This is a genomic window from Kitasatospora sp. NPDC056184 (genome assembly GCF_042268405.1).
GTDB lineage: Bacteria > Actinomycetota > Actinomycetes > Streptomycetales > Streptomycetaceae > Kitasatospora.
Genome location: NZ_JBHJUI010000014.1, coordinates 1 through 113,130 on the forward strand (window position 1 = coordinate 1; position 113,130 = coordinate 113,130).

The 113,130-nt window shown below is 74.6% G+C and carries 94 protein-coding genes, 1 rRNA gene, 1 pseudogene and 2 riboswitches; of the genes and pseudogenes, 54 read left to right on the plus strand and 42 right to left on the minus strand.

The annotated features are described in order from the left end of the window. Positions 1-6 precede the first annotated feature (6 nt). From rrf to ACFC0B_RS26010, 12 genes and pseudogenes are all read left to right on the plus strand, one after another. Positions 7-123: ribosomal RNA gene (rrf, locus tag ACFC0B_RS25955) — 5S ribosomal RNA — on the plus strand. A 97-nt stretch (positions 124-220) separates the two neighbouring features. After that, a complete protein-coding gene (locus ACFC0B_RS25960; RefSeq protein ID WP_376090353.1) occupies positions 221-841 on the plus strand; it encodes a CDP-alcohol phosphatidyltransferase family protein in 621 nt (206 codons plus the stop codon). A 124-nt stretch (positions 842-965) separates the two neighbouring features. Further along, positions 966-3,461 (plus strand): sugar phosphate nucleotidyltransferase, encoded by a 2,496-nt coding sequence (locus ACFC0B_RS25965; RefSeq protein ID WP_376090356.1) that lies wholly within the window; start codon positions 966-968, stop codon positions 3,459-3,461. Between the two features lie 143 nt (positions 3,462-3,604). Further along, positions 3,605-4,549, plus strand: a pseudogene (locus tag ACFC0B_RS25970) (DUF881 domain-containing protein); the annotation flags it as partial. Between the two features lie 191 nt (positions 4,550-4,740). Beyond that, on the plus strand, positions 4,741-5,073 hold the full coding sequence (locus ACFC0B_RS25975; protein WP_344340336.1) for a small basic family protein: 333 nt from the start codon (positions 4,741-4,743) through the stop codon (positions 5,071-5,073). Positions 5,074-5,341: 268 nt separating this feature from the next. Beyond that, positions 5,342-6,289: a DUF881 domain-containing protein gene (locus tag ACFC0B_RS25980; protein ID WP_376090800.1), complete on the plus strand. Its 948-nt coding sequence runs from the start codon at positions 5,342-5,344 to the stop codon at positions 6,287-6,289. Between the two features lie 448 nt (positions 6,290-6,737). Beyond that, the gene (locus ACFC0B_RS25985) at positions 6,738-7,280 is read left to right on the plus strand and encodes an FHA domain-containing protein (RefSeq protein ID WP_376090360.1); all 543 of its coding nucleotides are present in this window, start codon (positions 6,738-6,740) and stop codon (positions 7,278-7,280) included. A 179-nt stretch (positions 7,281-7,459) separates the two neighbouring features. After that, positions 7,460-8,155, plus strand: coding sequence for a MerR family transcriptional regulator (locus tag ACFC0B_RS25990; protein WP_376090803.1), 696 nt, complete (start codon positions 7,460-7,462; stop codon positions 8,153-8,155). A gap of 86 nt (positions 8,156-8,241) precedes the next feature. Continuing rightward, entirely contained in the window at positions 8,242-8,718 is a 477-nt protein-coding gene (locus ACFC0B_RS25995; RefSeq protein ID WP_030062493.1) for a bifunctional nuclease family protein, read from the plus strand. 261 nt (positions 8,719-8,979) lie between these two features. Continuing rightward, the gene (locus ACFC0B_RS26000) at positions 8,980-9,642 is read left to right on the plus strand and encodes a MerR family transcriptional regulator (protein ID WP_376090364.1); all 663 of its coding nucleotides are present in this window, start codon (positions 8,980-8,982) and stop codon (positions 9,640-9,642) included. A 122-nt stretch (positions 9,643-9,764) separates the two neighbouring features. Then, on the plus strand, positions 9,765-10,469 hold the full coding sequence (locus tag ACFC0B_RS26005; protein WP_376090806.1) for a vancomycin high temperature exclusion protein: 705 nt from the start codon (positions 9,765-9,767) through the stop codon (positions 10,467-10,469). Positions 10,470-10,521: 52 nt separating this feature from the next. Next, positions 10,522-11,928, plus strand: a complete 1,407-nt coding sequence (locus ACFC0B_RS26010) for a DNA polymerase IV (RefSeq protein ID WP_376090367.1) — start codon at positions 10,522-10,524, stop codon at positions 11,926-11,928. A 149-nt stretch (positions 11,929-12,077) separates the two neighbouring features. Here ACFC0B_RS26010 and ACFC0B_RS26015 read toward each other — a convergent pair whose 3' ends face one another. Next, positions 12,078-13,568 carry an MFS transporter gene (locus tag ACFC0B_RS26015; RefSeq protein ID WP_376090370.1) on the minus strand — a complete coding sequence of 497 codons (1,491 nt, stop codon included), beginning with the start codon at positions 13,566-13,568 and terminating at the stop codon, positions 12,078-12,080. Positions 13,569-13,716: 148 nt separating this feature from the next. Further along, positions 13,717-14,922, minus strand: coding sequence for a PRC and DUF2382 domain-containing protein (locus ACFC0B_RS26020; RefSeq protein WP_376090373.1), 1,206 nt, complete (start codon positions 14,920-14,922; stop codon positions 13,717-13,719). 215 nt (positions 14,923-15,137) lie between these two features. After that, positions 15,138-15,241: riboswitch (glycine riboswitch) on the plus strand. Positions 15,242-15,481: 240 nt separating this feature from the next. On the opposite strand from ACFC0B_RS26020, the gene gcvP reads away from it, so the two are divergent. Beyond that, positions 15,482-18,382, plus strand: coding sequence for an aminomethyl-transferring glycine dehydrogenase (gcvP, locus tag ACFC0B_RS26025; protein ID WP_376090376.1), 2,901 nt, complete (start codon positions 15,482-15,484; stop codon positions 18,380-18,382). Between the two features lie 88 nt (positions 18,383-18,470). Here gcvP and ACFC0B_RS26030 read toward each other — a convergent pair whose 3' ends face one another. After that, complete coding sequence (locus tag ACFC0B_RS26030; RefSeq protein ID WP_266273201.1) at positions 18,471-18,662, minus strand: DUF5999 family protein; 192 nt, start codon at positions 18,660-18,662, stop codon at positions 18,471-18,473. Between the two features lie 337 nt (positions 18,663-18,999). Then, positions 19,000-19,620 carry a hypothetical protein gene (locus ACFC0B_RS26035; protein WP_376090379.1) on the minus strand — a complete coding sequence of 207 codons (621 nt, stop codon included), beginning with the start codon at positions 19,618-19,620 and terminating at the stop codon, positions 19,000-19,002. 368 nt (positions 19,621-19,988) lie between these two features. Here ACFC0B_RS26035 and ACFC0B_RS26040 point away from each other — a divergent pair, with 368 nt between their 5' ends. Both ACFC0B_RS26040 and ACFC0B_RS26045 read left to right on the plus strand, forming a co-directional pair. Next, on the plus strand, positions 19,989-21,494 hold the full coding sequence (locus tag ACFC0B_RS26040) for a glutamate--cysteine ligase (protein WP_376090382.1): 1,506 nt from the start codon (positions 19,989-19,991) through the stop codon (positions 21,492-21,494). A 113-nt stretch (positions 21,495-21,607) separates the two neighbouring features. Further along, a complete protein-coding gene (locus ACFC0B_RS26045) occupies positions 21,608-22,402 on the plus strand; it encodes a CPBP family intramembrane glutamic endopeptidase (RefSeq protein ID WP_376090809.1) in 795 nt (264 codons plus the stop codon). Here ACFC0B_RS26045 and ACFC0B_RS26050 read toward each other — a convergent pair. The 6 genes from ACFC0B_RS26050 to ACFC0B_RS26075 form a co-directional block, all read right to left on the minus strand. Next, positions 22,380-22,910: an HAD domain-containing protein gene (locus ACFC0B_RS26050; RefSeq protein WP_376090385.1), complete on the minus strand. Its 531-nt coding sequence runs from the start codon at positions 22,908-22,910 to the stop codon at positions 22,380-22,382. The genes ACFC0B_RS26045 and ACFC0B_RS26050 overlap by 23 nt on opposite strands. A gap of 110 nt (positions 22,911-23,020) precedes the next feature. Beyond that, positions 23,021-24,310, minus strand: a complete 1,290-nt coding sequence (locus ACFC0B_RS26055) for an MFS transporter (protein WP_376090388.1) — start codon at positions 24,308-24,310, stop codon at positions 23,021-23,023. 83 nt (positions 24,311-24,393) lie between these two features. Continuing rightward, positions 24,394-25,095: a dienelactone hydrolase family protein gene (locus ACFC0B_RS26060; RefSeq protein ID WP_376090391.1), complete on the minus strand. Its 702-nt coding sequence runs from the start codon at positions 25,093-25,095 to the stop codon at positions 24,394-24,396. Between the two features lie 113 nt (positions 25,096-25,208). Further along, positions 25,209-26,621 (minus strand): sugar porter family MFS transporter, encoded by a 1,413-nt coding sequence (locus ACFC0B_RS26065; protein WP_376090394.1) that lies wholly within the window; start codon positions 26,619-26,621, stop codon positions 25,209-25,211. 119 nt (positions 26,622-26,740) lie between these two features. Continuing rightward, the gene (locus tag ACFC0B_RS26070) at positions 26,741-27,403 is read right to left on the minus strand and encodes an FMN-binding negative transcriptional regulator (protein ID WP_376090397.1); all 663 of its coding nucleotides are present in this window, start codon (positions 27,401-27,403) and stop codon (positions 26,741-26,743) included. A gap of 12 nt (positions 27,404-27,415) precedes the next feature. Continuing rightward, positions 27,416-28,099, minus strand: a complete 684-nt coding sequence (locus ACFC0B_RS26075; RefSeq protein WP_376090400.1) for a pyridoxamine 5'-phosphate oxidase family protein — start codon at positions 28,097-28,099, stop codon at positions 27,416-27,418. 34 nt (positions 28,100-28,133) lie between these two features. Here ACFC0B_RS26075 and ACFC0B_RS26080 point away from each other — a divergent pair, with 34 nt between their 5' ends. Continuing rightward, positions 28,134-29,498: an aminotransferase class I/II-fold pyridoxal phosphate-dependent enzyme gene (locus ACFC0B_RS26080; RefSeq protein WP_376090403.1), complete on the plus strand. Its 1,365-nt coding sequence runs from the start codon at positions 28,134-28,136 to the stop codon at positions 29,496-29,498. A gap of 98 nt (positions 29,499-29,596) precedes the next feature. On the opposite strand, the gene ACFC0B_RS26085 is transcribed toward ACFC0B_RS26080, so the two are convergent. Next, positions 29,597-30,955 carry an NAD(P)/FAD-dependent oxidoreductase gene (locus ACFC0B_RS26085; protein WP_376090406.1) on the minus strand — a complete coding sequence of 453 codons (1,359 nt, stop codon included), beginning with the start codon at positions 30,953-30,955 and terminating at the stop codon, positions 29,597-29,599. A 191-nt stretch (positions 30,956-31,146) separates the two neighbouring features. On the opposite strand from ACFC0B_RS26085, the gene ACFC0B_RS26090 reads away from it, so the two are divergent. From ACFC0B_RS26090 to ACFC0B_RS26100, 3 genes are all read left to right on the plus strand, one after another. Then, positions 31,147-31,902, plus strand: a complete 756-nt coding sequence (locus ACFC0B_RS26090; protein WP_376090409.1) for a HipA family kinase — start codon at positions 31,147-31,149, stop codon at positions 31,900-31,902. 179 nt (positions 31,903-32,081) lie between these two features. Further along, positions 32,082-32,474 carry a DUF3037 domain-containing protein gene (locus tag ACFC0B_RS26095; protein WP_376090812.1) on the plus strand — a complete coding sequence of 131 codons (393 nt, stop codon included), beginning with the start codon at positions 32,082-32,084 and terminating at the stop codon, positions 32,472-32,474. A 92-nt stretch (positions 32,475-32,566) separates the two neighbouring features. Continuing rightward, entirely contained in the window at positions 32,567-33,013 is a 447-nt protein-coding gene (locus tag ACFC0B_RS26100; RefSeq protein ID WP_376090412.1) for a MarR family winged helix-turn-helix transcriptional regulator, read from the plus strand. Here the strand turns inward: ACFC0B_RS26100 and ACFC0B_RS26105 are convergent. Further along, complete coding sequence (locus ACFC0B_RS26105) at positions 33,010-35,229, minus strand: HelD family protein (protein ID WP_376090415.1); 2,220 nt, start codon at positions 35,227-35,229, stop codon at positions 33,010-33,012. The genes ACFC0B_RS26100 and ACFC0B_RS26105 overlap by 4 nt on opposite strands. Before the next feature lie 109 nt (positions 35,230-35,338). On the opposite strand from ACFC0B_RS26105, the gene purB reads away from it, so the two are divergent. Beyond that, on the plus strand, positions 35,339-36,778 hold the full coding sequence (purB, locus tag ACFC0B_RS26110; protein ID WP_376090418.1) for an adenylosuccinate lyase: 1,440 nt from the start codon (positions 35,339-35,341) through the stop codon (positions 36,776-36,778). Positions 36,779-36,794: 16 nt separating this feature from the next. On the opposite strand, the gene ACFC0B_RS26115 is transcribed toward purB, so the two are convergent. Beyond that, positions 36,795-38,441 (minus strand): MFS transporter, encoded by a 1,647-nt coding sequence (locus tag ACFC0B_RS26115; RefSeq protein ID WP_376090421.1) that lies wholly within the window; start codon positions 38,439-38,441, stop codon positions 36,795-36,797. Positions 38,442-38,651: 210 nt separating this feature from the next. Further along, a riboswitch (cyclic di-AMP (ydaO/yuaA leader) is annotated at positions 38,652-38,819 on the plus strand. Between the two features lie 2 nt (positions 38,820-38,821). Here ACFC0B_RS26115 and ACFC0B_RS26120 point away from each other — a divergent pair. Together ACFC0B_RS26120 and ACFC0B_RS26125 are read left to right on the plus strand one after the other, a co-directional pair. Further along, a complete protein-coding gene (locus tag ACFC0B_RS26120) occupies positions 38,822-39,844 on the plus strand; it encodes a peptidoglycan DD-metalloendopeptidase family protein (RefSeq protein WP_376090424.1) in 1,023 nt (340 codons plus the stop codon). A 378-nt stretch (positions 39,845-40,222) separates the two neighbouring features. Next, positions 40,223-41,797 (plus strand): APC family permease, encoded by a 1,575-nt coding sequence (locus tag ACFC0B_RS26125; RefSeq protein WP_376090427.1) that lies wholly within the window; start codon positions 40,223-40,225, stop codon positions 41,795-41,797. A 22-nt stretch (positions 41,798-41,819) separates the two neighbouring features. Here the strand turns inward: ACFC0B_RS26125 and ACFC0B_RS26130 are convergent, their stop codons facing one another. From ACFC0B_RS26130 to ACFC0B_RS26145, 4 genes are all read right to left on the minus strand, one after another. Further along, on the minus strand, positions 41,820-42,566 hold the full coding sequence (locus ACFC0B_RS26130; protein WP_376090430.1) for a DUF2470 domain-containing protein: 747 nt from the start codon (positions 42,564-42,566) through the stop codon (positions 41,820-41,822). A gap of 147 nt (positions 42,567-42,713) precedes the next feature. Beyond that, complete coding sequence (locus tag ACFC0B_RS26135; RefSeq protein WP_376090433.1) at positions 42,714-43,121, minus strand: RidA family protein; 408 nt, start codon at positions 43,119-43,121, stop codon at positions 42,714-42,716. A 74-nt stretch (positions 43,122-43,195) separates the two neighbouring features. Then, positions 43,196-43,948: an IclR family transcriptional regulator gene (locus ACFC0B_RS26140; RefSeq protein WP_376090436.1), complete on the minus strand. Its 753-nt coding sequence runs from the start codon at positions 43,946-43,948 to the stop codon at positions 43,196-43,198. Further along, a complete protein-coding gene (locus tag ACFC0B_RS26145; RefSeq protein WP_376090439.1) occupies positions 43,945-45,189 on the minus strand; it encodes a sugar kinase in 1,245 nt (414 codons plus the stop codon). Before ACFC0B_RS26145 ends, ACFC0B_RS26140 begins: the two co-directional genes overlap by 4 nt. A gap of 179 nt (positions 45,190-45,368) precedes the next feature. On the opposite strand from ACFC0B_RS26145, the gene ACFC0B_RS26150 reads away from it, so the two are divergent. From ACFC0B_RS26150 to ACFC0B_RS26175, 6 genes are all read left to right on the plus strand, one after another. Continuing rightward, positions 45,369-46,676, plus strand: coding sequence for an amino acid deaminase (locus ACFC0B_RS26150; RefSeq protein ID WP_376090442.1), 1,308 nt, complete (start codon positions 45,369-45,371; stop codon positions 46,674-46,676). After that, on the plus strand, positions 46,676-48,367 hold the full coding sequence (locus tag ACFC0B_RS26155) for an amidohydrolase family protein (protein ID WP_376090445.1): 1,692 nt from the start codon (positions 46,676-46,678) through the stop codon (positions 48,365-48,367). Before ACFC0B_RS26150 ends, ACFC0B_RS26155 begins: the two co-directional genes overlap by 1 nt. Before the next feature lie 154 nt (positions 48,368-48,521). Continuing rightward, positions 48,522-49,175: a bifunctional 4-hydroxy-2-oxoglutarate aldolase/2-dehydro-3-deoxy-phosphogluconate aldolase gene (locus tag ACFC0B_RS26160; RefSeq protein ID WP_376090448.1), complete on the plus strand. Its 654-nt coding sequence runs from the start codon at positions 48,522-48,524 to the stop codon at positions 49,173-49,175. Positions 49,176-49,487: 312 nt separating this feature from the next. Beyond that, on the plus strand, positions 49,488-51,086 hold the full coding sequence (locus ACFC0B_RS26165; RefSeq protein ID WP_376090450.1) for an alpha-amylase family glycosyl hydrolase: 1,599 nt from the start codon (positions 49,488-49,490) through the stop codon (positions 51,084-51,086). Positions 51,087-51,237: 151 nt separating this feature from the next. After that, the gene (locus ACFC0B_RS26170) at positions 51,238-52,332 is read left to right on the plus strand and encodes a hypothetical protein (RefSeq protein WP_376090453.1); all 1,095 of its coding nucleotides are present in this window, start codon (positions 51,238-51,240) and stop codon (positions 52,330-52,332) included. 237 nt (positions 52,333-52,569) lie between these two features. Next, positions 52,570-53,550, plus strand: coding sequence for an SMP-30/gluconolactonase/LRE family protein (locus ACFC0B_RS26175; RefSeq protein ID WP_376090456.1), 981 nt, complete (start codon positions 52,570-52,572; stop codon positions 53,548-53,550). 83 nt (positions 53,551-53,633) lie between these two features. Here the strand turns inward: ACFC0B_RS26175 and ACFC0B_RS26180 are convergent, their stop codons facing one another. Next, complete coding sequence (locus tag ACFC0B_RS26180) at positions 53,634-54,377, minus strand: (2Fe-2S)-binding protein (protein WP_376090459.1); 744 nt, start codon at positions 54,375-54,377, stop codon at positions 53,634-53,636. 212 nt (positions 54,378-54,589) lie between these two features. On the opposite strand from ACFC0B_RS26180, the gene ACFC0B_RS26185 reads away from it, so the two are divergent. The 3 genes from ACFC0B_RS26185 (at position 54,590) to ACFC0B_RS26195 (ending at position 57,167) form a co-directional block, all read left to right on the plus strand. After that, entirely contained in the window at positions 54,590-55,864 is a 1,275-nt protein-coding gene (locus ACFC0B_RS26185; RefSeq protein ID WP_376090462.1) for a sensor histidine kinase, read from the plus strand. 92 nt (positions 55,865-55,956) lie between these two features. After that, complete coding sequence (locus ACFC0B_RS26190) at positions 55,957-56,445, plus strand: hypothetical protein (RefSeq protein WP_376090465.1); 489 nt, start codon at positions 55,957-55,959, stop codon at positions 56,443-56,445. A 38-nt stretch (positions 56,446-56,483) separates the two neighbouring features. Further along, positions 56,484-57,167, plus strand: a complete 684-nt coding sequence (locus tag ACFC0B_RS26195; RefSeq protein WP_376090468.1) for a response regulator — start codon at positions 56,484-56,486, stop codon at positions 57,165-57,167. A 279-nt stretch (positions 57,168-57,446) separates the two neighbouring features. Here the strand turns inward: ACFC0B_RS26195 and polX are convergent, their stop codons facing one another. After that, positions 57,447-59,177 carry a DNA polymerase/3'-5' exonuclease PolX gene (gene polX / locus ACFC0B_RS26200; protein ID WP_376090471.1) on the minus strand — a complete coding sequence of 577 codons (1,731 nt, stop codon included), beginning with the start codon at positions 59,175-59,177 and terminating at the stop codon, positions 57,447-57,449. A 381-nt stretch (positions 59,178-59,558) separates the two neighbouring features. Between polX and ACFC0B_RS26205 the strand changes: the two genes are divergently transcribed. The 4 genes from ACFC0B_RS26205 to ACFC0B_RS26220 all read left to right on the plus strand — a co-directional run bounded on the left by ACFC0B_RS26205 (position 59,559) and on the right by ACFC0B_RS26220 (position 63,184). After that, positions 59,559-60,431, plus strand: coding sequence for a hypothetical protein (locus ACFC0B_RS26205; RefSeq protein ID WP_376090474.1), 873 nt, complete (start codon positions 59,559-59,561; stop codon positions 60,429-60,431). 137 nt (positions 60,432-60,568) lie between these two features. Further along, positions 60,569-61,201: an ArsR/SmtB family transcription factor gene (locus ACFC0B_RS26210; RefSeq protein ID WP_376090477.1), complete on the plus strand. Its 633-nt coding sequence runs from the start codon at positions 60,569-60,571 to the stop codon at positions 61,199-61,201. Then, entirely contained in the window at positions 61,198-62,580 is a 1,383-nt protein-coding gene (locus tag ACFC0B_RS26215) for an MFS transporter (protein WP_376090480.1), read from the plus strand. The genes ACFC0B_RS26210 and ACFC0B_RS26215 overlap by 4 nt, the downstream gene beginning before the upstream one ends. A gap of 109 nt (positions 62,581-62,689) precedes the next feature. Next, positions 62,690-63,184, plus strand: coding sequence for a DUF6882 domain-containing protein (locus ACFC0B_RS26220; protein ID WP_376090483.1), 495 nt, complete (start codon positions 62,690-62,692; stop codon positions 63,182-63,184). Here ACFC0B_RS26220 and ACFC0B_RS26225 read toward each other — a convergent pair. Together ACFC0B_RS26225 and ACFC0B_RS26230 are read right to left on the minus strand one after the other, a co-directional pair. Continuing rightward, positions 63,181-63,885 (minus strand): DUF6629 family protein, encoded by a 705-nt coding sequence (locus ACFC0B_RS26225; protein ID WP_376090486.1) that lies wholly within the window; start codon positions 63,883-63,885, stop codon positions 63,181-63,183. The genes ACFC0B_RS26220 and ACFC0B_RS26225 overlap by 4 nt on opposite strands. An 18-nt stretch (positions 63,886-63,903) precedes the next feature. Next, complete coding sequence (locus ACFC0B_RS26230) at positions 63,904-64,911, minus strand: DMT family transporter (protein WP_376090489.1); 1,008 nt, start codon at positions 64,909-64,911, stop codon at positions 63,904-63,906. Positions 64,912-65,270: 359 nt separating this feature from the next. Here ACFC0B_RS26230 and ACFC0B_RS26235 point away from each other — a divergent pair, with 359 nt between their 5' ends. Then, the gene (locus tag ACFC0B_RS26235) at positions 65,271-65,534 is read left to right on the plus strand and encodes a dsRBD fold-containing protein (protein WP_376090492.1); all 264 of its coding nucleotides are present in this window, start codon (positions 65,271-65,273) and stop codon (positions 65,532-65,534) included. Here the strand turns inward: ACFC0B_RS26235 and ACFC0B_RS26240 are convergent. Continuing rightward, positions 65,528-67,081, minus strand: a complete 1,554-nt coding sequence (locus ACFC0B_RS26240; RefSeq protein WP_376090495.1) for an MFS transporter — start codon at positions 67,079-67,081, stop codon at positions 65,528-65,530. The two genes, ACFC0B_RS26235 and ACFC0B_RS26240, sit on opposite strands and share 7 nt — an antisense overlap. Positions 67,082-67,188: 107 nt before the next feature. On the opposite strand from ACFC0B_RS26240, the gene ACFC0B_RS26245 reads away from it, so the two are divergent. Then, the gene (locus ACFC0B_RS26245; protein WP_376090498.1) at positions 67,189-67,947 is read left to right on the plus strand and encodes a TetR/AcrR family transcriptional regulator; all 759 of its coding nucleotides are present in this window, start codon (positions 67,189-67,191) and stop codon (positions 67,945-67,947) included. Between the two features lie 309 nt (positions 67,948-68,256). Here ACFC0B_RS26245 and ACFC0B_RS26250 read toward each other — a convergent pair whose 3' ends face one another. Then, positions 68,257-69,168, minus strand: coding sequence for an alpha/beta fold hydrolase (locus ACFC0B_RS26250; RefSeq protein ID WP_376090501.1), 912 nt, complete (start codon positions 69,166-69,168; stop codon positions 68,257-68,259). A 116-nt stretch (positions 69,169-69,284) separates the two neighbouring features. Here ACFC0B_RS26250 and ACFC0B_RS26255 point away from each other — a divergent pair, with 116 nt between their 5' ends. Next, a complete protein-coding gene (locus tag ACFC0B_RS26255; protein WP_376090815.1) occupies positions 69,285-69,719 on the plus strand; it encodes a MarR family winged helix-turn-helix transcriptional regulator in 435 nt (144 codons plus the stop codon). 112 nt (positions 69,720-69,831) lie between these two features. Here ACFC0B_RS26255 and ACFC0B_RS26260 read toward each other — a convergent pair whose 3' ends face one another. Beyond that, positions 69,832-70,827, minus strand: a complete 996-nt coding sequence (locus ACFC0B_RS26260; RefSeq protein ID WP_376090504.1) for a hypothetical protein — start codon at positions 70,825-70,827, stop codon at positions 69,832-69,834. 264 nt (positions 70,828-71,091) lie between these two features. On the opposite strand from ACFC0B_RS26260, the gene ACFC0B_RS26265 reads away from it, so the two are divergent. The 9 genes from ACFC0B_RS26265 to ACFC0B_RS26305 all read left to right on the plus strand — a co-directional run bounded on the left by ACFC0B_RS26265 (position 71,092) and on the right by ACFC0B_RS26305 (position 81,886). Then, positions 71,092-72,672: a DUF3604 domain-containing protein gene (locus ACFC0B_RS26265; protein WP_376090507.1), complete on the plus strand. Its 1,581-nt coding sequence runs from the start codon at positions 71,092-71,094 to the stop codon at positions 72,670-72,672. A 79-nt stretch (positions 72,673-72,751) separates the two neighbouring features. Further along, entirely contained in the window at positions 72,752-73,573 is an 822-nt protein-coding gene (locus ACFC0B_RS26270; RefSeq protein WP_376090510.1) for a polysaccharide lyase, read from the plus strand. A gap of 54 nt (positions 73,574-73,627) precedes the next feature. Continuing rightward, positions 73,628-75,193 carry an ABC transporter substrate-binding protein gene (locus ACFC0B_RS26275; RefSeq protein WP_376090513.1) on the plus strand — a complete coding sequence of 522 codons (1,566 nt, stop codon included), beginning with the start codon at positions 73,628-73,630 and terminating at the stop codon, positions 75,191-75,193. Between the two features lie 118 nt (positions 75,194-75,311). Then, positions 75,312-76,271 (plus strand): ABC transporter permease, encoded by a 960-nt coding sequence (locus tag ACFC0B_RS26280; RefSeq protein WP_376090517.1) that lies wholly within the window; start codon positions 75,312-75,314, stop codon positions 76,269-76,271. Then, positions 76,268-77,119 carry an ABC transporter permease gene (locus ACFC0B_RS26285; protein WP_376090520.1) on the plus strand — a complete coding sequence of 284 codons (852 nt, stop codon included), beginning with the start codon at positions 76,268-76,270 and terminating at the stop codon, positions 77,117-77,119. Before ACFC0B_RS26280 ends, ACFC0B_RS26285 begins: the two co-directional genes overlap by 4 nt. Further along, on the plus strand, positions 77,116-78,924 hold the full coding sequence (locus tag ACFC0B_RS26290) for a dipeptide ABC transporter ATP-binding protein (RefSeq protein ID WP_376090523.1): 1,809 nt from the start codon (positions 77,116-77,118) through the stop codon (positions 78,922-78,924). The genes ACFC0B_RS26285 and ACFC0B_RS26290 overlap by 4 nt, the downstream gene beginning before the upstream one ends. Positions 78,925-78,955: 31 nt before the next feature. Continuing rightward, positions 78,956-80,980, plus strand: coding sequence for a PQQ-binding-like beta-propeller repeat protein (locus ACFC0B_RS26295; RefSeq protein WP_376090526.1), 2,025 nt, complete (start codon positions 78,956-78,958; stop codon positions 80,978-80,980). 104 nt (positions 80,981-81,084) lie between these two features. Further along, complete coding sequence (locus ACFC0B_RS26300; protein WP_376090529.1) at positions 81,085-81,432, plus strand: hypothetical protein; 348 nt, start codon at positions 81,085-81,087, stop codon at positions 81,430-81,432. A 52-nt stretch (positions 81,433-81,484) separates the two neighbouring features. Then, positions 81,485-81,886, plus strand: coding sequence for a hypothetical protein (locus tag ACFC0B_RS26305; protein ID WP_376090532.1), 402 nt, complete (start codon positions 81,485-81,487; stop codon positions 81,884-81,886). Positions 81,887-81,931: 45 nt separating this feature from the next. Here the strand turns inward: ACFC0B_RS26305 and ACFC0B_RS26310 are convergent, their stop codons facing one another. Continuing rightward, a complete protein-coding gene (locus ACFC0B_RS26310) occupies positions 81,932-82,585 on the minus strand; it encodes a TetR/AcrR family transcriptional regulator (RefSeq protein ID WP_376090535.1) in 654 nt (217 codons plus the stop codon). A 97-nt stretch (positions 82,586-82,682) separates the two neighbouring features. Here ACFC0B_RS26310 and ACFC0B_RS26315 point away from each other — a divergent pair, with 97 nt between their 5' ends. Continuing rightward, complete coding sequence (locus ACFC0B_RS26315) at positions 82,683-83,972, plus strand: MFS transporter (RefSeq protein ID WP_376090537.1); 1,290 nt, start codon at positions 82,683-82,685, stop codon at positions 83,970-83,972. A 56-nt stretch (positions 83,973-84,028) separates the two neighbouring features. Next, a complete protein-coding gene (locus ACFC0B_RS26320) occupies positions 84,029-85,768 on the plus strand; it encodes a glycoside hydrolase family 3 protein (protein ID WP_376090540.1) in 1,740 nt (579 codons plus the stop codon). 43 nt (positions 85,769-85,811) lie between these two features. Here ACFC0B_RS26320 and ACFC0B_RS26325 read toward each other — a convergent pair whose 3' ends face one another. Further along, positions 85,812-86,738, minus strand: coding sequence for an AEC family transporter (locus ACFC0B_RS26325; RefSeq protein ID WP_376090543.1), 927 nt, complete (start codon positions 86,736-86,738; stop codon positions 85,812-85,814). A 147-nt stretch (positions 86,739-86,885) separates the two neighbouring features. Here ACFC0B_RS26325 and ACFC0B_RS26330 point away from each other — a divergent pair, with 147 nt between their 5' ends. Beyond that, complete coding sequence (locus ACFC0B_RS26330; RefSeq protein WP_376090546.1) at positions 86,886-87,341, plus strand: HD domain-containing protein; 456 nt, start codon at positions 86,886-86,888, stop codon at positions 87,339-87,341. Positions 87,342-87,348: 7 nt separating this feature from the next. Here the strand turns inward: ACFC0B_RS26330 and ACFC0B_RS26335 are convergent, their stop codons facing one another. The 14 genes from ACFC0B_RS26335 to ACFC0B_RS26400 form a co-directional block, all read right to left on the minus strand. Then, positions 87,349-88,641, minus strand: a complete 1,293-nt coding sequence (locus tag ACFC0B_RS26335; RefSeq protein ID WP_376090549.1) for a sulfatase — start codon at positions 88,639-88,641, stop codon at positions 87,349-87,351. A gap of 2 nt (positions 88,642-88,643) precedes the next feature. Then, positions 88,644-89,669, minus strand: a complete 1,026-nt coding sequence (locus tag ACFC0B_RS26340; RefSeq protein WP_376090552.1) for a hydroxyacid dehydrogenase — start codon at positions 89,667-89,669, stop codon at positions 88,644-88,646. A 70-nt stretch (positions 89,670-89,739) separates the two neighbouring features. Beyond that, complete coding sequence (locus tag ACFC0B_RS26345; RefSeq protein ID WP_376090555.1) at positions 89,740-90,960, minus strand: ROK family transcriptional regulator; 1,221 nt, start codon at positions 90,958-90,960, stop codon at positions 89,740-89,742. 227 nt (positions 90,961-91,187) lie between these two features. Next, positions 91,188-91,577, minus strand: coding sequence for a transglycosylase SLT domain-containing protein (locus ACFC0B_RS26350; RefSeq protein WP_376090558.1), 390 nt, complete (start codon positions 91,575-91,577; stop codon positions 91,188-91,190). Between the two features lie 763 nt (positions 91,578-92,340). After that, positions 92,341-96,483: a trypsin-like peptidase domain-containing protein gene (locus tag ACFC0B_RS26355; protein WP_376090560.1), complete on the minus strand. Its 4,143-nt coding sequence runs from the start codon at positions 96,481-96,483 to the stop codon at positions 92,341-92,343. After that, complete coding sequence (locus ACFC0B_RS26360) at positions 96,476-96,832, minus strand: CU044_2847 family protein (protein ID WP_376090563.1); 357 nt, start codon at positions 96,830-96,832, stop codon at positions 96,476-96,478. Before ACFC0B_RS26360 ends, ACFC0B_RS26355 begins: the two co-directional genes overlap by 8 nt. Before the next feature lie 139 nt (positions 96,833-96,971). Then, positions 96,972-98,483: a carboxyl transferase domain-containing protein gene (locus ACFC0B_RS26365; protein ID WP_376090565.1), complete on the minus strand. Its 1,512-nt coding sequence runs from the start codon at positions 98,481-98,483 to the stop codon at positions 96,972-96,974. 183 nt (positions 98,484-98,666) lie between these two features. Continuing rightward, a complete protein-coding gene (locus ACFC0B_RS26370) occupies positions 98,667-99,722 on the minus strand; it encodes a substrate-binding domain-containing protein (RefSeq protein ID WP_376090568.1) in 1,056 nt (351 codons plus the stop codon). Positions 99,723-99,759: 37 nt separating this feature from the next. Beyond that, positions 99,760-100,809 (minus strand): substrate-binding domain-containing protein, encoded by a 1,050-nt coding sequence (locus ACFC0B_RS26375; RefSeq protein ID WP_376090571.1) that lies wholly within the window; start codon positions 100,807-100,809, stop codon positions 99,760-99,762. A 39-nt stretch (positions 100,810-100,848) separates the two neighbouring features. Continuing rightward, positions 100,849-101,898 carry a substrate-binding domain-containing protein gene (locus tag ACFC0B_RS26380; protein WP_376090574.1) on the minus strand — a complete coding sequence of 350 codons (1,050 nt, stop codon included), beginning with the start codon at positions 101,896-101,898 and terminating at the stop codon, positions 100,849-100,851. 180 nt (positions 101,899-102,078) lie between these two features. Beyond that, on the minus strand, positions 102,079-103,131 hold the full coding sequence (locus tag ACFC0B_RS26385; RefSeq protein WP_376090577.1) for a substrate-binding domain-containing protein: 1,053 nt from the start codon (positions 103,129-103,131) through the stop codon (positions 102,079-102,081). An 85-nt stretch (positions 103,132-103,216) separates the two neighbouring features. Continuing rightward, positions 103,217-104,296, minus strand: a complete 1,080-nt coding sequence (locus ACFC0B_RS26390; RefSeq protein WP_376090580.1) for a hypothetical protein — start codon at positions 104,294-104,296, stop codon at positions 103,217-103,219. Between the two features lie 41 nt (positions 104,297-104,337). Then, positions 104,338-105,432 carry a hypothetical protein gene (locus ACFC0B_RS26395; protein ID WP_376090583.1) on the minus strand — a complete coding sequence of 365 codons (1,095 nt, stop codon included), beginning with the start codon at positions 105,430-105,432 and terminating at the stop codon, positions 104,338-104,340. A gap of 192 nt (positions 105,433-105,624) precedes the next feature. Then, the gene (locus ACFC0B_RS26400; protein ID WP_376090586.1) at positions 105,625-106,251 is read right to left on the minus strand and encodes a DJ-1/PfpI family protein; all 627 of its coding nucleotides are present in this window, start codon (positions 106,249-106,251) and stop codon (positions 105,625-105,627) included. 70 nt (positions 106,252-106,321) lie between these two features. Between ACFC0B_RS26400 and ACFC0B_RS26405 the strand changes: the two genes are divergently transcribed. The 3 genes from ACFC0B_RS26405 to ACFC0B_RS26415 all read left to right on the plus strand — a co-directional run bounded on the left by ACFC0B_RS26405 (position 106,322) and on the right by ACFC0B_RS26415 (position 108,092). Continuing rightward, a complete protein-coding gene (locus ACFC0B_RS26405; protein WP_376090589.1) occupies positions 106,322-107,008 on the plus strand; it encodes a TetR/AcrR family transcriptional regulator in 687 nt (228 codons plus the stop codon). A 158-nt stretch (positions 107,009-107,166) separates the two neighbouring features. After that, positions 107,167-107,727, plus strand: a complete 561-nt coding sequence (locus tag ACFC0B_RS26410; RefSeq protein ID WP_376090592.1) for a universal stress protein — start codon at positions 107,167-107,169, stop codon at positions 107,725-107,727. Further along, positions 107,724-108,092 (plus strand): hypothetical protein, encoded by a 369-nt coding sequence (locus tag ACFC0B_RS26415; RefSeq protein ID WP_376090595.1) that lies wholly within the window; start codon positions 107,724-107,726, stop codon positions 108,090-108,092. The genes ACFC0B_RS26410 and ACFC0B_RS26415 overlap by 4 nt, the downstream gene beginning before the upstream one ends. A 268-nt stretch (positions 108,093-108,360) precedes the next feature. On the opposite strand, the gene ACFC0B_RS26420 is transcribed toward ACFC0B_RS26415, so the two are convergent. Together ACFC0B_RS26420 and ACFC0B_RS26425 are read right to left on the minus strand one after the other, a co-directional pair. Further along, entirely contained in the window at positions 108,361-110,010 is a 1,650-nt protein-coding gene (locus ACFC0B_RS26420) for an alpha/beta hydrolase (protein ID WP_376090598.1), read from the minus strand. A 289-nt stretch (positions 110,011-110,299) separates the two neighbouring features. Beyond that, positions 110,300-111,136, minus strand: coding sequence for an IclR family transcriptional regulator (locus ACFC0B_RS26425; protein WP_376090601.1), 837 nt, complete (start codon positions 111,134-111,136; stop codon positions 110,300-110,302). A 342-nt stretch (positions 111,137-111,478) separates the two neighbouring features. On the opposite strand from ACFC0B_RS26425, the gene ACFC0B_RS26430 reads away from it, so the two are divergent. Beyond that, a complete protein-coding gene (locus ACFC0B_RS26430; RefSeq protein WP_376090604.1) occupies positions 111,479-112,789 on the plus strand; it encodes an extracellular solute-binding protein in 1,311 nt (436 codons plus the stop codon). Positions 112,790-113,130 lie beyond the last annotated feature (341 nt).

Sequence of the window (113,130 nt, forward strand, 5' to 3'; positions counted from 1 at the left end):
TAGTGTTTCGGTGGTCATAGCGTGAGGGAAACGCCCGGTTACATTCCGAACCCGGAAGCTAAGCCTCACAGCGCCGATGGTACTGCAGGGGGGACTCTGTGGGAGAGTAGGACGCCGCCGAACAATCATTCTGGAGAAGCCCCCGCCGGTCATCGGTCGGGGGCTTCTCTGTTGTAAGGTCGACATGCAGTAGTTGCCAGACGTGACAGGAGGCCCCCGGGTGGAGGTCCAGGAGACGCGGGTCCAGACCGATCGCGTCCTCACCATCCCCAACCTGCTGAGCATGGGCCGGCTGGTCGGTGTTCCGCTCTTCCTCTGGCTCATTCTCTGGCCGGTGTTCGACGGACCGAACAACGACGGTTGGGCCTTGCTGATTCTGATGCTCAGTGGCATCAGTGATTACCTGGACGGGAAACTCGCCCGGAGGTGGGGTCAGATCAGCCGGGTGGGGCAGCTGCTCGACCCGCTGGCGGACCGCCTCTATGTGTTCTCCACCCTGGTCGGCCTGACCTGGCGTGAGATCCTGCCGTGGTGGCTGACGGGGATCCTGTTGGCCCGTGAGGTGTTTATCGCGGCGCTCCTGCCGATTCTCAACCGGCACGGCTACGGGCCGTTGCAGGTCAGTTTCCTGGGGAAGGCGGCGACATTCAATCTGATGTACGCCTTTCCGCTTCTGCTGCTCGGCTCCGGCGACAGTTGGATTGCCCAGCCGGCCGAGATCGTGAGCTGGGCGTTCATCTGGTGGGGCACCGTTCTGTACTGGTGGGCCGCGATTCTCTACGCGGTCCAGGTGCGACAGATCATCCGCGGCGGCGCGGGCTCCTCGGTGTCCACGGTCTGAGACGTGATCTGAGAGAATTCCCACGGCGCCACGGTGCGTCGGACGATACCTTCCGGGTAGACCACCTCTGGAACGGTTTGATGGACCCGCAGGGCCCACCACCGCGAAGGAGGACGCACCCGTAATGAAAGCCGTTGTTATGGCAGGGGGCGAAGGCACTCGGCTTCGCCCGATGACCTCCAGCATGCCGAAGCCGCTGCTTCCGGTCGCCAATAGGCCGATCATGGAGCACGTGCTTCGGCTGCTGAAGCGGCACGGTCTCTCCGACACAGTCGTGACCGTCCAGTTCCTGGCCTCACTGGTGAAGAACTACTTCGGTGACGGTGAAGAGCTGGGCATGCATCTCACCTATGCGAACGAGGAGACGCCACTCGGCACTGCGGGGAGTGTCAAGAACGCCGAGGACGCTCTTAGGGACGACTCCTTTCTGGTGATCTCCGGCGACGCGTTGACGGACTTCGACCTCTCGGAATTGATCGAGTTTCACCGCAGTAAGAACGCACTGGTCACCGTCTGTCTCACCAGGGTGCCGAATCCCCTGGAGTTCGGGATCACGATCACCGACGACGAGGGCCGGGTCGAGCGCTTCCTGGAGAAGCCGACCTGGGGCCAGGTCTTCTCGGACACCGTGAACACCGGCATCTACGTGATGGAGCCCGAGGTCTTCGACTACGTCGCGGCCGGCGAGTCCGTGGACTGGTCGAGTGACGTGTTCCCGCAGTTGCTCAAGGAGGGCAAGCGGGTCTACGGGTACGTGGCCGAGGGCTACTGGGAGGACGTGGGCACCCACGAGAGCTACGGCAAGGCCCAGGCGGATGTCCTGGAGGGCAAGGTCGACGTCGAGCTCGACGGGTTCGAGATCTCCCCGGGCGTCTGGGTGGCCGAGGGCGCCGAGGTGGACCCGGAGGCCGTGCTCCGCGGCCCGCTGTACATCGGCGACTACGCCAAGGTCGAGGCCGGCGTGGAGATCCGCGAGCACACCGTGCTCGGCAGCAACGTGGTGGTGAAGCGGGGCGCCTTCCTGCACAAGGCGGTCGTCCACGACAACGTGTACGTCGGGCCGCAGAGCAATCTGCGCGGCTGCGTCGTCGGCAAGAACACCGATGTGATGCGGGCCGCGCGGATCGAGGACGGCGCGGTGATCGGGGACGAGTGCCTGGTCGGCGAGGAGTCGATCATCGCGGCCAACGTCCGGGTCTACCCGTTCAAGACCATCGAGGCCGGCGCGGTCGTCAACACCTCGGTGATCTGGGAGTCCCGGGGGCAGGAGCACCTGTTCGGGGTGCGCGGAGTCTCCGGCATCCTCAACGTCGAGATCACCCCGGAGCTGGCCGTCCGGCTGGCCGGGGCGCACGCGACGACCCTGAAGAAGGGGGCGACCGTCACCATCGCGCGTGACCACTCGCGTGGTGCGAGAGCGCTCAAGCGGGCGATGATCTCCGCCCTGCAGACCAGCGCGATCGACGTCCGCGACCTGGAGAACGTGCCGATGCCGGTGGCCCGGCAGCACACGGCGCGGGGCAGCGCGGGCGGGATCTTCCTGCGGACCACCCCCGGGGTGCCGGACTCGCTGGACATCCTGTTCTTCGACGAGCGCGGGGCCGACCTCTCCCAGGCCGGCCAGCGCAAGCTCGACCGCGTCTACGCGCGCCAGGAGTACCGGCGGGCCTTCCCCGGCGAGATCGGCGACCTGACCTTCCCGTCCAGCGTCTTCGACTCCTACGCGGGCAACCTGCTGCGGGCCGTGGACACCACGGGCGTGCGGGAGGCCGGGCTGAAGGTGGTCGTGGACACCGCGCACGGCAGCGCGGGGCTCGTCCTGCCCAGCATCCTCGGCCGGCTCGGGGTGGAGGCGCTGACCGTCTCCAGCGGGCTGGACGAGGCGCGGCCGACCGAGGACGCCGAGGAGCGGCGGGCCGGGCTGGCGCGGCTCGGCGAGCTGGTCGCCTCCTCGCGCGCCGCCTTCGGCGTGCGCTTCGACCCGGTGGGCGAGCGGGTGGCCTTCGTGGACGAGCTGGGCCGAGTGATCGACGACGACCGGGCGCTGCTGGTCCTGCTGGACCTGGTCGCGGCCGAGCGGCGGAGCGGTCAGGTGGCGCTGCCGGTGACGACGACCCGGATCGCCGAGCAGGTCGCGGCGTACCACGGCACGCAGGTCATCTGGACCACCACGACGCCGGACGACCTGGCCAAGGCGGCCTCCACCGAGGGCACGGTGTTCGGCGGCGACGGGCGCGGCGGTTTCGTGGTGCCCGAGTTCAGCGGGGTGCTCGACGGGGCGGCGGCGTTCGTCCGGCTGGTCGGCCTGGTGGCCCGCACCCAGCTCACGCTGAGCCAGATCGACGCGCGGATCCCGCAGGCGCACATCCGGCGGCGGGACATCGCGACGCCGTGGGCGGCGAAGGGCATGGTGATGCGCTCGGTGGTCGAGGCGGCCGGCAGCCGGCGGCTGGACACCACGGACGGCGTCCGGGTGGTCGAGGCGGACGGGCGCTGGACGCTGGTCCTGCCGGACCCGGCCGAGGCGGTCACCCACCTGTGGGCCGAGGGCCCGGACGACGCGGCGAGCGAGGCCCTGCTCGACGAGTGGGCGGCGGTGGTGGACGGCGCCGGGCGGTGAGCCCGGGGTGAGCCCGCGGCGGGGCGGGGCGGCCGGTGCCGCCCTGCCCCGCTGTCCGTTTCGGGTGGTTGGTCGCGGTCCGCCCGGTTTGGCATGTCCGCTGGTCAGGGGGCGTGCGCGGGTGCCTCGTGCGACATGGGACGATGGTCCGCATGTCAGCGACGCCGGGGCAGGGTGCCAGCAGTGGACGGTACAACCGTCCGGACGCCTCGATGTCGCTGCTGACCAATGTCATGGACCACAGCCTGGACGAGGGGTACGCCGAGGCGGCGGCCGCGCGGGGCGGGGACGGGCCGTACCGGATACCGGGGACGGCGCGTGGCCTGCTGACGCTGGGGGCCGGGCTGGCGCTCGTCGGCGCGGTCGTCACGGTCGGGGCGGTGAACGCGCACAAGGCGGAGCCGACGCTCGCCAGGGAGCGCGACGCCCTGATCCACCGGATCAACGACGCCAACGGCGCGGCCGACCACCTCCAGCAGCAGGTCCAGGACCTGCGCCGGAAGGTCGAGAACACCCAGCAGCAGGCGCTCGCCTCGGGCGACGCCGACTCGGCGGCGGTGGCCGGCGCGGTCGGCCTCGGCGAGGTGACCGGACCCGGTGTGAAGCTGGTGGTGGAGGACGCGCCCGGCACCGGTGCCGGCGGGAACGTCGACCCGCGCGCCGGGCAGGGCTTCTCCAACAGCGGACGGCTGCGCGACCGGGACCTCCAGCTGGTGGTGAACGGACTCTGGGCCTCGGGCGCGGAGGCCGTCTCGATCAACGGGCAGCGACTCACCGCGCTCTCGGCGATCCGCGCGGCCGGTGAGGCCGTGCTGGTGGACAACCGGCCGCTGGTGCCGCCGTACACCGTGCAGGCGCTCGGGGACGGGCCCAAGCTGGTGGGCGCCTTCGAGAGCGCCATGGCGGGCCAGTACCTGCGGCTGCTGCAGGAGAGGCACGGCATCAAGTCGACCATCTCGGCGCAGAAGAGCCTCACCCTGCCCGCCGCCGTCGGCGTCACGCTGCGGACCGCCCAGCCCGCCACCCCCGAGGCCTCGCCGACCGCGGGTGCGACCGGGAGTCCGTCGGCGAGCCCGACCGGGACCTCGACCGGCGGCCCCGGCGCGAGCCCGGCTGCGACGGGAAGCGCGTCCGCGAGCCCGTCCGCCGAGGCGTCGCCGTCGGCGAAGGCGAGCGGGAAGCGCTCGCCGAGTGCCCCGGCCAGCAGAAGCACGACCTCCCGCCCGACCACCGCGACCACCAGCGGGTCGTCCTCCGCAGCGACAGGAGCAGCTACACCGTGATTGCCGTACTGGGTCTCGTGATCGGGGTCGTCGTCGGACTCTTCGTCCAGCCCGAGGTGCCCGACGCCGTGGTGCCCTACCTGCCGATCGCGGTGGTGGCGGCGCTGGACGCGGTGTTCGGCGGCGTTCGCGCGATGCTGGACGGGATCTTCGACGACAAGGTGTTCTTCGTCTCGTTCCTGTCCAACGTCGTGGTCGCGGCGCTGATCGTCTTCCTCGGCGACCAGCTCGGCGTCGGCTCGCAGCTGTCCACGGGCGTGGTCGTCGTCCTCGGCATCCGCATCTTCTCCAACGCCGCGGCCATCCGGCGCCATGTCTTCCGTGCCTGAGCCGGACCGCGGGCGCGCGGCGGAGGAGAAAGTGGACGGATCGGCGGGAGAAGTTGTGCAGGACGCGAAGCGCGGGGAAGGACCCGGGAGCGAGGCGGTGACCGCCGCGCCGGTCGAGGAGGCCGTGGTGCGCAAGGCCCTCCCGGCGGCCCCCGCGGCAGTGCCCGAGGCGGTGCCCGACCGGCCCGCGGACGCTCCGCGCACCGGGTCCGACACCGAGCCTGAGGTCGAGACCGCCCCGCGCGCTCCCGAGCGCGCCCCCGCGGTGATGCCAGCGCCCGCGCGTGCGCCGGAAGTGGCGGCGGAGGCGCCCGGTGCGGACTCCGCCGCACCGGAGCCGGAGAAGGCACCGGAGTTCGCGAAGGCGCCGGAACCCGGCAGGGCGCCGGAACCCGAACGGGAGCCGGAGCCGGAAGAGGAGCAGGAGGCCGAGGACGACCAGGAGGAGCCCGAGCACGCGCCGATGTCGGTGTCGGCCCAGACGGTCGACCGGCACGCCGGACGGCGGCGGCTGATGGCCGCGCTGTGGCCGCCGCGGGTGTCGCGCGGTCAGCTGGTGGTGGCCCTGCTGCTGTTCTCGCTCGGCCTGGGGCTGGCGATCCAGGTCCGCTCGACCAACGACCACCACAGCCAGCTGCGCGGCGCGCGGCAGGAGGACCTGGTCCGGATCCTCGACGAACTGGACAGCCGGCAGCAGCGTCTCCAGCAGGAGAAGGCGGAGCTGGAGCAGTCCCTGGCCAAGTTGGAGAACAGCTCCAACCAGGCCAAGGAGGCCCAGGAGCAGACCAGGAAGAAGGCGACGGAACTCGGCGTCCTCGCCGGGACCGTCCGGGCCACAGGTCCGGGCATCGTACTGACGGTCGATGATCCCCAAGGGCAGGTGAAGGCAGATATGCTGCTGGACACCCTGCAGGAACTCCGAGCGGCGGGGGCGGAGGCGATTCAGATCAACGATGTGCGCGTGGTGGTCAACACCTACTTCACGGACGTGTCCGGCGGTGTGCAGATCGACGGCAAGAAGGTCTCGGCGCCCTACCGCTTCACCGTCGTGGGGAATCCGCAGGACCTCACGCCCGCGTTGAACATTCCGGGAGGTGTGGTCCGTACCCTGGAGAGCCACCAGGCGCGCGCGACGATCTCCCAGCAGCAGAAGGTGGTCGTCGACGCCCTCGTCGATCCGAAGACGCCGCAGTACGCCAAGCCGGCTCCGAAGTGACCGTCACGTTCGGAGTGCCATTCCAGCCGGCCCGATCCACGACCGGGCCCGCACCCTGTCCGAGGTTCCCACCCTGCCCCACGGGCGGGTCTGTCACACGCAAGGGGATTCGCCCGTGAGTTTCTTCTCGAAGTTGTTCGGTCGTAACAAGGGCCGCGACGCGGCCGCGGCGGAGGCGCCCACCGCGCTGCACCGCCGGGACGACGAGCCCGCCGTGCCGGGCATGCGCTCCGCCCCCGAGGGCGGCGAGTACGCCGAGCGTCCCCTCTACCGGGACGGGGGAGCCCAGTACGCGGGGAATCAGGCGGGCTACGGCGCGTCGGTTGACCCCTCCGGCGCCCCGCGCATAGGTTTCCCGACAGGACCCTCAACCTCTGGTGGAGGGTTTGCTCCGGACCCGTACGCCGGGCACAACCCGTCGGGTGTGCCGCGCCAGGAGGCTGTGAACATGGCTGGCCCCACTCCGTGCCCCAGGTGCGGCAACCCGAACCCGGCCTCGGCGCGGTTCTGCTCCAACTGCGGTACGGCGCTGCGGGGCGGGCTGCTGCCCGAGGGGTCGGCCGAGACCACCTCGACCATCTCGATCTCCGGCCTGGAGTCCTACGACCCCAACACCACGACCGGGACCGGCACGCCGGCGCTCTCGGCCGAGGTGCTGGCCGCGATCGACGCGCTGCCCCCGGGCTCGGCGCTGCTGATCGTCCAGCGCGGCCCGAACTCCGGCAGCCGGTTCCTGCTGGACTCGGACAAGACCACGGCGGGTCGCCACCCGCAGGGCGACATCTTCCTGGACGACGTCACGGTCTCCCGCAAGCACGTGGAGTTCCGCCGGACGCCGGGCGGCGGCTTCACCGTCGCCGACGTCGGCAGCCTGAACGGCACCTACGTCAACCGGGAGCGGATCGACGAGGTCGCCCTGAACAACGGCGACGAGGTGCAGATCGGGAAGTACCGGCTGGTCTTCTTCGCCAGCCACAACCGGGGGTACTGAAACCAACGTCGGCAGGAGCCCGAGTGAGTACGAACACCCCTTCCTCTCCTCTCGGGGCGGCCACCCCCGCGCTGTCCGGTCCCCGGCCGGACCAGGGCGCGCGGGGGGTGGTCGCGGCCCCCAGGCAGCCGGTCCGGCCGGACCGGCCCGCCGGGCGGCGGCGCGGTGCTGACGAGCTGTTGAGCATCGGCGCCGTGCTGGCCTTCCTGCGCGACGACTTCCCCGAGGTCACCATCTCCAAGATCCGCTTCCTGGAGGCGGAGGGGCTGGTCGAGCCGCAGCGCACGCCCTCGGGGTACCGCAAGTTCAGCCCGGCCGACGTCGAGCGGCTGGCCTACGTGCTGCGGATGCAGCGCGACCACTACCTCCCGCTGCGGGTGATCCGCGAGCACCTCGACGCGATCGAGCGCGGCGAGAGCCCGCCCGCGCTGCCCGCGGCCGCGGACACCCGGCCCGGGCCGGTGGAGGAGGCGGACCGCGAGCTGACCGCCTCGGCCGAGGCCTCCGCCGGGGTCCGGCTGGGCCGGGCCGAGCTGCTGGCGGCCGCCGAGTCCGGCGAGGCCGAACTGGCCGAGTGGGAGTCCTACGGGCTGGTCGCGCCCGGGCCGGACGGCGGCTACGACGGCGAGGCGCTGCAGGTCGCCCGGCTGGTCGCCGAGCTCGGCCGGTACGGGCTGGAGCCGCGCCACCTGCGGGCCATGAAGGCCGCGGCGGACCGGGAGATCGCGCTGGTCGAGCAGGTCGTGGCGCCGCTGCGGCGGCACCGCAACCCGCAGACCAGGGCGCACGCCGAGGCCACCGCCCGGGAACTCGCGACGCTGTCCGTCCGGCTGCACGCGGCGATGGTCCAGGCCGGTCTGCGGATCCGTTCATAACCCCCGCCCCTCCGCGGCCACCGCCCTGACCAGCGGCGTCGGCGCTGCGCTTTCATATCCGGGTCGGGAGCCATAGGGTTGCCTGTGTGAATGAGCTCGACGTCGTGGGTGTCCGGGTGGAGATGCCTTCCAACCAGCCGATCGTGCTGCTGCGGGAGGTCGGTGGCGATCGGTACCTGCCGATCTGGATCGGCCCCGGCGAGGCGACCGCGATCGCCTTCGCCCAGCAGGGCATGACGCCGGTGCGCCCGCTGACGCACGACCTGTTCAAGGACGTCCTGGAGGCGCTCGGCCAGCAGCTCACCGAGGTCCGGATCACCGATCTGCGCGAGGGCGTCTTCTACGCCGAGCTGGTCTTCGCCGGCGGGGTGGAGGTGAGCGCCCGGCCGTCCGACGCGATAGCGCTGGCGCTGCGCACCGGTACGCCGATCTACGGGAGCGAGGAGGTGCTCGCCGAGGCGGGCATCGCGATCCCGGACGAGCAGGAGGACGAGGTCGAGAAGTTCCGCGAGTTCCTCGACCAGGTGTCGCCGGAGGACTTCGGCGGGGGCGGCCCGCAGTAGCGGCGCGGTGCGGCCCCGGGTCGCTGCGGGACCGGCCGGAGGGCCGCTGTCCCGCAGCCGTTGCGTTTGTTTTGCCAAAACGCTCCCACCTACCCACACTAGGGGCACGAAAAACCACCCTCCTGAGTGACGCGGTCTGTTCGGCTCGGCGTGGCGATCGTTGACGGGCCATAGGGGACTGCCTACCGTCAGGAGGGGCTGCCCGGGTGTCCGATCGCCCGCGGCCCGGGTTGCCCGCAGCACGAGTGGACGGAGGTAGGCATGACCGGCACTGGCGATGAAGTGGCCGCGGGAGGCCTGTGCGCCGTACACCTGCCGCGCACCGCCCGCACGGTGACCGAACTGCCCCGGACGGCGGAGCTGCCGAGGGTGGGCCGGTTCCCGGCGGTACAGCCCGGCCAGCCGGCCCTGGAGCGGCTCTCGCCGACGTCCGAGCTGATCGGCTACCGGGGACCGACCGCCTGCGCGGCGGCCGGGATCACCTACCGCCAGCTGGACTACTGGGCCCGCACCGGCCTGCTGGAGCCCAGCGTGCGCTCGGTGTACCCGGCGAGCAGCCAGCGGCTCTACAGCTTCCGCGACATCCTGTTGCTGAAGATCGTCAAGCGGCTGCTGGACGCCGGCGTCTCGCTGCAGAACATCCGGGTGGCGGTCACCCATCTGCAGGCCGCCGAGATCGCCGATCTGGCCGGACTGACGCTGATGTGCGACGGCGCGACGGTGTACGAGTGCACGACGCCCCAGCAGGTGGTCGACCTGATGAAGGGCGGCCAGGGGGTCTTCGGGATCGCGGTCGGCGCGGTCTGCCGGGAGCTGGAGCTGACCCTGGTGCGGCTGCACGCGGAGCGCACCGACACCGGCGAGACGGTGGTCGGCCAGGACCCTGCGGACGAGCTCGCGCAGCGGCGCAACCGGGCGGTCTGAAGGGGTCACCGAGTGACGCCGTGGGCCCGGACGGGGAACCGTCCGGGCCCACGGCGTCGTCGTGCCCGGTGACATCCGACGAGGGAGGGCACGTGCGGTTCGGATCCGGGATCCCCGGCCTGCTGGCGCGCCGGGCGGTGCGGCTCGGCCTGCGGCTGCGCCGGCGGCCGGCGCAGCGGCGGCTGTTCCAGCTGGTGACGGTCGGCTGCGCGGCGGCGCTGGCGCCCAGTGCGTGGCTCTGGCTGGCGGCGGGGGACCGAGTGGGCACGGTGGCGAGCGCGCCCCCGGCCCCGGTGGCGGTGGTGTTCGGCGCCGGGCTGTTCGACGGCAAGCCCTCGCCGTACCTGGCGCACCGCCTGGACGCGGCGGTGGAGCTGTACGGGGCGGGGAAGGTGCAGGCGATCCTGGTGACCGGTGACAACGGCCGGGTGAGCTACGACGAGACCGACGCGATGCGCGGCTACCTGATCGAGCACGGGGTCCCGGAGGCGCGGGTGGTCGGCGACTACGCGGGCTTCGACACCTGGGACTCCTGCACCCGGGCGCACCGGATCTTCGGGGTGGACCGGGCGGTGCTGGTGAGCCAGGACTTCCACGTCCGCCGGGCGCTGGCGCTCTGCGAGGCGGCGGGCATCGAGTCGTACGCGGTGGGGGTGCCGGAGGTGCGGGACGCCACCTGGCTGTACGGCGGGCTGCGGGAGATCCCGGGGGCCGGGAAGGCGGCGCTGAACGCCTGGCTGCGGCCGGACCCGCTGTTCCTCGGCCCGAGCGAGTCGGGCATACCGCGGGCGCTGGCGGAGGCGGGCCGGGAGCAGGCGGCGCGCTGAGGCCGGCGCCGGGTTCGGCGGTGTTGTCGGACCCGTGCGGCATGATCGGCAGGTGCGGTCACTGCCGAGCATCATCCACCTCGACATGGACGCCTTCTTCGCGTCGGTGGAGCAGGCGGCCAAGCCGAGCCTGCGCGGCAAGCCGGTGATCGTCGGCGGGCTGGGCGGGCGCGGGGTGGTCGCGACCGCCTCCTACGAGGCGCGGCGGTTCGGGGTGCACTCGGCGATGCCGATGGCCCAGGCACGCCGGCTCTGCCCGAACGCGGCCTTCCTGGCCGGCCGCTTCGAGGCGTACCGGCAGGTGAGCGAGCTGGTGATGGCGCTGCTGCGGGAGCTGTCGCCGCTCATGCAGCCGCTGAGCCTGGACGAGGCGTTCGTGGACCTGGAGGCCGGTCCGTACGGCCCGGCGCTGGCCGAGGCGGAGCACGGCACGGGGGAGCGGCTGGTGCTGGCCCTGGCGGAGGACCTGCGGGCGGACATCGAGCGGCGCACCGGGCTGACCGCCTCGGTCGGCGCGGCCGGGTCCAAGCTGATGGCCAAGATCGCCTCGGAGCGGGCCAAGCCGGACGGGCTGGTGCTGATCGAGCCGGGCGAGGAGCGGGCGGTGCTCGGGCCGATGCCGGTACGGGCGCTGCCGGGGATCGGTCCGGCCACCGAGCAGGTGCTGCGCCGGGCGGGGCTGAACACGGTGGCCGAGCTCGCCGAGGCGGGTGAGACGGAGCTGGTGCAGCTGCTGGGCAAGGCGCACGGGGCCGGCGTGTACCAGATGTCGATAGGCCTGGACGACCGGCCGGTGGTGGCCGACCAAGACGCCAAGTCGGTCTCGGTGGAGGACACCTTCGAGGTGGACCTGGCGGACCGGGACCGGGTGCTGCGCGAGGTGGAGGCGCTGGCGCTGCGCTGCGTGCGGCGGCTGCGCGGGGCCGGACGCTCGGGGCGGACGGTGGTGCTGAAGGTCCGGCGCTTCGACTTCTCGACGCTGACCCGCTCGGAGACGCTGCGCGGCCCGACGGACGACGGGACGGTGATCGTGGAGACGGCCCGGCGGCTGGTCTCGCAGGTGGACATCACGGGCGGGGTGCGGCTGCTGGGCGTCGGTGTGGCGCAGCTGGCCGACTACACCCAGGAGGACCTGTTCGCGCAGGCCGTCCGGGAGGAGGCGGAGGCCGCGGCGGCGGCCGGGGCCGGCCCGGAGGAGGAGCCGGAGGAGGCCGAGGAGGAGGCCGCGGTGGTGCGGCGCTGGCTGCCCGGGCAGGACGTGCACCACGCGGAGCTCGGGCCGGGGTGGGTGCAGGGGAGCGGGGTGGGGCGGGTGACGGTGCGTTTCGAGACGCCGTGGAGCGGGCCGGGGCGGGTGCGCACCTTCGCGATCGAGGACCCGGCGCTGGAGCCGGCCGGACCGCTGCCGCTGCGCGAGGGGTGGCCGGTCGCGCCGGAGGAGGCCGAGGACGAGGAGTAGGGCGGGGCGGGACGCGAAGCGGCCCCACCCGGCAGGGGGGCCGGGTGGGGCCGCGTTCGGTTCCGGGCCTCGGACGGTCGCGATGCCCTCGGCGACCGTCCGGGTCCGGTCCCCGCGCCCTGTCCCTGGGCGCGGGGGCGGACGCCTCGTCAGGCGTCGGTCTTCACCGGCTCCCGGCCGGAGGTCAGGTCCGCCGTCCGGTTGCCCTCGGTCACGATGACCGCCGGCTTGACGGTGCGGATGAGGAAGGGGACGGCGCCGGCGACGGCGCAGACCACCGCGGCGGTCCAGAAGGCGTGCCGGTAGGCGTCCAGGGTGGGCAGCGAGACCGGGATCGGGAGCTTCATGGTGTCGCCGGTGAGGACGGCGGCCATGACGGCGGTGCCGATCGCGCCGCCGACGGTGCGCAGCACGGCGTTCATGCCGTTGGCGATGCCGCTCTGCTCGACCGGGACGGCGCCGTTGATGTAGGCGGGCATCGCCGAGAAGGCGAGGCCGATGCCGAGGCCGAAGATCGCCGAGGAGAGGTAGATGTCGCCCTCGTGGCTGTGCCGCAGGGCCAGGTAGGCCATCGAGACCGCGCCGAGGGCGCCGCCGAGGACCAGCGGCAGGCGCGGGCCGCGGCGGGCGATCAGCAGGGCGCCGAGCGGGGCGGCGACCATCGAGCCGAGGGCGGAGGGCAGCAGCATCACACCGGCGTGCAGCACGGTGGCGGTGAAGCCGTAGTGGGCGAGCTTCTCCGGGGTCTGCGCGAAGTTGCTGATGACCATGAACGAGCCGTACATGCCGAAGCCGATCAGCAGGCCGGCGAGGTTGGTGAAGGCGACGGCCGGACGGGACATCATCGTCATGTCGACCAGCGGGTGGGCGACCTTGACCTCGATGACGCCCCAGATCAGGGCGACCACGGCGGCGACGGCGAACAGGCCGAGGGTCCTGGTGGAGGTCCAGCCCCAGTGGTTGCCCTGGCTGACCGCGACCAGCAGGGCGGAGAGCCAGCCGGCCAGGGTGAGCGCGCCGAGCGGGTCGGCGCCGCCGTCCTTGTCGGTGACCGGGTCGGTGGGGACCCGCAGGGCGACCAGGGCGACCGCGATCAGGCCGAAGACCAGGCCCATCCAGAAGATCGACTTGTAGCTCCAGTGCTCCAGCAGCAGGCCGGTGGCGACCAGGCCGAGGCCGCTGCCGACGCCCATCGAGGCGCTGATGGCGGCGACGCCGCCGGTCACCTTCTGCTTGGGCAGCTCGTCGCGGACGATGCTGATGGCCAGCGGCAGCACGCCGCCGCCGGCGCCCTGCAGCACGCGGGCGACGACCAGCCAGGTGAAGGAGTGGGTGGAGACCGCGAGGGCGGAGCCCGCGACCAGGCCGGCCAGCGAGATCAGCAGCATCGGCTTGCGGCCGCGCAGGTCGCCGAAGCGGCCCAGGAGGGGGGTCAGCACGGCGGCGGACAGCAGGTTGGCCGTCATCAGCCAGGTGATGCTGGAGCCGGAGACGCTCAGTTCCTTGGCGAGCGAGGGCAGGATCGGGACGACCGCGGTCTGCACCACGCTGAACGACAGCATCGCCAGGATGAGGGCCGGCAGGACCCGGGCGCTGCTCTGCTTCTCGGCCGCGGTGGTGGGCTGTGGTGCCTCACTCACGGTTGCTTCCTCCCGTACATAGTGAATGAACTGAAGTAACCATGCAGGGAGATACTTCAGTGTGTCAAATATTCATTGGTTAAGCCTTGGTAAAAAGGAAGGACCCCGGCTGCGGCGGCCGGGGTCCTGCGGTAAGGGGGGAGCGGGGTCAGGCGAGCGGGCGGGCCGGCACCGGGCGGGCGGGCGGCGGCGAGGTCGGGGCGGCCGGGGAGTCGTCGTGGACCTCGACCTGCTCGCGCCGCAGCTCCTCGCGGACCACCTCCTCGGTGGTGTACCGCTCGACCACCAGGCGGACCCGTTCGAGCGGCGCCAGGTACTTGCGGACCACCGGGCGCTCCTCGCGCAGGGCGACCTCCTCCACGGCGTCGGCGATCTCCTTCTCGTCCAGCGCGGCGCGCTCGGCCTCGCCGACCGGGACCCGTTCGACCCGGACCCGCTCGTGGACCACCGGGATCCGGCGCTCCACCTGTTCGGTGGTCACGTACTTGCGGAGTCTGGCGGTGCCGATCACCTGCCACTCGGTGGTGATGTCCAGGCGCTCCTCGCGGCAGGTGATCTCCACCGGGCGGGTGGGGGAGGAGTCGGCGGGGCCGCCCTCCGTCCGGGCCGTCCGCGGCTGAAGCTGCGGCTCGACGGTCGGCTGCGGTGGGGCGGGCGCCGCGGCGGGGGCCGCGGCTGCGGTGGGAGCGGGGGTGGCGGGAGCGGGAGTGGCGGGAGCGGGGGCGGTGGGAGCGGGAGTGGTGGGCGCCGGGGGGGTGACGGGGGCGGGGTTGGTGAGGTGCCGCACGGGGGCCTCCGGGGTGGGGTCGGCCGGCTTGCCGAGATCGGCTGCCCGGTGGAAGGTGAGTTGCTTGGCCGGGCGGGCCGCGCCGGTACCGGGGGCGGCGCCCGTCCCGTTGGTCGGGCCCGTCCCGTTCGCGGCGGGCCGGTGCACCGCCGCGGTGCCGGCGACGGCCGCGGTGCCCGTGCCCGCGGTGGTGCCGAAGTCGAGGTCGTCCGGCTCCGCCCCCGGGTCCTCGCCCGGCGACGGCCGCCCGCCCGCCGGGGCGTCCAGGCCGTAGTAGCGGTAGAGCTGGAGTTCCTGGGCGGGCGACAGGTGCTGGCCCACGCCGAAGTCCGGTGACTCCTTCACCAGGGACTTGTCGTAGGGCACCCGGAGCTCCTCGCCGGAGAACTCACTCGTGGTCAGGGGGACGAAGGCGTCCCGGCCGAAGATGCCGGTCCGGACGGCGGCCCATTCGGGCCGGCCGCTGGCGTCGTCCAGGTACACCTCGTCGATGGTGCCGATCTTGTCCCCGTTGCGGTCGACCGCCTTGTGGCCGATGAGGTCCCGGGGGTCGATGTCGGTCTGCACTCTTTCTCCTCCAGTGCGGTGAGTTCGCGGAACGCCCGCGGGACAGTGCCACTTCACACCAAAAGCCATGAAACGGACGCGCGCGAGCGGGGTGCGGCCGGACGGGCCGGGCGCTGCGCCGGCCGGGTCACCGCAGCCGTCAGCCGCGAAGTCGCCGAAGGGCCTGACGCACCCGTGATCGAGGTGCCTCCCGCTGGTACCCTGGGCGCGACCGCCGAGCCCGCTCGGGAGAGTCCCCGACAGTGGAAGCCGCTGGTCGGGGCGCCGAAGGAGCAACTCCTCCCCGGAATCTCTCAGGCATCCGTACCGTGCGGGATAGGTCACTCTGGAAAGCAGGGCAGGATCGCGGGCGAGGGAGCCGGCGGACCCCACCCTCACCGACGGTGCAAGCCGACGGGGCGTCCCACGGCGCTCCGCGCGGGCGAAGCTCTCAGGTCCCGATGACAGAGGGGGAGGCCTGTCGGGTTCGTCCGACCGGTCCGCTCCGCTGTTGTCCGCAACGGCGGGGCGACCGGCGTGCGCACCCCCGCCGGTCCGTGACCAGGAGGCCTCGACCACCATGAACGCCCAGCCGAACTCGGGACGCCCCACCACCCCCGCGACCCTCACCGAGCTCGAACAGGCCAGCCCCTTCGAGACCCGCCACATCGGCCCCGACGCCGCCGCGCAGGAGAAGATGCTGGCCCAGGTCGGCTACGGCTCGCTGGACGAGCTGGCGACCGCCGCCGTCCCCGAGGCGATCCGCTCGATCACCGCGCTCGACCTGCCCGCCGGCCGCAGCGAGGCGCAGGTCCTCGCCGAACTGCGCGAGCTGGCCGGCCGCAACACCGTGCTCACGTCGATGATCGGCCTGGGCTACTACGGCACCCACACCCCGCCGGTGATCCTGCGCAACGTCATGGAGAACCCGGCCTGGTACACCGCGTACACCCCGTACCAGCCGGAGATCTCGCAGGGCCGCCTGGAGGCGCTGCTCAACTTCCAGACCCTGGTCTCCGACCTGACCGGCCTGCCCACCTCCGGCTCCTCCCTGCTGGACGAGGGCACCGCGGCCGCCGAGGCGATGGCCCTGGCCCGCCGCGTCACCAAGGTCAAGGGCGGTGTCTTCCTGATCGACGCCGAGACCCTGCCGCAGACCGTCGCGGTGATCAACACCCGCGCCGTGCCCACCGGCGTCGAGGTGGTCGTCGCCGACCTGTCCGAGGGCATCCCGGCCGAGATCGCCGAGCGCGGCGTCTTCGGCGTGCTGCTCCAGTACCCCGGCGCCACCGGCGTGGTCCGCGACCTCGCCCCGGTGATCGAGCAGGCCCACGGCCTGGGCGCGATCGTCGCCGTCGCCGCCGACCTGCTCGCCCTCACCCTGCTGAAGTCCCCGGCCGAGCTGGGCGCCGACATCGCCTGCGGCACCTCCCAGCGCTTCGGTGTGCCGATGGGCTTCGGCGGCCCGCACGCCGGCTACCTCGCGGTGCGCGCCGAGTACGCCCGCTCGCTGCCCGGCCGCCTGGTCGGCGTCTCCGTCGACGCCGACGGCAACCGCGCCTACCGCCTGGCCCTGCAGACCCGCGAGCAGCACATCCGCCGCGAGAAGGCCACCAGCAACATCTGCACCGCCCAGGTGCTGCTCGCCGTGATGGCCTCGATGTACGCCGTCTACCACGGCCCGGACGGCCTGGCCGACATCGCCCGCCGCACCCACCGCTACGCCGCCGCCCTCGCCGAGGGCCTGCGGGCCGGCGGCGTCGAGCTGCTGCACGGCGAGTTCTTCGACACCGTCACCGCGGTCGTCCCCGGCCGCGCCGCCGAGATCGCCGCCGCCGCCCGCGCCCAGGGCATCAACGTCTTCCAGGACGGCGCGGACCGGATCTCGGTCTCCGCCGACGAGACCACCACCCGCGAGCACCTGGCGGGCGTCTGGGCCGCGTTCGGCGTCGAGGGCGTCGAGGTGGCGGAGAGCGCCGACGCGCTGCCCGCCGCGCTGCTGCGCCAGGACGAGTACCTGACGCACCCGGTCTTCCACAGCCACCGCTCGGAGACCGCCATGCTGCGCTACCTGCGCCGCCTGTCGGACCGGGACTACGCGCTGGACCGCGGCATGATCCCGCTGGGCTCCTGCACCATGAAGCTCAACGCGACCACCGAGATGGAGTCGGTGACCTGGCCGGAGTTCGGCCAGCTGCACCCCTTCGCGCCGGTCGACCAGGCCGAGGGCTTCCTCACCCTGATCCGCGGGCTGGAGCAGCAGCTGGTCGAGGTGACCGGCTACGACGCCGTCTCCATCCAGCCGAACGCCGGCTCCCAGGGCGAGCTGGCCGGCCTGCTGGCCGTCCGCGCCTACCACCACGCCAACGGTGACGTCCAGCGCGACATCTGCCTCATCCCGTCCTCCGCGCACGGCACCAACGCCGCCTCCGCGGTGATGGCCGGCATGCGCGTCGTCGTGGTCAAGACCCTGGTCGACGGCGACGTCGACGTCGAGGACCTCAAGGCGAAGATCGAGCAGCACCGCGACAACCTCGCCGTGCTGATGGTCACCTACCCGTCCACCCACGGCGTGTACGAGACCCAGATCACCGAGATCTGCGGCCTGGTGCACGAGGCCGGCGGCCAGGTGTACGTCGACGGCGCCAACCTGAACGCGCTGGTCGGCCTGGCCAAGCCGGGCAAGTTCGGCGCGGACGTCTCGCACCTGAACCTGCACAAGACCTTCTGCATCCCGCACGGCGGCGGCGGCCCGGGCGTCGGCCCGGTCGCGGTGCGCGCGCACCTCGCGCCGTACCTGCCGAACCACCCGCTCCAGGAGGAGGCCGGCCCGGCCACCGGCGTCGGCCCGATCTCGGCCGCCCCGTGGGGCTCGGCGGGCATCCTGCCGATCTCCTGGTCGTACGTCCGGCTGATGGGCGGCGAGGGCCTCAAGCGCGCCACCCAGGTCGCGGTGCTGAGCGCCAACTACATCGCCAAGCGGCTGGCCCCGCACTTCCCGGTGCTCTACACCGGCCCCGGCGACCTGGTGGCGCACGAGTGCATCATCGACCTGCGCCCGCTCACCAAGGAGACCGGCGTGACGGTGGACGACATCGCCAAGCGCCTGATCGACTACGGCTTCCACGCGCCGACCATGTCCTTCCCGGTGGCCGGCACGCTGATGATCGAGCCGACCGAGTCCGAGGACCTGCACGAGATCGACCGGTTCTGCGACGCGATGATCGAGATCCGGGCCGAGATCGAGAAGGTCGGCTCGGGCGCCTGGGCGGCGGACGACAACCCGCTGCACAACGCCCCGCACACCGCCGCCACGCTGGCCGGCGACTGGGCGCACGGCTACACCCGTCAGGAGGCGGTCTTCCCGGCCGGGGTGAACCCGGCGGACAAGTACTGGCCCCCGGTCAGCCGGATCGACGGCGCGTACGGCGACCGCAACCTGGTCTGCTCCTGCCCGCCGCTGGACGAGTACGGCGTCTGACCGGCACACGGCACACGGCAGGGCCCCGGCGGATCCGTCCGCCGGGGCCCTGCCCGTCGCCTTCGTTCCCCCGTGGCGGTCCGGCGGCTCAGACCGCGCTCGCGGCCGGGCGGCGCGGGGCGATCACCCGGCCGTCGGGCAGCAGCTCACCGGTGTCCTCGAACAGCAGGACGCCGTTGCAGAGCAGGCTCCAGCCCTGCTCCGGGTGACAGGCCACCGGGACGGCGGCCTCGCGGTCCTCGGACTCGGCCGACGGACACTCAGGACGGTGCTGGCACATGCGTACCCTCGCTTCGCTCTGCGATCCTCCCCGTGACGCGGCGCCGCCGGTGGCCGACGGGCGCCGCCGCGGTGGTCGGATCCTGTCCGGCGCCGGGCCAGGTGTGGACCGGCGCTCAAGTGGGTAGGACAGGCGGTCCTTCCACGCTGGTTCCCAGTGTCGGCATCTGCGGACGCGCGCGCAGCGATTTCGTGACATGCGCCACAACCCCCGGGCAGAGATCACCCGTTCAGGTGGTCGGGAGGCCGGGACGGCACCGGACGGGCCATCCGGCGGACGGCCCGGTCGGGCCATGCCGGATGGCCCGTCCGGGTGGCGGCGGGCCGGGGGCGGGAGCTCAGAGCGCCCCGGAGGCGAGCGGGGCGGAGTCCGGCGCGCCGAGCAGCAGCGGCCGGGGGGTGACCGCGGTGCGGGCGACGGGGGTCCGCGCCAGCAGCGGCAGCAGCTCGGCGGCCGGGCGGGCGCGGTGCGCGGTGACGCCCATCGGTGCCGGGGCCAGCGGGATCAGCAGGTCGGCGCCGGGGCCGCCGTCCGGGCTGTGCAGCCACAGGGCCGTCGCGTACTGGCCCGGGAAGGTCAGCAGCCGCGGCTGGCAGCGGGAGCGGGCGGACTGGGCGAGCTGCCAGGCCTCGCGCAGCGCCCGGAGCGTGGAGTCCAGGTACGGACCGGCGGTGAAGTGCGAGAAGGTGTGACCCTCGGCGCCCTGCACCACCTCGGCGGCGGCGGCCACCTCGGTGCCGTCCTTGATGAGGAAGCGCCATCCCGTCCGGCGGGCGGCGGAGAGTTCGGCCCGCGGACCCTCCAGGACGTGGACGGCGAGCGGGTGCGCGGGGAGGAGCGGCCCGGTCGGATGACGCAGCGCGGCGGCGGCCGGTTGGCGCAGCGCGGTCTCCGAGTCGAGCGCGGCGAGGACCGCGCGCAGGGCACTGGGCGGGGGCTGTGGGGTCTGCAGAGTCATGGCAAGGTCGCCTCTCCGTGCGAGATCGGCGTGCGAGTGCGGCATACCGGCATGGCTGGCTGGTGCGTCGGCGGTGACGGAACCTGGGCCTTGTCCGGTTGGGCAGGATCGCGGTGCGGCGCGGCCGTGGTCGCCGGGGGTCTCGCGGCGATGGCGGGCCGGGCCGTGGCGCAGTGCGAATTCTACTCGAACAGGTGCGCAGGGTGACCTGTTTATCACAGGCGGTGGCGCCGGGCAAGTCGGCAGATGAGCTGAAACGGCATCAGTTTCCTTGCAATGCAAGCCAATCGAAGCGTTCGGGTATCGATCTTCGGGGTGGGCATGATGCTTGCACGGTCGGGGGCCGGCCGGCTCAGGAGGAGGAGACCATGGGCGAGAAGGTCGTGGCGACCCGGGCTGACCTGTCGGACCGGCAGATGTACCGGCGCAAGCTCCAGGCCTGTCTCGACGCGCTCGGCCGGATGCTGCGCGAGGAGCGGTTCGACCGCCCGAAGGCCGTCATGGGCGTGGAGATCGAGCTCAACCTGGCCGACCAGCAGGGCCTGCCGCTGCTGAACAACGCCCAGGTGCTCACCTCGATCGGCTCCGCCGACTTCCAGACCGAGCTCGGCCGCTTCAACATCGAGGTCAACATCGCCCCGCACCGGCTCGGCGGGCACGTCTTCGAGGAGCTGCGCGAGGAACTCGACACCGGGCTGAAGTACGCCGACCGGCGGGCCGAGGAGGTCGGGGCGCGGATCGTGATGGTCGGCATCCTGCCGACCCTGGAGCTCGACCACACCGGGCTCGACGCGATGTCCCACAACCAGCGGTACAGCCTGCTCAGTGACCAGATCCTGGCCGCCCGGGGCGAGGACATCACGCTGGACATCGAGGGCGTCGAGCACCTCCAGCTGGAGTCCATCACCATGGTCGCCGAGGCCGCCGCGACCTCGCTGCAGCTGCACCTCCAGGTGACGCCGGAGCGGTTCTCCTCGGTGTGGAACGCCGCCCAGGCGATCTGCGGGCCGCAGCTCGCGCTCGGCGCCAACTCGCCCTTCCTGTTCGGGCGGGAGCTGTGGCGCGAGACCCGGCCGGTGCTCTTCCAGCAGGCCTGCGACACCCGTTCGGCGGAGCTCAAGGCCCAGGGCGTGCGCCCGATCACCTGGTTCGGCGAGCGCTGGGTGGACTCGGCGTACGACCTGTTCGAGGAGAACCTGCGGTACTTCCCGGCGCTGCTGCCGATCTGCGACGACGAGGACCCGGCCAAGGTGCTGGCCTCCGGCGGCGCGCCGCGGCTGGCCGAGATGCGGCTGCACAACGGCACCATCTACCGCTGGAACCGGCCGGTGTACGACGTCAGCGGCGGGGTGCCGCACCTGCGGGTGGAGAACCGGGCGCTGCCGGCCGGGCCGACGGTGGCCGACACGCTCGCCAACGCCGCGTTCTACTACGGCGTGGTGCGGGTGCTGGCCGAGCAGCCCCGGCCGATCTGGACCAGGCTGCCGTTCGAGCGGGCCGACGAGAACTTCCAGCAGGCGGCCCGGTACGGCATCGACGCGGCGTTCCAGTGGCCGCGGCAGGGCCGGGCCGGGCGCGGCGGCGGGCTGACCACGGTGTCCGCCGTCGACCTGGTGCTCAACGAGCTGCTGCCGATGGCGTACCAGGGCCTGGACGCGTGGGGCGTCGAGCCGGCCGACCGGGACCGCTACCTGGGCATCATCGAACAGCGCTGCCTGCGCCGCACCAACGGCGCGTCCTGGCAGAGCGCGACCTTCCACCGGCTGTGCGAGCAGTACGGGATGGAGCGGCCGGCCGCGCTGGCGGCGATGACCCGCCGCTACATGGAGCACAGCCGCGGCGGCGAGCCGGTGCACACCTGGCCGGTGGGGTAGGACCCCGGCGCCCCCGGGCCGCCGGGCGCGCTGTGGAAGGATGATCGCTCCGGTCCGCCGACGGCCGTCCGCCGGCGCCCGGAGCGCCGCCCGTCCGCCGCCCGTGCTGGAGCATCCCCGTGACGACCGTCCCGACCGCACCGGAGACCGCGAAGCCGACCCGCCGCCTGCTCGGGGCGGAGCTGCTGATCGTCCTCGGCCTCTCGCTCGGGGCGAGCGGCATCAGCGCGCTGATCAGCTTCACCGGCTCGCTCACCGAAACGATCCGGCTGGGCCAGCAGGTGGCCACCCTGAACGGCTCGCGCGCGCCCGGCCGGCCCTGGCTGGACCTGGTCTGGCAGCTGTACTACATCGGCCGCGGGCTGATGCCGGTCGTCCTGGTCGGCTACCTGCTGGTGCGCGAGGGCGCGTCGCTGCGGGTGCTCGGCTTCGACCTCCGGCGCAAGGCGGCCGACCTCGGCCGGGGCGCGGCCGTCGCGGCGGCGATCGGCGGTTCGGGGCTGGCGCTCTACCTGGCCTCGCAGGCGGCCGGCTACAACCTGACGGTCGCGCCGTCCGGCCTGCCGGAGGTCTGGTGGCGGATCCCGGTGCTGGTGCTGTCGGCCTGGCAGAACGCGATCCTGGAGGAGGTCGTCGTCCTCGGCTACCTGCTGCGCCGGCTGGGGCAGCTGGGCTGGTCGTGGCCGGCGGCGCTGGCGGCGAGTTCGCTGCTGCGCGGCTCGTACCACCTGTACCAGGGGGTCGGCGGGCTGGTCGGCAACATCGTGATGGGCGCGGTGTTCTGCCTGCTGTACCGGCGGTGGGGGCGGGTGATGCCGCTGGTGGTGGCGCACGCGCTGATCGACACGGTGGCGTTCGTCGGGTACGCGCTGCTCGCCGGGCACGTCAGCTGGCTGCCCACCGGCTGAGCGCGGAGACCGCCCCGGGGCGCGGCGGGCGGGACAGCAGCCGGTCCACGTGGTGGCGCTCCAGGCCCTGGCCCGGGTCGACGGTCAGCAGCAGGCGGTCGCGGCGCAGCAGGGAGTTGCGGACCAGCCGGGGCGGGATGACGTCGTCGACCCAGGCGAACGGGCGGCCGGCGGCGTAGCGCAGCAGGGGCGCCCACTTGCGGGCGGAGAGCAGTTCCATGATCGGTACGCGCGGGTCGCCCGGCTGCGGGACGTAGCCGGTGAAGCGGACGAAGGGCAGCTCGGGCAGGCCGATCGCGGGGGAGATGTGGGTGTTGGCATGCTCCTCCCAGGTGGTGGCCCACACGAGGTCGTAGCGGTCGGCCAGCTCGCGCAGCCAGGCGCCGTGCCGGGCGGAGAGCAGCACGGTGTAGCCGAACAGGGTGTGGGCGTCGAAGTCGGCCCCGGGGTCGGGGCAGACCGGGTTGAGCACGCCGTCGACGTCCAGGAACAGCAGTGGCTTGGGCATCAGGTGTCCCTCGGGTCTCATCCGTCGTCACCTGGTCGGACGTGCCGGGCCCTCCGGCGGTTGCCCGCCGGAGGGCGCACACGGGGGCGCACGCGGTGCGCCCGGCGGTTTCAGCCGGTGCCGGCGGGGGAGGGCCGCCGGTCGGCGGGCTCCACCGGGTCCGGGACGGCGCGGCGCCGGGAGAGCCGGCGGACCTCCGGCTCCAGCAGCACGGCGGCGCTGAGCACCAGGGAGATCACCGCGCAGGACCAGAGCGCGCCGGACAGGCCGAGCCGGTCGGCGACCGGGCCGGCCAGCGCGGTGCCGAGCGGGGCGAGTGAGAGCGAGCCCAGCTCGTCGTAGGCGGTGACCCGGGAGAACGCCTCGGGGGGTATCTCCTGCTGCAGCGCGATCATCCAGTTGACGCCGAAGACGGTGACGCCGACGCCGGAGAGGAACATCGACGCCCAGAGCACCGGCAGCGGGGCGGAGGCCGCGAGGGCGACCGCGGGCAGGCCGAACAGGAAGACGCCCCAGTTGCCGGCCAGCAGGATCCGGCGCGGCTGCCAGCGGGCCATCAGCACGCCGGTGGCGACCAAGCCGAGGCCGTAGGCGGCCATCGCGAGGCCCCACGCCTGGGCGCCGCCGAGCCGCTCCTTCGCGACGGCCGGCCCGTACACCGCCTCGACCGCGCCGACGCAGGCGACCAGGACGGAGAACTGGAGGACGATGACCCAGAGCCAGCGGCGTGAGGCGAACTCCTGCCAGCCCTCGCGCAGGTCGCGGAGCATGCCGCCGCCCCCGGCCGGGTCGGCGGGCGCCTGCGGCTCCAGCAGGAAGCGCAGCGCGGCGGCGGCCAGGAAGCAGACCGCGTCCAGGGCGAGCACCCAGCCGGCGCCGACCGCGGCGGTCAGCGCGCCGCCGAGTGCGGCGCCGCCGATCTGCGAGCCGTTGAAGCCCATCCGGTACACCGAGAAGGCGCGGGCGGCGTGCTCGGGGGCGACGCTCTCCATGATCATGCCGCCGGCGGCGGGGGAGTAGAAGGCGTAGCCCGCTCCGGCGCCGGCCGAGAGCAGCATCAGCTGCCAGAGGGCCGGATCGCCGGTCAGCACCAGGGCGGCGAGGGCGCCCTGGAAGACGGCGCTGAACACGTTGGCCGCGACCATGACGTGATGGCGCGGCAGCCGGTCGGCGAGGGCGCCGCCGACCAGCAGCAGCAGGACGGTCGGCAGCAGCCGGGCGGCGGTGACGTAGCCGACGTCGCCGGTGGAGCCGCCGTTGTCCAGGACGGCGAAGGCGGTGGCGATCGGGGCGCCGGCGTTGCCGAGGCCGCTGACCACGGTGGCGGCGGTCTGGATCCGGAAGTTGCGGCTCGCCCAGGCGAGGCGGGCGGTGGCCGGGGACGGGGGTTGGCTCTGCACCCCGTGACTATGCCGGGACGGATGGTCCGTGTCCATCCGATTCGCGGTCCCGGCGATGCTCCCGGCCGGGGCGGCCTCCCGGCTCAGCCGAGGTGGCCCCAGAGGAAGGTGAGGGTGCGCCGCCAGGCGATCCCGGCCTGCAGCGGGTCGTAGGTGCCGAGCAGGTTCTCCTCGTTCATGAAGGCGTGCCCGGCCGGGTAGAAGTGGATCTCCGGGCGGACGTCGGTGGCCTCGCCGATCCGGATCGCGGCCTCGTCCACGGCGGCCATCGGGATCGAGCGGTCGTGCTCGCCGTAGTGGCCGAGGACATGGGCGGTCAGGCCCCGGTACTCGAAGTCCGGGTCGGACGGCAGGCCGTAGAAGGGGACCGCCGCGGCGACCCGGTCGCCCTCGGCGGCGGCCAGCAGCAGGGCGAAGCCGCCGCCCATGCAGAAGCCGACCACCCCGACCGCGTCGCCGACCACGCCCTCCAGGCCGAGCAGCAGGTCGACCGCGCCGCGCAGGTCCCGCACCGCCCGCTCGACCGGCAGCTCGCGCCTGAGCCGGGCGGCCTCGGCGCTGTCGTGGGTGGTCGTGCCGCCGAAGAGGTCCGGCGCGAGGACGGTGAAGCCCTCGGCGGCGAACCGGTCGGCCACGCCGGCCAGGTACGGGGTCAGGCCCCACCACTCCTGGACCACCACCAGGCCGGGGCCGACGCCCTGCGGCGGGCGGGCCAGGTAGCCGTGGGCCTCGCGGCCGTTGCTCGGGAAGGTCACGTTCTGCCGGGAGCCGCCCTGGTCAGGCATGGCTTCCTCTCGGGGGACGGGCCGCCGGGCGCGGCGGCGGGTCGGTGGCCGGGGGCGTGGAACGGCGGGGCCCGTCGGCCCGCCGGGGGAGGGGGCGGCGCGGGCCCGCCGGGTCAGCCCATCTCCTCCAGGGCGCGGCCCTTGGTCTCCTTGATGCAGAAGGCCACGAAGGGGATGGAGAGCAGCGCGAAGACCGCGTAGATGACGTAGGTCGCCGACAGGTTCCAGTCGGCGAGGTCGGGGAAGCTGACGGTGATCGCCCAGTTGGCGATCCACTGGGCGGAGGCGGCGACGGACAGCGCGAGCGCGCGGATCCGGTTCGGGAACATCTCGCCGAGCAGCACCCAGACCACCACGCCCCAGGAGAAGGCGAAGCAGAACACGAAGACGTGCGCGGCGATCAGCGCGACCACCGCGTGGGTGTTGTCCAGGGTCGCGGTGTCGCCGGTGCCCTCCCGGTAGGAGAAGGCCCAGGCGGCGGTGCCCAGCGCGGCGGCCATGCCGATCGAACCGGCCAGCGCGAGCGGCTTGCGGCCGATCCGGTCGACCAGGGCCATCGCGACCACCGTGCCGATCACGTTGATGATCGAGGTGGAGAGGCTGATCAGCAGCGAGTTGGACTCGTTGATGCCGACCGACTGCCAGAGGAAGGAGGAGTAGTAGAAGATCACGTTGATGCCGACGAACTGCTGGAACACCGAGGCGCCGATGCCGACCCAGACGATCGGCAGCAGGCCGAACCGGCCGCCCAGCAGGTCCTTGAGCCGCGGCTTGCGGGCGGACTCCAGCACCGCGCGGATCTCGGCCACCCGAGCGTCGAGGTCGACGTCCTCGCCCTCGACCTCGGTCAGCACCCGGCGGGCCTGCTCCTCCCGGTGGTCGGCGATCAGGTAGCGCGGCGACTCCGGGATCGCCAGCGCCATCAGCCCGTAGACGAGGGCCGGGATCGCCTCCACGCCGAGCATCCACTGCCAGGCCTGGATGCCGCCGAGGTGGCCGGTGGACTCGCCGCCGGCGGCCTGGTTGAGCGCCCAGTTGGCGAGCTGGGAGACGGTGATGCCGAGCACGATCGCCATCTGCTGGAAGGAGGCCAGCCGGCCGCGGTAGGCGGTCGGGGCGACCTCGGCGATGTAGGTCGGGGCGATCACCGAGGCGATGCCGATCGCCACGCCGCCGACCACCCGCCAGGTGGCCAGGGTCTCGATGTTCGGCGGGAACATCGAGCCGATGCCGCTGGCCGCGAAGAGGAACGCGGCGAGCAGCATGGTGCGCACCCGGCCGAGGTGGTCGGCGAGCCGTCCGGCCGCGACCGCCCCGGCGGCCGAGCCGAGCAGGGCGATGGCCACCACGAACGCGGTCGTGCCGTGGCCCACCTCGAAGTGCTTCTGGATGCCGGTCACCGCGCCGTTGATCACCGCGCTGTCGTAGCCGAACAGGAAGCCGCCCATCGCGGCGGCGGCGGAGATGAACACGACGTGCCCGAGGTGCGCCTCGCCGGAAGCCGGATGGGTGTGGGTACTCGACACGCGCGCTCCCCGGGGTCGACGGTCCCGCCCGCGCGGCCGAGCGGGCGGGGTTCGTCTCACATTCGATCAGCGCCGGGGGGCCCGCGTCGCGGCGGCTGGGCCGAACGGGTGACGGTGTGTCAGGTGGACGCGCGGGTGCCGGGCGCGGGGGAGCCGGTGCGCGCCGTCCGGCGCCCGTTGCGGCGCAGCAGCTGGGCGCGGGCGGCGGCGTCCAGGGGGCGGGCGCGTTCGGCGAGCCGGTCGGCCAGTGCGAGCTGCTCGTCGACCGGCTTCTTGTCGTCGTACTTGAACTTGGCGCGCACCTCGCGGACCGTCAGCCGCAGCCCGGTCAGGCCGGGCAGCAGCCGGCCGAGCTCCCCCTCGCCGGGGGCGACCCGGAGCCGCGGGGACTCGGGCTGGAAGTGGGCCAGCTGGCGGTTGAGGATCTCGGCCTTGCCCGCCGCGTCCTCCACCGTCGCGGCGGTGGCGTGGAACTGCACGGAGGCGTAGAAGCTGGTCGGGGTGCCGGGCGCGCCGCGCCAGTGGCCGGGGGCGTAGGCGTAGTCGTCGGTGACCGCGAGGGTGACCTCCGGGTCCGCCCGGACGGCCGCGAGCAGCGGGTTGGGCGCGGCCAGGTGGAGCAGGATCTCGCCGCGGTCGGCGTCCAGCAGGAAGTGGGTCGGCACCAGCACGGGGCCGCGGCCGGGCCCGCCGTTGGCGGCGAGCAGTCCGAAGTCGCGGCCCTCGGCGAGCCAGGCGCGCCACTCGTCCTCGTCGCCCCGGTCCCAGGAGCGGATCAGCATCGGGGCCTCCGGTCAGGCGTCGGGCGCGGCGGTGAGCGCGGCGAGGTTCGCGGGCAGCGGTACGGCGGTCGAGGCGTCCGGCAGGGGCGCGCCGTACCCGGTGGTGACCGGGACGAGGCCGGCCCAGTACGGCAGGGCGAGGTCCTCGGGGTCGTCGTCGGCGAGGTCGGCCCGGGTCTTGGCGGAGACCTCGTCGAGGTCGAGGCGGATCACCGCGGTGGCGGCGAGCTCCTTGGCGTTGGCGGGGCGCACCTCGGCGGAGCGGCCCGGGACCACCTGGTCGACCAGCGCGTCCAGCGCGACCGCCAGCTCCTCCGGGTCGGTGACCTGGTGCGCGGTGCCGTGGGCGACCACCGAGCGGAAGTTGAGCGAGTGGTTGAACGCCGACTTGGTCAGCACCAGGGCGTCGACCAGGGTGACGGTGACGCAGACCGGCAGGCCCTGCCCGCCCCGGGCCCCGCGCAGCGGCCGGCTGCCGGTGGAGCCGTGCACGTAGAGGCGGTCGCCGACCCGGGCGTGGATGGTGGGCAGCACGACCGGCGCCCCGTCGGCGACGAAGCCGAGGTGGCAGAGGTACGTGGCGTCCAGGATCGCGTGGATCGCCTCGCGCTCCCACGTGGCGCGGTCCTTGTAGCGCGTCGGGGTGGTGCGCGGGGTGCGGGGGTAGGACGTGTCGCCGTCCGGCGTGGTCGACATGACAACCTCTATGTACTAGTGCATACTCTTTTTTGTGCTAGGAGACTATCGGATCACCGGACGGCGTGCCAGCGATATCGCGGCCGAGGTCGAGCGGGGCGTCAGCGCCGGCCACCTCGCCCCCGGGACGCCGCTGCCGCCGCTGCGCGACCTCGCGGCCGAACTCGGCGTCAACCCCAACACGGTGGCCGCGGCCTACCGCCTGCTCCGCGACCGCGGCGTGATCGAGACCGCCGGCCGCAAGGGCAGCCGGATCCGTCCGCGCCCCGCCCACACCCCGCGCGACCAGATCCGGCTGCCGGTGCCGCCGCACGCCCGCGACCTCGCCGACGGCAACCCCGACCCGGCGCTGCTGCCCGACCTCACCGCGGCCCTCGCGGCCGCCGCCGAGGCCGCCCGCCGCGCCCCGGTCCGCTACGGCGACCCGGCCGCCGACCCCGGGCTGCTCGCCCTGGCCGGCGCGGCCTTCGCCGCCGACGGCCTGCCGTCCGGGCCGATCGCCGTCGCCTCCGGCTCGCTGGACACCATCGAGCGGATCCTGGTCACCCGGCTGCGCCCCGGCGACGCCGTCGCCGTCGAGGACCCGGGCTGGGGGAGCCTGCTCGACCTGCTGCCGGCGCTCGGCCTGCGCACCGTGCCGGTCCGGCTCGACGACGCGGGCCCGCTGCCCGGGTCGCTCGCCGAGGCCCTGGACGGCGGCGCGCGGGCGGTGGTCGTCACCAGCCGGGCGCAGAACCCGACCGGCGCCGCGCTCACCGCCGTGCGGGCCGCGGAGCTGCGCGCCGTACTGGCCGGCCGTCCGGAGGTGCTGCTGATCGAGGACGACCACGGCCAGGGCATCGTCGACCAGCCCTACCACCCGCTGGCCGGGGCGGGGTCGACGCACTGGGCCGTGGTGCGCTCGGCGGCCAAGGCGTACGGGCCGGACCTGCGGCTGTCGGTCGCGGTCGGGGACGCGGACACCGTCGGGCGGGTGCTCGGGCGCCAGCGGCTGGGGGCGGGCTGGGTCAGCCATCTGCTCCAGCACACGGTGGCCGAGCTGTGGCGCGCCGACGCGGCGCCGGTCGCGCGGGTGGCCGCCGCCTACCGGGCGCGCCGGGAGGCGCTGATCGGCGCGCTGGCCGAGCGGGGGATCGCGGCGCACGGGGCGAGCGGGCTGAACGTGTGGGTGCCGGTGCCGGACGAGGCCGTCGCGCTCGCCGCGCTGGTCCAGCGCGGCTGGGTCGCGGCGCCCGGCGCGCGCTACCGGCTGCAGTCGCCGCCCGGGCTGCGGATCACCGTCGCGCGGCTGGACCCGGCGGACGCCCGGCGGCTGGCCGGCGACCTGGCGGCGGTGCTGGGCGGGGCGGACGGGATCGCCGGGCCCGGCGCGGACGGTACGGCGTCGCGGCTGATCTGACGACGGCGCCGGACGGTACCGGGCGGCCACCGGCGACCGGGAGCGGTCCGACGGCGGCCTCCCCTCCCGCGCGCGGGAGGGGAGGCCGCCGGGGCCGGTCAGCCCTTGGCGAGCAGTGCCTGGGCGTGCTCCCTGACCTGGTCCTTCGTCAGATAGGCGTCGGTGTACTCGAAGTCGCGCAGCCGGGCGGGCTGGCGGGCGAGGAAGCCGGTCCGCACGAAGTCGTCGCCGGCGGTCGCGTTGAGCAGCCAGTTGGCGCCGACCCGGAACTTCGCCGCGTTGGTGCGCATCGCCATCAGGTGGTAGCCGCGCGCCACCAGCTGGGCCGGCACGCCGCGCAGCTCCACCCCGACCGGCTTGGAGACCGCGTCCTTGCCGCCGAGGTCCACGACCAGGCCGAGGTCCTTGTGGTAGTACGGCTCCAGCGGCTGGTTGCGCAGCGCCGCGATCACGTTGTTGGCCACCGCCTTGCCCTGGCGGGCCGAGTGCTGGGCGGTCGGCGGGCAGACCGCGCCGTCGCCCTTGGAGAGGTCCGGCACGGCGGCGGCGTCGCCGAGCGCGAAGACGCCCTCGAACTGCGGCACCCGCATCTCCGCCGTCACCGCGAGCCGCCCGCGCACCGTCTCGGCGTCCAGGGTGGCGATCAGCGGGCTGGCCGCGACGCCGGCCGTCCAGATCAGCGTCCGGCAGGGCAGCACCCGGCCGTCGGTGAACTTGACCGACTCGGCGCCGACCTCGGCCACCGACACGCCCAGCGACACCTCGATGCCGCGCTCGCGCAGCACCTCCAGGGCGGCGGTGCCGAGGGCGTCGCCCAGTTCGGGCATCAGCTTGGGCGCGATGTCGATGAGGTGCCACTTGATCTGCCGGGCGTCCAGCCGCGGATAGCGGTGCGCGGCCGCGGTGGTGAGCCGCTGGAGGCAGGCGGCGGTCTCGGTGCCCGCGTAGCCGCCGCCGACCACCACGAACTGCAGCCGGGACTCCCGCTCCTTCTGGTCCTGGCTGGCCGAGGCGAGGTCCAGCTGGGCGATCACGTGGTCGCGGACGTAGGCCGCCTCGGCGAGCGTCTTCATGCCGCGCGCGTAGTCGGTCAGGCCGGGGATGTCGAAGGTGCGGGTGACGCTGCCGGGGGCCAGCACCAGGTAGTCGTACTTCTGCGCGACCACCTCGTCGGTGATCTTGCGCACCACGCAGACCTTGGAGACCGGGTCCACGCCGATCGCGCCGCCGGGGACGATGTGGGTGCGCCGCAGCGAGCGGCGCAGCGAGACGGCCACCGACTGGGGTGTGAGCACCCCGGCCGCCACGTGCGGCAGCAGCGGCAGGTAGAGCTGGTAGCTGAACGGGGTGACCAGGGAGATCTCCGCCTCCGCGGGGGAGAGCTTGCGCTCCAGACGGCGCGCGCACTCCAGTCCGGCGAAGCCGCCGCCCACGATCAGGATCCGGGCTCGTTCCATCGTGCGTCCCTCACAGTGCAGGTTGGTACCTCACGGCGCAGCCGTCGCGCTGCGGGTCGTGGCCGTCGGGTGCCCCGATTACTGTCCGCCACACTCGCACGGAGCAGCCGGGGCTGCCACCGGGGCGACCCGGGCGGGCGAGCGTGCCGAGCGACACCCGCCGCGTGCATATGCCCGATAGGCTGTCCGGCGTGCTCCCCGAGGTGACGGCGGTCCGTTATGTGACGCCACTGCGAGAAGGCGGCTCGATGCCGGGCCTGGTCGAGGCCGACGACCGGCGGCTCTACGCGCTGAAGTGGGTCGGCGCGGCCCAGGGCCGCAAGGCGCTGGTCGCGGAGGTGCTGGCCGGCGAGCTCGGCCGGCGGCTCGGCCTGCCCGTGCCGGAGCTGGTGACCGTGGACCTGGACCCGGTGCTGGCCCGCAGCGAGCCGGACCCGCGGATCCAGGACCAGATGCGCGCCAGCGGCGGGCTCAACCTGGGCATGGCCTTCGTCAGCGGCGCGCTCAACTTCGACCCGCTCTGCTTCGAGGTGGACGCCGGGCTGGCCGGGCAGGTGCTCTGGTTCGACGCGCTGATCGGCAACGTCGACCGCTCCTGGCGCAACCCCAACCTGCTGGTCGCCACCGGCGGCCTGCGGCTGATCGACCACGGCGCGAGCCTGATCTTCCACCACCACTGGGCGGGCGCCGCCGACTGGACCCGCCGTCCGTACGACGGCTCCGACCACGCGCTGCTGGGCGCGGAGCCGGACCTGCTCGCGGCCGACAAGGCGCTCGCCCCGCTGGCGGAGGCCGCGATCGAGGAGGCGGTGGCGCAGATCCCGGACGTCTGGCTGGCGGACGAGCCCGGGTTCGACTCGCCCGGCGCGGTGCGCGAGGCGTACCGGGCCCGGCTGACCGAGCGACTGGCCGGTCCGCGCGACTGGCTGCCGGAGGTGTCCGCATGACCGACTCCCGTCTCTCCGGCCCGTCCGACCACGGGCTGTCCGAGTCCCGGCTGTCCGACGCGGAGTTCGGCGGCTCCTGGTCGAGCGGTTCCTGGTCCGGCGACTCCTGGTCCGCCGGTTCGGGGCCGTCCGACCGGGGCTCGGCGGAGCAACGGGCCCCCGGGGCCGCGCGGTCGCCGCTGTCCGGCCGGGCCGAGCTGCACGACTACGAGTACGCGGTGATCCGGGCGGTGCCCCGGGTGGAGCGCGGTGAGTGCGTCAACGTGGGCGTGCTGCTGTACTGCCGGCAGGGCCCCCACCTGGCCGCGCGGACGCACCTGGACCAGGCGCGGCTGCTGGCGCTGGACCCGGTCGCCGACGTGGCCGCGGTGCGGCGGGCGCTGCAGGGGATCGAGGCGGTCTGCGCGGGCGGTCCGTCGGCCGGTCCGGCCGCGGCGGACAGCCCGGGGCAGCGGTTCCGCTGGCTCACCGCGCCGCGCAGCGCGGTGCTGCAGCCGGGGCCGGTGCACACCGGGCTGACCGCGGATCCGGACACGGAGCTGCGGCGGCTGTTCGACCAGTTGGTGCTCTGAGTGGACGGCCTCCGGGCCCGGCGGTTCGGCCGCCGGACCTTTGCCGTGCTCAAATCTTGAGTTACTGAAGCAGTCGGTCGTAGGCTGACCTCATGGGTTCGACGACGACCACTTCGGTACCGACCAACGCCCAGCTGATGGAGGCGCTGGCCGCCGTCGGCGGTGCGTACTTCCAGGACTTCGCGGCCGCCGCGGCCCGGCACGGCCTCTCCTCCTCGCAGGCCAAGGCGCTCGGCGCCGTCCAGGAGCCCGTGCCGATGCGCGCACTGGCCGGGCGGCTCGGCTGCGACGCCTCCAACGTGACCGGGATCGTCGACCGGCTGGAGGCGCTGGGCCTGGCCCGCCGGGAGGCCTCGGCGGGCGACCGGCGGGTCAAGATCGTGGTCATCAGCGAGCAGGGCCGGGAGATCCTGGCGCTGATCCGCGGCGAGATGGGCCGCACCCACCAGGCCTTCGAGCGCCTGAGCGACGAGCAGCGCGCGGCGCTGCACTCGATCTGCGTCCAGGTCCTCCCGGTGCTCAGCGGGCGTACCGCCTAGCCGTCGGCCGGCTGCGCCGACCGCGCCGTCAGGGCCGCCGCGAGGACCGGCGGCAGCGGGGTGTGGTGGAGCAGGGTGAGGCGCCGGGTCGCGCGGGTGAGGGCGACGTAGAGGTCCGGCGCGCCCTGGGCGAGCAGGGCGGCCGGGTCGACCAGGACGACCGCGTCGAACTCCAGGCCCTTGGCGGACCGGACGGTCAGCGCGCCCAGGGCGGCGGCGTCGGCGTCCGGGGCGATCACCCCGAGGGTGCCGGGGCCGGTGGGCAGGGCGGCCAGGGCCGCGGCGTAGTCGCCGTCCGGGACGGGCAGGACGCGCGGGCGGTCGGGGGTCTCCCGGACGGCCTCGGGCGGCTCCTGGCCGGGCGCGTGGGCCCGCAGCACCGCCGCCGCCGGCGCCATGATCGCGGCCGGGGTGCGGTAGTTGACGGTGAGCCGCTCCTCGCGCCAGCGGTCCGGCAGCTCGCGGTCCAGCACCTCGGCCCAGGACGACCGGGCGCCGGCCGGCGAGGCGGTCTGGGCGAGGTCGCCGACGATCGTCAGCGAGCGGGTCGGCACCCGGCGCAGCACGGCGCGCCAGGCCATCGCGGACAGCTCCTGCGCCTCGTCGACCACCACGTGCCCGTACGCCCACGTGCGGTCTCCGGCGGCGCGTTCGGCGGTGGTGCGGTCCGGGCCGGTGTCGCGGAACCGTTCGGCGAGCAGCCCGGCGTCCAGGGTGGCGTCGCCCTGCTGGCCGGTGACGGTGAGCACGCCCTCGGCGTAGGCCCGCTCCTCCTCCAGCGTCCGCTCGGCGGCGCGCGAGCGGGCCCGGGCCGCGGTGCCGTCCTCGCCGAGGAGTTCCGCCGCCTCGTCGAGCAGCGGGACGTCCCCGGTGGTCCACGGCGTGCCGGCCGGGCGCAGGACGGCGGCGCGTTCGGCGGGGGAGAGGCCGGGGGCCGCGACGGCCAGCAGGGCGGGGTCGGAGAGCAGCCGGTCGATCAGCCGACGGGGCGTCAGGACCGGCCACAGGGCGTCGAGTCCGGCGCGGATCCCGGGCTGTGCCCAGAGTTCGCCCGGTGCGTGGCGGGCCTCCTCCTCGTCGTACGGGCGGCCGAGGGAGAGCGCCTGCGCCACCGCGAGGGCGTCGAGCAGGGTGCGCAGGAAGAACGCGCGGGCCCGGTTGTGGGGCAGGCACAGTCCGCGCGCGGCCCGCCGGGCCTCGGCGCAGACCCGGTGGGGCAGCCGCAGGCCCTCGCCGAGCAGCAGGTCGCCGGCGGGCAGCGACTGGTGGGCCCCGACGGCGCGCCGGACCGCGTCCGCCATCCACGGCCCGCCCTTGACCACCGCGGCGGCCGGTGCGTCCTCGGCGGTGGCCCGCACGCCGGGGAACAGCTCGCCGACGGTGCGCAGCACCACCTCGGTCTCGCCGAGCGCGGGCAGCACCTGGTCGATGTAGCGCAGGAACGCCGGGTTGGGGCCGAGGACCAGGACGCCGCGCCGCTCCAGCACCGCGCGGTGGGTGTACAGCAGGTAGGCGGCGCGGTGCAGGGCGGTGACGGTCTTGCCGGTGCCCGGGCCGCCCTGGACGACCAGGGCGCCGGGCAGCGGGGCGCGGATCACCCGGTCCTGCTCGGCCTGGATGGTCGCGACGACGGTGGCCATCCGGCCGGTGCGCTCGCGGTCGAGGGCGGCGAGCAGCGCCGCCTCGCCGACCAGGCCGCGCCGGCCGCCCTCGTCCAGTCCGGCCAGGTCGAGCGCCTCGTCGTCCAGCCCGACGAGGGTGCGGCCGCGGGTGTGCAGGTGGCGGCGGCGGACCAGCCCGCCCGGGTCGGCCGGGGTGGCGGTGTAGAAGGGGCGGGCGGCGGGGGCGCGCCAGTCGACCAGCACCGGCTCGTAGGTCTCGTCCAGCTCGTCGCGCAGGCCGATCCGGCCGATGTGGCGGACGGTGCCGTCGCGGTGGTCGAGGCGGCCGAAGCAGAGGCCGCGCTCGACGGCGTCCAGCCGGGCGGCGCGGCGGGCGGCCTCGGCGGCGCGCAGTTCGCGCTCCAGCCGGGCCTGGTGGGTGCCGCCGGGGCCGGCCTCGCGGCCGGCCGCCGCGAGGGTCCGGCGGGCGCGCTCGCGGGCGGCGTCCAGATGGGCGTAGAGGCCGGTCAGCCGGGCCTGTTCGGCGCGCAGCGCCTCGGCGAGGAGGGCGTCCGGGTCGGCCGGTGGAGGGGGAACCGCTGGAGATCCGTTCACGGGTGTGGTATCCTTGCGGTGAGGAGTTTTTAGGGCACTCATTCTCGATGGCTCAAGTGCCCCAGCCTACCCGAGCCCGGGCCGTTCCGGCTGACCTCGGCTGTTAGGCTTGCGAAGCGTGAGCGCGAAGCCCCAGATCCCCAATGTCCTGGCCTCCCGGTACGCCTCGGCGACCCTGGCCCAGCTCTGGTCCCCCGAGCACAAGGTGGTCCTCGAGCGCCATCTCTGGCTCGCCGTCCTGAAGGCCCAGCAGGACCTCGGCGTCGAGGTGCCCGCCACCGCCGTCGCCGACTACGAGCGGGTCGTCGACCAGGTCGACCTCGGTTCCATCGCCGCCCGTGAGCGGGTCACCCGGCACGACGTCAAGGCCCGGATCGAGGAGTTCAGCGAGCTCGCCGGCCACGAGCAGATCCACAAGGGCATGACCTCCCGGGATCTGACCGAGAACGTCGAGCAGCTGCAGATCCGGCAGTCGCTGGAGCACGTGCGCGACCGCACCGTCGCGGTGCTGGTCCGCCTGGGCCGGCTCTCCGCCGAGCACGCCGAGCTGGTCATGGCCGGCCGCTCGCACAACGTGGCCGCGCAGGCCACCACCCTGGGCAAGCGCTTCGCGTCGATCACCGACGAGCTGCTGGTCGCCTTCCGCCGCCTGGAGGAGCTGATCGCCCGCTACCCGCTGCGCGGGATCAAGGGCCCGGTCGGCACCGCCCAGGACATGCTCGACCTGCTCGGTGGCGACACCGACAAGCTCGCCGACCTGGAGCGCCGGGTCGCCGCGCACCTCGGCTTCGAGAACGTGCTCACCAGCGTCGGCCAGGTCTACCCGCGCTCGCTGGACTTCGAGGTGCTGACCGCCCTCGTCCAGCTGGCGGCCGCGCCGTCCAGCCTGGCCAAGACCATCCGCCTGATGGCCGGCCACGAGCTGGTGACCGAGGGCTTCAAGGAGGGCCAGGTCGGCTCCTCGGCGATGCCGCACAAGATGAACACCCGCTCCTGCGAGCGCGTGAACGGCCTGGCCGTGATCCTGCGCGGCTACGCGTCGATGACCGGCGAGCTGGCCGGCGACCAGTGGAACGAGGGCGACGTCTCCTGCTCCGTGGTCCGCCGGGTCGCGCTGCCGGACGCCTTCTTCGCCTTCGACGGCCTGCTGGAGACCTTCCTGACCGTCCTCGACGAGTTCGGCGCCTTCCCGGCCGTGATCGAGGCCGAGCTGGACCGCTACCTGCCGTTCCTGGCCACCACCAAGGTGCTGATGGGCGCGGTGCGCGCGGGCGTCGGCCGGGAGACCGGGCACGAGGTCATCAAGGAGCACGCCGTCGCCTCCGCGCTCGCGATGCGGGCCGGCGCCCGGGAGAACGAGCTGCTGGACCGGCTGGCCGGCGACGACCGGATCCCGCTGGACCGGGCCGCGCTGGACGCGCTGCTGGCCGACAGGCTGTCCTTCACCGGTGCCGCCGGCGCGCAGGTCGCCGAGGTCGTCCGCCAGGTCGAGGCCGTCGCGGCCGCGTACCCGGAGGCCGCCAAGTACGCGCCGGGCGACATCCTCTGACGGACCGCCGGGCTTCTCAGGGCCCCGTCGCCGAGGAGGCGGCGGGGCCCTCGCCGTGCTCCGCCGGGACGGCGGCGGGGTGGCCGGGGTCGAGCGGCGGGCCGTTGGTGGGGCAGGTGTAGCGGCAGTCCGGCTCGGCCACCGGGTGCTCGTCCTCCGGGGCCAGCACATTGCCGTGGACGGCGACCAGCGCGGTCACCCCGCCGGCCACGAGCAGCCCGGCGCAGATCAGCATCGCGGTGCGGAAGGCGGAGTCGACCGCGTCCGGCACCCGGTAGGCGTCCCCGCTCAGGCCGGCCAGCGAGGGCAGCGCGGCGACCGCCAGCAGGCCGGCCGCCCGGGCCGCGGCGTTGTTGACCCCGCTGGCGATGCCCGCGTGCCGCACGTCCACCGCCGCCAGCACGGTGGCGGTCAGCGGTGCCACCAGCAGCACCATGCCGAAGCCCATCACCGCCACCGCGGGCAGCACGTCCGTCCAGTACGAGGCGCCGGGCCCGATCCGCAGCATCAGCAGCACGCCCACCGCGCAGAGCACCGGCCCGACGGTGAGCGGCAGCCGGGGGCCGATCCGCTTGCCCAGCCGGCCGGCCCGGGCGGACAGCACCAGCATGATCACGGTGATCGGCACCAGGGCCAGCCCGGAGACCAGCGGGGAGAAGCCGGAGACGATCTGCAGTTGCACGACCAGGAGGAAGAAGACGCCGCTGAAGGCCGCGTAGACGGCGAGGGTGACCAGGTTCACGGCGGTGAACAGCCGGGAGGAGAAGAGGCCGAGCGGCAGCATCGGCTCCGGGGTGCGGCGCTCGACCGCGATGAAGGCGGCGCCGAGCAGCAGGCCCGCGACCCCGGTGACCCAGACCGCGGCGGACACGCCCTTCCCGGCGGCGGTCAGCGCGTAGGTGACGGCGCCCAGCGCCAGGGCGGCCAGCACCGCGCCCAGCACGTCGAAGCGGCCGGTCGCGGACTCGTCCCGGCTCTCCGGCACGTGCCGGGCCGACACCGCCACCACCAGCGCCGCCAGCGGCAGGTTCAGCAGGAAGATCCAGCGCCAGCCGGGCCCGTCCACCAGCCAGCCGCCGAGCAGCGGGCCGACCGCCGCCGACACGCCGCCGAACCCCGACCAGAGGCCGACGGCCGCCGAGCGGTCGTCCGGGTGGAAGACCGCCTGGAGCATCGCCAGCGAGCCGGGGGTGAGCAGCGCGCCGCCGACGCCCTGCACGGCGCGCGCGAGGATCAGCACCTCGATGGTGGGCGCGGCGGCGCAGGCCGCGGAGGCGGCGGCGAACCAGACCACGCCGAGCAGGAAGACCCGGCGCCGGCCGTACCGGTCGCCGAGCGCGCCGCCGAGCAGGATCAGGCCCGCCAGGGTGAGCAGATACGCGTTGAGCGTCCATTGCAGGGCGTCGAGTTGGGCGCCGAGGTCGGCGCCGATCCGGGGCAGCGCGACGTTCACGACGGTTCCGTCGAGCATCGCCATGCTGGAGCCGAGCACCGTCGCCAGAAGTACCCAGCGACCCTGCGCGGTGCCCAACCGCAGGGTGCCGGCCTCGGAGGTGGCCACGGCCCATGGTGAGCCCGGTGGGGCCCACGTGACAAGGGTCACCGGGGGTGTGTCGGAGGATGCCCGTTCCGTGAGTGATCGTGTGCGTACTGATTCCGACATCGGCGCAGGGTTGCGGATCACGTGCGCACCGTCAATGGATTGTGCACGTACTGTGCATGGCTTTCCTGCGGAGCGTCACGGCATTGCGGACTTTGGTCCCGGGGCGCGGAGATCGACATTGCTTCACCCGAACGGATGGGTTTTAGTTCAGCGACCGCCCGGCGTCAGCCCGGGTGGCCACCGGGTGGAACGCCTAGTCCTGCCGCTGCCCGGTGGTACGCAACGAACTCTGTACGGCAGGAGCGGGGGACCCACAGGTAAGTCGCCGGACCCGGAATTTCCCGCGGTCCGGCTTGGGGTGAAGCCGCCATTGTGCGCGGCCGGGCAACTCCAGCCCGAACCCGACAGCTCACCTCGCAGGCGTCGGAGAGGACATTTCCATGCCCGCACAGGCTCGTCGTATCGCCCTGCCCCGCGCCGCCCGCATCGGCATCGCCACCGCTGTCACCGGTGCCGCCTTCGCCCTCCCGCTGGTGACCACCGTCACCGCCCAGGCCCACGAGGTCCCCGCCGCGAAGGCCGCCGCTCCGGCCGCCGCCCCGGCCGCGCAGTCCGCGCCGGCCGCCGCTCCGGCCGCCCCGGCCGCGCAGTCCGCGCCGGCCGCCGCTCCGGCCGCCCCGGCCGAGGAGAGCTACAAGGTCGTCGGCGGGGACACCCTGTCGAAGATCGCCACCGCGAAGAACGTCGAGGGCGGCTGGCAGGCGCTGTACGAGCACAATCGCTCGGTCGTCGGCGCCAACCCGAACCTGATCTTCCCGGGCCAGCAGCTCGCGCTCGGCACCAAGGCCGCCCCGGCCGCTCCGGCCGCCAAGCCGGCCGCGCCCGCCGCGAAGCCCGCCGCGCCCGCCACCAAGTCGGCCGCCCCGGCCGCGAAGCCGGCTGCTCCGGCCGCCAAGCCCGCCGCTCCGGCGACCAAGCCGGCCGCCCCGGCCGTCAAGCCCGCCGTCCAGCCCGTCGTCGCCCCGGTGACCGCGACCCCGGTCGTCGCCGCCACCTCCGGCTACGTCGCCCCGCTGGCCAACCCGAAGCTCGGCACCGCCTACGGCGTGGCCGGCTCGATGTGGTCCTCCGGCCACCACACCGGCGCCGACTTCGTCGCGGCCACCGGCACCCCGCTGCGCGCCATCGCGAACGGCACCGTGGTGAAGGCCGGCAACGGCGGCGCCTACGGCAACGAGGTCGAGATCAAGCTCGCCGACGGCAAGTACGCCCAGTACGCGCACCTGTCCTCGATCGGCGTCAAGGTCGGCCAGGCCGTCACCGCCGGCCAGCAGATCGGCCTCTCCGGTGCCACCGGCAACGTGACCGGCCCGCACCTGCACTTCGAGGTCCGCACCGGCTCGGAGTACGGCTCGGACATCGACCCGATCGCCTACCTGCGGGCGCACGGCGTCGCGATCTGACCCTCCGGTCGGATCCTCTCCACCACCGCTGGGTGCGGGGCGAAACGACTCCCCCGGAATGGTCATGTCGGGTGACCGCTCGACCGGGTGATCGCCGTACCTCCAGTGGATCGACGGGCGCGGGACACGCCCGTCCGGCCGGCCCGGCTCGCGAGACCTCCCTCGCGAGCCGGGCCGGCTGCCGTCGTTCACCCGTTCACCCGTTCGCCGAGCCTCCTCGAACGGGGCGGGTCCTGGTCGAACACGGCGTCAACCCGGCGGTGGTGATGCCGGATCACCCCTCGTTGCGGCCCCTTCGCCGCGCCCCCGATGCTGTCGGGCAGTCACCGCCCGACCGGACCGGCGGGCGGCACAGTCACGGCGGGTGAAGGGGGCCGGATGGCCATCCAGCGCGGGGACGCGGTCGAGGACGCGGGGCGGCGGCCGGGGGCGGGGGTGGGGGTGGACCGGCTGAAGGCGGGCTCGGTCGGGCTGCCGGGCGTGGTGTTCATGGCGGTCGCCACGGCGGCGCCGATCACCGCGATGACCGGCAACCTCCCGATCGTCATCGGCCAGGGCAACGGTGCCGGCGCGCCCGCCGCGTACGTCTTCGCGACCCTGGTGCTCACCGTCTTCTCGGTCGGCTACGTGGCGATGGCCCGTCACCTCACCGCGGCCGGGGCCTTCTACGGCTACATCTCGCACGGGCTGGGCCGGGTGCTCGGGATGGCCTCGGGGCTGCTGGCCCTGCTCGCCTACATCGTCTTCGAGGCGGCGGTGATCGGCTTCTTTGCGTACGCGCTGCGCGGGCTGGTCGCGGCGCGGTCGGGGGTGGAACTGCCCTGGGGCTGGTACGCGGCGCTCGGGCTGCTGGTGATCGCGGTGACGGCCTGGTTCGACCTGCACCTGACCGCGCGGGTGCTCGGGGTGGCGCTGGTGCTGGAGGTCGCCGTGCTGGGCGCGGTCGCGCTGGCGGTGCTGTTCACCGGTGGCGGGCCGGACGGGATCGCCGGGGAGTCGCTCGATCCGCTGAACGCCTTCCGCGGCGTGGCCGGGACGGGGACGGGCGGTGCCGGGCTGGGGATGTTCTTCGCGTTCTGCTCCTGGGTCGGCTTCGAGTCCACGGCGATGTACGGCGAGGAGTCCCGGGACCCGAAGCGGGTCGTGCCGAGGGCGACGCTGATCGCGGTGGTCGGGGTCGGGGTGTTCTACGTCTTCGTCTCCTGGATGATCGTCTCCGGCAACGGCGTGCGGCGCGCGGTCGACGTCGCCGAGGGCCTGGTCCCGGGCAAGGACGGCAACAGCCTCTTCTTCGACCCGCTCGGCGCACACCTCGGCGGCTGGGCGGTCACGGTGTTCCAGTGGCTGGTGGTGAGCGGTTCCTTCGCCTGCGCGATGGCCTTCCACCAGTGCGCGGCCCGGTACCTGTACGCGATCGGGCGCGAGGGCTTCCTCCACCCCGCGCTCGGACGCACCCATCCGCGGCACGGCTCGCCGCACGTCGCCTCGCTGGTCCAGTCGGTGGTCGCGGCGGCGCTGGTGGCCGGGTTCCTGGCAGCCGGGATGGACCCGTACGCGCACCTCTACACGCTGCTGGCGCTGCTGGGGACGATGGCGATCCTGATCGTGCAGACGCTCTGCTCGTTCGCGGTGGTCGGGTGGTTCCACGTGCAGGGGCGGCACCCGGAGACCCGGCACTGGTTCCGGACGCTGGTCGCGCCGCTGGTCGGCGGCGTGGCGATGGCGGGGGTGGTGGCCCTGCTGGTGGTCAACAGGGGCGCCGCCGCCGGGGCGGCCGCCGGCAAGCTGCTCTTCCGGCTGATCCCGTACCTGGTGATCGGCACCTTCCTGGGCGGGACCGGGCTGGCCCTGTGGATGCGCGCCCGCCGGCCGGAGCGGTACGCCCGGATGGGGCGGATCGTCCTGGAGGACGCGGTGGAGCGCTCCGACGACGCCGCCCCGGTGCAGGCCTGACGGCGTGTCGGCCGCCGGTGCCTCAGCGGTGGCGGGCGGGCAGCACCTGCTCGGCGGCGGCCACCAGCTGGTGCACCCGGTGGCCGAACTCGTCGGCGTCGCGGGCCGGTTCGGGGAAGACCAGGCGGACGTCGCGGTGGCCGTGCGGGTGGTCCAGACGGAGCACCAGGCCGTACCGGTCCAGGGCGAGCGGGCGGACGGCGGGGTGGGCGGCGAGCAGGTCCGGGTCGATCAGGCGGGTGAGCACGGCGAGTGCGTCGGGGTGGCCGTCGGCCAGGTGGGTGAGCAGGCCGGCCTCGTAGCGGGCCAGCGGGTCGGGGGCGGCGGCCGCGAGGTCGGCGCCGGTGATCGCGGTGGTGCCGTACGGGGTGGAGAGCACCGCGTGGGCGACGTCCAGGCGGAGGTGGACGCTGAGGCCGTCGTCGGCGAGGTGGGCGAGGTGGAGCCGGCCGGCCAGGGTGAGGCGGCCGCGGACCCGGTCGCGGACGGCCACCGGGGCGATGTCGGTGAGGTCGAGCACGACGGCGAGGCCGTCCTGCTCGCGGGCGGCGGCGACGGTCAGCGGGGCGTCGAGCGGGGCGCGCAGCCGCAGCCGGGAGCCGTGCACAGAGACGGGGGTGGTGAGCTCGTGCTGCTCGCCGCAGGCCCGGAGGACCACCGAGGCGGCGGCGGTGAGCAGGCCGGCGATCCGCTCGGCGGCGCTCGGCTCCGGGATCTCGGCGGTCTCGGGGATCTCGGGAATCTCGGCGTCGAGGGGGTGCGGGCTCATGGGTTCGGGACCTCCGGCTGGCTGCCTGCCTGTTGGTTAGGTGAGCCTAACCTAACGATCCGGGGGGAGGGAGGGCAAGGCGCCGGGGCGGGCGGATGCGCGAAGGGCCCGGACGCGAGGTCCGGGCCCTTCGGCTGCGCGGCGGGATCAGGCGACGACGGCCTGGGCGTCGATCTCCACCAGCATCGGCTCCTGCGGCAGCTCGACGAAGATCGTGGTGCGGCACGGCTTCACGCCGCCCGGCGCGATGTTCTCGTCGATGAACTCGGCGTAGACCTCGTTCATCAGCGGGAAGTCGGCGCGCTTGGTGAGGTACACCCGGAACATCACCACGTCCTCGATGGTGGCGCCGCCCGCCTCGACGATCGCCTTGACGTTCTCCAGCGTGCGGCGGGTCTGCGCCTTCACGTTGCCGTGGTACAGGTACTCGCCGGTGGCCGGGTCCTGCGGGCCCTGGCCGGAGACCTGGAGGATCGGGCCCTTGCGGACGCCCTGGGAGAACATCCAGGCCGGGGCGGGGGCGCCGTCGGTGCGGATCTCGGTCTTGTCGCTCATGCGGGTGTGTTCGCTTCCTCGGTGGGGTGCGGTCGGGGTGGGAACGGTCCGGGGGACCAGGGGTGGTTCGGGGGTCAGGGGTGGTGCGGGGTCTGGCCGCAGTCGGCGGAGATCGCCCGGGTGGTGGCGAGCAGCTGCGGCAGCAGCTCCAGCACCTGCTCGTACGGGAGCACCACGTCCGGGACGGAGATCGAGGCGGCGGCGACCACCCGGCCGCTGGCGTCCCGGATCGGCGCGGCCACGCAGTTGATGAAGGCCTCGTGCTCGGCGTGGTCCTGCGCCCAGCCCTGGACGGCGACCTTCTCCAGCTCCGCGAGCAGCGCCTCGGGCGTGGCCAGGGTGCGGGGGGTGTGCGGGACGAAGTCGATCCCGGCGACCACCCGGCGGCGCTCCGGCGCGGGCAGGTCGGCCAGCAGCACCTTGGAGACGGCGGCGCTGTGCAGGGCGGCGCGCAGGCCGATCCGCGAGTACATCCGCACCGGGTGGCGGGAGTCGTACTTGTCGATGTAGACCACCTCGCCGCCCTCGTACGCGGCCAGGTGCACGGTCTGGCCGGTGGCGGCGTTCAGCTCGGCGAGGTGCGGGGCGGCGATCCGGCGCACCCCGCGCTGTTCGAGGGCCAGGCCGGAGAGCGCGAACAGGCCGGCGCCCAGGTGGTAGCGGTAGCCCGCGTCCCGGTAGACGAATCGTTCCTCTTCGAGGGACTGGAGCAGGCGCAGCACGGTCGTCTTGTGCACACCGAGCACCTCGGCCAGCTGGTCCAGGGAACGCTCGCCCTCGCCGAGTTCGGCGAGGATGCGCAGGGCGCGGGTGACGGTCTGGCTCATGGTGCTCCAAGGGCCGGGGCGGCGGCCGGTCGAGGGTCGGCGGCACCGCCCCCGGGGGCGGCGGTCTCCGTGGTGTGCGCGGGGGCGCCCGGTGCGGACAGGACAGGAGACACGATGCCATCCGCCGAGACCCGGGTGGCCGCCCAGTCCTCCGGTGCGGCGTCGAGCAGGGCGGCGACCACCTCGGCGGGCGGCAGCTCGGCCTGGTCGCCGTGCGCGGTCAGCGCGCAGGCGGCGCTCAGGTGGCCCAGCCGCAGACGGCGCCGCTGGTCGAGGCCGCGGACGGTGCCGGCCAGGTAGCCGGCCGCGAACGCGTCCCCCGCACCGGTCGCCTCGACCACCTCGACGGCCAGCGCCGGTTCGGAGACCGCGGTGCCGTCGCGCCCGACCGCGGTGACCACCCGGGCGGCGTCCTTGACCACCAGGGTGGCGGGGGAGGGGAAGCGCTCGCGCAGCGCGTGCGGGTCGCCGGTGCCGAAGGCCGCCTCGGCCTCGTCGGCGCCGAGCAGCAGCAGATCGGCGGCGTCCAGCAGCGGCGGCAGCACCGAGGGGTCGCGCTCGCGCCAGAGCGCGGGGCGCCAGTTGAGGTCGAAGCTGACCAGCCGGCCGGGGCGGCGGTCGGCGAGCAGGGCGCGGGTCAGCGCGAGGCAGTCGTCGGAGAGGGCGGCGGTGATGCCGGACAGGTGCAGCAGCCTGGCTCCGGCCAGCAGCCGGGCGGCGGCCGGGTCGGTCAGCAGCGCGGGCGAGAGCGCGGCGGCGGCCGAGCCGCGCCGGTGGTAGTGCAGCCGGCTGCGGCCGGGGCCGAGGTCGTGGCGCCCGCCGGTGTGGCCGCCGACCTCCTTGAGGTAGACGCCGGTCGGGCGGTGCGGGTCGACCGCGACCGCGGAGACGTCCACCCCTCGGGCGGCCAGTTCGCCGAGCAGGCGGCGGCCGAAGCCGTCGTCGCCGACCCGGCTGATCCAGGCGCTGGGCACCCCCAGGGCGGTCAGGGCGCCGGCCACGTTGGACTCGGCGCCGCCGACCGAGAGGCTGAAGTTCTCCACGGACTCCAGCGGTCCGGGCCGGTCCGGGAGGAGGGCGGCCATCGACTCGCCCACGCAGACAGCCAGCGGGGCCGGGCGGGCCGCGGGGCCGGCTTCCGGGGCGTCGACGGCGGATGCCGGGCCGGGGGCGGGCGGGGCGGCCGCCGGACGGCCGGGCAGTGGGGTGCCCGGGCTCACGGCGGCGTCCTGGCGTGGCATCTGCTGGGCTCCTCGGAGTGGTGCGGCCCGGCCGGGTGGGGGTGCTGTGGCGAGCCTGCCTGACCCGCGTGCGGCGGGCGGCTGTCGTTGACCTTCGTCCGGCGCCGATGCTAGAACCGTGTTGCCAGCATGTGCAACCCTCATTGCGCATGTTGCAACATGGCAGATGGAGGAAGACGGTGGACCAGACCTTCGCAAGCAGCGGCACCGGCCCCGGCCTCGACACCCGAGCGGTGGCGGCGCTGGCCGAGGAGGTGCTCGACTGGCGGTTCAAAGCGCTGCCCCCGGCCGCCGCGGGGCTGACCGTCCGCCAGTACCTGGCCACCGGCCCCGGCCTCGCCGACCTCGGCACCCCGCTGCTCACCCTCGACGCGGGCGCGCTCGACCACAACCTGCGCACCATGGCCCGCTGGTGCGCCGACGCCGGCGTGGCGCTCGCCCCGCACGGCAAGACCACCATGGCACCCGCGCTCTGGCAGGCGCAGCTGGCCGCCGGCAGCCACGGCATCACCCTCGCCAACCTGCCGCAGCTGCGGGTCGCCCGGGCCTTCGGTGTGCGGCGGGTGCTGCTCGCCAACTCCCTGCTCGACCCGGCGGGCCTGCGCTGGCTGGCGGGCGAGCTGGCCGCCGACCCGGACTTCGCCTTCGCCTGCTGGGTGGACTCCGTCGAGAGCGTCCGGCTGATGGACGAGGCGCTGCGCACGGCCGGGGCCGAGCGCCCGGTCGAGGTGCTGGTCGAACTCGGCGGCCCGGGCGGGCGCACCGGTGCGCGCGGCGTCGACGCGGCGGTGGAGATCGCCGCCGCCGCCGGGAGCGCGCCGACCCTCCGGCTGGCCGGCATCGGCGGCTACGAGGGCGCCCTGGCGCACGACGCGAGCGAGGGCGGCCTCGCCGCCGTGCGCGGCTACCTGCGGTCGCTGGCCGAGCTGCACGGGCGGCTGGCCGGCCGGTACGCGGACGGGGCCGCGCCGGTGGTGACGGCCGGCGGCAGCGCCTACTTCGACCTGGTGGCCGAGGAGCTGGCCGCGCTGCCGGAGGCCTTCGTGGTGCTGCGCTCGGGCGCGTACATCGCGCACGACGACGGCTTCTACCGGGGGATCTCACCGCTCGCCCGCGGGGCCGGAGACGACGGCGGGGCACTGCGCGCCGCGCTGCACGGCTGGGCCCGGGTGGTGTCCCGGCCGGAGCCGCAGCTGGCCCTGCTGGACGCGGGCAAGCGCGACCTGCCCTTCGACGAGGGCCTGCCGGAGCCGCAGTCCGTGCGCGGCGGCGCGCCGCTGACGGGCACGGCGGCGCGGATCACCGCGCTCAACGACCAGCACGCCTTCCTGCGCGACGCGGGCGACCTCGCCCCGGTCGGCGCCGTGCTGCGGCTCGGGATCTCGCACCCGTGCACCGCCTTCGACAAGTGGGCGCTGATCCCGGTGCTGGACGACGCCTCGGCGGCCGAACCGAAGGTCACCGGCCTGGTCAGGACGTTCTTCTGATGGGCGGGGAACCGGTCGGCGCGGGGAGCGGCGGCACGCCCGCCGGCGGCCGCGGCGCGGTGCTCCGGGGGACGGTGCTCCGGGGGACGGTGTTCCGGGGCGCCACCGTCGTCGACGGGACGGGCGCCGGGCGCTACCGGGCCGACGTCCGGATCGCCGACGGGCTGATCGTGGAGGTCGCCGGCGCCGGAGCGGCGGGCGGCGCGGCCCGGACGGTGGACGCGGACGGGCTGGTGCTGGCCCCCGGGTTCATCGACATGCACGCCCACTCGGACCTCGCCCTGCTGCGCGAACCCGAGCACCCGGCCAAGGTCACCCAGGGCGTGACCTGCGAGGTCCTCGGCCAGGACGGCCTCTCCTACGCGCCGGTCGACGACACCACGCTGCCCGCGCTGCGCCGCCAGATCGCCGGCTGGAACGGCGATCCGGACGGCTTCGCCTGGGACTGGCGGACCGTCGGCGGCTATCTGGACCGGCTCGACCGGACCGGCCCCGCCGTCAACGCCTGCTACCTGGTGCCGCACGGCTCGCTGCGGATGCTCGCCATGGGCTGGGACAACCGCGCCCCGAGCGGGGCCGAACTCGACCGGATGCGCGAGCTGCTGGCGCAGGGCCTGGCCGAGGGCGCGGTCGGCATGTCCAGCGGCCTGACGTACACCCCCGGGATGTACGCCGGGACGGAGGAGCTGGTGGAGCTCTGCCGGGTGGTCGCCGGGTACGGCGGCTTCCACGCGCCGCACCAGCGCTCGTACGGCGCGGGCGCGTTGGAGGGGTACGCGGAGATGGTCGAGATCGCCCGGCGGTCCGGCTGCCCGCTCCACCTCACCCACGCCACCATGAACTTCGGCGTCAACGAGGGCCGGGCCGGCGAGCTGCTGGACCTGGTCGACCGGGCGCTCGACGAGGGCGTGGACCTCACCCTGGACAGCTACCCCTACCTGCCCGGCTCCACCACCCTGGCGGCGCTGCTGCCGAGTTGGGCCACCGAGGGCGGCCCGCAGGCCACCCTGGAGCGGCTCGGCGACCCGGCGGCGCGCGAGCGGATCCGCTACGAGGTGGAGGAGAAGGGCAGCGACGGCTGCCACGGCGTGGTCACCGACTGGGCCACCATCCAGCTCTCCGGCGTCGGCGCCCCCGAACTCGCCGACGCGGTCGGCCGGACCGTCGCCGAACTCGCCGCCGACCAGGGCCGCAGCGGCACCGAGGTCTTCCTCGACCTGCTGCTCCGGGACGGGCTGGCCACCACCATCCTCCAGCACGTCGGCCACGAGGAGAACGTCCGGGCGATCATGCGCCATCGCGCGCACACGGTCGGCAGCGACGGGCTGCTGGTCGGCGCCCGGCCGCACCCGCGCGCCTGGGGCACCTTCCCGCGCTACCTGGCCCGCTACGTCCGGGAGTCGGGCGTCCTGACGCTGGAGGAGGCGGTCGCCCGGATGACCGGCCGGCCGGCCGCCCGGCTGCGGCTGCACCGGCGCGGGCGGATCGCCACCGGGTACCACGCCGACCTGGTCCTGTTCGACCCCGAGCGGGTCCGGGACACCGCCACCTTCGAGCAGCCCAGACGGCCCGCCGCGGGCATCGAGCACGTCTACGTGAACGGCACCGCCGTCGTCGACCGGGGCCGGGCCACGGGTGCGCGCCCCGGCCGGGCGCTGCGCCGGACCGGGCGGGGGGCGGAGGCCGGATGAGCTCCGAGCGCGGCGGTGTGCCCGCCGACCTCGACGCCCCGGGTGAGACACCCGCGTGCGACACCCCCCTGAATGCAGAGTGCCCTGTGAATCCGAGCGATTGGACACCGACCCCGTGAATCCGAACCCCGTGCATGCGAGCAGCCCGGCTCCCGTGAACCGGAAGGCCCCCGCCGAGGCCGTGGTGGCGGAGGCGCGGGCCGCGCTCGCCGCCGAGCCGGTGATCGCGGTCGTCCGCGCCCCGCGGATACCGGACGCCGCCGCGCTCTGCGCCGCGCTGGCGGAGGGCGGCATCACCTGGACCGAATTCACCTTCACCACGCCGGATGTGACGACCCATCTGGAAAAGGCGGCGCAGGCCGGCCACCGGGTGGGCGTCGGTACGGTGCTCACCGCCGAGCAGGCCGGGGCCGGCCTCGCCGCCGGTGCGTCGTTCCTGGTCACCCCCGGCCTGCGGCCCGAGGTGGCGGACGCCGCGCACGCCGCCCGGGTCCCGGTGATCCTCGGCGCGCTCACCGCGACCGAGGTGGCCCAGGCGGTGGACCTCGGCGCGGCCGCCGTGAAGATCTTCCCGGCCCGGGCCTTCGGCCCCGGGTACTTCAAGGACCTGCGCGGGCCGTACCCGGACGTTCCGCTGGTCGCCTCCGGCGGCGTCAACGCGGGCAACGCGGCGGAGTTCCTGGCCCACGGCGCGCTGGCGGTCTGCGCCGGGACGGACGTGGTGGCGCCGGAGGTGGTCGCGGCCGGGGACTGGGCCGAGGTCACCCGCCGGGCGCGGGCGTTCACCGAGGCCTGCGCGGCCCGTTAGCGCCGGTTGCCGGTTGCCGGTTGCCGGTCCCGGGTGCGGGGGCGGCCCGGCCGCCGCCGCCCGGTTCCGGCGGCTTCCGCGGGTCACGGCGGGGCCCGGCGGGTCCCGGTGGCCGGGTGGGAACGGGTGGGAACGGGCGGGAGGCAGGGGCGCGGGGGAGCGGAAGGGGCTCGGGAGGGCGCGCGGAACGGCCCGGGGCTGCTTCCGGGAACCGCGCCGCGGGTCACCGGGAGTGGCCTGGCCGGACTGTCGGGGCGGCCGCGCTTCGACGAGAATCGGTAGCCCCCGGCACCCGGCAGGAGGATCCCACCCATGACCTCGACCCGCCCCGGCCCCGCGTGGCTGAACGACGCCGTGCTCTACCAGATCTACCCCCAGACCTTCGCCGACTCCGACGGCGACGGCATCGGCGACTTCGCGGGCATCACCGAGCACCTCGACCACCTCGCCTGGCTGGGCGTGGACACGGTCTGGCTGAACCCGTGCTTCGCCTCGCCGTTCCGCGACGCGGGGTACGACGTCTCCGACTACGCCACCCCCGCCCCGCGCTACGGCACCGCCGCGGACCTCGCCGCCCTCGTCGAGGCGGCCCGGCGCAAGGGCGTCCGGGTCCTGCTGGACCTGGTCGCCGGCCACACGTCCGACCAGCACCCCTGGTTCCGGGCCTCGGCGCAGGACCCGTCCGACCACCGCTACATCTGGTCCGAGCGGCCGGTGGACGGCTTCGTCGCCTCCCCCGGCAGCCGGGCCGGCTGGTACCGGCCGAACTTCTTCGACTGCCAGCCGGCGCTCAACTTCGGCTACGCGCGCGAGAACCCGGACGAGCCCTGGCGCCAGCCGGTGGACGCCGAGGGCCCGCGCGCCAACCGCGCCGCGCTGCACGGGATCATGGCCCACTGGCTCGGCCTCGGCGTGGCGGGCTTCCGGGTCGACATGGCGTCCTCGCTGGTCAAGGACGACCCCGGCTTCGTCGAGACCGGCAAGCTCTGGACCGAACTGCGCGACTGGCTCGACCGCGACCACCCGCAGGCCGCCCTGTTCGCCGAGTGGGGCGACCCGGCCGCCGCCGTCGCCGCCGGCTTCCACGCCGACTTCTTCCTCCAGTTCGGCGGCGCGGACCACGGCCTGCCGCTGCGCTCGCTGTGGAACAACAACGCCGGGACGGTCGAGGAGTACTGGAAGCAGGACCCGTGCTACTTCGAGGCCGAGGGGCGCGGTACGCCGCAGGTGTTCCTGGACGCCTGGCGCGCGGCGGCCGAGCTGACCGAGGGCGCCGGGCACATCGCCCTGCCCACCGCCAACCACGACTTCTCCCGGCTGGCCACCGGTCCGCGCACCGCCGACCAGCTCGCCCCGGCCTTCGCGCTGCTGCTCACGTGGCCGACCCTGCCGGCGGTCTACTACGGCGACGAGATCGGCATGCGGTACGTGCCGGACCTGCCGGACACCGAGGGCAGCGTGCTCGGCCCGACGTACAACCGGGCCGGCTCGCGCACGCCGATGCAGTGGACGCCCGGCCCGAACGCGGGCTTCTCGACGGCGCCCGCCGAGCGGCTCTACCTGCCGGTCGACCCGGACCCGCACCGGCCGGACGTCGCCACCCAACGGGCCGACCCGACCTCGCTGCTGCACACCGTGCGGCGGCTGATCGCCCTGCGCCGGGCGCATCCGGGCCTGGGCACGCGGGGCGCGGTGGAGGTGCGGCACGCCGGGTACCCGCTGGTGTACACCCGGGCCGGACGCTACCTGGTGGCGGTCAACCCGCGGCGGGAGCCGGCGGCCGTCCCGGTGGACGTGGCGCTCCGCGGGTTCGGCCGGGCGCGGCCGCTGGACGTCCAGGGCGTGCGGGTCGACGCCGGGGGCGAGCTGGTGGCGGAGGGCTTCTCGTACGGCGTGTTCGAGCTGGAGTAGCGCCACCCGGGTAGCGGGCGCGCGGCGGGTGTGAGACCTCGATCACCGGGGGCGGACTTCGGTCCGCCCCCGAAGCGGTTGTAGACTGCATCCAGATGGTTGCATTTACCACCCATTGCCACGAGGGTGGCCGGAGGACGGATCGAACCCCATGAGCACACCCAGGACGACCGCCGCCACAGCTCCCGCTCCGGGGCACGCGCTCAAGCACCTGGCGGTCCACCTGCTCACCCCGCTGCTGATGTGCCTCGGCATGGCGCTCGCCTACCAGGGCGCCTTCCACCAGCCCGAGCCGCACCACCTGAAGGTCGCCGTCGTCGGCACCACGCCGCAGGCGCGGGAGCTGGCCGGCGCGGTGCAGGGCGCGGCGGGCGACGCGCTGGACGTCGCCACACTGCCCGACCGCGCCACCGCCGAGCAGCAGCTGCGCGACCGCGACCTGGTCGGCGCGTTCCTGCCGGACCCGGGCCACCCGGAACTGCTGGTCGCCAAGGCCAACTCGGACACCTCGGCGATGGCGGCCGAGAAGGTGTTCCAGCGGGTCGCCGGACAGCAGGGCCTGCCGCTGGCCGTCACCGACCTCACGACCCCGAGCGAGGGCGACCCGACCGGCCAGGGCCTGTTCTTCCTGCTGGTCGCGCTCAGCATCGGCTCCTACGGCAGCGTCGCCGTGATCGGCGCGGCCGGCGCGGCGCTGCGCATGCGGACCCGGGTCCTGGTCGGCCTCGGCGTCTCGCTGGCGGTGAGCCTGATCGGGATCGTCACCGCCGGGCCGGTCTTCCACGTGGTGGACCACGACCTGGCCGGGGTCTGGGCGCTGGGCTGGCTGTACGCGGCCGGGGTGATCGGCATCGGCATCGGCCTGCACGGCTTCCTCAAGCGGTGGACCACGCTGGCCATGATGGTGCTGTTCGTGATGCTGAACTTCACCAGCTCGGGCGGTGTCTACCGGCCGGACCTGCAGAACGGGTTCTTCGGCGGGCTGCACTCCTTCTGGACCGGCGCGGGCTTCCTGGAGGGCGCGCGCAGCCTGCTGTACTTCGACGGCGGCGCCGGGTTCGGCGGGAACCTGCTGGTGCTGGCACTCTGGCTGGTGGCCGCGGGCGTGCTGGTGGCCGGCGCGGCGCTGTACGAGCGGCGCGGCCGGGCGGCGGCGGGGGCGAGTCCGGCGGGCCGGGACGTCGAGGGCTCCGAGGGCTCCGAGGCCTCCGAGGAGGAGCTGGAGGAGTCGGCGGTCGCGGTCTGACCACGGCCCGGAAGGCTTCACCGGGCGCCGTGGGCATCGGCGACCGGTGGGGACCGGAGGTCCGCGGCCGGCCCTGGACAAGCCGGTCGCGGGCCTCGTCGTCGGTGCTGCGGCCGGGGGCCGACCGGGGGATCCTCACCGTGGTGCTGCCCGGCGGCGCCGGGGCGGCCCGGGGTGGCGTGCTCTGCTGACGGAGGCCGCAGCCCGGCCGTCCGCCACCTCCCGAGGAGTACCGCCGTGCCCCGACCGTTCCGCCGCCCCGCCCGACCGGCCCCGGCCGCCCTGCTGTCCGGCGCGTCGGCCGCCGTTCTCGCGCTGGCGCTGCTCGCCGCCACGCCGGCCGTGGCGGTGGCGCCGCCGCTCTCCGACCCCCGGATCGTCGCCCACTTCGACATCGCCGAGCACCTCCAGCCCGAGAACATCGCCCTGGAACCCGACGGCTCGGTGGACCTCACCTTCTCCCTGGCCCGCCAGGTCGGCCGGGTCGACCCGGACGGCCGGCTCACCGTCCTGGCCACCCTGCCCGCGCCCGAGCACCCGGCGACCCCCGTGCTCGGCGCCGCCGTCGTCTCAGGCCTGGCCCGCGCCCACGACGGCACGCTGTACTTCACCTACGCCACCGGTACCGAGGACCTCACCGGCCTCTGGCGGCTCTGCCCGGGCGGCGAGCCCGAGCGGATCGCCGCGTTCCCCGCGGACGGCCTGCCCAACGGCCTCGCGCTGGACGAGCACGCGGGCGTGCTCTACTCCGCCGACTCGGTGCTCGGCCTGGTCCGGGCCGTCCCGCTGGACGGCGGCGCCCCGGAGGTCTGGTCCGACGACGCCCGGCTCAAGCGGGTCACCGCCTTCGGCGCCAATGGCCTCAAGGTGCACCGCGGCGCCGTGTGGGTCGGCAACACCGACACCGGCTCCCTGCTGCGCATCCCGGTCCGCCCGGACGGCGCGGCCGGCCCGGTGGAGGTCCGCGCCACGGGCCTCGACGGGTTCGACGACTTCGCCTTCGTCGGCGCCGGGGACGACCTGCTCGCCGCGCTCAACCCCTCCAGCGAGGTCGTGCACCTCGGCGCGGACGGCACCCGTCACACGGTCCTCGACGCGGCGGACGGTCTCTCCAACCCCACCTCGGTCGCGATCGGCGGCGACACCGTGTACGTGCCGAGCGCCGCCTTCTTCACCCTGACCGACCCGAACCTGCTGGCGGCGACGCTGGAGCGGTAGCCGGGGCCGTTGTGGCGGCGCGGCGTTCCGGCGTCGCGGCCGGCCCGGTTCAGCGGCGGCCCGGGTCCAGCGGCAGCCGGGGTTCAGCGGCGGCCCGGCGCGCGGGTGAAGCAGCAGTCGCCGCAGACCCCCGCCTGCGGGCCGACCCGGTAGTACAGGCAGCAGCTGGTACGCCGGAACGCGGTGCCGCCCGGGACCCCGGTGAGGGTGCCGGTCCCGGCCAGCGGCGGGCGGTCCAGCACCTCGGCGACGAGCGCACGGGCCGGGGCGGCCGTCCCGGGGGCGCGGGCGTCCAGGACGCGCAGCGCTCCCGCCAGGGCGGAGGCCGTGTTGCCCCGCAGCAGCCCGTCGGAGAGCGGGACCGCGGCCCGGACGGCCGCCGCCAGGTCCGCCAACTGCCCCTCGACGACGGTCCGCAGGAAGCGGTCGGCGAGCGGGACCCGGTCGGCCGGGGCGGGCTCCGCCGCCGGCCGGTACGGCAGCCACAGGTCGATCGGACCCTGCTCGGGGACGCGCACCCGGGCCCGGTCGAGGCCCAGATCGGGTACCTCGCCGAGCAGCACGGCCGCGCCCAGGCCCACCGAGCAGAACCGGGCGGCCAGACCGAGGTGCAGGACGGAGGCCGCGACCCGGGGCTCGGCGGTGCCCAGCCGCCGGGCCACCTCCCGCACCCGGCGCGCCAACGGGCCGTCCGGGCCCGGGGCGTAGAACTCCCGCAGCGGCCGGTAGTCCGGCGGCGGGCCCTCGCCGGGCGCGGCGGCGGCCTCCAGGGCGAAGTACGGGCCGACGGCGGCGAGCCGGCCGTAGTCGGGTGGCGCGTCGTTCATCGGGCCGGTCCTCCTTCTCCGGGCGGGGCGGCGGGGCCGGCGGGATCGCCGGGGCCGGTCCGGACGAACGCTACCGGGCGGGGCCCGGGGTGTCGTGGGAGGGACGGGTCGCCGGGGCGAGCCCGACGCGGCGGTGGTGGTCGGCGAGGACGCTGCCGATCATGCGTCAGAACCCCTCCGCCGTGGTGATCCGCGGACCTTAGGCTCGGGGCATGCCCGACGAGCCCGCCGCCGTGTCCTCCGCTTCCAGCGCCCCCTCCTTCGCGGGCGCGCGGTTCCGCAGACCGGTGGGGGTGGCTTCGGCGGTGGTCGTCCTGCTGCCCGTCGTCCTGGCGCACCCCGGGCAGCGCGCGGCCGCGCTGCTCCTGGCGGTGGCGGCCGCGGTGGCGGTGCTGGTGGCCGCGGTGCCGTGGCCCTGGCGGCGGGTGACGCTCACGGAGGCCGCCGGGGGAGTGGCGGCACTCTCGCTGCTGCTCGACCTCGCCTACGCGGGCCCCTACCGGCTGCCCGCGTTCTGGCTGCCGTTCGAGTGGACGGCGCTGCTGGTGCTGGCGGGGCGGGCGGCCCGGCGCTCCCGGGGCCGGTGGGCCGCCGTGGTCGGCCCGCTGGCCGTCCTGGCCGTGGCGGCCGTGCCGCTGCGCTTCACCGTGCGGATGCCCAAGGGGAGTTGGACCGGCTCGGCGATCGTCGTCCTGGCCGAGCTGCTGCCGCTGGCCGCGGTGGTCGGCGCCGGCCTCTACCTGCGGGTGCTGGACGCGCGGCGCGAGCGCGCGGTCGCCCGGGCCCGGCGCGAGCAGCGGTTGGAGGTGGCGCGCGGGCTGCACGATTTCGTGGCGCACGAGATCACCGGCATCGTGCTGGAGGCGCAGGCCGGGCAACTGCCGGGCCAGGGGCCGGAGGAGACGGCCGCGCTGCTGCGCCGGCTGGAGGAGGCCGGGCTGCGCGCGCTGGACTCGATGGACGCCATGGTGGGCGCGCTGCGGGAGCCGCGCGAGGACGGGGCGGATCCGTCGGCCGGCGCTCCGGGCGCCGCGGGCGCCACCCGGGTGTACGGGCTGGCCGATCTGCCGGAGCTGGTGGGCCGGTTCGGCCGGACCGGGCCGACCCGGGCCCGGCTGGAGGCGGTGCCGGAGGCCGCGGGCCTGCTCACCGGGGAGGCGGAGGCCGCGGCGTACGCGGCGGTGCTGGAGGCGCTCACCAATGTGCGGCGGCACGCGCCGGGGGCCGCCGAGGCGGTCGTGCGGGTGGAGGTGCGGGCGGGGGCGGAGTCGTCGTCCGGCGGCGGAGCGGCCGCCGTGGTCGTGTCGGTGAGCGACGACGGCGCGGGCGGATCCGGCGTCAGGGGGCTGCTCCGGCGCCGGCCGGGCAGCGGCGGCACCGGGCTGGTGGCGCTCGCCGAACGGCTCGCCGCGCACGGCGGCACGCTGGAGGCGGGCCCGCTGCGCCCGGCGGGGTGGCGGACCGGCTGTGAACTGCCCGTCCGCTAGGCCGATCGGCAGGGGTGGGGGCGGAAGCCGTCCGCCGAAGATCTGCCGATCGGCAGATGGCAGCGGTGCGGCGGGAGGCGATGCTCGTGGCCGTGACCGAGACGCCCGTCGATGGGGGAGCCGCCATGGCCGCCGTACCCGCTGTTCCGAACCGCCGCAACGAGCACGCCCCGACGGCCCGGGGGAGGTTCGCGGGCCGGATGCCCGCCGCGGGCGCCGCCGTGGCCGCGACCGTCCTGCTGGCCGCCGTCGCCGGCTGTGCCAAGGCCGCGGACGCCGAACCCGAGTCGGCGGTCTTCGGCTTCAGCGGCAGCACGCTGAACGTGGTGGCGCGGCACCAGGTCCCGACCGACCTCGTGGCGGCGGACCGTCAGGACGTCAAGGTGACCCGCTGGTTCAAGGCGGACGGGATCGGCAGGGAGCGGACGAGCTGGACGCTGGAAGGGGACACCCTCACCCTGGAGGCGAGTTGCTCAGGCTTCGCCAACTGCGACGCACGGTTCCGCGTCGAGGTCCCGGCGCACATGGCCGTGCAGCGCGACGGCCGGGCGACCGACCTCAAGGGCGCCGGGGCGGCCTGAGTCCGGCCGCCGCGCGGTGCCGTGCGAGACTGCCGTGCGTGACGAGTCCGAACCCGGAGCCCATCCGCACGCTGATCGCCGACGACCAGGAGGCGGTGCGCCGGAGCGTGCGGCGGATCCTGGACGCCCAGCCCGACATCACCGTGGTGGGCGAGGCGGCGGACGGGGTCGCCGCGCTCGAACTCGCGGCGGAACTGCGCCCGGACGTCGCGCTGGTGGACATCCGGATGCCCCGGATGGACGGGCTGGAGCTGACCAGGCGGCTGGCCGCCCCGGGGGCGGCGACGCCGGTCCGGGTGGTGGTGCTGACCACCTTCGACCTCGACGAGTACGTCTATCCGGCGCTGCGGCACGGGGCCTCCGGGTTCCTGCTGAAGCGGTCCGGGCCGGCGCTGCTGGCCGAGGCGGTCCGGGCGGCGGCGGGCGGGGAGAGCCTGATCAGCCCGTCGGTCACCGTGCGGCTGCTCCAGCACGTGACCGCGCCCCGGCGGGTGGACCGCCGCTCGGCCCCGGCCGCGCCGCTGACCGAACGCGAGGTGGAGATCGCCGGCCAGGTCGCGGCCGGGCGGACCAACGCGGACATCGCCGCCGAGCTGTTCATCTCCCCGGGCACGGTGAAGACCCATGTGGCGAGCATCCAGCGGAAGCTGGGGGTGCAGAACCGGGTCGGCATCGCGGTGCACGCCTGGGAGATGGGGTACGCGGTGCCGCCCGTGCGGTGAGCCGGTGACGCGGCCGGCCGCACGACATGCGGAACCTGCGAGGTGGAGGTGGCCTCCGGATTGTGAGTCCTCCGGCCTAATGGTTCGATCGTCGACCGAGGTACCAGCGGCAGACCTTGATCCGTCTCGATCTGTCGCCACTGCCTCCTGCGGTCGAACTTCCTCTGCGACCCCGCAGGTCCACCACCATCATGCGCCCGGGACGGCGGATGCACCAGGGGGTTTCCGGAAAATATCCGATAAATCGGCTGAAGTGGGAGAAGTTGCCGTCCGGGTGCTTCAGTCGCGCAGCGCGTCCTTGCGCAGGAACCGCTTCAGGCGCTGCCACGGCCAGGTGTTGACCACGTCCTCGGCGGTCAGCCAGGCGCGCTGCGCGGTGCCGATCCCGTACCGGGGGTAGGACAGGTGCGGGGTCGCGTGCGCGTCGCTGTCGACGGAGAACTTCACGCCGTGGCGCTTGGCCCGCAGCACGTCCTCGTCCCGCAGGTCGAGGCGCTGGGGCGAGCTGTTGATCTCGATGGCGGTGCCGGTCCGGGCGGCGGCCGCGAAGACGGCGTCCAGGTCGACGTCGATCGGCCCGCGCCGGCCGATCCGCCGGGTGGTCAGATGGCCGATGACGTGGACGTACGGGTTCTCGCAGGCCCGGATCAGCCGGCGGGTCTGGGCGTCCCGGTCCGCGCCGAAGTGCGAGTGGACGGACGCCACGCAGACGTCGAACCCGGCCAGGAACGCGGCCGGCCAGTCCACGGTGCCGTCCGGTCCGATGTTCAGCTCGGTGCCGTGCAGCAGGCGCATCCGCCGGTGGCGCCCGGCCAGTTCGCGCAGCCGCTCGCGCTGGGCGAGCATCTTCTCGTCGGTCATCCGCTGCATCACCAGGTCGGGGGCGTGGTCGGTGACCGCGAAGTAGGCGTAGCCGCGGGCGGCCGCGGTGTCGATCATCTCCTCCAGACTGGCCAGCCCGTCGGTCAGGTCGGTGTGGGTGTGCAGGTCGCCGCGGAGGTCCGCCTCGGTCACCAGCTCCGGCAGCTCGCCGCGCAGGGCGGCCTCGATCTCCCCCCGGTCCTCGCGCAGCGGCGGCGCGATCCACGGCAGGCCGAGCGCCGCGTACACCTCCTCCTCGCTCGCCGAGACGACCTTCTCGCCGCCCTCGGCCTCGAACAGCCCGTACTCGGAGAGCTTCAGCCCGGCCCGGACCGCCATCGTCCGGAGCTTGATGTTGTGCGCCTTCGAGCCGGTGAAGTAGACCAGTGCCGCGCCCCAGTCCTCCTCGGGGACCACCCGGAGGTCCACCTGGACGCCCTCCGCGGTGCGCACCGAGGTCTTGGTCGGCCCGGTGCCGATCACCTCGGCCACGAAGGGGAGCCCGGTGAGCGCCGCCATCAGCGGCGCCGAGTCCTCGGCGGTGGCCAGCACGTCGATGTCGCCGACCGTCTCGCGCATCCGGCGCAGCGAGCCCGCGTACGCGCACCGGGTGCACCCCGGCACGGCGCTCAGCGCCGCGACGAGCTGGTCGGCCAGCGCGGTGGCGGCGTCCAGCAGGGTCCGGCCGCCGGACTGCCGCATCAGCTCGATGCCGTGCAGGATCTTCTCGCCGCTGCGCTCGCCCAGGCCGGGGACCTCGCTCAGCCGGTCGGCCCGGATCGCCTCGGCGAGCTCGTCGACGGAGGCGATGCCGAGGTCGCGGTAGAGGGCGAGGGCGCGTTTGGGCCCGACGCCGGGCACGGACACCATGGCGCGGACCCCGGCCGGGATCGCGGCCCGGAGCGTCTCCAGCGCCTCGATCCGCCCGTCGGCGAGGTACTCGGCGATCTTCTCGGCGGTGGACTTCCCGACGCCGGGGATCTGCTGGAGCGCCTTGGCGTCCATCCCGTCGATGTCGTCGGGATGGCCGCCGACCGCCCGGGCGGCCTTCTCGTAGGCGCGGGCACGGAAGGCGTCGCCACCGGTGATCGAGATCAGGTCGGCGTACTCCTGCAGCAGCTCCCTGACCTTGTCGTTGAGCCGGGCCATGGGGTCAGTCTAGGGTCGCGGCGCGGGTCCGGCCCGGGCGTCGGGGGCGGGGGCGGCGGCCGCGCGGGCGGCGGGGGGCGGGGGCGAGGCGGTTCGGGGCGGCCTTGAGGCGGCTTGAGGCGGATTCAGGGCGGGTTCGGGGCGGGGGCGAGGCGGGTTCGGGGGGCGCACGGCGGACGGCGCGCGCCGGTGCGGTGCTCCCGCCGGTCGACGGGTGACGGCCCCGCTGGTCGGAGGGGTGGCAGTGCCTCCCGGGGCCCGAGGGCCGGATTGTCACCCGGGCGGCGGGGGCGCAGTCTTGGCGCAGGGCCGGGGAAAGCGGCCCGCACCGGGCCGTCGTGGAGGCGGCGGGCCGGTTCGCGCGGGACGAGGGGCAGGACGATGGCAGGCGGGAAGCTCTGGGGCTACGTCGCGTCGGGTGCCCGGGCGCTGGGCGGGCTCGGCCCGCTCGGACGGTCCGGGGCGCTGGCGGGCGCGCGGCTGGTCAGGGGCGTCGGCGGGGGCGGGCGGCAGGAACCGGGCGGGCGCGCCGGGGTGCTCGGCGGGGTGGCCGGAGCGGCGGGCGCCCGGCGTCAGGGGCGGGCCGGGACCGGCGGCATGGCCGGGCCGCAGCCGTTGTCGCGGCCGGAGCTGGAGCGGCTGCGCTGGACGGACCGGGCCGGCGGCTGCGTGCCGGACGCGCGGCACGTGCAGCCGGCCGAGCTGGTGGCGCGGGTGCTGCGGGGCGGCGGCCGGGCGGCGGCGGTGACCGTGCGGGTGCCGGTGGGGCTGCCGGTGGTGGTCGCGGACTCGGTGCGGCTGGAGGCGGCGCTGGCCGCGCTGGTGGACCACGCGATCCGCCGCAATCCGCCGGGCGCCCGGGTGCTGGTCCGCGCCGATCCGCTGCCGGGGCCGGGCGGCCGGCCCGGCGGCCGGGGAGGTTCGGGCGGGTGGGACGGTTCGGGCGGGACGGACTTCGCCGAGGTCTTCGGCGGGCCGGATCCCCGGGAGGTGGAGCCGGCCCGGGTCGAGCTCCGGGTGGTGGACCGGGGCACGTCGGAGCCGCCGGAGGCACGGCAGTGGCTGCTCGGCGGCGGGTCCGGCGCCGGGGCGCGTGACGCCGGGGCGGGCGGGCCGGAGGACGGAGGCGGGGGCGGGCGGGCCGAGCCGTCGCTGCCGGGTCTGGTGCGGGCGGCCGGGGGCCGGCTGTCGATGGAGCAGACGCCGGGCGGCGGGCTCACGGTGGTGGTGGCGCTGGCCGTCGCGCGGGACTGACGGCGGCACCCGGCGGGGCCCGCCGGGGCCCGCCGGCCCGCTCCTGCGGGCGGCGGAGGCCGGGCCCGTTCGAATCCGCAAAGAGTTCTTCGCAAAAACCCTTTGCGAAGAGTCCTTTGCGGTCCTATGGTGCTGCCATGACCGATGACCGCCGGTGGCCGCACAGTCCGGACCCGCAGACCGATGTCGTGATCGACGCCAAGGGCCTGCGGGCCCTGGCCCACCCCGTGCGCGTGCAGCTGATCGGGCTGCTCCGCAAGAACGGGCCGTCCACGGCCACCAGGCTGGCCGAGCAGCTGGGGCTGAACTCCGGCGCGACCAGCTACCACCTCCGTCAGCTGGCCGCCGCGGGCTTCGTCGCCGAGGACACCGAGCGCGGCAACGCCCGCGACCGCTGGTGGAAGGCCGTCCACCAGGTGACGTGGTGGACGGACAGCGACCTCTCGGAACAGGAGCCTGAGGCGGCGCTCGGCTACCTGCGCTCGATCGTGGCCGCCCACACCCTGACCGCGCAGACGGCGCTCAACGCGTACGAGACGATGCCGGTCGAGTGGCGGCACGCGCTGGACCTCAGCGACATGGTGCTCCAGCTGACCCCGGAGGAGGCCAGGGCGCTGGCGGGGGACCTCTCGGCGGTGATAGCCCGCTACCGCCGGATCGCCCCGGGGGAACCCGCCCCGGAGGGGACGGACCGGGTGGCCGTGGTCGTCCACGTGCTGCCCGAGCCGCAGGGCGGCGCGGCCGCCGACGAGCCCGAGGCGCGGCCATGACGGCGCGGGCCCCGGCCACCGCGCCGGCCACCGCCCCGGCCGCGGCGCCGCCGCGCAGCCTGCGGCCGATGGCCGGCGTGCTGGCGGCGATGGCCATCTCACTGACCGGTACCCGGGTGTCGGCCATCGCCCTGCCGTGGTTCGTGCTCGCCACCACCGGCAGCGCCACGATGACCGGCGTGGTCGCCTTCGTCGAACTGGCGCCCTACGTGCTGGTGAAGGCCTTCACCGGTCCGGTGGTCGACCGGCTCGGGCCGCGGGTCGTCTCCTGGACCACGGACGCGCTGAGCGCCGTCGCGGCCGGCCTCGTGCCGCTGCTGCACGCGCTGGGACTGCTGCCGTTCTGGCTGCTGCTGGTGATGGTCGCGGTGATCGGCGGGGCCCGCGGCCCGGGGGACCTCGCCAAGGAGGTCATGGTCCCCGAGGCGGCCGACCGGGGCCGGATCCCGCTGGAACGGGCCACCGGTCTGGCCGGTGTCACGGAGCGGCTGGCGACCACGATCGGCCCGGCGGTCGGCGGCGGACTGGTCGCCCTGCTCGGTCCGATGGCGGGTCTGACGGTCAACGCGATCGCCTTCGCGCTCGGCTCGCTGGTCATCGCCGTCGCCCTGCCGCGCGGAACGGGCCGCGCAGCGGCGCCCCCGACCGCCGTCGAGGACGAGGGCCGGCCCGCCGGCTACTGGCAGCTGTTCCGGGAGGGCTTCGCGTTCCTCCGGCGTGAACCCCTGCTGCTGACGGTCACCGTGATGATCGCGGTGACCAACCTCCTGGACGCGGCCTTCATCACCGTGCTGGTCCCGGTCTGGGCCCGGGAGTCGGGCGGCGGCCCGGCCGCGATCGGCCTGACCGGGACGGTCTGGGGGGTCGCGGCGGTGGCCGGCAGCCTGATCGCGGCGGCGGTCGCCCACCGGCTTCCGCGCCGCACGGTCTTCTTCGCCGGCTTCCTGCTCGCCGGAGCCCCGAGGTTCGTCGTCCTGGCGCTGGGCGCGCCGATGAGCGTGGTGGTCACCGTGTTCGTGCTGAGCGGCTTCGGTTCCGGATTCCTCAACCCGATCCTCGGCGCCGTCCTCTTGGAGCGGGTGCCGCGCCACCTGCTGGGCCGGGTCAACGCCCTGGGCGACTCGCTCGCCTGGGCCGGCATCCCGCTGGGCGGCCTGCTGGCCGGCGTCGCGGTGGCGCTGTCGGGGCTGATACCGGTGCTGCTCACGTGCGGCGGTCTGTATCTCGTCACCACCACCCTGTCCGGCCTGCGACCGGAGTGGCGGCAGATGGACCGTGAACGCGGCCACGCCCCGGCGGCCGCCGCCGCGAGCAGCGAACCGGAGAGGACGGCACCCGACCCGGCACACCTGTCGGTGGGAGCGCCGACGGCGGAGTGACGGAGTCCGGAGGCGGTGGTGAGCGGGGACGGAGTGGGGCGGCCCGGCACCCCTGCACCGAGGAGTCGGATGAAAGGATCCTGCCGACAGTTCCACGCGAGGAGACACGGTGAACGACCGCTCGAAGCACGACCACGCCGCTTGGGAGAAGGTCGTGCACGCAGCCCGCGAGCGTGCCCGCACGCGGCAGGCCCTCATGGTCGAACGCTTCGGACTGTCGGGTGACGTGCAGTACGAGTGGTCGATGGACGACGCTCGGATCACGTGGTCGCGCGACGGGGAGGTGTTCCTCACCGGCCGCCTCACGATGATCGGCAGCGTCAGCCGCGCCCGGCGGTCGTGGCTGTGGTCCTGGGCGAACGACTCGCTGCCGGCTGCCGTCCTGGGCGACATCGAACGTGTCCGGCGGTTCGGCGAGGAGAACGACCACCCCGTCCTGCCGTGGCCGGGCTTCGCCCACCACCCGGAACTCGTGGCCGAGGCCCGGATGGTCGCGGCATCCGTGCTCGACGCCGAGGGCCTGTGGGCGGAGTCGACGGACGACATGGAACTCCACTTCCTGGTCCACGACCTCGTGCTCACCACCGTGGCCGCCGGCCGTTAACCGGGCCGCGGTGACGGTGGTGGCGGCGGTGACGGTGGCGGCCGGTGCGGGTGTGCGGGGCCGGGCGAGGACGTCCAGCGGAGGAGGAGGACGGAGGCCAGCGCGGCGAGGGCGCACCAGGTGGAGATGAACGCCAACCGCCAGAGGAGGGCGCAGACCAGCGCGCCGACGCAGATGAGCAGGCCGAGGCGGCGCAGTCGGCGGTCGCCGCTGACGAGCAGGGCGCCGACGGTGGCGAGGAGGTAGCCGGCCAGCAGGAAGGCGGGGTGCGGTACGCCGATGCGGTAGTCGAGGGTGTGGGCGTGGGCGGTGACGTCGACCGGGTGGGTCGCGACGGCGTGGGCCAGCGGCACGGCCACCAGGAGGCCGAGGAGGACCAGGGCCGTGAGCAGCCGCCGCCGGGACGGGCTCGCGCCGAGGGCCGCGCAGCGCACGCCGAGCGGTACCAGGAGGGGGAGCAGCGGTAGGGCGATCACCGCCCAGGCGGTGCGGGCCCAGGCCGCCGGGGCGGCGGGCAGGTCGCCGTCCGCTCCGAGCCAGACCGCGGCCTCGATCAGCTGGTGCACGCCGAGCACGAGCGGGAGTGCGGCCAGCGGAAGGCGTTCCGGTCGGCCGGCCCGGTGGGCGCGGACCAGGCCGAGCACGCCCACGGCCGTCACCGCGCCGCCGACGACGAGGTCCGCCCGGGCACTCCAGCACATGGGGGCTCCTGCGGCCGGTCAGTCGGGGTCGGCGGGTCGGTCGGCAGGCGGGTCGGCGGGCGGATCGTCGGCCGCGCTCTCGGCGGCGCCGTCAGCCGTGGCGCCGTCGGTCGTGCCGTCGGTCGTGCCGCCGGTCGTGTCGTCCGGGAGCTCGCCGCTGGACTCCAGGGTGTCGCCGACGGTGCCGGGCAGCGCCGGGTGGCGGCCGATCACCACCACGCCGACGACGATGGCCACCAGTCCGGCCGCCTGCCAGGCGAGGGCGCCGGGGGTGACCCGGAGGCGGTCGCCGAGGAAGCCCACCGCGCAGGCGATCCCGGTGATCGGCTGGGCGGCCGTCAGCGCCGGCAGGGACATCCGCAGCGGTGCGGCCTCGAAGGCGCTCTGGACCAGCAGCAGTCCCACCACCCCGGCCGCCACCACCGCGTACGGCTGCCAGCTGCGCAGGACGGCCTCCAGTCCCTGGTGGTCGAGGCGCTGGGTGGTGGTGCGGGTGAGCGCGTCCTGGAGTCCGTAGAGCAGGCCGGCCGCCAGGGCGAGCACGGTCGCCTCCTCGAACAGCGGCAGCCGGCGGGCCGTGGAGATCAGCAGCAGCGTCAGGCCGACCACCGTGCCGACCACCAGCCAGTGCCGCAGTTCACCGGCCGGGGGCCCGCCGCCGGTGGGCCGGCCGGCCACGATGAACGCCGTCACGCCGAGCGCGAGCAGCAGCACCCCGGCCCAGCCCGAGCGGCCGAGCGTCTGGCGGGTCAGCACCCGGGCGAGCGCCATCGCGAAGATGAGGTTGGTGGCGAGCAGCGGTTCGACCAGCGAGACCTCGCCCTTGTTGAGGGCGAGCGCGGAGAGGATCAGCCCGGTGATCATGAAGCCGGTGCCGAGCAGCCACTGCGGCATCCGCAGCAGGTCCAGCAGCAGTCGCCAGTGCAGCAGATCGGCGCGCGGGGCCTGCTGCGCCGCGTGCTGCTGGAGGACGAATCCGAGGCCCAGGAAGCAGGCGGCGCTCAGAGCCAGGACGAAGACCGCCACGGAGGGACCACCCGAGGGTTGTTGACCGCACCGCACCGCCGCCGGCCTCCGGGGCGGCTGCCCGGGCAGGTCCGCCCGCGCGGCCCGGCGATCCGGCACGGGGTGTCCCGCGGCATCGGCGCGTTGGGGCCAGCCTACCGCCGGGGTGGGGCGCCGACCCGTGGAGCGGCGCCGCCCGGCGGGTCGCGGCAGGTGCGCGACGGCGGGCGGCGCGGCCCGCCGCCCGGTCGCCCGTGGCCCGGTGCCCGGTTGCCGCCGCCGCGCCGGGGGGCGCACGCTGGTGTGAGCGGCCGCCGCGGGAGCACCGCCCGTACCGGCCCGATCAGGCGCGACGGGGGACCGGCGCCAGGAGGTGTGGCATGCACAACCAGTGGGATGTGGAGCTGAGCTTCGAGGAGGACGGCGTCCACACCGGATGCCAGGCGAGGTTGACCGGTGCCCGGGCCCCGGGCCTCACCGCGCACGGGGAGTCGACCAGGAGCGTGGACGACCGCCCGCTCGCCAGGATCGGCGAGGAGGTCGCGGCCTCACGCGCCCTGGACGCGCTGTCCCGCAAGCTGAAGGCGCAGGCCGACGGCGAGATCGAGGACGAGGGGCACCGGCCGGGTTACCTGATCTACTGACCGGAGGGCGCGGTCGCGGTCGTCGCCCCGGTCGCGGCCGTCGCCCGATCGGCGGAGCGGCGGGGCGGGACGTAGAGCAGCGCGAGCAGGGTGGCCACGACGAGCACCCCGGCCGTGGCCACGAACGCCTGGTCGTAGCCGGCCGCCAGGGCGGCCCGCGCGGTGTCCCCGTCCGCTGCGGCCCGGCGGGTGGCGGCGACCGCGACGGTCGACAGGACGGCGAGCCCGATGCTGCCGCCGCACTGGCGGCCGGCGTTGAGCAGCCCGCTGACCAGCCCGGCCTCGCGCGGGTCGACACCCGAGGTGCCCATCGCGGTGTTGGCGACCATGCAGATGCCGACGCCGAGGCTGGTCACGATCGACGGTCCGACGAAGCCGGTCAGGTAGTCGGAGTCCAGGCCGAGCGCGCCGAACCAGAGCATCCCGAGCGCGGACAGCAGCAGCGCGCCGGTGAGCGTGGCCCGGCCGCCGTAGCGGGCGGTGAGGCGGCCCGCGAGCATGCTGCCCGCCGCCGTCCCGGCGCAGAACGGCAGGAACGCGGCGCCGGCCGCCAGCGGTCCGTAGCCCAGCACGTTCTGCAGGAACAGCGAGCAGAAGTAGAAGCCGGCCAGCATGCCCGCGCCGAGCAGGGTCACGAGCAGGCTCGACACCCAGGCCGTCCGGGCCCGCAGCACGCCCGGCCGGACGATCGGCGCACTGGCGAACCGGGTCTCCCAGAGCAGGAAGAGGAGTCCGAGCAGGACGGCGGCGCCGAGCGTCCCGAGCGTCCGGCCCGAACCCCACGGGTGGTGCTCGGTCTCCATCAGGCCGTAGACCAGGACGGTCGTCGCGGCGGTGCCGAGCACGGCGCCGAGCACATCGGGGCGGCCGGTGGGCGACGGGCGCGCGGCGGCCACCGAACGGACCGCCAGGGCGAGGCCGAGGAGCACGATCGGCGCGTTGACGAAGAACACCCAGCGCCAGTCGAGCAGGTCCGTCAGCACGCCGCCGAGCAGGACGCCCAGCGCGCTGCCGCCCGCCGTCACCATCGACCAGATGCCGACGGCCCGCGCCCGGGCGGCCCCCTCGGCGAAGGTCACCATGATCAGCGTCAGCCCGATCGGGGCGAGGACGGCGGCCGCCACGCCCTGGCCGGCCCGGGCCGCGACCAGCTGGGCGGGGGTCTGCGCGAACCCGCCGACCACCGAGGCGAGGCCGAACAGCACCAGGCCGGCGAGCACCGCGCGGCGGTGTCCGACGAGGTCGGCGATCCGGCCGCCGAGCAGCAGCAGTCCGCCGAAGGCGAGCGCGTAGGCGTTGACCACCCACGGCAGCGAGCTGTCGGCGAAGCCGAGGGTCTCGCCCATGGCGGGGAGCGCGATGTTCACGATGCTGGCGTCGAGCGTGACCATCAGCTGGCAGACCGAGACGGTGGCCAGGACCAGGCCGGGCCGGCCGGTGGCGCGGGAGCGGGAGTGGCCGCCCGGCGGGGCGGCGGCGGGTGGACCGGCGGCGGGCGGGGCCGTGGCGGGCGGGGTGGTGCGGCGGGACGGCGCGGTGCCGGGCATGGCGACCTCCAATGCGAACGTTGTTCGCGTAAGGTAAGCCTTACCTTGGGAAGGGTGCAAGCGCCCAGGTCGGAAGCGGGTTGGCGCAGGCATGGCAGGATGGCGGGGTGTCAGAACGGAGCAGCCGGCCGGGTGTCGGCGACCACGGGACGGACCGGCCGGATGCGCAGCGGCCGGCGGCGGACGGGCCGGGCGTGGACGGGCCGGACGGCGCCGAGCGCGGCAGGTACGGCCGCAAGCGGCCGCGCCCCGGCCTGACCGCGGCGGGGGTGGTCGCCGCCGGGCGCCGGGTGATCGAGCGCGACGGCATCGACGCGCTCACCATGCGGGCCGTCGCCACCGAACTCGGAACGGCGCCCGCGTCGCTGTACCGGCACGTCACCGACCGCGAAGCGCTGCTGATCGCCGTCCTGGAGCAGATCGCCGAGGGCATCCCGGTCGACGTGCCCGGCGCGGGGCCGCAGGAGCGGTTGCTGCGGCGGCTGGTCGGCGCCCACGACTACATGGTCGGCCACGCCTGGGTGCTGCACGTGCTGATCCGGGGCGAGCTGGTCGCCCGGAACGCGCTGGCGTTCAACGACGCCTGCCTCGCCGATCTGATGGCCGCCGGACTGCCGCCCGGGCGGGCGCTCGCGGCGTTCCGCGCCTGCTGGCAGCTGGTCCTCGGCGAACTGCTCTCCGAGCACCCCGTCAGCCCGCCCCGCGAGCCGAGCCAGCGTCGCGCCGTCATCGAGGCCGCGGACCGCGAGCGGCTGCCCGCGCTGGGGCGGGTGCTGGCGGAGGTGGGTTTCGTGGGAGTGGGGGAGAGCTGCGCGGACCTGGAGGCGGCGCTGGCGGCGCTGGTCGGAGGGCTGGTCGGCCGCTGACCGGTGATCCATGCCGCGTTCGTGGACGGCGCGTCCCCCTCGGGCCGGGCCGGCGGGAGGGCCCACTCGGCCGCGTCGCGTCGGCGAGGAGGCGGCGGACCGCGGCGGCCGGCGGGTCCCGGTTCGCGGCCGGGGCCATCGCGTAGTCGGCGAGTCGCTCGGGACTCGTCACGGGGCGGATGTCCAGGCCGTCGGCGGACGGCTGCGGCGGGGCGGTGCGCAGCTCCTCCACCACCCGGTCGGGAGCGGTGCCGTCGGTGAGAATCGTCGGGTACGGCCGGTTCCGTCCCGTTCACGTCCGGCGCGACGTCATCCGCCGTCGGCGGTGGTGGGGGCCAGGAAGGCGGTGAGGCGGTGGTTCACCTCGTCGGGGTGGGCCGTCAGCAGGGTGTGGTGGGAGGCGTCGGGCAGGACGGTGACCGAGGCGTCCGGCAGGGCCCGGCGGGCCAGGGCGGCCACGGCGCGGGCGTCGTGGGTGCGGCTCCGGCCGGCGAGCAGGACGAGGACGGGGGCGGCGAGGGCGGCCAGTTCGGCGGTGCTCGGGCGGGGGCCGGTGACCGGGCGGGCGGCGCGGAAGCCCGCGGAGCCGAGGGCGTAGAGCTCCCGCCAGGCGGGGTCGAGGCCGGTGCCGCCGCTCTCCCAGTCGAGGTAGGAGCGGGCCTTGGCGGCGGTGCGCGGCGGCAGGAGGAGCGGCAGTGCGCGCAGCAGGTAGCGGGCCCGGAAGCCGGTGAAGCACTGGGTCGGGTCGAGCAGCGCGAGCCGGCGGACCCGGGTGGGGGCGTGCAGGGCGTACCGCAGGGCGATCCACCCGCCGTACGAGTGGCCGGCCAGGTCGGCGGCGGGCACCTCCAGGCCGTCGAGGACGGCGTCGAGCCAGCCGAGCAGCTCGGGGACGCCGCCGAGGCGGGGGCGGTCGAGGGTGCTGCGGCCCGGGTCGCCGACGAGGTCGACGGCGAGCACCCGGTGGCCGGCCCCGGCGAGGGCGGCGGCGTTGGCGGACCAGCAGGCGGCGGTGGCGCCGCCGCCGGGCAGCAGCACGAGGGGTCGGCCGTCGCGTGGGCCGCAGGCGTTGACCCGGGTGGCGCCGTACGGGGTGGGGACGGTCAGCGTCTCGACGGGGAGGGGCCAGCGGGCGAGGGCTTCGTCGTAGGCGGCGAGGAAGGTGTCGAGGGCGGTGGCGCCGGGGGAGGGGGCGGGGTCGGTGGCGGGGCGTGCGGACATAGTCTTCCCCCAGGGTCCGACGTATTCGCTCGGCGAACATGCATCTCGTTCAGCGAGAGAATACGTCCGGAGGACTCCCGAGGGAAGGAGCTGAGGTGGAGCCGGAGCGGACGCCGATGCAGCTGGTGCATCTGCTGCGCGGGCTGACCGTCGAACTCGACCTGTTCGGCGCCGAGTTCGCCGCGCGGAACGGCCTGCACCCGACCGATCTGCGGGCGCTGATCCATCTGCTGGACGCCGCGCGGGCCGGGACGGTCGTCACGCCGGGGCGGCTCGGCGAGGCGCTGGGGTTGAACTCGGCGGGGACCACCGGGCTGGTCGACCGGCTGGAGCGGCTCGGCCTGATCCGGCGCGAGCGCGATCCGGGGGACCGCCGCAAGGTGCGGCTGCTGGTGGAGGAGCGGGCGATCGAGCTCGGCGAGGGCTTCTTCGGCGGGCTGATCGCCGATCTGGTGGCCGCGATGGGGGCGTTCGGGGACGCGGAACTCGCGGTGGCCCGGCGCTTCCTGGCGACCATGACCGAGGTGGTGGCCGCGGCCCGGGCGGAGTGAGCCGGGGAGCGTTCCGGCGCGGCGGGGTCCGGCGGGGTCCGGCGGCGAGCGGCGGTGGGCCCGGCGGGGGAGCCGCGCCGGGCCCCCGGCGACGGGAGCGGTCGGATCCGCCCTACGGGCGCAGGCCGGCGAACTCGTCGAGGACGGCGACCCGCAGCTCGTGCGCGCCGTCCGGGCGGGTCTGCTCGTAGTACAGGTACCAGCGGCCCCGGGCCGCGACCACGTCGGCGTAGCGGACGTCCAGCCACGGCCCGTCCGGCGTCAGGCGCTGCCAGTGCCGCAGATCGCCGGAGGCGGCGAGCCCGCAGCGCTCCTCGTAGTTGCCGGCCGCGTCGGCCGAGCCGTCGTAGAGCGCGAGCCAGCCGCCGGAGCCGTCGGGCAGTACGGCGGTGATCCGGGACTCGTAGGCGTCCCAGGCGGTGTCCGGGCCGACGTCGAGGACCTCGGCGGCGCGGCCGGGCGAGGCGGTGAACCGCAGGCCGTCGGCGGAGTCGGCGAGCGCGGTGGGCTGGACGGTCAGACCGGTGGTGTGGATGTCGGCGGCGGCGTGGGCGCGGGCCCGCTCCTCGGCGGTGAAGGCGCGGGCGCGCGAGACGGTGGCGAACAGCCGGACCCCGCCGTCGTGTTCGAGCAGGTAGGGGTCCTTGATGCCCTCGGTGCCGGTGTCGGCGGCGGTGAGGACCGGGGTGCGGGTGGCGAGGTCGAAGGCCTCGGGCGTGTCGGCGCGGAGGGCGTCGATCCGCCAGCGCCGGTCGGCGGGGTCGACGTAGCTGAGGTGGAGCAGGTAGCCGCCGTCGCGGCGGAGCAGGGCGAAGCGCTCCATGGAGGGCGAGTCGAGGTCGGCGCGCTCCACCGACCAGAGGTCGCGGAACTCCACGCCGTCCCGGCTCTCGGCCACCGCGCAGCGCCAGCCCCGGTCCTGGCCTGCGGCCGCGCCGCCCGCGCCGCGCGGGCGGCGTTCGCGGTAGGTGAGCAGGAAGCGGTCGTGGTCGGGCTCGTAGCGCACGCTCGGGCAGCCGGCCCAGTAGCCGGGCTCGGGGCGTTCGGGGGCGCGGACCAGGGCGGAGCGGGAGAGGTCGGGCGCGGTGGGCGGGGTGGTGATCGGCATCGTCGGCGGGTCGTCCTCACGGGGGCAGGGGCGGGATCGTCGCCACTTTCTATCAGATCGATAGAAAGTGGCGAAGCGGCCTCGGGGTGGGGCCGCCAGGTCGGGCTCCGCAGCAAGCGGCATGTCACAGGAAGTGACTCTGTGAATCGCATGTTTCCCCGTGTGGCGATCGGACAACGCCGTCCGGACCGGTCTTGACCCTTCTCCCAAGATCGGGAAAAACTTCTTCTCAGAGTCGATCAAACAGAGGAAGCCCCCGATCCGATGACAGCCCCCACCACCGACGCACCCGGCTACGGCGGTCTCGGCCTCTACGTCGGAGACCTCCACAACCACTGCGGGATCAGCTACGGCCACGGCCCGATCGAGGACGCCTACGCCAACGCCCGCCTCCAGCTCGACTTCGCCAGCGTCACCGGCCACGGCTGGTGGCACGACCTGCCCGAGCGCACCCCCGAGCTGGCCGGCCTGGTCGACTACCACACCGAGGGCTTCGCCCGGCTCGCCGACCGCTGGGAGCACGTCCAGGAGGTCACCGCCGCCGCCCACCAGGACGGCCGCTTCGTCACCTTCCAGTCCTTCGAGTGGCACAGCCTCGCCTACGGCGACCACTGCGTGTACTTCGACGGCCCGCGCGGCGAGATCATCCGCGCCGCCGACCTCGACGGGCTGCGCACCCGGCTGCGCGCCCTGGCCGCCGAGGGCGTGCGCACCTGGGCGCTCCCGCACCACATCGGGTACGGCACCGGGCGGCGCGGCATCAACTGGTCCGCCTACACCGAGGAGTTCGCCCCGGTGGTGGAGGTGATGTCGATGCACGGCTGCGCCGAGTCCGACGAGGCGCCGCGCGGCTACCTGCACACCATGGGGCCGCGCGACACCACCGGCACCGCCGTGCACGGGCTCCGGCTCGGCCACCGGTTCGGGCTGATCGGCTCCACCGACCACCACAGCGCCTTCCCCGGCAGCCACGGGCACGGCCGGCTCGCCGTCTGGGCCCCCGAGCTGACCCGCCCGGCGGTCTGGGACGCGGTCCAGGCGCGCCGCACCTACGCGATCACCGGTGACCGCATCCTGCTCGCCACCTCGGTCAACGGCGTGCCGATGGGCGGCGAGGCGCCGTCCGCCGACCGCCGCCGGATCCGGGTCGCCGTGCGCGGCCGGGACGCCCTCGACCACGTCGAGGTGGTCCGCAACGGTGTGCCGATCCACCGCCTCTCCCGGCCCGAACTCCTCGCCGCCGCGGGCGAGGACGGGGGATTCGACGGCACGCTCGGCTTCGCCGTCGGCTGGGGACGGCGTGACACGGCGGTGCGCTGGGACGTCACCCTGCGCGTCGAGGGCGGTGAACTGCGGGACGTCCAGCCCCGGTTGCGCGGCTCCGAGACGGTGGCTCCGGCCGAGTCGGAGCCCGCGAGCTACCGGCCGCACGACTGGTGGCGCACCGGTCCGGGCGAGGTGCGGCTGCGGACCGTCACCGAGGGCAACCCGAACACCGCGACCGACGCCACCCAGGGCTTCTCGCTGGCCGTCTCCGGCGACGACCGGACCAGGCTGACGGCGCTCGTCAACGGCGTCGAAACCTCCTGGAGCGTCGGCGAGTTGCGGGAGGGGCCGCGAACCGGCTTCATCGGCGGCTTCGTCTCGGGCGCCTACCGCTTCGACCGGGCGGTGCCCGCCCGCGAGCTCGCCGCCGACCTCGACCTGGTCGACGAACGGCCGGGCGGGGACGGCGACTTCTACCACGTACGGGTCCGGCAGCTGAACGACCAGTGGGCCTGGTCGAGCCCGACCTGGGTCGGCCGCGCCGGCGGACCGGCGGCTTCCTGTCGACGGGCCGGCTGACGCCTGCCCACCGTCGTCGGCCGGCCGCTCCGGTCACCGCCCGCCGTTCCACCGACCCGTACCGATCGAGGAGTACCCCATGTCCGCCCGCATCTCCGCGCGCCGCGCCGCCGGCACCGCGCTGGCCGCCGCCCTGCTGACCGGCACCCTGGCCGCCCCGGCGGCCGTCGCCGGCACCACCGCCACCACCACCGCCACCACCGCCACCACCGCCACCGTCACCACGACGGCCGCCACCGTGTTCGCCGACGACTTCGAGTCCGGCACCGTCTCCCGCTGGACCCGCCAGCGCATCGACGGCAACGGCACCATCACCGTCACCGGAGCGCCCGCCGGCGGCTCCGGCCTCGCCGCCCGCTTCAGCGTCCCCAACGACGGCGCGTCCTACCGCTCCGAAGTGGCCGTGAACGCCCTCGGCTGGGGCAGCTACCGCTTCGCCCTCGCCGACTACCTGCCCGCCGACTGGGTGCAGACCTCCACCGAGACCATCGTCGCCCAGTGGCACGGCTACCCGCTCTCCGACGGCAGCGACACCAAGCCGCCGATCGCGCTCACCGTCAAGGACGGCAGCTGGCGCCTCAAGGTGCACTGGCTCACCGGTCCGACGACCGTCGCCGAGGCGGTGATCCCGCTCGGCACCGTCCAGTTCGGGCACTGGAACCAGTGGGCGTTCGACATCACCTGGTCCACCGACAGCACGCCCGGCTCGATCACGGTGTACCGCGACGGTGTGCAGGTCGGCACGCACAGCGGGCTCAACAACTACCACCAGAACCAGGCCCCGTACTTCAAGACCGGGATCTACCGCGCCAACTGGAACCCCGCCAAGGGCATCCCGTACCCGACCGGCGGACCCGACGTCGTGCTCTACAGCGACAGCGTGGTCGTCACCCAGTACTGAGCAGGCCGCCCCGGTCCCGCCGAACCCCCCCAACCACCAAGAGGTAGTAGCACCATGAGCGAAGCGGCCCGTCACCCAGGCCTGCCCCGAAGAGGCTTTCTCGGCCTGAGCGCCGGAGCGGCCCTGCTGGCGGCGGGCTGCCGCTCGGCCACCGACCCGAACGCGGGCGCCGCCCCCGGCAACAGCGCCGTGGCGTCCGCGCCCGACCTGCAGATCGTGTACGGCAGCGCGCCGGACCCGACCCAGCTGCTCCACCGCGGCCCGGACACCCCGGCCTTCGTCAACCTCGTGCTGGACCGGCTGGTCGACCTCGACCCGGCGACCCTCCAGCCGGTGCCGTGGCTCGCCACCTCCTGGGAGTGGAGCGCCGACCGGCTGAAGCTGGTGCTCAAGCTGCGCGAGGACGTCACCTTCCACGACGGCCGCGCGCTGGAGGCCGACGACGTCGTCTTCTCGCTGGTCGGCGCCACCAAGTCCTCCCAGGTCAAGCCGCTGCTGGAACGCCTCGCCGATGTGAAGGCCAGTGCGAGGAACGAGGTCACCCTGACCCTCGCCAAGCCCACCAGCAACCTGTTCGACGCGCTCGCCTTCAACCCGGTCGTCGACGCGCGGACGTACGCCGAGGGCCGGGCGAGCGACACCGTCAACGGCACCGGCCCGTTCTCCTGGCAGGCCTTCAAGGGCGGCAACCAGCTCGACCTCGTCCGCAACGAGCGGTACTGGCAGAGCGGGCGCCCGCGCTTCGAGCGGATCACCGTCCGCTCGGTCACCAGCAGCCAGGCCGCGCTGTCCGCCCTGCAGTCCGGGCAGGGCCACCTGATCGGCGCCGTCCCCGGGCGCGACCTCAAGGTGCTGGCGGGCAACCCCGGCTTCACCGTGCAGTCCGCCAAGGCCTCCTACCAGCAGGCGTTCCTCGGCGTGAACGTCGCCTCCAAGCCCTTCGACGACCTCCGGGTCCGCCAGGCGCTGCAGTACGCGGTGGACCGCGAGCGGATCGTCGCCCAGGTCTACGGCGGCCACGCCGAGGCGAGCAGCCTGCCCTGGCCGTCCAACACCCCCGGCGTCACCCCGGACCAGGTCACCCGCTACAAGCACGACCCGGAGAAGGCGCGCGGGCTGCTGCGCGAGGCCGGCGCGGAGGGCGCCCGGGTGCCGCTCACCGCCGCCAACTCGCCGGTCTTCAGCTCGCTGGTCGAGCTGGTGAAGTACGACCTGGAGCAGGCCGGGTTCGGCGTCGACGTGCAGCTGCTGGACAACGCCGCGATCCAGCCGAAGATCCAGCAGGGCACCCTGGAGGGCCTGTTCGTGGCCAACCACGGCATGGTCAGCGTCTCCCCGCTCAGCGGGATCACCGTCTCCGGGCCGCTGCAGGTCGGCAAGAACACCTCGCACGTGACCGACCCGGCCTACGCCGAGCTCCAGGCGCGCGCCTTCGCGGCCGCCGACGAGCAGGCCCGGGCCGACGTCAACCACGAGCTGTCCGAGTACCTGCTCGCGCAGTCCTTCCACATCACGCTCGCGCACGCCTGGGAGACCTACGCCTTCGCCTCCTCGGTGCGGGACGTGTCCACCAGCGCGCTCGGCTACCTGAAGCTGACCGACACCCGCCGGGACGCCTGAGCCGCCGACCCGCCGACCGCCGTCCCCGGACGACCCCCACCGCCCGGGGACGGTGTCCCGCACTCCCCGCACGCAGCCCCGCCCCGCACGCCGCCCCGCCCACCCCCGGAGAAACCCCGTGCCGTACTGGACCAGAAAGGCCGCCGGAGCCCTGGCCACCCTCTGGCTCGCCTCGATGGCCGTCTTCCTGCTGCTCCACCTGGCCCCCGGCGACCCGGTCTCCGCCGCGCTGGGCGCCGAGGCCGACCAGGAGCAGCGCGACCACCTCAGCCGGCAGCTCGGCGTGGACCGGCCGCTGCCCGCCCAGTACCTCGGCTGGCTGGGCGGCCTGCTCGGCGGCGACCCCGGGCTCTCCTTCCACTACCGCGAACCGGTCACCCGGATGATCGGCCAGAGCCTCGGATCGACCCTCCAACTCGCCCTCGCCGCCGGTCTGCTGATGCTCGTCCTCGGCCTGCTGCTGGGCGCCGCGCTGGCCGCCGAGCGGCGCGGCCGGCTGGCCCGGGCGCTCGACCCGCTCACCACCGCCGTGCTCGCCCTGCCGGTGTACGTCACGGCGGTGCTCTTCGTCTTCGTCTTCGCCGTCCTGCTGCGCGTCCTGCCCGCCGGCGGCGAGAAGGACCTCTTCGCCGCGCCGGACCTCGCCGTGCAGTACCTGGCACTGCCCGCCGTCGCGCTCGCCCTGCCGGGCTCGGTGGTGCTGGCCCGGCTGCTCGCCACCGAGATCCGGCGGACCCGGCAGGAGGAGTTCGTGCTCACCGCGATCGCCAAGGGCGCCGCGCCCCGGCGGATCCTGCTGCGGCACGTGGTCCCCAACAGCCTCGCGCCGTTCTGCGTCGAGTTCGGCCTCAACCTGGGCGAGCTGCTCGGCGGCGCCGTCGTCGCCGAGCAGCTGTTCGCCCGGCACGGCCTCGGCCAGCTGCTGCTCGACGCGATCAACCAGCGGGACTACCCCGTCGCCCAGACCCTGATCATGCTCGCGGTCGCGGTGGCCGTCACCGTGCAGCTCGGCTCCGAGCTGCTGGTCGGCCGGCTCGACCCGCGGATCGCCCGCGCCGGCACCGGGGAGGCCCGATGAGCACCACCGCCACGTCCGCCGCCGGGGGACGCCGCCGGCGGCCCGCCCTGCCCGCCGCGCTGCGCGGGCGGCGCGGCCGGACCGGGGCGGCGCTGGTCGCCCTGGTGGTGCTGCTCGGGCTGCTCGGCCCGCTGCTGCTCCCCGCCGACCCCTACCAGCAGGGCCGGGAGGCGCTGGCCGGACCGTCCTGGTCGCACCCGCTGGGCACCGACGAGGTCGGCCGCGACCTGCTGGCCCGCGCGCTGTACGGGGTCCGGATCGAGCTGCTGGTCTGCCTGCTGGCGGTCCCCGCCGCCGCCGTGCTCGGCACCCTGCTCGGGCTGCTCGGCGGGCTGAACCGGCTGCTCGGCGAGGCCGTCCAGCGCCTGTTCGACCTGCTGCTCGGCTTCCACGGGCTGCTGCTGGGCCTGGCCATCGCGCTGATCGTCCGCCCCGGCCTCGGCAGCGTCGTGGTCACCGTGGTGCTCAGCGCGCTGCCCGCCTTCGGCCGCCAGGCCCGCGCCGCCCTGCTCGCCCAGCTCGCCCGCGACCACGTGGTGGCCGCCCGGGTGCTCGGCGTGCCGCGTGCCCGCACCCTGCGCCGCTACGTGCTGCCCAACGTCACCGACGCCGCCACCGCGCTGCTGGCCGTGGCGATGGCGCACGCCGCCAAGATCGAGGGCGGTCTGAGCGTGCTCGGCTTCGGCATCCAGCCGCCCACCCCCTCGCTCGGCACGATGATCAACACCGGCAGCAAGTACCTCTTCCTGCACCCGGGGTACGCCCTCGCGCCGGTGCTGCTGCTGGGCCTGCTGGTCTTCGGACTGACCCTGCTCGCCGACTCGTTCAACCGGGAGAAGCTGCGGTGACCGCGCCGACGACGAACGCCCCGACGGCCCCGACGACCGCCCCACCGCTGCTGGAGGTGGCCGGGCTGCACGTCACCGCCGGGACCCACCAGGTCGTCCACGGCGTGGACTTCACGATCAGCCCCGGCGAGATCCTCGGCCTGGTCGGCGAGTCCGGCTCCGGCAAGACCCTCACCGCGCTGGCCGCCAACCGGATGCTCCCGCCCGGCTGCCGGACCACCGCCGGCACCGTCCGCCTGGACGGCACCGACCTGCTCGCCCTCCCCGAGCCCGCCGTGCGCGCCGTGCGGGGCCGGCGGATCGGCATGGTCTTCCAGGACCCGCTCGCCTACCTCAACCCCCGGATGCCGATCGGCCGCCAACTCGCCGAGGCCGCTCTGGTGCACGGCGCGAGCCGGGCCGAGGCCCGCGCCCGCGCGCTGGAACTCCTCGACCTGGTCGGCATCCCCGAGCCGGCCCGCCGCCACCGCGACCGCCCGCACGAGTTCTCCGGCGGCATGCGCCAGCGGGTGCTGATCGCCATGGCGATGGCCAACCGGCCCGACCTGCTGATCGCCGACGAACCCACCACCGCCCTCGACCCCACCACCCAGGCCGACATCCTGGACCTGCTCGTCCGGCTCCGCGACGAGACCGGCACCGCCGTCCTGCTGATCACCCACGACCTCGGCGTGGTCGCCCGCACCTGCGACACCGTCCAGGTCATGTACGCCGGGCGGATCGCCGAACGCGCCCCGGTGAAGCCGCTGTCGGCCGCGCCCCGGCACCGCTACACGGCCGGACTGCTCGCCGCCGTGCCCCGGCTGGACGGGCCGCGCGGGCTGCCGCTCGCCGTGATCGGCGGCCGACCGCCCGCCGCCGGGGAGCCGCTGCCGGGCTGCGCGTTCGCCCCGCGCTGCGCCGCCGCGGTGGAGCGGTGCGCGCAGGAGGCGCCCGGGTGGGTGACCGAGCCGGCGCCGGGCGGGGAGCGCGGGTACGCCTGCCATGTGCCGGTGGCGCCGGGGGAGGCCGCCCCGGCCGCTCCCGAGCGGCCCGCGGCGCCCGATGAGGCCGCGGAGGCCGCCGAGCCGGTGCTGGTCGCCGAGAACCTCACCGTCCGCTACGGCCGCCGGGGCGCGCCCGCGCTCGACGGCGTCGGACTGACCGCCGCGCCCGGCCGGGCCGTCGGGGTGATCGGCGAGTCCGGGTCCGGCAAGTCGACGCTGGCCCGCGCCCTGCTCGGGCTGCTGCGCCCGCGGTCCGGCAGCGTCCGGGTCGGCGGCCGGTCCTGGGACGGGGCCGGCGCGGCCGAGGAGCGCGCGCTGCGCCGCCGGGTCCAGTTCGTCTTCCAGGACCCGTACGCCTCGCTCAGCCCGCGGATGACCGTCCGCGAGGCGCTCGCCGAGCCGCTGCTCGCGCACGGGCTGCCGCTCGGGCGCATCGAGGAGCTGATCGAACTCGTCGGGCTCCCGGCCGGGTTGCTGGACGCGCTGCCGCACCGGCTGTCCGGCGGACAGCGCCAGCGGGTGGCGATCGCCCGGGCGCTCGCCGTCGGTCCCGAGGTGCTGGTGGCGGACGAGCCGACCTCCGCGCTGGACGTCTCCGTGCAGGCGCAGATCCTCAACCTGCTGATCGACCTGCGCCGCCGCACCGGCATCGGCCTGGTGTTCATCTCCCACGACCTCGCGCTGGTCCGCCACCTCTGTGACGAGGTGCTGGTGATGCGGCACGGCCGGGTGGTCGAACAGGCCCCCGCCGAGCGGCTGTTCACCGCGCCCGAGCACCCGTACACCCGGCAGCTGCTCGCCGCCGCCGGGCAGCACTGAAACCCGTCCACGTCCCCGTCCGAGGAGCACCATGACGCCGCCGTCCGCCCGACCGTCCCGCCGCCAACTCCTGCGCGGCGCCGGTTCCGTGACCGCCCTGACCGCGCTGGCCGCGGTCGGCGCGGCGCCCGCCTCGGCCGCGCCCGGCCGCCCGTCCGGCACCCCCCTGGTGACCGGACTCGGCCCGGGGAACGCCGACTTCCCGCTGATGAGCGCCACCCTGATCGGCGAGACGCTGTGGATCGGCTCGCGGAACCTGGCCCCCGCCAAGGTGGTCGGCTACCACGTGCCGACCGGCCGGGTCACCCGCACCGCCACCCTGCCGACCGGCAACTTCGTGCAGGGCTCGGCCGCCCACGACGGCGTCCTGTACCTCGGGGTGACGGACGCGCCGAAGGCCGTCAACCTCTACCGCTTCGACCCGGCCGACGGCAGCGTGCGCGGCCTGGTGAACGTGCCCGGCGCCGACGTCCGGGACGTCGCGGTCGCCCCCGACGGCACGGTGTTCGCGACCGGCCGCCAGAAGGGCCGGGCGGCCGGCCCCGGCCTGTACGCCTACGACCCGGCGACCGGCGCGCTCACCGAGGTCGCCTCGCCCGCGCCGAACGCCACCCAGGGCCGGGCCGTCGAGGCCACCGCGACCCACGCCTACCTGGGCGTCGGCAGCAACCTGGCGGGCGGCGGCGGGGCCACCCTCGCCTCGCTGTTCGCGGTCGAGCGGGCCACCGGCCGGGTCACCGACATCACCCCGCCCGAGCTCGCCGCCGACACCATCGTGCGCCAGATCACCGCCCTCGGCGACGACCTGCTCGCCGTCTCCACCGAGGGCAGGCCGGCCCACGTCGCCCTCCTGGACCCGGCCACCCACACCGTGCTGCGGTCCTTCGCGGTGCCCGGCACCAAGAGCGTCACCAACTTCCAACGCCTCGGCGACACCGTCTGGTTCACCTCCACCGAGCACGGCACGGTCTGGCGCCACCGGCTCGGCACCGACAGCGTGGAGGCCTTCGCGGTGCCCGTCCCGGACGGCAACTCCTGGGGCCTGGGCCGGATCGGCGACACCCTGGCCGGCGTCACCGAGGGCGGTACCGCCTGGACCCTCGCCACCACCACGGGCGCCGTCACCACCACCGACCTGGTGAGCGCCGGCGCGCCCGCCGAGGCCCAGCTCGGCATGTCGGTGGCGGCCCGCTACGGCCGGGTGTACGTCGGCGGCAACGGCTCGGTCGCGCTGCACGACCTCAACGCCGGGACGGTGCGCAAGCTCCCCGTCCCCGGCGAGGCCAAGGACACCGTGGTCCTCGACGACGGCACCCTCTACCTGGGCGTCTACTCCTCGCAGGGGATCTGGCGGTACCGGCCGTGGGCCGACGAACTGCCGGTCCAGGAGGCGAAGCTGCCGCAGGAGCAGAACCGGCCGCAGGCCGTGCGCTGGGACGAGGAGAACCGCCTGCTGCTGCTCGGCGTGCAGGCCGACACCACCGGCGGCGGCTCGTTCGTCACCTACCGGCCCGGCAGCGGGCAGCCCACCGTGCACGTCGACCCGCTCGGCCCGGAGCAGCTGGTGCGCGCGGTGGCAGCCGGGCGCGGGCAGGCGTTCCTCGGCGGCGACAACGCCAAGGCCACCGGCCCGCGCGGCGACCTCGCGGCCTGGGACCCGGTCGCCGGGCGCGAACTGTGGCGCACCGCCACCGACTTCGGCTCGGGCGTCAGCAGCCTGGCGGTGCACGGGCACCGGCTGTTCGGCATCACGGTGAACGGGCAGGCCTTCGCCGCCGACCTGCGCACCGCCCGGCCGGGGCGCCCGCCGATGATCGAGGCCAGGGCCGACCTGCGCGCGATCACCTCCGCCAACCCGCGCCTGCTGGTGGCCCGCGGGCGGGTGTACGGGATCAGCGAGAAGACGCTGTTCCGGCTGGACCCCGCGACGCTGGCGGCCACCGTCCTCGTCCAGGTCGACGCCGAGTGGTACAGCGGCGCCCGCCTCGCGGTCGACGACGCCGGCGTGCTGTACACCCTGCGCGGCCGTGAGCTGATCGCGGTCCGGGACCGCTGACGCGGTCGCCCGCCGGGACCCACTAGGCTTGCGCCATGGGGGAGTCGAGGGGACGGTCGGGTGCGAAGCGGTCTCGCTGGGCACGCCGTGGGATCGGTGTCTTCGTGGCGACGTTCATCTGCGTGATGCTCGTCCTGCTGGGGACCGCGGCCGTCGGTCGGGGAGACCGGATCGACCCCAACACGTCCGGCTCGCCCCCGGGCGGGGGGACCCAGACCTCGGAGCCGGCCGGATTCGACTTCGGTTCGGCGGCGACGATCAGCGCGGTTGCCGCCCTGGTGACCTCGGTCGGCGTCAGCGCGTCCAAGATCATCGGTGCTGTCGCCGAACTGACCCGCAGCCGGGCCGACCTCGCCCGGGCCCGCCGGGAGGAGCGGGCCGGCGCACCCGCCGCGGCCCCGGCGGCCGGCCCCGCCGTCGGGCCGGAGCCCGCACCGGGGGAGGACGGCTGACGGACGAGGGTGCCGGCGGCATCCTCCGGAACGGCGGCCGAGGGATCCGCGCATGGACGACCGCCTCCGCGCGGCGGAGAAGCGCGCCGCGCTCCGCCGGCGCCTTGCCGAGCAGCGCGCCGCTGCGGCCGGTCGGCCTCGCGGGCGTCGACGACGCGGTGGTGGCGGCGGTGTGTCCGGCGGTCCCGACCGGGTGGTGCGGCTCGCCGAGGTTGCCGGGCTCGTCGATCCCGGCGCCGGGGAGGTGGTCGTGGTCCTCCAGGAGGCGGACCACGTGTTCGCCGCCGCGATGACGGCGGGGGAGTTCCGGGCCTCGGCGGGCGCCGTCCTGACCGCCGAGGGCGGGGTGCACGCGATCCTGGCTCCGGGGGCGGCGCCGGTCCTCGCCGAGCACGACCGCGACCACGCGCCCGACGGCCGCTCGGCCGGCTGGGTCGCGCTCCGGCACGCCTGACCGGGCGTCCGAACCGCCGCGCCCGCCGCGCCCGCCGCCCAGCCGTCAGCCGGCCGCCGGCGTGAGCGCGTCGAAGGCGGCCGCGCCCTGCGCGGTGAGCAGTGCCAGCACCGCCGCCCGCACATGGCGGGCCATGTCGACGGACCGGTCGAAGAGCCACTGCGCCTGGAGCCCGTCCATCAGCGCCGTGAGCCGCACGGCGGCCTCGTCCGGGTCCACGTCCGCGTGCAGGTACCCGTCCCCGCCGACCCCGCGCAGGGCGTCCGCCGTGCCGCCGCGGATGCGCGCGTAGCGGTCGGCGAAGTAGGCGTGCGCGGGGTGCTCCGGGTCGGAGGCCTCGCCGGAGAGCCGGACGAACAGTTCGATGAGCCCGGGGACCAGCTCGTTGTGCCCTGCCAGGTCCACCATTCCGCGCAGCACGCCGAGGCCGCCGCCGAGCCGGGTGTAGGGGCGGAAGCGCTCCCGGTCGAGGCGGTCGCGGTCCTCCAGGACGGCCTGGAGCAGCGCGTCCTTGTCGGGGAAGTAGCGCAGCAGACCGGCCCGGGAGATGTCGCACGCGGCGGCGAGGTCGAGGATCGTCACCGCTCGGAACCCGCGCTGCGCGAAGTGCTCGGCGGCGGTCTGGATGATCGCGGCGCGGCGGGCGCGGCCCTTGGCGTAGCCGCCGGAGACCGCCGTTCCGGCTCCTGAGGTGGTCATGGGGGAACGGTAGCAGGGTTGCTTGACAGAAAGCTACACCTGTGTAGCAATTGGGCCCACGCCACGCCGTCGTGGCTGGTCCCCAAGGAGCTCCCCCATGCTCGACTCCCCCTCGCTGCCCGCGGAGGCCCCCGCTCCGCAGGCACCCCCAGGCTTCGTGCGAAGACTGGCCCTCGGTCAGTTCGGCCTGTACCTCGCGGTGCTCGCCCCCGTGATGGGCGGCCTGTCGGTCAAGATCCAGCACCTGGTCGGCCTGGACGCCGCCCCGGCCCAGCTCGGGCTGGTGGCGGGGACGGGCGCGGTGTTCGCGATGGTCGCCCAGCCGCTCGCCGGGCGGCTGTCGGACCGCTGCACCTCCCGCTTCGGGATGCGCCGCCCCTTCCTCGTCGGCGGAGTGGCCGTCATGGCCGCGGCCCTGGCGGCCTGCGCCGCGGCCCCGAGCGTCCCGGTCCTGTTGATCGCCTGGTGCGTCGCCCAGGGCGCCGGCAACTTCGCCTTCGCCGCCGCCGGCGCGACCGTCGCCGACCACGTGCCGGAGGCCAGGCGCGGCAGCGTGTCCGGCATCGTCGGGGCGGTCACGCCGGTCGGCATCCTCGTCGGCTCGATCCTGCTCTCCGTGCTGCCCAACGACTTCCTGCGGTTCGCCGTGCCGGCCGCCGTCGCCGTCGTGCTCGGCCTCTGGTTCGCCGCCCGCCTGCCCGACCGGGTGCGCACCGAGCCGCCGACCGAGCCGCTGAACCCGCGCAGTCTGCTGCTCTCCTTCGTCTTCGACCCGCGCAAGCACCCCGACTTCGGCTGGGTCTGGCTGAGCAAGTTCCTCATCATGCTCGGCTACGGCGCCCTGGCCGGCTATCTGACCCTGTTCCTCGCGGCGGAGTTCGGTATGGAGGACACCGACGAGCAGCTGCGCTTCAACGCCCTGGCCAACGGCCTGAGCGTGGCCGCGCTGGTCGTCGCCAGTGTCGTCGGCGGCGTGCTGTCCGACCGCCTCGGCCGCCGCAAGCCGTTCGTGACGGCCGCCGGTCTGATCATGGCGGCGGTCCTCGCCGTGGTGACGATCACCCCGTACCTGGGCGACGCCGGTCTGGGGACCCTGCTGGTCCTCGAAGCCCTCCTCGGCATCGGCGCCGGCCTGTTCTTCGCCGTCGACAACGCGCTCGCCATCAGCCTGCTGCCCAGCCAGGACGACACGGCCAAGGACCTGGGGGTGCTCAACATCGCCAACGCCCTGCCGAGCTCGCTCTCGCCGTTCCTGGCCGGCGTGGTCGTCATCCCCGTCGGCAACGCCCTGCTCGGCGGGGCCGGCTACTCCCTCTGGTTCGGCCTCGCCGCCGTGTTCTGCCTGGTCGGAGCGCTGCTGGTGACCAGGATCAGAAGCGCGGCCTGACCGCACCCGCCCCCGACCCCCCCGAATCCCCTGCACCACCGAGAAAGGCCCCCGTCATGAGCACCGACGCCCGCTTCCCCTACCAGGACCCGACGCTGACCGTCGACCAGCGCGTCGAGGACCTGCTGAGCCGCCTGCCGCTGGAGGACAAGGCCGGCCTGATGTTCCACCCGCTGGGGACCATCGGCGACCTGGACGATCCCGGCCACTTCGGCATGCCGTCCATGGCCACCTTCCTGGAGCGGCGCATCAGCCACTACAACATCCTCTGGGCGACCGACGCGCGCTCCCTCGCCGCTTGGCACAACGCCCTCCAGCGAGTCGCCCTCGACCGGCCGCTGGGCATCCCGGTGACCATCTCCAGCGACCCGCGCCACTCCTTCACCGACAACCCGGCCACCGCGCTGCTGGCCGGCCCGTTCTCGCAGTGGCCCGAACCGCTCGGCTTCGCCGCCGTCGGCTCGCCCGAGCTGGTGCGCCGCTGGGCGGACACGGTGCGCCGCGAGTACCTGGCCGTCGGCATCCGGGTCGCGCTGCACCCGCAGATCGACCTCGCCACCGAGCCGCGCTGGGCGCGCATCAGCACCACCTTCGGCGAGGACGCCGACCTCACCTCCGAGCTGGCCGTCGCCTACGTGCGCGGACTCCAGGGCGAGGAGGTCGGGGCGGAGTCGGTCTCGGCGATGGCCAAGCACTTCCCGGGCGGCGGCCCGCAGCTGAACGGTGAGGACCCGCACTTCCCGTACGGCCGCGAGCAGGTCTACCCGGGCGACAACTTCGACTACCACCTCAAGCCGTTCGAGGCCGTCATCGAGGCCGGCGTCGCCCAGATGATGCCCTACTACGGCATGCCGGTCGGCACCGAGCACGAGGAGGTCGGCTTCGGTTTCAACAAGGGGATCATCACCGGCCTGCTGCGCGAGCGGCTCGGCTACGACGGCATCGTCTGCACCGACTGGGCCATCCTCGCCGACAAGTTCTGGGGCGTGGAGGAACTGACCTACGAGGAGCGCATGCTCAAGTCGCTGGACGCCGGGGTGGACCAGTTCGGCGGCGAGTTCCGCTCGCAGGTGCTGGTGGACCTGGTCAGGGCCGGGAAGGCGACCGAGGAGCGGATCGACGCCTCGGCGCGCCGGCTGCTGCGCGAGAAGTTCCGGCTCGGCCTGTTCGACCGGCCGTACGTGGACGAGGCCGCCGCCGAGGTGCTCGTGGGCGCCGCCGAGGCACGCGCCGAGGGCCTGGCGGCGCAGGCGGCCGCGACCGTCCTGCTGGCCAACGCCGCCGGGGGACCGGCTCGGCTGCCGCTCGCCCCGGTCAGCCCGAAGGTCTACGCGGAGGGCCTGTCCGCCGAGGTGCTGGGCGACCGCGCGACGCTCGTCGCGACGCCGGAGGAGGCGGACGTCGCGGTGCTGCGGCTGTCGGCGCCGTTCGAGAAGCGCGGGGAGGAGGGGACCCTGGAGTCCTTCTTCCACGCGGGCTCGCTGGACTTCCCCGCGGAGGAGATCGAGCGCGTGCGGCGGATCTGCGCCACCGTGCCGACCGTGGTCGACGTGTACCTGGACCGCCCGGCGATCCTGACCCCGATCGCGGGCCACGCCGCCGCGCTGACGGTCAACTTCGGCGCGGAGGAGCGCGCCTTCGTGAAGGTGCTGTTCGGCGAGGAGCCGCCGCAGGGCTCGCTGCCGTTCGACCTGCCGTCCTCGACGGCGGCCGTCGAGGCGAGCCGGCCGGACGTGCCGTTCGACACCGCCGACCCGCTGTTCCGCTTCGGGTACGGCCTGCGCTACGAGGGCTGATCCCGGTCGCCGTACGGCCCGCCGCCCGCCCGGTGGCGGGCCGCTACGCCGGGCCGAGCGCCCAGCCGACCAGCGAGAGGGTGGCCATCGACACCAGCGTCGAGGCGAGCACCGCGTCCCGGGCGAAGGCGGCCCCGTGGCCGTACTCGCGCGCGTAGGTGAACGCGTTCTGCGCGGTCGGCAGGGCGGAGAACAGCACCACGGTGAGCAGCTGGTGCGGCGGCAGGCCGAGCACCAGCGCGCCGACCGCCCAGGCCGTCAGCGGCTGGACGACGGTCTTCAGCGCGACCGCCGTCCCGACCTCCAGGTAGCGGGAGGCGCCGGTGACGGCGGGCGGGTGGCGGAGCGAGAGGCCGAGGGCCACCAGGGCGGTCGGCACGGCCGCGCCGCCCAGCAGTTCGCAGGAACGATTCAGCTCGGCGGGCGGCCGCCACCCGGTCGCCGACAGCACGGCGCCGAGCCCCACCGCCAGCAGGATCGGGTTGCGCAGCGGCAGCGTGAGCGCGGCCCGCAGACCGGCCCGCCCGGAGTCCAGCACGGTCAGCACCGCCGGGGTCACCACCAGGATCTGGAACAGCACCACCGGGCCGACGAAGGAGGCGTCGCCGAGCACCTGGGTGGCCACCGGTATGCCCAGGTTGGCCGAGTTGACGTACCCGGCCGCCATCCCGCCGAGCGCCCGCTCCGGCACCCCGCGCCCGAACAGCCGGTACGCGGCGAGCAGCCCGAGTCCGCCCGCCACCACCGTGCCCGCGACGAACGCCGCCATCGACGGATTGGCGAACCGGTCCAGCGGGGTGCGGGCGATCATCAGGAACAGCGCGGCGGGCATCGCCGCGTGGAAGACGAACCGGTTCAGCACCTGCTCGGCCGGCTCGCCGAGCAGGCCGCCCCGGCCGAGGAGGTAGCCGACGCCGGTCAGCGCCCAGATCGGGGCGAAACCGGACAGCAGCGGGTGCAGGCTGGGCATGGCTCCCTCGGTGCGGTCGCCGGCGGGGCCGGGATGGACCGGGACCGGCCGGGACCGGCCGGGCGTCGGCAGTCAATCAGGCGCCCGGACGGCCCCGGCGGGCAGGCCCCCGCGCGGCCCGGCCGAACCGGTGCGTACCATGGCGGGGTGGATCACCTGAGCCTGACCGAGGTCGAGCGGATCGCCCGGAACGCGCACGCGGGGCAGACCGACAAGAACGGCCACCCCTACACCGAGCACCTGGCGGCGGTCGCCCGCGGCGTCGCCGCGCGCGGCGGCAGCGACGAGCAGATCGCGGCCGGCTGGCTGCACGACGCCGTCGAGGACGACGCGCTGACCCGTGAGTGGCTGGCCGGCGCCGCACTCAGCGCCACCACCAAGGCCATCGTGGACGCGCTCACCAAGCGGCCCGGCGAGCCGCTGGAGGAGTACACCGCGCGGATCCTGGCCACCCCCGGCGCGCTCGTCGTCAAGCAGGCCGACCTCGCGCACAACTCCGACCCGGCCCGGCTGGCGAGACTGGACCGGGCCACCGCCGAACGCCTGGCCGCCAAGTACCGCCGCACCCGCGAACTGCTCGGCCTGGACCCCGAATCGGACTGACGGACCGTCAACTCCCGTCGGCGGCCGGAAGGAAGCGTGCGAACGGGTCGCCGGACCGGGAGCAGTGCCCGGCGAGCAGCGCGCGGAAGCGGTCGAGCGTGGCCGAATGCCGGGCGTCCACCGCCAGGTTGACCATCTCGCCCGGATCCCCGGCGAGGTCGAACAGCTGCTCCCGGTGGTCCCCCCAGGCGTAGCAGACGTACTTGTACCGCTCGTCCCGGATCATCCGGCCGAGGGCGTTGTTGAACCCGGGCAGCTCCCAGCGGGTCTCCACCACCACGGTCTCCCGGGGCTCCGGCGCGCGCACGCTGCGCCCGGGCAGGCCCGGCGGTGCGGGGATCCCGGCGAGGTCGCAGAGGGTGGGCAGCAGGTCCGGGCCGGTCGACACCAGGCGGTCGCTGACCCCGCCCGGCGGGCTGCCCGGCCCGCCGACCAGGAAGGGCACCCGCACCGACTCCTCGAACAGCGCCCACTTCTGGTTCCACCCGTGCGCGCCGGCGCCGTCGCCGTGGTCGGAGGTGAACACCACGACGGCCTCCCGGCCGGTCGCGCGCTCGTGCTCGCGCAGCGCGGTCAGCACGGTGCCGAGGTGCGCGTCCACCCGCTCGACCAGCGCGTAGTACGCCTGCCGGTAGCGCCGCCAGTCGTCCTCGCGCCACTCGGCGGTGGGGTGGGTGTGCGCCCAGGCCCGCTGGGCGAGCCGGGGGAGCCGGGCCTCGTACGGCGCGGGCGGGAAGTTGGCGGGCAGCGGCGGGCACTGCGCGACGGGCGGCGGGGCGGGCAGCGGGCCGGTCTTCGGCCGCTGGCCGCGCGCCCATTCGCAGATGCCGTGCGGCTCCAGGAAGGAGAGCACCAGCAGGAACGGGCGCGGGCGCGGTTCGCGGAGGAAGCCGGCCGCGGCGTCGGCGAGTCCGGCGTCGTCCCCGGCCGGGTGGAGGCGGCGGAAGCCGCGGTCCTCGGGGAGGTCGAGTTCGGGCAGGTGCCACTTGCCGCCGTAGGCGCAGTCGTACCCGGCCTCGGCGAACACCCGGCCCAGCAGCGGCTCCGGCGCGGCCCCGTCGGGGCCGGCGGCCTCGTTGCCGGTGACGCCGAGCGCGCTGGGCAGCTGCCCGGTGAGCAGACTGGCCCGGGACGGCGCGCAGAGCGGCTGGGCGCAGTACGCCTGCCGGTAGCGGGTGCCGGCGGCGGCCAGCGCGTCCATCGCCGGGGTGGCGAGGTGCGGGTTCCCGGCGGCGCCCATCGCGTCCGCCGTCTGCTGGTCGGTCAGGACCACGAGCACGTCGGGGAGTTCACGGGGCACGGTCAGGCCATCCGTTCGTAGGCGCGGCGCTCCAGGGCGTGGCGGAGCGGTTCGCCGAGGGTCCACCGCTCGAACTCGCCGACCACCAGGTCGCCGAGGCGGCGCCGCTCCAGGGCCTGGCTGCCGGCCAGGTGCGGGGTGACCACGGCGTTCGGCAGGGTGAACAGCGGCGAGCCGGGCAGCGGCGGTTCGGGGTCGGTGACGTCCAGCACGGCGAACAGGTCGGGCCGTTCGGTGAGGACGTCCAGCAGGGCCGGCTCGTCGAGGACGGCGCCGCGCGCGGTGTTGACCAGGGTGGCGCCGGGCTTCATCGAGGCGAGCAGGCGCCGGCCGACCAGCCCCCGGGTCTCCGGGACGAGCGGGGTGTGGACGCTCACCACGTCGGCGGTGGCGAAGAGTTCGTCCAGGCCGACCGCGCGCACCCCGGGCGGCGGCTCGGCGTACGGGTCGTGGGCGACGACCCGCAGGTCGTAGGCGCGCAGCCGCTCGCAGACCAGTCGACCGGTCTCACCGAGCGACAGCACGCCGACGGTGGCCCCGTACGCGCCGGGGGCCCGGCCGACCCGGACCGGCGCGCGGGCGGCGCGGGCGGCGAGCACGTTCCGCCAGCCGTCCTTGAGCGCGTAGACGATCTGCGCGACGGTGAACTCGGCCACCGGCACGGCGTTGGCGTGGGCGGCGGTGGCGATCGGGATGCCGGCCGCCCAGAACTCCTCGGTGGCGATCCGGCGCACCGACCCGGCCGCGTACAGCACCAGGCCGAGCCGGGGCATCCGCTCCAGCGCGGCCGCGTCGAGCACGGGTCCGCCCCAGCCGGTGAACAGCACCTCGACGTCGTGCAGGGCGTCCGGCACGGCGGCGAGCCGCTCGGGGGACCAGACCCCGCCGGGATCGGCCGGGTCCTCGACGAGTTCCGCCCGCGCGAGCACCCGGGCGCGCGCCTCGGGGCCGTAGACGTCGGGGAACCGGGCCGGGTCCATGGCGAAGGCGGCCGCGAACATCCGGTTCTCCTTTGGTCGAGTGGCCACGAGGAGTTTCTATCACACTGAGAAATAGTGGGGCGGAGGGCGGCCCGGCAGGTGGCACGGCCCGGGCGGCTCAGTGGGTGATGAAGGTGGCCCCGTCGACGAGCCGGACGGCGGCCGCGGCGGCGCCCACCAGCTCCGTGGTGGTCGAGTGCACCACCATCAGCCGCGGCAGCACCGGCACCCGGCCCTGCAGCCGGGACTCGATCGCGGGCAGCATCTCGCCGCCGCTCTCCCAGAGCAACCGCCCGCCCAGCGCGACGAGTTCGGGCCCCAGCACACTGGTCAGATTGGCCACCAGCAGGGCCAGGTCGTCGGTGAACTCGTCCACCAGCCGCACCGCCGCCGGCACGCCCTCCCGGGCCAGCCGGAACAGCTCGGCGATCCGCTCGGCCGACGCCCCCGAGACGGTCAGTCCGGCCTCCGCGATCCGCCGGTCGACGGCGTGGTCCCCGATCCGGGCCTGGGTGTCGCCGGTGCGGCCCAGCGGGCGGTCCAGCGCCCGGCGGTCGCCCATGAGGTACCCCAGCGCGCCCGCCGACCCGAGCCGGCCGCGGTGCAGCCGGCCGCCCAGCACGATCCCGGCGCCGACCTCGATCCCGACCACCACCGCGGCGAGGTCGCCCACCCCGGCGGCCTCCTCGCCGTGCTGGACGGCCAGGGCGACCAGGTCCACATTGCTCTCGACCGCCACCGGGACGCCCAGTCGCTCCTGGAGCAGCGTGCGCAGCCGCAGGCCGGGCCAGTCCAGCGCCGGCGCGAACTCGACCAGCCCGGTCCGGTCGCGGACCACCCCCGGCACCCCGACCACCAGGGCGCGCGGCGCGCCCGCGTGCCGTGCGGCCCACGTCCGCAGCCCCTCGACCAGGGCCAGCAGCGGTCCGGTGAGGTCCTCGGCGGACGGCTCGCGGTCGCGCTCCGGCCCCAGACCGGCCGCCCAGTGGTGCTCGGCCTCGTGCAGCACGGCGCCGTGCAGGTCGGCGACCACCCCGAGGATCCGGCGCGGGCGCATCGCCACCGCCAGGACGGTCTGCGCCCCGGCGTTGTAGCGGATCAGCTGCGGCGGGCGGCCGCCGCTGGACGGCGCCCGCTCGGCCTCCACCACGACCAGGCCCGCCGTCCGCAGCACCTCGACCAGCCGGTGCACGGTCGCCGTCGACAGCCCGCTCTCGGCCGCCAGCCGCTGCCGGGACAGCGACCCGTGCCGGCGGAGCACCTCCAGCAGCACGGTCTGGTTGACCTGCGCCACGGTCTGCGTGGTGGCGGTCGCCGGGGTGCGGGGGGACTTGGGCACCGGGTGCTCCTCGGGCGGGGCCGGGCGGGGCCCGAGCGGTGGCGGGACTTCGTCTCGGCTCGAATATATCCGAGCGTCCCCTGCCGGGACCGGCCCGGGAACGCCCGAAGGCCCGGCCGCGCGGATTGCGCGCGGCCGGGCCTTCGGTCACCCCGGTGATCCCTGTCCGACCCCGGGGTGAGGGGGGACAGATGGTCCGGTGAAGTCGATGACCGCTTCTGGTCGGCTTAGTACCAGTGGTGGGTCTGCCAGAACGCCCAGGCGTTGTTCGGGCTGCCGTAGCGGTCGTTCATGTAGTCCAGCGCCCAGCGGATCTGGGTGGTGGGGTTGGTCTTCCAGTCGGCGCCGTGGGTGGCCATCTTCGAACCCGGCAGCGCCTGCGCCAGGCCGTACGCGCCCGAGGACGGGTTGGTCGCGGTCACGTTCCAGCTGGACTCGTGGGCGATGATCTGGCTGAACGAGTTGAGCTGGTTCGCGGGCACGATCTGCGCGGCGATGCTCTGCGGCGTGGCGGCCGAGGCGGTGGCGGGCACCAGGCCGGCACCGAGGGCGGTCACGGCGGCGGCGCCGGCGAGAACGGCGGCGGAGGTACGCATACGAAGCTTGAAAGCGGGCATGAAGAACAAGACCTCAATCAGGTTGGGCCGGCGTTCGCCCCGCCCGGACCGTGGCCGGACAGGGGCCGAAACGGTCGCGGGGCGTGCGCCGGACAGTCGTTGTGAAGAGCCGCACTCCGGTGGGACAGGTACCGGGTGCGGCTGGCGACGAGACCAATTGTTGCCAGACGGGTTTGCCCGCTGCCAAGACCCCTCCGCTACGACGCCCGGTCGTAGCGATCTCGCGCGCCGTCGATTCGAAGGCCCCGCGCCGAGCCCTCTGACCTGCGGTGACGCCACCCCCGCCCGGGTATCGGCCCGGGCACTACCGCCCGTCGTGCCGAGGGAATCCTTGTGAGCGCACTCACCGCCCGTCAGCCCCCGCCGTCACCCACCGCCACCGGCGCCTCCACGCCGAGTCGCGGTCGATCTGAGACCGGCACCACAAGGGGGCTGCCGGGGCGGGGACTTCGGGCGGTGCGGACCGCCGGACCGACGGTGCCCCGCCGGGTGCCGCGGACGAATTCCGTGGCACCCGGCGGGGCAGTGGTCGGCCGAGCCGGTCAGCCGGCCGGCCGGTCGCGCCGGTGCAGTGGTCGCGGCGGCGCCTGCTGAGGGCGAGGACGAGTCCGCCGAGGACCAGCAGCGGGCCTCCGGCCCCCGCCACCGTCATGACGGCGGGCGCCACCGGGGCGTCCTGCTCCACCGTCGCCGTGGCGGTGTCCTCGGGGGAGGTGAATCCGGTGGTGCCGACGCCGCGGACCGGTTTCGCCAGGGGGCCGCGTCAGCCCTTGTGGCACACCGGATCGACCGAGTGGCCGGACAGGTACACCTGCTCGTCCGAGGTGAGGTCGCGGTCGACGGACTGGCAGATCTTCCGGATCGCATCGGAGGGCTGGGGCGGAGCGACGTCCCACAGCCGGGCCGTGGCGTCGCTGCTGCCGGTGGCCAGGGTGCGGCTGTCGGGACTGAACGCCACCGAATACACCGCATCGGTATGGCCGGCCAGGGTGCCGCGGCTCTTGTTGGTGGCCAGGGTCCACAGCCGGGCGGTGGTGTCGGCGCTGCCGGTGGCGAGGAGCCTCCCGTCCGGGCTGAATGCCACGGCCCACACGGTGGAGCTGTGACCGGTGAGGGCGGCACGGCTCTTGCCGGTGGCCACGTCCCACAACCGCGCGGAGTTGTCGTCACTGCCGGTGGCGAGGGTCTTGCCGTCCGGGCTGAACGCCACGGCGTCCACGGCGCCGACGTGGCCTTTGAAGGTGACGCCGGCGGATCCGGTGGCGACGTCCCACAGCTGGGCGGTCCGGTCGGCGCTGCCGCTGGCGAGGGTCTTCCCGTCGGGGCTGAACGCCACCGCGCTCACGGCGCCGGTGTGGCTGGCGAGGGGGTCGTGGCTCGTGCCGGTGGCCACGTCCCACAGCCGGACGGTGGTGTCGTCACTGCCGGTGGCGAGGGTCTTGCCGTCCGGGCTGAACGCAAGGGCCGACACGACGTCGGTGTGGCGGGTGAGGGAGTTCACCTTCCTGCCGGTGGCGACCTCCCAGAGCGAGACCGAGTAGTCCGCTTCGCCGGTGGCGAGGGTCTTGCCGTCCGGGCTGACGGCCACCCCGTTCACGGTGTCGGACCGGCCGTTCAGGGAGCTGCGGACGGTGCGGGTCGTGACATCCCACACCCGCACCCCCGCGTCGTAACTGCCGGTGATGAGGGTCTGTCCGTCGGGGCTGAACGCCACCGTGCCCAGCCCCCAGGTGTGGCCGGTCAGGACAGTACCGGCCGAGATGTCCCACAGCCGGGCCGTGGCGTCGATGCTGCCGGTGGCGAGGGTCTTGCCGTCCGGGCTGAACGCGACGGAGAACACGCTGTCGACATGACCGTTGAGCGCGGTGCGGGTCGAACCGGTGGCGACGTCCCACATCCGCGCGGTCTGGTCGACACTGCCGGTGGCGAGGGTCTTCCCGTCCGGGCTGAACGCCACCGAGGTCACCGCATCCGTGTGACCGCTGAGGGTGCTGCGGAGGGATCCGGCGGCGACGTCCCACAGGTCCGTGTCGGTGTCGTCGCTGCCGGTGGCGAGGCTCTTCCCGTCGGGGCTGAACACGACGGCCTCCACGGCGGCGGTGTGCTCCCGGAGGGTGGCGAGGGTGGCGCCGGTGGCGACGTCCCACAGCCGGACGGTGGTGTCGTCACCGCCGCTGGCGAGGGTCTTCCCGTCGGGGCTGAACGCCACCGAGAACACGCTGCCGTCGTGACCGGTGAGCTGGGCGAGCGCCGCGCCCGTGGCCGCGTCCCACAGGCGTACGGACTTGTCGCCACCCGCGGACGCGAGGGTCTTCCCGTCGGGGCTGAACGCCACCGAGAACACCACGCCCGCATGGCCGTTGAGCATGGCGCGCTCCTTGCCGGTGGCGACGTCCCACAGGCGCACGGTCTGGTCGAAGCTCGCGGAGGCGAGGGTCTTCCCGTCGGGGCTGAACGCCACCGAGAACACGGCGTCGGTGTGGCCGGCGAGCGAGGTGAGCGCCTTGCCGGTGGCGACGTCCCACAGGCTGACGGACTCGTCGTCGCCGGCGGTGGCGAGGGTCTTCCCGTCGGGGCTGAACGCGACCGTGTCCACCGGCTCCGTGCTGCCCGCCAGGCGTCGCTTCAGCGGCAGGAGCGCCGCGTTGCCCAGGCTCTCGGCGGACTCGGGTGTGTGACTGGTGTCGTACGCCGCGATGGCCAGCAGCGCCGCGAGGTCCGGGTTGGTGCCGATGAGCGTGTCGGACTGGGCGGCGAACTGCCGGGACAGGGCCTCCTGCCGTTCCGTGGCCACCGTCCGCCACTGCCAGACGGCTCCCGCGCCGGCGACCAGGGCGACGGCGAGCAGACCGGCCAGGATCGCGTTGAGCCGCCTGCTGCGCCGGATGGCCGCCTGCTGGCGCTGCCGGCTCGCGGTGAGGAACTCGGTGATGTCGCGCGGCAGACGGCGTCGCTCCGCCCAGTCGAGGCCCTCGGCGAGGGCCGTTCCGCCGAGCAGGTCCCCGGGGTCCTTCCGTTCGGCCCACGCGGCCCGTCGCTTGCGGGTGCTCTCCAGCCAGTCCTGGAAGCGGTGGTCCTGCTCCACCCAGTCCTGGAGCGTGCCCCACTCGCGGATGAGCGCGTCGTGGATCAGCTCGGCGACCGGCTGCCCGGCCGGCGGCAGGGGGCCGCCGGGGGTGCGCGGGGCGTGGGTCATGATGATCCGGTGGCGGGTGAGCGCGGCGACGACGTCGTCGACGGCCCGGTCGCTGTCGGGCGTGGCCTCGGTGGTGGAGGCCAGTTCGCGCAGTTCGCGCAACGGGAGCTGCTCCCGGATGGCCGGGATCTGGTAGCCGGGCTCGGCCGGCCGGACCAGGGAGGTCAGGATCCGTCGAGCGATGGGAAGTTGATCGCCGGGAAGTTGCCGGAGCGCGGAGTCGCACCAGGTGGTGAGGCCGCCGGCGACCCCGCCGACGCGCTGGTAGGCGTCGTGGGTGAGGAAGCCGTTCCGGCGCCGCTGCCACAGCTGACTGAGCGTCAACTCAAGGAGGGGGAGGACGGTGACGGGCGCCCGGTCGCCCGCGGCCCCCTCGGGGGCGGCGGCCAGGACGTCGGTGATGATCTGCTCCGGCAGGCCGGCCTCGAAGTGGGCTCCGACGGACCGGGCGGGCAGGGTGATGATGTCGCGCAGCTCGTCGTGACTGAGGGTGCTCGGCAGATTGAGCAGGCCCGGCATCGCCTTCTCCAGCAACGTCGGTGCCAGGGCGGCCAGTTGCGGATAGAAGTCGTCGCGCATGACCAGCACCACGCTGATCGGGACGGCCGAGTCGGCGAGTGCGGCGAGCTGGTCCGCGGCCGCCACGAGCTCGCGCTTGCGGCCGTTGGTGGGCCGGGCGAGGAACTCCTCGAACTGGTCGACGACCAGCAGGATCCGTTCCCGGTCCGGTTCCTGCGCCAGTCTGCGGGTGACGGCGGCGGCGATCCCGTCCCGGCGCGCCCCGGGCAGCCCGGCGCGTTCCAGCTCGGCCGGCAGGTCCTGGCGCGGCCGGGCGAGCACGGGCAGCCACCGGTCGCTGCCCGGCAGCCGGCCCTCGGCCAGCGCGGGCAGGACGCCGGCCTGCACGAGGGACGACTTGCCCGAGCCGGAGGGTCCGAGCAGCAGCGTCAGCCGCTGCTGGTGGGCCAGATTGGCCAGCACCTGCCGCACCGCTTCCTTCCGGCCCTCGAACCACCGGGCCTCCTCCGCGGTGAACGACTCCAGTCCCCGGTAGGGGCAGATGTCCGTCAGGGCCAGGTCGGGCCAGACCTCGCGCAGGACCTCGGCGGGGGTGACGTACGCGATGCCCTGGCCCCGCTCGTAGTCGTCGGGGGCCGCGATCTCGGTCAGCATGCCGATGACCAGGCCGGTCACCTCGTCGAGGACCGGGCCGCCGCTGAACCCGGTGGTCAGGTCGTTGGCCGAGGTCAGCTGGAGGTGGGGGCTGCCGCCCTCGCCGGCCGGCAGCAGGTCGCCGGCCACGCCGAAGCCGAAGTGCCCGCCCGGCGGGGCCTGGGCGGGAAAGCCGAACGACCGCACCTGATGGCCCCGACAGCCCTCCGGGGAGCCGAGCGGCAACGCCGCCGTCCCCGGCACGGTACGGGCCGGCCGGACGACGGCCACGTCGTCGCCGTCGGGCTCGCGCCACGGCTCCTCCAGGACGTGGCCCTCGACCAGGGGCGAGCCCCCCACGTTGGGGAAGGCCAGCCGCACCTGTTCACCGGGCCCCGCCCCGGCGGCGCGCACGACGTGGGCACAGGTCAGCAGGACGTCCTCGGCGACCAGGAAGCCCGCTCCGGCGACCTCGCCGTCCGGCCCGAGCACCTGGGCCACGGCGGGAAGCAGCTCGCCCGCGCGGCCGCCGTCCGGCGGCCGGTCCGCGCTAGCCACCGGCGCGGCCCGGTCGGGCGTCGGCCGGAGCACCGGGGCTGCCCCGCCGCCACATCGCCCTCACCAGCAGGTGGCAGTTGGCGCTGCTCTTCGTGATCACGGCTCCGGCCTCGACCGCGAGGTCGATGCCGAACTCCACCGCGATCTCGTCGGGGCCGATCCGGCGCAGCTCGTCGAGCGCCGCGTGGGCGGCCGTGGTGACCGGTACGAGGGCTCCCTGCAGCGTCGTCGGCAGATCGCGGATGGCCTCGCCGACCCGGCCGGCCTTCACGGGCCCCTCCGCACCGCCGGGAGCCTCGATCAGCACCCAGCCCCCGTCCTCCAGCGGAATGCGAGCCAGCCCTGCCACGGCCTCCTCCTTCGGCGTCGCGGGTGTCGCGGCCACTCGCATCGTCGTCCGCCGCCCGCGGCGCCGCACCCGGACCCGGCCGTCCGGACGACCCGCGGCGGTGCGGCCGGGGGCGCCGGGAACCCCGGGACTCCCGGTGTCACTCCACGGCGAGGGCGTCGCCCAGGCGGCGGTGGCGGCCGGCGCGGGCGGTGAGGCGGGCGGGGGCGGGGGTGGCGACCAGGGCCGCGAGGGCGGTGGCGACGGCGTGGCCGAGGCGGGCGCAGAAGGCGGCGGGTTCGTCGGCGGCGTCGGGGAGTTCGGCGATCACCTGGTCGACCAGGCCGACGGCCGCGAGGTCGTGGGCGGTGATGCCCTGGGCGCGGGCCAGCTCCGGGGCGTGGGCGCCGTCGCGGTGGACGATGGCGGAGGCGCCTTCCGGGGGGAGCGGGGCGAGCCAGGCGTTGGCGGCGGCGAGGACGCGGTCGGCGGGGAGCAGGGCCAGCGCGCCGCCGCCGGAGCCCTGGCCGAGGAGGACGGCGAGGACGGGGGTGCGCAGGGCGAGCAGGGTGGTGAGGCAGTGGGCGATCTCGATGGCCACGCCGTCCAGCTCGGCCTGGACGGAGAGTTCGGCGCCCGCGGTGTCGACCACCGTGACGAGGGGCAGGCCGAGTTGCTCGGCGAGGCGGGCGGTGCGGCGGACGGCGCGCAGGTCGGCGGTGGTGAAGGGGCGCTCCCGGGTGCCGGCCCGGCGCTGCTGGCCGACGACCACGGCGGGCTGCCCGTCCAGGACGGCGAGCGCCCGGACGAGCGCGCCGTCGCGGCCGCCCGGGGCGTCGAGCAGGACCAGCTCCTCGGCGGTGCGGCGCAGCAGCTCGCGGGTGCCGGGGCGGTCGGGGCGGCGGGTGCGGAGGACGGCCTCCCAGGCGTCGGGGCGCTCGGCGGGTTCCGCGGGGACGGCGGCGGGGGCGGGCAGCGGCCGGCGGGTCAGGACGGAGAGCGAGCGGCGCAGCACCTCGCGCAGTTCCTCGGGGGCCACCACCGCGTCCACCAGGCCCCGTTCGGCGAGCGTCTCGGCGCACTGGACCTCGGGGGGAAGCTCGACGCCCCGCAGTTCCTCGTACACCCGCGGGCCGAGGAAGCCCAGACGCGCGCCCGGTTCGGCGAACACCAGCTGCCCGAGCGTCCCCCAGGAGGCGAACACCCCGCCCATGGTCGGGTTGCGCAGATAGGTGAGGTACGGCAGCCCCGCCGCCCGGTGGGCCTGGACGGCGGCGGTGATCCGCAGCATGCAGAGGAAGGCCGCCGAGCCCTCCTGCATCCGCGTCCCGCCGGAGACCGGCAGGGCGACCAGCGGGAGGCGCTCGGCGGTGGCCCGCTCCACGGCGCGGGTGATCCGTTCGGCGGTGGCCACGCCGATGGACCCGCCGAGGAAGCCGAACTCGGAGGCGACCAGGGCCACCGCCTCCCCGCCGATCCGGCCGAGGCCGGTGAGCACCGCCTCGTCCACGCCGGTCCGCTCCCGTGCCCGGGCGAGGCTCGCCCGGTAGCCCGGGTCGGCGTGCTCGGCGTGCTCGGCGGCGGACCCGGCGGTGGGTTCGTCCCAGCTCCGGTAGCTTCCGGGGTCGACCAGCAGCCCGATCAGCTGGTGCGCTGTCAAGGAGACGCCCATCTGTTCCACCCCATCGCGTGATCCGGGTCCGCGCCGACGAAGATCACCCTAGGGGGAGCGCGGAGCGCGGGGCGGGATTGCGCGGCGGGTGTGAGGAGGCCGACAGCCTCGGGCCGTGCTCCGCCCGGGCGCCCGTCGCCGGCCCCGGACGCGCCGCGCGCCCGGGGCCGACGGAGGGTGGTGTCAGGAGTGCGTCGTCGAGCCGCAGGCCATGGCAGGCAGCGGCCGGAATCCGTGGCTGCGGATGGCCTGCAGCGCGTCGGAGGAACGGCAGACCCAGCCGGTCGGGCCGAAGATCCTGCGAAGCGCCTGGCCGCGGGCGTCCGGGCTGATCCAATCGGCCTGGCGTACGACGGTGTAGAGCACGTATCCGAAGCTCGCGGAGTAGGCCGGCGGGACCGCGGCCGCGGCCGGGTCGAGCGAGGCCATGCCGTTCATCGCGCGGGGCGTGAGGAGACCGGGCTCGTAGCCGGGCCGGCTGAGCCCGCCGTAGACCTGGCCGATGTAGTGGCCGACGGAGTAGGGGACGATCGCGTTGGGGTCGTGCAGGATCGCGTCCGTGCCCTGGTCCTCCTGATCGACGATGGTCACGCACGGACCGGGCGTGGGGAACTGGCCGGGGCCCTCCAGACCGTCCAGCGTCTGGAGGAACGTCCGCCGGGTCTCCGACGGGAGGCGGGGAAGGACCGGTCGGATCTCGGCGTCGGGCAGCCACGGACTGACCTGTCGCCAGTTGGTGTGGAGGCAGCTGTAGATGAGGCGCAACTCGGCGGCCGAGAGGTCGGCCGGAGCGTTGCCGCCGACCGGGGCGGCCCAAGCCACCGCGTCCTTGGCCAGGGCCACGAAGGTGTCCGTGGTCAGGTCCGCGGGCTGCGGGCCGCGGTTGCTGCGGGCGAAGTCGACGGTGTCGGGGTAGGCGGTCAGCGCGGTGATTCCGCTGGCGGGCCCGTAGGGGCGAGGGATGGCCGTCGCGCCGGCCCTGGTGGTGATCGGCGAGGTCCCGGTGGCGTCCCAGCTGTACAGCCGGGGCGACGCGGTGTCCCCGGCGGCGGCCAGATAGGCGTTGTAGCCGGAGGAGAGCCGGTTGTACAACTGCTCCGTGGTCGCCGATCCCGTACCGACGATGTCGGTGGCGGTGGGCTGGGACAGCGGGTCGGCGAGGGCCGGGGTGGTGGTGCCGAGGGCCAGGGCGGCGGTCAGCGCGAGGGCCGAGGCGGCCCGGGCGGCGAGGCGGAGCATGGCGTGAACTCCCGTTCGGGAAGAGGTGGGTGGTGGTTCAGATGTGCGTGGTCGAGCCGCAGGCGCCGGCGGGGATGGTCAGGAAGCCGTAGCTGCGGATGAGGGGTGCGCCGCCGTTGGTCCGGCAGATCCACCCGGACCGGCCGAAGATGTCGCGCAGCGCTTGGCCGTGGGCGTCGGATGCCGTCCACTCGGCCTCGCGCACCGCGTTGTACAGGACCCGGCTGAAGGCCGTCGCGGCGAACGGCTGGCTGATCTGCCGATTGGACGTGTCCACCGGGGCGATCCCGTTGACGGCGCGGGGGACCAGCGCGCCGGGCTCGTCGCCCGGACGGGCGTGCCCGCCGTAGACCTGGCCGACATAGCGGCCCACGGAGTACGGGACGAGCACGTCGGGGTCGTGCAGGAACGCCTCGGTGCCCTGGTTCTCCTCGACGCCGCTGACCACGCAGTTCCCGACGCCGGGCAGGCCCGTCAGGCCCACGGAGCGCAGGAACATCTGGCGGACCTCCGACGAGATGATCGGCAGGACCGGCTTGATGGTCGCGTCGGGCAGGGCCGGGTCGATCTGTCGCCAGTTGGTGACGTTGCAGGCGTAGATGTCGGACAGCTGGCCGGTGGTGAGACTGCCGGGGGCGTGTCCGCCGGTCGGGGCGGCCCAGCTCACCGCGTCCTTCGCCATCGCGACGAACACGGTACTGGACACGTCGCCGGCCTGCGGCCCGCGGGTGCTGCGGGCGAAGTCGACGGTGCCGCTGGTGGTGATGGTCAACGCCGTGATGCCCGCGTTGCTCGTGTTCGGCCGGTAGATCGAGGTGGCCCCGGTCTTGGGGGTGATGGGCGTCGTACCGGTGGTGTCCCAGCTGTAGAGGCGGGGTGAGGTGGTGTTTCCGGCGGCGGTGAGGAAGGCGTTGTAGTCGGTGGAGAGCTGGTTGAACAGCTGCTCCGTGATCGCCGTTCCCACCCCGACGATGTCGGTGGCGGCGGGCTGGGGCGGGTCGGCGAGCGCGGGGGTGGTGGTGAGCGCGAGGGTGGAGACGAGGGCGAGGGCGAGGGCTGAGGCGGCCCGGGCGGCGAGGCGAAGCACGAAGTGGACTCCCGCTCTGGGAAGAGGACCGGTGGTGGATCAGGCGTGCAGGGACGATCCGCAGGCGCCGACGGGCAGCGGCAGGAAGCCGTAGCTGCGCAGGACGGGCAGGCCGCTGCTGGAGCGGCAGATCCACCCGTTCCGGCCGAAGATGTCGCGCAGGGCTGTTCCCTGGGGGCTGGTGGCGTTCCACTCGCTCTGGCGCACCACGGTGAAGAGCGCGTAGGCGAAGCTCGTGTTGCCGAAGGCGACGGAGAGGACGTGGGTGACCGGGTCCACCGGGCGGATCCCGTCGAGGGAGCGGGGGACCAGCGCGCCGGGTTCGTCGCCGGGGCGGGCGTGGCCGCCGTACACCTGGCCGATGTAGTGGGCCACGGAGTAGGGGACGATCGCGTTGGGGTCGTGCAGGATCGCGTCCGCGCCCTGGTTCTCCTGTGCGACCTCGGTCAGGCAGGAGCCGGGCATGACGGGCCGGTCCGTGAGGCCCAGCGCCTGGAGGAACGCCCGCCGGGCGTCCGTGCCGTACGGTGGCAGGACGGGCCGGATGGTCGCGTCGGGGAACGCGTCGCCCAGCTGCCGCCAGTTGGTGATCGCGCAGGCGTAGATGTTGTTCAGGGCGATCTTCGAGAGGTCGCCGGGGGCGTTGCCGCCGGTCGGCGCGGCCCAGCTGACCGCGTCCTTCGCCAGGGGGACGAACAGGTCGGTGGGGATGTCGCCGGGCTGCGGCGGGCGGTTGCTGCGGACGAAGTCCACGGTGTTGGAGTCGGTGTAGTCCAGTGTCGTGATTCCGTTCTTGGTGCCGGACGGGCGGATGATCGGGACGGCCCCCGCCGCGGGGGTGATGTACGTCGTGCCGGTGGCGTCCCAGCTGTAGAGGCGGGGCGAGGTGGTGTTCCCGGCGGCGGCGAGCGAGGCGTTGTAGTCGGTGGAGATCTGGTTGAACAGCGCTGCCGTCACCCCGGATCCGACGCCGACGATGTCGGTGGCGGCGGGTTGGGGCGGGTCGGCGAGGGCGGGGGTGGTGGCGGTGAGGGCCAGTGCGGAGGCGAGGGCGAGGGCCGAGGCGGCCCGGGCGGCGAGGCGAAACACGGTGTGGACTCCCGGTCGGGGACGGTGGCGGGCGGGGCACCGGCATCCTCGGCCCGCCCGCCCGCGCCCGGAACCCCCAGGAACCTGGGGGTTCCGGGTCCCCGCAGGTCATTCCCGCCGGGCCCGCACCCCGCCGCCAACTCTTCTTCCACCGGTGGCCCCCCGGCCACCCGTTCCGGGTCAGGAGGGAGCGTGCATCGTCGAGCCGCAGGCGAGGGTGGGAATGGTCAGGAAGCCGTACTCGCGGATGAGGGGCACGCCGCCGTCGGACCGGCAGATCCACCCGTTCCGGCCGAAGATGGTGCGCAGTGCCGCTGCGTGGGCGTCCGAACTGCTCCAGTCGGTGCCGCGTACCGCGTTGTAGAGGTTGTAGATGAAGGTGGTGGAAATGAGGGCCGGGTTGATCGTGTGGTTGACCGTGTCCACCGCGGGGATTCCGTCGACCGAACGGGGGACCAGCGCGCCGGGTTCGTCGCCGGGGCGGGTGTGGCCGCCGTAGACCTGGCCGACGTAGTGGCCGACGGAGTAGGGGACGATCGCGTTGGGGTCGTGCAGGATCGCGTCCGTACCCTGGTTCTCCCGCTCGATGGGTTCCACGCAGGCCCCGGTCGCGATGGGCGCGCCCTGGCCCAGCGCCCTCAGGAAGGTCTGCCGGATGTCCCCTCCGAATGTGGGCAGGACCGCCCGGATGGTCGCGTCGGGGAGTGCCGGGTCGATCTGCCGCCAGTTGGTGACGGTGCAGGTGTAGATGTCGATCAGGTTCCGGCTGGTGAGGTTGGCGGGGGCGTTGCCGCCCGTCGGCGCGGCCCAGCTCACCGCGTCCCTCGCCATGGCGACGTACATGTTCGTGGTCGGGTCGCCGACCTGGGGGACGCGGCCCGTGCGCACGAAGTCGACGGTGCCGCTGGTGTAGGTGTTCAACGCCTGGATCCCGAGGCCGGTGCCGTTGGGACGGGTGATCGGGTTCGCACCGATCTTGGTGGTGATCTGGGTGGTTCCGGTGGCGTCCCAGCTGTAGAGGCGGGGTGAGGTGGTGTCCCCGGCGGCGGCGAGGGAGGCGTTGTAGTCGGTGGAGAACCGGTTGAGCAGGGTCTCGGTGACGCCGGCTCCCACGCCGACGATGTCGGTGGGGACGGGCCCGGGCGGGTCGGCGAGGGCGGGCGTGGTGGCGGTGAGCGCGAGGGCGGAAGCGAGGGCGAGGGCCGAGGCGGCCCGGGCGGCGAGGCGAAGCACGAGGGAGGGCTCCCGGTCGGGGACGTGGGTGGGTCGGGCCGCCGGCCCCGGGCGCGGCGCGCGGTCCGGGGCCGACGGTAGTGCGTCAGTTCACGGAGACGGGCCAGCCGTTGGAGTGGACTGTTGAGCCGCAGGCACCGATGGGCAGGCTCCGGAAGCCGTGACTCTTGAGGGTGGTGGTGGCGGCGGCGTTCTTGCAGATCCATCCGTTGGAGCCGAAGACGGCGCGCAGGGCCGTTCCGCGGGGCGTCCCGCTGTTCCAGTCCGCGTTGCGCACCACGTTGAAGAGGACGCGCGCGTAGACCGTACTCGTGAACTGGAGGGGCATCTGGTTGGAGGAGTCCACCGGGGCGATCCCGTCGATGCTGCGGACGGTGAGGACACCGGGGTCGTCGCCGGGGCGGGTGTGGCCGCCGTAGACCTGGCCGATGTAGCGGCCGACCGAATAGGGGACGATCGCGTTGGGGTCGTGCAGGATCGCGTCCGTGCCCTGGTTCTCCCAGCGGACCCCCCGGACGCACGGCCCGGGCTCGACGGACGAGCCCTGGCCGATCGCCTGCAGGAAGAACGCGGACGAGTCGGTCAGGGTCGCCGGGCCCGCGATCCCGAGTACCGGGACGATGGTGGCGTCGGGCAGCGACGGGCTGATCTGCTGCCAGTTGGTGTAGTAGCAGCTGTAGATGAGCGCGAGATCGCGGGTCATGAGGTCGGCAGGGGCGTTCCCACCGGCCGGCGCGGCCCAGGACACGGCGTCCTTGGCCATCGCGACGAAGAGGTCGGTGACCGGGTCGTCGATCCCGGGGCGGCGGGCCGAGCGGGCGAAGTCGACGGTGTCGTTGCCGTAGGCGTTGAGCGTGAGGATCCCGCTGGTGGAGCGGATCGGGCGGACGATCGGGCTCGCGCCGGTCTTGGTGGTGATGTAGTTCGTTCCGGTGGAGTCCCAGCTGTAGAGGCGGGGCGAGGTGGTGTTGCCGGAGGCGGTGAGGAAGGCGTTGTACTCGGTGGAGTACTGGTTGAACAGGCTCTCGGTGACGCCCGCGCCGACGCCGACGATGTCGGTGGCGGCGGGTTGGGGCGGGTCGGCGAGGGCCGGGGTGGTGGCGGTGAGCGCGAGGGCGGAGGCGAGGGCGAGGGCCGAGGCGGCCCGGGCGGCGAATCGGAGCACGGGGCGGACTCCAGGTGGTGGAAGGGGCCGTGGACGTTCGGTCAGGCGTGGCGCGTCGAGCCGCAGGCTCCGACGGGCAGCGTCAGGAAGCCGTAGCTCTTGATGGCGGCTGCGGCGGTGGGGTTCCTGCAGATCCACCCGGTGGTGCCGAAGACCTGGTGCAGGGCGTTCGTTGTGGACGTGTTGGACCAGTCGGCCTGGCGCACCACGTTGAAGAGCCACCGCCCGTAGGACGTGTTCGCGAAGGGCGGGGAGATGCGCCGGTCGGCAGTGTTCACCGAGGCGATTCCGTCGATGCCGCGGACGGTGAGGGTGACGGGATCGTCGCCGGGGCGGGAGTGTCCGCCGTAGACCTGGCCGACGTAGTGGCCGACGGAGTAGGGGACGATCGCGTTGGGGTCGTGCAGGAGTGCGTCCCAGCCCTGCTCCCCCCGCTCGACGACGCGCACGCACGAGCGGTCGCTGGGACCGTCGGTGCCCGCGGGCGGGTAGTTGATGGCCTTGAGGAGGAACTCCGAGGACTCCATCGGCGCGCCGGTGACGCCCGACCGGTCGACGGAGAGGTGGCCGGCGAGCACGGGGACGATGGTGGCGTCGGGCAGCGCGGAGTCGATCTGCTTCCAGTTGGTGACGCGGCAGTTGTAGATGTTGGACAGGTCTGACGTGGTCAGGTTCTGCGGGGCGTTGCCGCCGGCCGGCGCGGCCCAGCTGACCGCGTCCTTGGCGAACGCCACGAACAGGTCGCCGGGGAGGTCGTTGGCGTTCGGGACACGGGTGGTGCGGACGAAGTCGAGGGTGCTCCTGGTGGTGGCGTTCAACGCGCTCAGCGCCGCGCTGGTCCGGTCCGGGCGGATGATCGGGGTCGCGCCGGCCTTGGTGATGACCTGGGAGGGCGTTCCGGCGGAGTCCCAGCTGAAGAGGCGGGCCGAGGTGGTGTCCCCGGAGGCGGCGAGGAAGGCGTTGTAGTCGGTGGAGAACTGGGTGAACAGGGTCTCGGTGACGCCGGTCCCCACGCCGACGATGTCGGTCGCGGCCGGCAGCACGAGCGGGTCGGCGAGGGCGGGGGTGGTGGCGGTGAGCGCGAGGGCGGAGGCGACGGCGAGGGCCGAGGCGGCCCGGGCGGCGAGGCGGAGCATGGTGTGAACTCCCTTGCAACCGAGGGTGGATGTTCGCATCACGGGCATCCTCGGTCCGCCCGTCCCACCCCCGGAAGTGCCCGGGAATCCGGCGCAGGCGGTCCCCGCAGGTCACCCCCGCTGCCCGGACGATCCCGCCACCGCCTGTTCTTCCACCGGTGGCCCCCCGGCCACCGGCCCTCCCACGCCCGGCTACACCGGCGGCCGCGGGTCGTACTGGATCCCGTGCCGCACCCGGCGGGCCCGCTCCACCGAGGCGAGCCGGGCCACCAGGTGGAGCGCCATGTCCATCCCCGCCGAGATCCCCGCCGAGGTGATCACGTCCCCGTCGTCGACGAACCGGTCCTCGCGCCGCACCTCGGCGGTCGGCTCCAGCTCGGCCAGCAGGTCGAGCGAGGCCCAGTGCGTGGTGACCGGCCGGCCGCGCAGCAGGCCCGCCTTCGCGTACACCAGCGCGCCGGTGCAGACGCTGGCCATCAGCGGCACCGACGCGGCCAGCTCCCGCACCCGCGCCAGGTGCTCCTCGTCCGCCAGCAGCGGCCGGGTGCCCTGCCCACCCGGGTGCACCACCACGTCCGGGGCGGGCAGCGACGCCCACGAGTGGTGCGCCTGCACGGTGAGCCCCTTGGCGCACTCCACCGGCCCGCCGTCCCGGGAGACGCACGACACCCGCCAGCCGTCCTCGGGGAAGTTCCGCGTCCAGTAGGCGAGCACCTCCCACGGGCCGATGGCGTCCAACTCCTCGACGCCGGGGAACAACAGGATCGCGATGTGGCGGAGCCGTCCGGGCGGCCCGCCGGCCTGGGCGCTGGTGTCCATGGCCCTGGATTCAAGCAGGGTCCCGACGCTCCCGCCCGGCAATAAACGACCCGGTTGCTAGGGTCGGGGCATGGCAACGAGCAGAACGGGCGGCGGAGCGAACCCCCCGGCACGGCTGCGGCGCGACGCGCAGCGCAACCGCGACCTGCTGCTCGCCACCGCCCGGGACCTGTTCGCCGCGCACGGGCTGGACGTCCCGCTCGACCAGATCGCCAAGGAGGCGGGCGTCGGCAACGCCACGCTCTACCGGCACTTCCCGACCCGCGAGGCACTGATCGGCGAGGTCTTCGCGGACGCCGCCCACCTACTGGACGAGGCCGGCGCCGAGGCCCTCGCCGCCGAGGACGCCTGGAGCGCCATCGAGCGCTACTTCGCGCGGATCTTCGAACTGGTCGCCGCCGACCGGGGCATCAACGACCTGGTCACCCAGGCCATCCCGACGGTCCCCGGGATGATCGAGATCAGCCGGCGCAACGCCGAGACGGTCGGCGCCCTGGTCGCCCGCGCGCAGGAGCAGGGCGCGATGCGTTCCGACGTCGTCACCATGGACCTGCTGTTCATGCTCGGCCCGCTCTGCCGCGCCCTGCCCGCCGCCGCCGACCTGCGCTCCGACCTGTGGCGCCGCTACCTCGCCCTGCTGCTCGACGGCTTCCGCGCCCGGGCCACCCACCCGCTGCCCGTCCCGCCGATCGGCGAGGAGCACCTGGACCGGATGTTCGCCGACCTCTGGGAGGCCGACGGGCCCGGCACCGCCTGAGCACCCGGCACCGCCTGAGCGGCCTCCGCCGCGTCAGGAACCCGTACGGACCGGGCCCGCCCGCGTCAGGGCTCCGTCAACGAACCGCCCGCCCCCCGCCTCCCCGGCTTGGCTGGATCCGACAGCACCAGCCACCACCCGCGAGGACGGACAGCACCATGGCGGACGAGCCGACAGACCTCACCAGCGCGACCGGGGTTCCGGTTCCCGAGGACGACGGCCGCGGCCGCGTCGTCGTCGGCGTCAGCGGCTCGCTCGGCAGCCTCGCCGCCCTGCACCGGGCCGTCGCCGAGGCCCGCCGGCTCGACGCCGAGGTGCTCGCCGTGCACTGCTGGACGCCGGTCGGCGGCGAGTTCGGCTACCGCCGCTCGCCCTGCCCGCCGCTGCTGTCCGCCTGCCGCGACGCGGCCGCCACCCGGCTGCGCGACGCCCTCGACCAGGCCTTCGGCGGCGCCTGGTCCGGCGCCCGGCTGCGCAGCATCGCCGTCCGCGGCGAGACCGGCCAGGCCCTGGTCCGCTGCGCCGACCGTCCGGACGACCTGTTGGTGCTCGGCGCCGGCGGCCGCGGCCCGCTCGCCCGCGTCCTGCACCCGTCGATCACCGCCTACTGCACCCGCCACGCCGGCTGCCCGGTCCTCGCCGTCCCCAAGCCGCCGCTCCAACGCGAACTGGAGGCCCTGCAGCGCCACCCCCGCACCCGCCTGACGGCGAGCGCATGACGGCCCGCCTCGCCCCCTCGGCGGCGCTCGCGGTCTCCCTCACCGCCTCCGCCGCGCTGCTCCCCGTGCTCGCCGTCCTCGGCGAACTCCGGCCCACCTGGCTCGCGTTCACCGCCTACGCCGCCCTCTGCGCCGCCGTCGGCCGCCGCTCCCGCCCGTCCGCCGCCCCGCTGATCGGCCTGGCCGCCTGGCTCTTCCACAACGGCTTCGTCGAGAACCACCACGGCACCCTCACCGCGTCCGCCCCGGAGGCCCTCCACCTCCTCCTGCTCGCCGCCGCCGCCCTCGCCCCCGCGCTCCTCCCCGGACGCCCCGGGACCGGAAGCCCCCGGACCGGACGCACCCCGTACGATCTCGCCGCCTGAACCACCCGGCCTGGACCACCCGGCCTGAACCACCCGGCGCGAACCACCCGGCCGGACCGCCGTTCACCGGCGGTTCGGACACCCGTTCCGACCTGGTAGTGTTCTTCCTGTCGGGAGGAAGTGATTCCTCCTCAGGCGTCAGTGGTGCTACCAGAGCACGTCCCACTTTCAGTGGGGAGAGTCCGTGCAACCCAGGCCTGGCGCTCCATGGCCGAGCGGGCCCGGTACCTCTTCAGGTACCGGGCCCGCTCGCGTTTCCGTCGGTCCGTCAGCGCAGGACGCCGCGGACGGCCTCGGGGTCGGTGGGGGAGAGCGGGGCGGCGTCGGGTGATCCGGCGGCCTTGGCGGCCGCGGGCGGCGGGGTCACGTAGACCGGGGCGGGTTCGGCGGTGGGGGCGCAGGTCTTGGCGATCCGGCCCTTGCCGTTCGGCAGGCTGCCGTCGCGGAGGTAGGCGGTGAAGGCGTCGTCCAGGCAGGCGTTGCCGTGGAACAGGATCTCGTGGAAGCTGCCGCCGTCCTGCACGACGAGCTTGGCGCTGGGCAGCGCGTCGCGCATGGCGAGCCCGCCCTCGTACGGGGTGGCGCCGTCCTCGGTGGACTGGAAGAGGAGGACGGGCGGCAGGCCCTTTCCGGTGATCTTCAGCCGGCCGGCCCGGTTGCCCTCGTAGGGCCAGAACATACAGGCGGCGTTGTACCACATGTTGTTGTAGGTGTAGAAGGGCGCGACGGCGTTGACCTCGGCCTGGTCCTTCTTCCAGTACTCCCAGTCGCGGGGCCAGGCGTTCTCGGTGCACTGGACCGCGTTGTAGGCCGGGAACGAGCCGTCGTCCGCGCCGGGGGCCGCGTAGCGGTTGTAGGCGATGGCGAGCGGCCGGGTGTCGTGCTGGTTCACGTACGCGGAGATCACGGTGGCCATCCGGGGCCAGCGCAGGAAGTTGTAGCCGCCGCCGTAGAAGGTGTCCTCGAACTCGGCGGGCCCGATCTTCCCGACGGCCGGGGCGGCGTCCACCGGGTCGGTCCGCAGGGCGGCCTCGATCTGGTCGTAGGCCCGCTTCACCCCCGCCGGGTCGGTGCCGAGGTGGTAGACGGAGTCGGCCTTGGCGGTCCAGGCGGCGAAGGCGTCGAAGCGGCGCTGGTGCTCCTTGTCCTGGAGCTTGTTGTGCTCGTACCAGCTGATGGTCGGCCCGACGATGCTGTCGAGGACCATCCGGCGCACCCGGGACGGGAACAGCTGCCCGTAGGTCGAGCCGAGCGTGGTGCCCCAGGAGCCGCCGTAGAAGTTGATCTTCGGCTCGTGGAGCGCCCGCCGGATGCTGTCCAGGTCGCGCGCGTTGTCGACGGTGGTCATGTGCGGGAGCAGCCAGGACCACTGCGCGGCGCAGTCGGAGGCGTACCCGGCGGCCTTCTTCAGCCAGGCCTTCGCGGTGCCCTGGCTCGGCTGGTAGTCGGGGCGCTCGGCGTCGAAGTAGTCGGGGTCGCAGACGACATGGGGCTCGCTGCCGTTGGTGCCGCGCGGGTCGAAGCCGATCCAGTCGTAGGTCGAGGCGACGTCGGCCGGGACCTGCCCGGAGATGAAGGCGGGCATCCAGAGGCCGGAGTTCCCCGGACCGCCGGGGTTGAGCAGGATCGGCCCCTGGCGCTTCTCCTTGGGCGCGGTGGCCGGGAGCCGGTTCAGCTTGATCTTGATCTTGCGTCCGCGCGGCTCGGAGTAGTCCACGGGCACGTCGAGCATCGCGCACTGCAGCGCGGGCGTGGCCGGGTCCTCGCAGGAGCTCCACGCCAGGGTGCCCTGCCCGGTGTCGGCGAGCACGCTCTCGGGGCCGAGGCCGCCGGCCCCGGGTTCGGCCCCGACGGCGACGGCGCCGCCGAGGACGGCGATGGCGGTGGCGGTGGACAGTAAGGCGATGACTTTTCTCATGGGGAGCATGATGTGACATGTGCAATGGCACATCTACTCGACTGACGGGGCGTTATGAAGCTGTGACGGCAGCGTGGTTCGGTGCCGACGACCGTTCGTGGTCCGGCGCACCCGCTCCGGCCTGGTAGTGTTCTTCCTGTCGCGAGGGAGATGATCTCTCGTCAGGCGTCAGTGGTGCTACCAGAGCACGTCCCACTTTCAGTGGGGAGAGTCCGTGCGACCCGGGCCTGGCGCTCCGAGTCGGAAGGGCCCGGCACCTGTTCGTTCAGGTGCCGGGCCCTTCCGCGTGTCAGGCCACCGGGCGGTCGGAGCCGAGTTCGCGGGAGATGCGCAGGCCGACCTGGGCGACCACGGGGCCGAGGGCGCGGACGCGGGCGGCGGTCATCCGGGAGGTGAGGCCGGAGACCGAGAGGGCGGCGGTGACCTCGCCGGTGTGGTCGAAGATCGGGGCGGCGACGCAGCGGACCTCGGGCTCGTTCTCGCGGTCGTCGATGGAGTAGCCGCGGGCGCGGATCCGGGCGAGGTCGGCGCGCAGGTGGGTCTCGTCGGAGATGGTCCAGGCGGTGACCGGGCGCAGGCCGGCCGCGACGACCTCGGTGACGGCCTCGTCGGGGAGCCAGGCCAGGATCGCCTTGCCGGTCGCGGTGCAGTAGGCGGGGGCCCGGCTGCCGACCCGGGAGGCCATCCGGACGTTGGTCTCGTCCTCGACCTTGTCCAGGTAGACGATGCCCGGCGCCTGCCAGACGGTGAGGTGGACGGTCTCGCCGGCCTCGCGCTGGAGGCGGCGCAGGTGCTCGGCGGCGACGCTGCGCAGGTCGAGGGTGGAGAGGTAGGCCTGGCCGAGGCGCAGCGAGCCGTGGCCGAGCCGGAACCAGCCGGTCTCCCGGTCGCGGTCGAGCAGGTGCTCGTCCAGCAGCGGGCCGGTCAGCCGGAGCACGGTCGACTTGTTGAGGTCGAGGGCCTCGGCGAGCTGGGCGAGCGGGACGCCGCGCCCGTCGCCGTGGTCGCGGACGTAGCCGAGGACGGACAGCGCCCGGCGCAGCGAGGAGGACTGGTTGCGCTCGCCCGCCGCCTTCTTCGGTTTCGCGGTGGTGGAGGTGGCCGAGCTGGCCTCCTGCTCCGTCATCGGTCGCGTTCCCCTCTCGTTCCGCCACCGGACTGCGGCGGTTGTCGAACCGTACCCCTTCCGGACCGGACCGCCGCGTTTTCGATACAGCGTTGTGCAGTGCAAAACTTCGCGAACCGGCTCTTGTTGGGCGTGAGCGCCCCCGCCTAACGTCCCTGGCATCGAGCAGGCGACGCAGCCCACCCGAGCGGTCGCTCTGCCGTACCCGCGTAGCACCACCCCCACATCCACGCGTTCACGCACGCACCCATCACCGGCCCCGGTCAGGGCCTGCTTCGACGTGCCCGTCCCCAGCGGCCGCACGTCTCGGCGGCAGCTGTCGGGAGGGGAGGCTCCACACCCATGCGCATCGTCAGACGGACCACCGCGGCCGCCGTCCTCGCCGCCACCTGCCTCGCTGCCGCCGCCTGCTCGCCCGGCACCGCCGTGCCGGCCGGCGACAAGGCGGCCGACGACAAGACCGGCACGCTGCAGGTCTGGCTGTACAACGAGGCCGGCAACGCCGCGAAGGAGGCGGTGATCAGCAAGGCGGTCTCCGAGTTCCAGGCCTCCCACCAGGGCGTCACCGTCAACATCAGCTACATCGACACCGACGCCTCGGCCCGTGCCGCCAAGATGAAGGGCGCGTTCAACGACCCGAACAGCGCCCCGGACCTGGTCGAGTTCGGCAACACCGACCTGCCCGGCTACGTCGCGGCCGGCGGCCTCGCCGAGATCGGCGCCGACCTCGACAAGTGGAAGGACAAGGGCGACCTCGACCCGGCGATCGCCGCGACCGCCGTGCTCGACGGCAAGACCTACGGCCTGCCGTGGTGGGTCGGCGTGCGCGCGCTGTACTACCGCACCGACCTGTTCACCGAGGCCGGCCTGGCCGCGCCCACCTCCTACGCCGAGCTGGTCGCCGCCACCGAGAAGATCCACGCCGCGCACCCCGACACCTTCGGCATCGCGGTCGGCGGCAAGTACACCTTCGGCGCGCTGCCCTTCGTCTGGGACGGCGGCGGCGACATCGCCGCCAAGGAGGGGGACAAGTTCAAGGCGGCGATCAACTCGCCCGCCTCGCAGGCCGGCATCAAGCGCTACACCGACCTGTTCAACGAGAACGGGTGCCCGGTCCAGCAGTGCGCCGACCTCACCGGCGGCAAGACCGTCGACCTCTTCGCGGCCGGCAAGGCGGCGATGGCGATCCTGCCCAACTCCAGCCGCAGCAAGGTGGACGCGGGCGCGGCCAAGGGCAAGTACGCGGTCGTCCCGCTGCCCGGCGAGAAGGCCGGCTCGATCGCCCCGGCGTTCGCCGGCGGCAACAACCTCGGCGTGATGAAGGCGGCCAAGCACCGCACCCTGGCCGTGGAGTTCGCCGAGCTGCTGGCGAGCCCGGCGTACCAGGAGCAGATGTACGACGCCATGGGCAACCTGCCGACCCTGAAGTCGGTCAACACCAAGGTCGCCGCGAAGGACGCCTTCCTGAAGCCGTTCACCGACACCATCGCGGCCGGCACCAAGTTCGTGCCGCTGGACCAGGCGTGGGCGCAGATCGACGCACAGGCCGTGATCCCGACGATGCTCCAGCAGGTCGTCACCGGCAAGGCGGACGTGGCGAAGGCCTCGGGCGACGCCGCCACCCAGATCACCTCGGCCTTCGCCGCCCGCTGAGCCCCGGGCGCCCACCGAGCCCCGGCCGCTCACCGAGCGCAGGTCGCTCACGGAGCGCAGGCCACCGGAGAGCGCAGGCCACCCGAGAAGTTCAGGCCGGCTGAACCCGGGTCCGGCGGTGGCTCCCCGCCGCCGGACCCGGGCCCACCGGGCATCCAGAGAGCAGGTCCCGTACGTGTCCGCACCCACCACGACCGCCCCGGCGGCGCCGCCTTCCCCGAGCGGGTGGCGCCGGGGCAGGGCGTGGGGGGGGGGCCCCCCCCCCCCCCCCCCCCCCCCCCCCCCGCCCGGGGGGGGCGGGGGGGGGGGCCACCCCAACCCCGGGGGCCAAACCCACAAAC

Bases quoted from the DNA above. Each gene is read 5' to 3' on its own strand.
- ACFC0B_RS26320 (WP_376090540.1), top strand. From the start codon at position 84,029: ATGAGCACCGACGCCCGCTTCCCCTACCAGGACCCGACGCTGACCGTC.
- ACFC0B_RS26000 (WP_376090364.1), top strand. From the start codon at position 8,980: ATGACCGGCACTGGCGATGAAGTGGCCGCGGGAGGCCTGTGCGCCGTA.
- ACFC0B_RS26215 (WP_376090480.1), top strand. From the start codon at position 61,198: ATGACGGCGCGGGCCCCGGCCACCGCGCCGGCCACCGCCCCGGCCGCG.
- ACFC0B_RS26185 (WP_376090462.1), top strand. From the start codon at position 54,590: ATGCCCGACGAGCCCGCCGCCGTGTCCTCCGCTTCCAGCGCCCCCTCC.
- ACFC0B_RS26070 (WP_376090397.1), bottom strand. From the start codon at position 27,403: ATGCTGATCCGCTCCTGGGACCGGGGCGACGAGGACGAGTGGCGCGCC.
- ACFC0B_RS26285 (WP_376090520.1), top strand. From the start codon at position 76,268: ATGAGCACCACCGCCACGTCCGCCGCCGGGGGACGCCGCCGGCGGCCC.
- ACFC0B_RS26135 (WP_376090433.1), bottom strand. From the start codon at position 43,121: ATGAGCGACAAGACCGAGATCCGCACCGACGGCGCCCCCGCCCCGGCC.
- ACFC0B_RS26430 (WP_376090604.1), top strand. From the start codon at position 111,479: ATGCGCATCGTCAGACGGACCACCGCGGCCGCCGTCCTCGCCGCCACC.
- ACFC0B_RS26145 (WP_376090439.1), bottom strand. From the start codon at position 45,189: ATGCCACGCCAGGACGCCGCCGTGAGCCCGGGCACCCCACTGCCCGGC.
- ACFC0B_RS25980 (WP_376090800.1), top strand. From the start codon at position 5,342: ATGCCAGCGCCCGCGCGTGCGCCGGAAGTGGCGGCGGAGGCGCCCGGT.
- ACFC0B_RS26115 (WP_376090421.1), bottom strand. From the start codon at position 38,441: ATGTCGGAATCAGTACGCACACGATCACTCACGGAACGGGCATCCTCC.
- ACFC0B_RS26170 (WP_376090453.1), top strand. From the start codon at position 51,238: ATGAGCACACCCAGGACGACCGCCGCCACAGCTCCCGCTCCGGGGCAC.
- ACFC0B_RS26255 (WP_376090815.1), top strand. From the start codon at position 69,285: ATGCAGCTGGTGCATCTGCTGCGCGGGCTGACCGTCGAACTCGACCTG.
- ACFC0B_RS26270 (WP_376090510.1), top strand. From the start codon at position 72,752: ATGTCCGCCCGCATCTCCGCGCGCCGCGCCGCCGGCACCGCGCTGGCC.
- ACFC0B_RS26370 (WP_376090568.1), bottom strand. From the start codon at position 99,722: ATGCTCCGCCTCGCCGCCCGGGCCGCCTCGGCCCTCGCGCTGACCGCC.
- ACFC0B_RS26030 (WP_266273201.1), bottom strand. From the start codon at position 18,662: ATGTGCCAGCACCGTCCTGAGTGTCCGTCGGCCGAGTCCGAGGACCGC.
- ACFC0B_RS26265 (WP_376090507.1), top strand. From the start codon at position 71,092: ATGACAGCCCCCACCACCGACGCACCCGGCTACGGCGGTCTCGGCCTC.
- ACFC0B_RS26205 (WP_376090474.1), top strand. From the start codon at position 59,559: ATGGCAGGCGGGAAGCTCTGGGGCTACGTCGCGTCGGGTGCCCGGGCG.
- ACFC0B_RS26260 (WP_376090504.1), bottom strand. From the start codon at position 70,827: ATGCCGATCACCACCCCGCCCACCGCGCCCGACCTCTCCCGCTCCGCC.
- polX (WP_376090471.1), bottom strand. From the start codon at position 59,177: ATGGCCCGGCTCAACGACAAGGTCAGGGAGCTGCTGCAGGAGTACGCC.
- ACFC0B_RS26275 (WP_376090513.1), top strand. From the start codon at position 73,628: ATGAGCGAAGCGGCCCGTCACCCAGGCCTGCCCCGAAGAGGCTTTCTC.
- ACFC0B_RS26250 (WP_376090501.1), bottom strand. From the start codon at position 69,168: ATGTCCGCACGCCCCGCCACCGACCCCGCCCCCTCCCCCGGCGCCACC.
- ACFC0B_RS26420 (WP_376090598.1), bottom strand. From the start codon at position 110,010: ATGAGAAAAGTCATCGCCTTACTGTCCACCGCCACCGCCATCGCCGTC.
- ACFC0B_RS26310 (WP_376090535.1), bottom strand. From the start codon at position 82,585: ATGACCACCTCAGGAGCCGGAACGGCGGTCTCCGGCGGCTACGCCAAG.
- ACFC0B_RS26060 (WP_376090391.1), bottom strand. From the start codon at position 25,095: ATGCCTGACCAGGGCGGCTCCCGGCAGAACGTGACCTTCCCGAGCAAC.
- ACFC0B_RS26040 (WP_376090382.1), top strand. From the start codon at position 19,989: ATGGGCGAGAAGGTCGTGGCGACCCGGGCTGACCTGTCGGACCGGCAG.
- ACFC0B_RS26085 (WP_376090406.1), bottom strand. From the start codon at position 30,955: ATGGAACGAGCCCGGATCCTGATCGTGGGCGGCGGCTTCGCCGGACTG.
- ACFC0B_RS26100 (WP_376090412.1), top strand. From the start codon at position 32,567: ATGGGTTCGACGACGACCACTTCGGTACCGACCAACGCCCAGCTGATG.
- ACFC0B_RS26035 (WP_376090379.1), bottom strand. From the start codon at position 19,620: ATGACTCTGCAGACCCCACAGCCCCCGCCCAGTGCCCTGCGCGCGGTC.
- ACFC0B_RS26240 (WP_376090495.1), bottom strand. From the start codon at position 67,081: ATGCCCGGCACCGCGCCGTCCCGCCGCACCACCCCGCCCGCCACGGCC.
- ACFC0B_RS25985 (WP_376090360.1), top strand. From the start codon at position 6,738: ATGGCTGGCCCCACTCCGTGCCCCAGGTGCGGCAACCCGAACCCGGCC.
- ACFC0B_RS25965 (WP_376090356.1), top strand. From the start codon at position 966: ATGAAAGCCGTTGTTATGGCAGGGGGCGAAGGCACTCGGCTTCGCCCG.
- ACFC0B_RS26410 (WP_376090592.1), top strand. From the start codon at position 107,167: ATGGCGGACGAGCCGACAGACCTCACCAGCGCGACCGGGGTTCCGGTT.
- ACFC0B_RS26125 (WP_376090427.1), top strand. From the start codon at position 40,223: ATGGCCATCCAGCGCGGGGACGCGGTCGAGGACGCGGGGCGGCGGCCG.
- ACFC0B_RS26120 (WP_376090424.1), top strand. From the start codon at position 38,822: ATGCCCGCACAGGCTCGTCGTATCGCCCTGCCCCGCGCCGCCCGCATC.
- ACFC0B_RS26050 (WP_376090385.1), bottom strand. From the start codon at position 22,910: ATGCCCAAGCCACTGCTGTTCCTGGACGTCGACGGCGTGCTCAACCCG.
- ACFC0B_RS26210 (WP_376090477.1), top strand. From the start codon at position 60,569: ATGACCGATGACCGCCGGTGGCCGCACAGTCCGGACCCGCAGACCGAT.
- ACFC0B_RS26405 (WP_376090589.1), top strand. From the start codon at position 106,322: ATGGCAACGAGCAGAACGGGCGGCGGAGCGAACCCCCCGGCACGGCTG.
- ACFC0B_RS26140 (WP_376090436.1), bottom strand. From the start codon at position 43,948: ATGAGCCAGACCGTCACCCGCGCCCTGCGCATCCTCGCCGAACTCGGC.
- ACFC0B_RS26395 (WP_376090583.1), bottom strand. From the start codon at position 105,432: ATGCTCCGCCTCGCCGCCCGGGCCGCCTCGGCCCTCGCCGTCGCCTCC.
- ACFC0B_RS26365 (WP_376090565.1), bottom strand. From the start codon at position 98,483: ATGGGCGTCTCCTTGACAGCGCACCAGCTGATCGGGCTGCTGGTCGAC.
- ACFC0B_RS26400 (WP_376090586.1), bottom strand. From the start codon at position 106,251: ATGGACACCAGCGCCCAGGCCGGCGGGCCGCCCGGACGGCTCCGCCAC.
- ACFC0B_RS26075 (WP_376090400.1), bottom strand. From the start codon at position 28,099: ATGTCGACCACGCCGGACGGCGACACGTCCTACCCCCGCACCCCGCGC.
- ACFC0B_RS26350 (WP_376090558.1), bottom strand. From the start codon at position 91,577: ATGCCCGCTTTCAAGCTTCGTATGCGTACCTCCGCCGCCGTTCTCGCC.
- ACFC0B_RS26165 (WP_376090450.1), top strand. From the start codon at position 49,488: ATGACCTCGACCCGCCCCGGCCCCGCGTGGCTGAACGACGCCGTGCTC.
- gcvP (WP_376090376.1), top strand. From the start codon at position 15,482: ATGAACGCCCAGCCGAACTCGGGACGCCCCACCACCCCCGCGACCCTC.
- ACFC0B_RS26415 (WP_376090595.1), top strand. From the start codon at position 107,724: ATGACGGCCCGCCTCGCCCCCTCGGCGGCGCTCGCGGTCTCCCTCACC.
- ACFC0B_RS26305 (WP_376090532.1), top strand. From the start codon at position 81,485: ATGGACGACCGCCTCCGCGCGGCGGAGAAGCGCGCCGCGCTCCGCCGG.
- ACFC0B_RS26180 (WP_376090459.1), bottom strand. From the start codon at position 54,377: ATGAACGACGCGCCACCCGACTACGGCCGGCTCGCCGCCGTCGGCCCG.
- ACFC0B_RS26130 (WP_376090430.1), bottom strand. From the start codon at position 42,566: ATGAGCCCGCACCCCCTCGACGCCGAGATTCCCGAGATCCCCGAGACC.
- ACFC0B_RS26235 (WP_376090492.1), top strand. From the start codon at position 65,271: ATGCACAACCAGTGGGATGTGGAGCTGAGCTTCGAGGAGGACGGCGTC.
- ACFC0B_RS26295 (WP_376090526.1), top strand. From the start codon at position 78,956: ATGACGCCGCCGTCCGCCCGACCGTCCCGCCGCCAACTCCTGCGCGGC.
- ACFC0B_RS26425 (WP_376090601.1), bottom strand. From the start codon at position 111,136: ATGACGGAGCAGGAGGCCAGCTCGGCCACCTCCACCACCGCGAAACCG.
- ACFC0B_RS26225 (WP_376090486.1), bottom strand. From the start codon at position 63,885: ATGTGCTGGAGTGCCCGGGCGGACCTCGTCGTCGGCGGCGCGGTGACG.
- ACFC0B_RS26315 (WP_376090537.1), top strand. From the start codon at position 82,683: ATGCTCGACTCCCCCTCGCTGCCCGCGGAGGCCCCCGCTCCGCAGGCA.
- ACFC0B_RS26325 (WP_376090543.1), bottom strand. From the start codon at position 86,738: ATGCCCAGCCTGCACCCGCTGCTGTCCGGTTTCGCCCCGATCTGGGCG.
- ACFC0B_RS26155 (WP_376090445.1), top strand. From the start codon at position 46,676: ATGGGCGGGGAACCGGTCGGCGCGGGGAGCGGCGGCACGCCCGCCGGC.